We start from the raw sequence: 87,117 nt of genomic DNA on the forward strand, positions 1-87,117 counted from the left end.
AGGACAGTGCAGTATGCGAAAGTTAGGGTCAATTTTACATCCATATCGAATATCCGTGATGATAGCGTTATTTTTAATGCTTATAGAGCTGACTGTAGAGCTTTTACATCCATTATTAATGGCAAAAATTATAGATGATGGAATTTTAAAAGAAGATATGCACATGGTTGTGGTGTGGGGCGGTATTATGGTCGCGTTATCGCTGCTTGCTTTTGCATCCGGAATGATCAATTCTTTTTATGCAGCACATGTTAGCCAGGGCTTTGGCTTTGATTTGAGAAAACAGATTTTTGTGAAGATACAATCCTTTACCTTTGAAAAATTAAGCAAGTTCCCCGCAGCCTCTCTTATTACGCGTATGACAAATGATATAACTCAACTTCAAAATACATTGTTTATGGGACTGCGAATTATGTTAAGAGCCCCACTCCTTGTCATCGGCTCAGTCATCCTGTCATTCTTTGTGAATGCACAGATTGCCATGATTTTTGCTGTTTTAGTTCCTTGTTTGATTATCATGCTTGTTTGGATGATGGGAAAAGGTAGTAGGCTATTCCAAAACGTTCAATCAAAATTAGATCAAGTAAACGATGTATTACGTGAAAATCTAATTGGTATGAGACTGATTAAAGCTTATGTTCGCAGAGATCATGAAATAAAACGGTTTAAAACATCATCCAGGACATTAAAAGAGAAGACGATTAAAGCATTACGAATGATTGAAACATCTATGCCTGTCTTGTTACTTATCATGAATATGGGCATCCTGTTCATCTTATGGATTGGCCAAGCGCAAATTACTAGTGGAAATGTTCAAGTTGGTGAAGTGGTCGCCATTGTCAATTATGGACTAAGAACAACATCAGCCTTATCAATGTTTTCTTTTATTATCATGTTTCTGTCAAGGTCACGTGCATCTGCTTCAAGAATTTTGGAAGTTCTTGATACGGAAGTTGATGTAAGAGATAAGGGGGAAACGGCAGGGATTTCAGGCGGAAAAATTGCCTTTGAAGATGTGAGCTTTTTTTATCCAGGAACAAAGGAACCGGTGCTTAAAGAAATCTCATTTACAGTAAATGAAGGAGAAACAGTTGCAGTCATGGGTGGAACTGGATCAGGAAAATCATCTCTCTTTCAGCTTATTCCTAGGCTTTATGAAGCGAGTTCCGGCACAATATATATAGATGATCGTCCAATTGATTCTTTGGATTTGACGTTTTTACGAAACCAAATTGGTCTTGTCCCACAGGAGGCAGTACTTTTTTCCGGAGAAATAGAAAATAATATTGCGTGGGGAAACAATACTGCTTCATATGAACAAATCATTGAAGCTGCAAAAGCAGCACAAATACATGAAACTATTGAAAAGCTCCCTAAAAAATATAAAACAAAAATTGGGCAAAAAGGAGTGAATCTCTCTGGGGGACAAAAGCAGCGTTTGTCTGTCGCAAGAGCATTGGTACGCAAACCGAAAATTCTTCTATTAGACGATAGTACAAGTGCACTTGATGTGAAAACCGAAAAAAGATTACTAGATGCATTAAAAAACTACTCTTGTACAACACTACTTATCACTCAAAAAATTAGCACCGCACGACAAGCAGATAAAATCCTGCTATTAGATGATGGGAAGCTAGTTGCCGAAGGGAATCATCAGGAACTATTAAAAAACTCCTCTCTTTATCAAAAAATCTCTCAATCACAGATGAAAGGAGAGATGGCGAATGTTAAAGCAGTTAACTAGTCCGTTTAAATATAAAAGGTTTGATCTAAATAAAAACGATCAGAGAAGTAAAAATAACCAAAAAGTAGGACTTAAGGAAGGGCTTCGTACAATCATTAAAATCTGGAGATATCTATCAGAAAAGAAAGGTCAGTTTTTCCTTGTGCTATTAATGGTTCTCATCAGCTCTGCATTAGCATTATTAGGGCCATATTTAATTGGAACAACGATTGACGAATACATTGTAACCCAGGATAGCAATGGGCTAGTGTTCTTACTAGGAGGATTGGTCCTAGTCTTTGTCTTTCATTCTCTTTCTTTGTTTTTGCAAAATTTCTGGATGATTGGAATTTCCCAATTTACAGTGAATGAAATGAGGTCAGATTTATTTCAACACCTTCATCGTCTGCCGATTTCCTTTTTTGATAAAAGGCAGCACGGTGAATTAATGAGCAGGGTAACAAATGATATTGAAAATGTCAGTTCTACATTAAATAGCTCGGTTATCCAAATTTTTTCTAGTCTTTTAACCCTTATCGGTACAATCACAGTCATGCTTCTATTAAGTCCAATGCTTACAGCTATTACCTTGTTGATCATTCCTTTAATGGTGATTGGAATGAAATGGATTACGAAAAGGACCGGTCAGTTATTTAAATATCAACAAAAAAATCTAGGAGAATTAAATGGTTATATTGAAGAGGCCATTTCAGGCCAAAAAATGATTAAGGCCTATTCACAGGAAGATCGAATTTTAAAAGAATTCATTGTCAAAGGTGAGGAATTAAGGAATTCAGGCTTCTGGGCTCAAACGATATCAGGTTTTATTCCGAAAGTCATGAATATGTTGAATAATCTTAGTTTTGCTGTCATTGCTTGTATTGGCGGTTTGTTTGCTTTAAATGGCTTGGTTACAATTGGAGTCATTGTTATTTTTGCAGAGTATGCAAGGCAATTTACTCGTCCATTAAATGATCTTGCCAATCAATTTAATACATTGTTATCTGCAATTGCCGGAGCTGAAAGAGTTTTTGATATTCTTGAAGAAGACATAGAAAAGGACAACCAATCCAGGGATGATGAAAGTATAGATATTAAGGGTGAGGTTGTGTTTGAAAATGTATCGTTTTCTTATGAAGAAGGAGAGGACCGGCAAACAATTGAACATGTTTCTTTTCATGCTTCACCTGGTGAAATAATTGCCTTAGTCGGTCCAACAGGAGCTGGAAAAACAACGTTAATTAACCTTATCACTCGTTTTTATGATGCGGATGATGGAAGAATAGTCATTGATGGAATAGATATTCATGACATTGGAAGAGATACACTACGAAAACAGATGGCATTTGTTTTACAAGATACATTCCTATTTCAAGGAACAGTAATGGAAAATATTCGTTATGGACGTTTAAATGCAACGGACGAAGAAGTTATAGAGGCTGCAAAGTTAGCGAATGCAGATTCTTTCATTCAAAAGCTTCCAAATGGCTACGATACGCTAATTCATCATGATGGAAATGGAATTAGTCATGGCCAAAAGCAGTTATTAGCTATTGCAAGAGCCATGCTAGCAAATCCTAAAATCCTGGTGTTAGATGAGGCAACAAGCAGCATTGATACAATCACAGAGCTGGTTATTCAGGAAGCCCTATTAAGATTAATGAAGGGAAGAACAACTTTTGTGATTGCTCATAGACTGAATACGATTCAAAATGCTGATCAAATTATTGTATTAAAGGATGGAAAAATTATTGAAAAAGGCACACACAACGAATTAATAGAGAAAAAAGAATTTTATTATGACATGCAGGCGCAACATGCTGCAATCCATTAAGAAGATTATAGAATATAGTCTTCTTTTTATTTTATATTAGAAAAATTTTACAGATGATCGTCAATCATTACCAGTAGAACTGATCATGAATGTAGAATGAAAAATGATATAATTAACTATCCTAATATAGAGAAAAAGGTCGCCTGTTAAATAAGTCTTGAACATCAATGTTCTATCATAAACTTAGATAGAGACAGCGTTGCTATTTCAGGTTATAGCGATTCCTGCAAAATGTTCACATGGTCATGCTCGACATTGTGAAGCTTTTGCACAATCTATTATTGCCTGAAAAGTAAATCAGTTAGTTTAAATGTTTAGAGTTTATACGATTAATATTTTGAATGACTTTAAAGTGTTACAAAATACATGTACATCAGTTGTTATGACTGATTTTCCACAAATGTTTTTTAGATAATAAAATTTTAACTTTATTTTTTTAGCAGAGATAATTTATTTTATTACAATAAAATTAAATTGTGAGATCCTCTGACATTTCTATTGTGTTCTATGGGCGTATTGATTATAATCTCTGTAGAAAGAAAATTCTGTATATTTAAAAAAGGGGGTTGTGTATTTGGAGGGGTTTGTTTCGGCATTAAACGGAGTTTTATGGAGTACACCGGTTATTTACATCTTACTTGGTGTTGGTCTACTGTTTTCGATCTTAACTCGATTTTTACAGGTAAGGCATATTAAAGAAATGGTAAGGCTGATGTTCCAGGGGAAGAGCTCTGAAGCTGGCGTTTCCTCTTTCCAAGCACTCGCGATCGCACTTTCCGGACGTGTTGGAACAGGTAATATCGCTGGGGTTGCTACAGCAATTGCTTTTGGTGGACCTGGAGCAGTTTTTTGGATGTGGGCGATAGCTTTTATTGGGGCGTCAAGTGCATTCATTGAATCAACTCTTGCTCAAATTTATAAGGTTAAGCAAGATGGACAATACCGTGGCGGTCCAGCCTACTTTATTGAAAAAGGAATTGGGTGGAAATGGTTTGCTGTACTGTTTGCCTTTGCGGCATTGGTTGCAATGGCCATTTTAATGCCTGGTGTGCAAGCTAATTCCATTGCACTTGGGATGGAAAATGCGTTCGGCATTCCGAAAGCAGCAACAGGTTTAGTTGTTATTGCATTATTAGCCTTTATTATTTTTGGCGGGGTTAAACGAATTGCTACAGCTGCACAATTTATTGTGCCGTTCATGGCGTTAGGATATATTGCTTTATCACTTGTTATTATTTTAATGAATATTACAGAACTGCCTGGAGTTATTTCCCTTATTTTTAGCAGTGCATTTGCTTTAGATTCTGCTTTTGGTGGTTTAATCGGTATGGCGATTTCCTGGGGAGTAAAACGCGGAATTTACTCAAACGAGGCAGGTCAAGGTACCGGTCCGCATATGGCAGCAGCAGCAGAGGTTTCACATCCTGCTAAACAAGGTTTAGTTCAAGCTTTTTCTGTTTATATTGATACGTTATTTGTTTGTTCAGCAACAGCATTTATGATTCTTTTCACAGGTTTATATAATACTCAGGCACCTGATGGTTCATTTATCGTGAATAGATTAGAAGGTGTTGAAGCAGGTCCAGGATTTACACAAGCTGCAATTGACAGTGTAATCCCAGGATTTGGTGCAGGGTTTGTTGCGATTGCGCTATTCTTCTTTGCTTTTACAACAATTATGGCGTATTACTATATTGCTGAAACGAATATTGCCTATTTGCTTCGTGGGAAAAGTAATAAAATTCCAATGCTGTTCCTTAAGGTTGTTTTATTAGCTGCAACATTCTATGGGGCAGTAAAAACGGCAAGCTTAGCTTGGGCATTAGGCGATGTTGGATTAGGAATTATGGTATGGCTGAATGTTATCGCAATCTTAATTTTAGCTAAGCCAGCTTTATTGGCACTAAAAGATTATGAGCGTCAGAAGAAAGAAGGGAAAGATCCTGTCTTTGATCCTAAAGCATTAGGAATTAAAAATGCTGACTATTGGGAAACCGAATATAAAAAAGATCAAGATCAAGCTTCTTAAAGAAAAGGAAAAATGGGTTGACCTATTTTGGTTAACCTATTTTTTTGTGTAAATTTCTCCTTAATTGTACAAGATAAAAAAGATTATTTTTGGTTTGATTAAGGAGGATAAATCAATGTCCAAGCAAGGAAAACAAAATGCAGAGCAAACGAGTCAGCAATTAGCAAAGCAGAAGGCGAAAAATGATGTTGAGTTTGGTTCTGATGTACAAGCAGGGAATAGTCAGCACCAAAGCCAAAAGAAAAGCGGCAAACAAGTTAACAAAAAATAATGATACTAAGTAAAAGCTAAGGACAGTTCCAGTATTTTTGGAACTGTCCTTAGCAAGTTTATCTCACTACTTTACGGGCGTAAGCCCCGCGCTTATAGAAGTCTCACTTTATTGAAGCTGACTCTTTACGTCTTCAGGTATATGCTTACTTGGAATAGATCCATACCATATATTTCCGTCAGTAAGAGTTAATTTCACATAGTATACATCTACTTCTGAGTACTCTGAGAAATGGTAGATGAGTGTGGAAATTGTTTCTTTTTCCGTGACTGTTGCATGTTTCACACCACTTTGGAAAATTTCTTCGGGCATATAAATATCCTTTTGAGCTTTATGAGGAATATATGTCACTTCTGCCTTTGAAATATCGTTCTCATCAATTCGGGCATTCTCTAAATAACCGTGCTGATCCAGCCATTTCGTAATAGACGTGTATGATTTCTTCCAATCTATTAAATGACCTTCAAATGATTGAGGTGTATCACTATTATTATTTTTATATTGCATTTCGATATAAGCCCAAGGGGCAGTTGTGCTTACGATATCTTCTACTGACTGTGAAAGGAAATCTTCTTCAATCGCTTTTCTTAATTCTGCTATTTCTTTTTCATCGGTAATTGTTACTGGATTATGTTGGTGGCTTGGTCCGTATGGAACGATCCGTATGTTGATAACATCTTCTTTCTGAATCTGTGAAAATTCAGGTAAATTGATTTTATAATCCTTTGCTTCCAAAATTGGTTTAAGCTCTTCCTGTAAAGCATCTACAGGGATGTAATACTCCCGTCTCAGTTCTTGACCATTATTTAAACGGTATACAAACACACCTGATATCTTATGAAGATGAGTATCCTTTTGCTTTTCGATAAAATCTCTTTGGTTAATAATCTCTTCATGCAGGTTTCTTATATCTTGTATATAAAGCTTTGAGTCAGAGTATGGATTCACATTGTTTCGCGTTAATTCTTGTAAGTGATAAGACTCGCCAAAGTACACTTCTTCGATCTGATCCATTCTTGGAAGTTTTGTTTCATAGTTAAATAGATCTGTTTTAATACTAAACAGAATAGCGACGAACACAATACTATATACAACAAAGCCAGTAAAGAAGCGGAAATGCAGAATACGCCATGTTTTTTGTAAAATCATTTCTGATGCCGTGTACCCGATTAAGGCACCCGTAATATAACCAAATATAATCCAATTCCAGTTTAATGTACCTGAAACAGAAAAATATGTTCCGCCAAGAATCATACAGCAAAAGGTGACACCATATTTAAAGATTGGCTTCATAAATGAGAAGGTGATGACTTCTGTTGCTCTTTCAAGTTGTCTAAAACGATAAAGGATTAAACCCAAAACAAATGCAAAGATGGTTAATCCAGAATAGGTCACTAATTCTAAAATTGAGTATGGTTTACTTTCTCCCCAGTTTTCAACAAAGCGGATGAAGGGAGATAAATACATGAATTTTTCTTCAATGAAAATAGGTGTAAAGCCAAAAAGCAGATAGGACAGATTATAAGAAACAAGTGCAACCATGCCTAGTGGCAAAAAGAGAAATACATATGTTAGGATTGCTTGTACTGTTGTCATCCCTGTAATAAATCCAACAGCAACTGGAAAAGCGAACATCATACATGTTAACAAACTAATGAGACCTGTCCATGCTAATAAATCAGAAACAGTTAAAATTCCCTTAAATCCTTCAATAGAATTTGTTACGAAAAAAGTAATGATTGTGGTAAGGATTATTGGGATAATTAATAAGATAAGCCCGCTAATAATATGGCTAAAATATAAGGTTTCTCTCCTGATTGGTAGGCTGTGTACCATATCGACAGATGATTCGTTTTGGATATAGCGAAACAGTAACAGGGCAGCTGCAACAGGAATTAAAAAATAGAGAAATACTTGTATCTCAGTATTGACTTTTACATAAGTATCAAAATCTGAAAAGATAATATATTCTCTTGATGCAAGCTGAAGGAGTCCTAAAGGAACAGTGAATATTAAACCGAGAAAGTAGACAAGGCTAATCCATCCATATTGTCTGAAATCCTGTTTAATTACCGTACTTTTAAAGAAGGATTTTTTCGATTTCATAGCCTACATCCTCCATTTCATAAATGAAAATTTCTTCTAGCGTTAAAGGTAATAAATCATAAAGTAACACATTAAAGGAGTAGATAATTTTGTTAATCTGTTCTTCACTTCCTCGAACAATTAACAGTGAGACACTACCGCGCTTTTCGTGGTGAAGAATATTTAATTGATTTAAAAGATGCTCTTCATGGGTAGGATCAGCTAATGCTAATTGAACTTTATGAGTATCAGATTTAATATCATCTATTTCCTTCTCGATAAGGATTTTTCCGTTATGCATAATTCCAACATGATCACATAAATCTTCAATTTCTCGTAGATTGTGAGATGAAATGATAACAGTAAGTTCTCTCTCTGCCACATCTTGAAATAGTAAGTTTTTTACTTTTTGCCTCATCACAGGATCGAGTCCATCAATAGGCTCGTCAAGAATTAAAATATCAGGCATGGCAGATAATGCTAGCCAGAAAGCAACCTGTCGTTTCATTCCTTTGGACAACCGGTGCACTTTCCGATTTACATCAATGTTAAAGGCAGATTTCAGTTGATCAAAACGATCTTTACTCCAGCCAGGGTAGTATTCTTTATAGTGAGCAGCCATCTGAGCAACAGTAGCTTGAGGGAAGAAATAAAGAAGATCAGGAATAAAGACGACTTTTTCTTTCACAGCTACATTTTCAAATACAGGGAGATCATTTATTTCGATCGTACCTTTATCAGGACGGTTAATGCCTGCAATCATTTTTAATAGCGAGGTTTTTCCTGCACCATTTGATCCGAGTAAGCCATATATGGATCCTTTTTTCACTTGGAGTGTAAGATCATTAACAGCTAGGTGTTTATCGTACTTTTTACTTATAGATTGTACTCTAATCATCTCTCTTTACTCCCTTTGCTTGTTGATGTGCCTCATGAAATAAAACATATAAATCTTCTTTGGTTAATCCAAGGTAAATGGCTTCTGCTATAAGCTTTTTGATATCCTGTTTCAGTTCCAGCAGCTTTTGGTCACTGGTCATTTGTTCAATAGCCGCCACAAAATTTCCTTTGCCTTTAATGGAATATACATACCCTTGGTTTTCGAGTTCTCGATAAGCTCTTTGGATGGTATTTGGATTAACAGTTAATTGACTTGAAAGCATTCTTACTGATGGTAATTGTTCATCAGGTTTAAGAATGCGATGAATGATGAGCTCTTTGATCTTGTCAACTAACTGCTCATAAATGGGCTTTCTGCTTCTTACATCAAGCTGAAACATTCGTGACCCCCTTCGCCTTAACTGTATTAATAATGTTAGTACAGTTAATATAGTATATGCTTGTTGCAGAGAATGCAATCATAAATTGAGAAATATTTTCCAATCTTTATTTCGTATGTTGTCACCAGCCGCTTGCGCTTTTCTAAAAAGATAAAAAGTATAAAATTCTGTATATGGTTTTGGTGTCTAGCTCCAGCGGCTAGCCCCTCGAGGTCATAAGACAATTTGGAATTGAAGGTAAAGAACACCTTCTATTCCAAATTGTCTTATGCTTGTCGGGGCTAATCAAGCCGCTTGCGCTTTTCTAATTACCGACTACCTGTTATTCTATACAGAGATAAAACTGTGAGGGATTGAATAACATGAGTATATTGCAGGTGGAAAATTTATATAAAACATACGGTGAGAAGGTTTTGTTTGATCATATTTCTTTTACGATTGCAGCAAAACAACGGATTGGTTTAATTGGTGTAAATGGTACTGGTAAATCGACATTATTGAAGGTCATTGCCGGAATTGAGTCAGCTGATTCAGGGGAGATTACTCATTCTAATTCAATACGAATTGAGTATTTGCCACAGCAGCCTGAGTTAACTGAGGGCTTGTCAATACTTGAACAAATTTATTTCGGTGATGCGCCAATCATGCAGGTTATGAGAGAGTATGAGCTTGCTTTAAGTGAATTGGAGAAGGATCCGGAAAATGAAGCAAAATTAAAGCAATTAATGAATATGCAGCAAAAAATGGATCAGCATGATGCGTGGGAGGCTAATACTGTCGCTAAAACCGTTCTGACGAAATTAGGGATTACAGATTTTCAAAAACCTGTTACGTATTTATCAGGTGGACAGAAGAAGCGTGTGGCTATTGCGAAAGCACTTATTCAGCCAGCTGATATTCTTATATTGGATGAACCGACAAACCATCTTGATAATGAAACAATTGAATGGCTGGAAGGATTCTTGGCCCAGTATAAAGGCTCCATTGTGCTTATAACACATGACCGCTATTTTCTAAATCGAGTGACAAATCAAATCTTTGAGCTGGATCAAGGACAGCTCTATACGTATTCGGGGAACTATGAAGTATTTTTAGAAAAGAAAGCAGAACGAGAAATAAATGCCGAACAGGCTGAAGAGAAAAGACAAAACTTATTAAGACGAGAGCTGGCCTGGCTTAGAAGAGGAGCAAAAGCTAGAACGACAAAGCAAAAGGCACGAATTGGGAGAGTTGAAGAGCTTCAGGAACAAAAAGGACCAACAGCTAAACAGGATGTGGACTTTGCAATTGGTTCAACTCGCCTAGGGAAAAAGGTGCTGGAGCTTGAGCATATTTCAAAAGCGTATGATGGCAGGCAGCTTATTAACGACTTTAGTTACTTGGTAAACCCAGGTGAAAGACTTGGCATTATTGGTCCTAATGGAACGGGAAAATCCACTCTTTTAAACATTATGGCAGGCCGCATCAAACCTGATGAGGGAACGGTTGATGTAGGAACAACTGTGAAGATTGGGTTTTATACACAGGAACAGGAAGAAATGGACGAAAACCTTAGAGTTGTCGAGTATATTAAAGAAACAGCGGAGGTTGTGTATACCATTGACAATCAAGTCATCACGGCTGAACAAATGCTTGAACGCTTCTTATTTCCAAGATCTGCTCAGTGGACATACATTCGTAAGTTGTCTGGCGGGGAAAGACGAAGACTTTACTTATTAAAAGTATTAATGGAAGAACCGAATGTTCTCTTCTTGGATGAGCCGACAAATGATTTGGACACACAAACGTTAAGCGTACTGGAGGATTATTTAGATCAATTTCCAGGAGTCGTTTTAACTGTTTCGCATGATCGCTATTTCCTTGATCGTGTTGTGGATCACTTAATTGCGTTTGAAAAAGGCGGACATATCGCCAGGTTCCAAGGAAGTTATTCAGAATACATGGAAGAGAAAAAGCTTCAAGAAATAATGAAGGAAAAAGAGAGCCCTTCATCAGAGAAGGTAATGTATAAAAAAGAAAAGAAAAAACGACTCTCATATAAAGAACAACAGGAATGGGAGCAAATTGAGGATAAAATTTCAGACCTTGAAGAACGGAAAGTACAACTTGAGCAGGAAATTGCAGCTGCTGGAAGTGACTTAGGAAAAGTAACCGAGCTATATAAAGAACAAGAACAGGTTGAGAAGAAATTAGAGGAAACAATGGAACGATGGGAAGAGTTATCACTTCTTGTTGAAGAGATTGAACAAAACCAATAATGGAAAGGCCTAAAGCAGTAAGAAAGATTGCTTTAGGTCTTTTTGTACTATAAGAAAATATAAAAAACTAAGGCTTTCGGCATTAGGATTTTGCGACAAGCCAAGTTTTTCTAATATAGTAGGTAAGGCTCAGAAAGTACCTTTATTCACATTGTGATCATATGAAATGAATGGTTTATACTAGAGTTAACATAGAAAAGGAGTATCCAAATGAAAACGAAGGATGATATAAGACATAGGGTATGGAGTCAGCTCACAGAGGAGAAAAATGGCCGTTTTCCATTTCCGTTAGTGAATCGAATTCCCAATTTCAAGGGTGCTGAATTAGCAGCTGCACATATCGCTCAATTACCTATTTACAAAGAAGCAAAAGTTGTGAAAGTAAATCCAGATGCTCCACAGCTTCCGTTAAGAAGACAAATTCTTATAGATGGGAAAGTGTTACTTGTCCCAACTCCACGTCTAAAGGCAGGTTTTATAATGGTTAAGCCAGAATGGGTTCCTGCAGGAGAAGAAAGAAAAGCGGCAAGCTTAAGTCATATAAAATCATATGGTAAAGAAATACCGTTAACTGAAATCCCTCGTATTGACTTAATGGTTGTTGGTTCTGTTGCCATTCATCCTGATGGGAGAAGGCTCGGCAAAGGAGAAGGATATGCAGACCGGGAGTATGCAATTATACGAGAGCTTGGAAACCCGCCAGTTCCAATTGTGACTTCAATTCATAGTACACAATTAGTCAATGAAGATATTCCAAGAGATACATATGATTTAACAGTTGATTGGATTTCAACAGAAAAAGGGATAACCCAAACGAATTCACCGTATGAAAAACCTAGCGGGGTAGAATGGGAACATGTATCAGATGAAGAAATGGAAGAGATGCCTGTGTTAAAACAACTTTGGGAGCTTAAATATATAAAATAGAAGAAGTAGAATGCAAAAAGATCATAAGAGGTGACCAAATTGGTTACAAACACTGAACAACTAGAAGAAGAGGCGATAAAATTTCTAAACGCCGTTTATCATGAGCTCGGTAAATCAAATGATGAGCTAGAGTTGAGGATAAAAGATGTAAAAGAACAGATAGCTGAAGCAGGCTATTATGAACATACATTTGAAGAGCTCGAACATGGTGCGAAAATGGCTTGGCGAAATAGCAATAAGTGTATTGGAAGACTATTTTGGAATTCTTTGACCGTTTTTGATGAGCGAAAAGCAGATTCAGAAGAGGATGTATTCGAAGCTTTGCAGCACCATATCGCTTTTGCTGCAAACTCAGGTAAAATTAGACCGACAATTACGATCTTTAAGCCTTCATTGGGAAGAGACGAGTGTTTACGTATATGGAATCACCAGCTAATTCGTTATGCAGGTTATGAAGCAGAACATGGAGTTATCGGCGATCCAGCCTCTTTAGATTTTACAAAACAGTGTGAAAAGCTAGGGTGGAGAGGGGAAGGCACCCAATTTGATATTTTACCCTTAGTTATTCAACTAAATGGCCGTAGTCCTAAGTGGTTATCTTTATCAAAAAAGGATATTTTAGAAGTACCTATTATCCATCCGGATATAGAAGGGTTTGCAGATTTGCAAATTAAATGGTATGGAGTGCCGATTATTTCAGATATGATGTTGGAAATTGGCGGGATCATATACTCTGCAGCACCTTTTAATGGATGGTATATGGAGACAGAGATTGGTGCAAGAAATCTTGCGGATTCATTTCGTTACAACGTCTTACCAAAGGTAGCTTCACTGATGAATTTAGATACTAGAACACATGCAACACTTTGGAAAGATAGAGCATTAGTAGAATTAAATGTTGCTGTTTTATACTCATTTAAAACTGCAGGGGTTAGTATTGTCGATCACCATACAGCTGCACAACAATTCAAGTATTTTGAAAAAAATGAGCATGCCAACTGTAGACATCTTACTGGTGATTGGACATGGTTAATTCCACCTGTATCACCAGCGACGACCCATATCTTTCACAAAAGCTATGAAAACACGGTGGTAAAGCCAAATTACTTTTACCAGCATCGCCCTTATTAATAAAAGGATGACTCTAAGGAAATATAACCTGAGAGTCACCCTTAATTATTCTATTTAGTTACTTAGAATGCTTTTCTAGTAAGTTAGCTAGAAAATGCTTTTTATAGCTTTCGAGTTTTCTCTCTTCATGACGGCGAACGCCTAACTTCTTCAGTTCTTGTACATACCATCCCTTGCTTCCGTAATGCATTGAAATCACCCTTTCAGCTTATTTTTTAGAAGTAAAAACTTACTATATCCCTTTAAAACGGGACAAAAATAGCCTCTAATCCATAAGGAATAGAAGCTATTTTAAGTTTTGTGGTGCCATTGTAACATCTATAAAAAGCAGTGAAAAGGGGTGAATTTTTATGAATTTCTTAAAAGTGCTTCATGAAGGGGATGGAGAGAGAAAATTTTATTCTCATACTCTCTATTTCTTTCTAATTTGCTTCTGCCTGCTCTATCGATTTCGTTTGTGCCTTTTGAAACATGACATAATATAAAAAGCCGCTAAAAAATGCAAGTGCACCGAGGATGATGAATGTAACTTGATAGCCAAACCATAACGACATTGGTATAGCAATCGGTGCGATTGTTCTGCCAATTGTATAACGCAGGCTCGCTGCAGCGAAATATTGTCCCCGCATATGTTCTGGAGCAAGCTTTGACACAAATGTTTGTTGCATTCCTGCGGTCATGAGCTCTGCAAGAGTAAAGACAGCCATAGCCATGATAAATAACCATATAGACTCGGTAAATCCGAATACAATCATGGAAATGCCATATACAATTGAAGAGAGAATAAAGACATTTCGTTCTTTATATTTAGTCATCCACTTTGTGATGATAATGGTTAATAGTGCAACAAGTAAGCCGTTTTCAGATAAGATAATTCCAAAAACCTGCTCCCCATTTAGAGTTAATGACCAATTGCCAATTGAAAACAGCTCTTGCTGATGGATTGTTTCTGTAATATAAACAGGAAGAATCATGTCTAACTGCATAAAGGTAAGTGCAACGAGAACTCCAGCTATGATATAAAGTAAAAATGTTTTGTCACGAAAAATAATTTGATAATCCTGAACCTGGTTAACGATCGTGCTGTACCATTTAGCAGTTTGCTCATTCGTACTCGTTTTGTATGGAGGAGCTGTTTCTCTTGTTTGTTTTGCTAATAAAAGAGAAAGGAAGATACAGACCATCCCGGCTGCTAGTAATACCTCAAATGGATGTTCAGTATAGAAAATGGCCCCTAAAATTGGTCCAATGACAACAGCTATATTAATAGATGTATAGAAGACAGCAAAAACACTGCTTCGATGTTTTTCTTCCACAACATCAGCGACCATAGCCTGTGAAGCTGGCCAATAGAAGGCACCGAAAATTCCTGCAAAAGTAAAACAAATAAAACCTAATATCGGTAATTCAAGCCAAGGAGAATTAGAGAAAGCAAAAATAATGAAGGCTATTCCTTGACCAAATGATGCAAGAACCATCATTGTTTTTCTCCCGAACCGATCAGCGAAATATCCGCCCATTAAATTTGCAAGAACAGAGAACACTTGCGATATAATAAGAAAGAAACCAGCTTTTTCTTTGCCAAACTCGCCGGCAAAATAAATCGCTAAAAAAGGAAAGAACATCCAATAGGTGATGTTCATTAATGCTTCACCGAACAAACGTATTTTAAGGTTTGTATCCCAGTCTTTAATTCTCATGATTGAAAACCTCAATTCATCATTTCTACCGTACTCATCATACTCTTTCGGGACTCGAAATACAACGAGATTTTTAATATTTTACAAAAATAGTAAACAAGGAGTAGAAGCAAATGGATCTTTTTTCAATAATAGCCGAGGATAGGATAAAAAAAGCGATTGAAGAAGGTGAATTTGACAATCTTCCTGGTCAAGGAAAACCATTGAAATTGGATGATATGTCTCATATTCCAGAAGAGTTGCGGGTGGCATACAAAGTATTAAAAAATTCAAATATGCTTGATGATGTTGAAAAGCTAAAAAAAGACATCAGCTCAATCGATGATCTTCTTCTTGCATGTGATGATATAAAAGAAACCGAAGAGTTAAAACATAAAAAAAGAGAAAAACAAATCAAGATTGAAACGTTAATGAAAAAAAGAAATGCATTTAATTCTCCAGCTTCATCTTTTTATAAAGACAAGGTTTTGGATCGGTTTAAATAAGAGCATAGCTAAGTTATTTTAGTTCTTTGCATTCTATGAACAAAAAGTATTTAGGTTGATTGAAGCGAGCATCCTGTAGCTGCAATCAACCTTGCAAATACTTATTAATTAAGAACAAAGTATGTGAAACAGTCTTGGTGATAAAGCACTTTCTGAGTTTGAACAAAAAACAATATTTAGGTATTGAGGGCTATTTTCAAAAATAAGGTAATAATTTTTATGCAAAACGTGCAAAATGGACAGTACAAAAATAATGAGGAGGGCTAAAGTGAAAAAAACAATGTATGCTTTTATTCTTTTTGGCCTTATTCTAATGTCAGGCTGCCAAGCAATGAATGAAGAGCAACCGGAACAAGCAAAGGAAACAGAGGAAACAAATCCTGAAGAAGGATTGAATGAAGAAGTGCCTGAAAAATCTGAGGAAGAAATGGTACTTGAAGAGGCAAGTAAAGTAATTTCACTCTTAAAAGACAAGGATGCTGAAGAACTTGCAAACTATGTTCATGAAGATAAGGGTGTATTGTTTTCTCCATATGCTCATATTGAAGAAGATGCTGTAACCGTTAAGAAAGAAGAGGTAGTCGAAGTTTTTCAATCCCAGGAAAAAAAGACATGGGGGACGAGAGATGGAAGCGGGGAACCAATTGAGCTTACACCTCGTGAGTATTATTCTGAGTTTGTTTATGATGCTAAATACCATGAAGCAGATGAAGTGGTCCTAGACCCAACAGAACCAAGGGGAAATACTCTAAAAAATATAAAAGAGCTCTTCCCTGATGCACGTGTGGTTGAATATTATGTTAAAGGAACAGAGGAAAATGACAATATGGACTGGAAAGCATTAAACCTCGTGTTTGAAAAAGATCAGACAGGTGAGTGGAAGCTTGTCGCAGTTGTTCATGATCAATGGACAATTTAGAAAGAAAATATAGCTCTGGCGCTTTTTACGAGTGCCAAGGGCTTTTTGTATTGGCTCTTTATTAAATGATTGTTGTTTTTTATATGGGTTCTTTAAATAAAAATCAACCTTTCTCCTATACTAATTACATAACAACAATGTTTGCGAAAACAGTCTTTGTATTAAAGGGGAAGAGGACATTTAATTTATTCTACTATTTAGTTTGTACGGTGATGAACAAGGTGCTTGCGCTTTTCTATTCACAACTACCTGGGCTTTTTAATAATATATATAAAAGCCTAGAAGGGAAGAGAAGTTGATGTGGTATTGGATCATATTGATTGTACTTGGTTCCTTTTTGATGGTTTTAATCGGTCTTTATTTGATAAGCAAACTGCTTCTTTCGCCAAAAAGAGTACCTTATGAAAAAACGTTTAAGCTTGGCATTCAAAAAGGAGAAATCGATGATCAAGTCTTTCATGCGATGAAAAAGGAAGAGCTTTATATCCCATCATATTATGGCTACAAGCTCCATGGCATGCTGTTTCCTGTGGGCGATAGCAAGAAAGTGATGATCATTGCACATGGTATAAAATGGTCATTGTTTGGGAGCTTTAAATATGTTGAGATGTTTCAAAAAAGAGGCTTTAACGTCTTATTGTGTGATCATAGATTCCATGGATTAAGCGGTGGGAAATATACATCATATGGTTATTTTGAAAAAGATGATTTAAAGGCTTGGATTGATTACTTTTCAACTAGAATGGGTGAAGGTGTTTTCATCGGATTGTTAGGAGAATCTTTAGGAGCGGCATCTGCATTGGAAGCAAGTAAACGAGATCAGCGTGTGAAGTTTTGTATTGCAGATTGTGCCTTTAGTGACTTTCCATCATTGTTGCGATTAAGGCTGAAGCTGGATTTTAAACTTCGGTTTTATCCGATTATCGATTTGGTGAGCTTTATTATTAAGCTCAGGCACGGGTGGAGCTTTCCGGAGGTCTCTCCGATAAAAGGGTTAGAAAAAACAAAAACCCCTATTTTATTTATACATGGGAAAGAGGATGGCTTTATCCCTTTGCAAATGACATTAGATATGTTTAAGAGGAAAATGGGAAATAAGAAGCTGTACCTAGTTCCTCGTGCTGGTCATGCAGAAGCGTTCAATATTGATCCTAAAGGGTATGAAAAGAAGGTTATTGATTTTATCAAAGAAATCGAATCTGTGTATATTAGAGATAAAGCCAACTTGTGTTAAGTTGGCTAGTGTGTAGACAAAGTAAAATTGCTAGCCTTCAGACTGATTGCTAACGCTTGCCTTTCGAGGCACGAAGCCTTGAGAGGAGCGGAGTTACCGTGGGTGGTAATGAGCACCGCAGCAAGGTGAGTAACGAAGAAAGCGAGCGTTTGTCAACAGTCTGAGCCAACTTGTGTTAAGTTGGCTTTCAAATCGTTTCCCTACCCCAGGTTCCACTCCTCATGGAGCTTTGGTACATCTGAGATAAGCTGTTGAGTATATGGATGCTGCGGGTTTATTAGAACTTGGTCAGCATTCCCTTGTTCAACAATTTTTCCTTTTTCCATGATGTAAAGGGTGTCGCTTACATAATAGGCTAATCCCACATCATGTGTAATAAATATAATGGTCATATCATTTTCATCTCTTAGCTTTAGTAACATATCTAATATGGTGGAGCGAGAGCAGGCATCAACCATGGACGTTGGCTCATCAGCTAGGAGTACCTTTGGATGAAGGAGAAATATTCTTGCAATCATTAGCCGCTGCATTTGTCCGCCCGATAGTTCAAATGGATACTTATTATACAATTCCTCGAACTTAAGGTTTACAAATGTACAAGCTTCTTTCATTTTTTCGAACCGTTCTTCTTTTGAGAGTTTTAGCCCTTGCAGATCGATACAGTCATTTAACAGCTTTTCTACCTTGTGAAACAAGTTGAAGGATGAAAACGGGTCTTGGAAAATCGCTTGGATATCTTGCCAATAAGCTTTCCTGTCACGATGGCTTTTTAGTTTGCGAGGCTTGCCTTTGTATTCAATTTCTCCGCTTGTTTCTTTTAAAAGCCCCATAACAATTTTGGCAAGTGTTGTTTTACCGCTTCCGCTTTCTCCAACAATCGAAATGATCTCACCACGGTGGAAGGCAAAGTTGACATGATCAACGGCAGTATTTTTGTTTTTACCATAACCAAAAACCTTGGTAATATTTTTGCCGCTAATTAAAATCTCCTGCTCATGCTTCATTTGCATACCACTCCTTTAGTGTGTCACTGTCAACCCGACATCGGTATAAACGGTCACCTATGTGTTTGGTCGTCACCTTGCCGCTCTTACATTCGTCTGTCGTGTAAGTACATCTGTCAGCAAATCGGCAGCCTTGTATTTTCTTTTTTAAATTTGGCGGTGCACCAGGAATCGCTGCCAGCTTATGGTCCTTCATACCGGTCTCAGGAACAATGATAGATCCCATCAATTTTTTTGTGTAAGGATGAATCGGGTTGAAGATGACTTCATCTGCTTTTCCTCTCTCTACTATTTCACCTGCATACATAACCATTATTTCATCTGTCACATGGTATAGTAATGGCAGCTCATGAGTAATGAAGATTAATGAGCGGATGAACTTTTTATCTAGTAAGTCTTTTAAAAGCTTTATAACAACTTTTTGTGATGTAACATCAAGAGCGGATGTTGGTTCATCGGCAATCAGAACCTTAGGGTTTAAAATTGTTGAGATAGCAATAACCGTTCTTTGCTTCATACCGCCGGATAACTCGTTAGGATATGAATTTAAAACCTTAGAAGACAGGTTTAATGTTTCAAACCTTTGAGCAGCCATTTCATAAACTTGCTTTTTTGTTAGTTCAGGACGGTGTTCTTTCATAATATCTTCGATAAATTGAATGATTTTAATCGTTGGATTCAGAGCATTCATTGCAGCCTGTGGAATATAGGCGATTTCTCTACCTAGCACTTGCTTTCTAAGCTTTTCTTTTTCTAGTTTCATAATATCCACATCATTAATTGAAATGGATCCGCTGCCGAAATGGAGCGGAGGAAAATAGAATCCCATTAAGCTTAGAGCCAATGTAGATTTACCACACCCTGATTCACCGGCAATCCCGATCGTTTTGCCGTCTTCAAGATGAAAATCGACGCCATCAACAGCATATACTTTCTCTTTTAGTCTTGTTTTATAGTAGGTTTTTAGATCTTTTACTTCTAAAATATGTTTACTCATTTTTCTTAACTCCTTATCTTAGGATTGAAAATTTCATCCATACCAGTGTTCATAAGATAGAGGGAAAACGTGATGATCGCAATGGCAACAGCAGCAGGAATAAAAGCCCACCATGCACCAGAAACAGGAGCTTCAAATATTAAAGCCCAGTTCATAATAATTCCAAGAGAAATCGTGTTGTACGGCCCTAAACCAAGCATGGAAATGGAGGCTTCTGATAAAATCCCTGATGCTGTTTGCAGCACAAATGCCATAACAACGTAAGACATAATGTAAGGAAGAATCTCGAATAAAATGATTCTTGGTGTGCTATGTCCTGAAATTTTTGCGATATTCACATGGTCTCTGTTTCGGAGAGAAGAAGTTTGAGCTCTTACTGCACGAGCTGTCCAAGGCCAGCTTGTGATACCGATAACTATCGCAGTAATTAACGTACTTCTGGAATCAATGCTCACTGAGATTAAAATTAAGACGATGAAGGAAGGGATGACAATGAAAATATTTGTTACAGCTGTTAAAAAATCATCAACAATCCCTCCGATGTATCCTGCTGACAACCCAATGATTAACCCGATGATGGTTGCACTTAAACCGGCAACTAAACCTACAAAGATGGATGTTTTTATTCCGTAGACGAGCTCTAAAAACAAGTCTCTTCCAAAGTTGTCTGATCCCAATAATAATTCCGCACTCGGAGGCTGAAAGGCTAATGCCACCATTTCAGTAGGATCATTCGTATTGATTAACGGGTAAATCGTGACAAAAGCAAGCATTAATAGGAAGGTAATAGCACCAATTAAAAATTTAGGGGAGCGAATTAATATTTGAACAGAACTATTCATATTTATTCTTCCTCCATTTGTGTCGCTTTGATTCTCGGATCAACTAACCCATATATGATCTCAATGGTAAAGTTGGCTAAAAGAACGGAAATCGCAATGAGTAGGGTAGCACCTGAGATTAGTGGGTAATCTAGTTGTCGAATGGCTGTAAATAGCCATGTTCCAATACCAGGGTAACTAAAGACAATTTCTGTAATCAGCGATCCGCCTATCATCGTGCCAATTGATAAAGCAAGACCCGTAATTTGCGGAAGCATTGCATTTTTAAAAACATATCTAGCGATCGTAGAATCTTTTATGCCTAAAAGCTTGCTGTATAACACGTAATCTGTGTTTAATTCATAGATGGACATTTCTCTCATCCCGATAGCTTGACCACCAATTGTGACTAAAACAATGGAGATGAAGGGGAGAAAGTGATGACTGATGACTGATCCGATAAATTCAAAACTTAAATTTGGTGTCATTTGATAATTGTATCCACCTGAGGTAGGGAACCAATTAAGGGTTAACCCAAAGATATACAGCATAATGATCGCCAAAATAAAAAATGGAATGGAGTTAATAAATAAGAATGTAGGAAAAAGCACTTTATCGAATACACCTTTTTTATAAGCGGCAATAGCTCCAAGGGCATTTCCAATGATCCAGCCAACTAAGATGGCAGGCAGTTGCAGTGCCAATGTCCAAGGTACTGCTGAGGCAAGGATCGATGTAACTGGTGTTGGATAAAGTCCGAATGATGTTCCTAAATCACCTTTCATCAGATTACCCAAATAAATAAAAAATTGCTGCCAAAGTGGTTTATCAATTCCAAATTCCTCGGCAAAAGTATCATACACTTTTTTGATAGAATCGCTGTCTGTCATCCCCTGTGTCATTTGGCTGGCAATTACACTAACCGGATTGCCATCAATGAGTCTAGGCAAGAGAAAGTTTAGAGCCACTGCAACAAGCAAGGTCACTAAATACCACAGGGACTTTTTAAGGAAAAATTTCCGATAGGCATTCATGTAAGCTTCGCACCCCCATTAATATGGTTCAATTAAATGAAGGGAGGGGGGATAAATTTCCCCCTTACTACCTTCTTTGTCTAGTACAGTCAAAAGCTATTTATTTTTAATTTGATAGAGCTCTTTTATTCCCGCTCCATCTATTGAAATTTGCGGAGGGATATTGCTACCGTCGCCTTCTGTTGCAAAACCTTCCCAGACAGTTTCATTTACTGTATGGAAAACCCAAGGTCTATACATAAGCGGAATCGATGGAATGTCTTCTAAATAAATCTTTGTAAGCTCTGTGTACATAACTTTTAGTTCTTTTTCATCTGTTACAGTAGGGATTTGTTTAATTAACTCATCTGCTTTTTCGTTTTTATATCGTCCCCAGTTCCAGAATGCCATTTCACCAATTGGTGCAACACCTTCAGAGTACATGATCGTTCTTGCTCTGTTCCAAGGTTGGCTTGGGCTTACACCACCGGCAGGGGTATTCATGATAATATCGAATTTTCCTGTTTGTAAGTTATTGGTCCAAACAGGAGCTTCAGGGAAACTGGTTCTGATTTCAATCCCGATCGCTTTAGCATTTTGTGCGACAATTTCTAGTGCTGCATTCCAGTCTGACCAACCATATGGACATTCAATTTCCCAAGGCCCAAGTCTTACTCCATTGAGGACACGAATGCCGTCTGCACCTTTTTTCGCACCGATGCTGTCAAGCAATTCATTCGCAGCATCAATATCTGTTGTCCATTGGAGTGATTTTATCGCATCCTGATCAACATATTTGGTCTCAGAAGGAGTATCTAATGTAATCGATGGTTTCATTTCTCCGGAATATCCACTCATCGCTAATTCAGAAATCTTATTGTAATCAATAGCCATTGCAATCGCTCTTCTAACGTCAGGATTATCAAGCCCCTCTTTAGTCATGTTAAAGAAGATCGATGGCATGGATCCTGGTAAGTAGTAAGGTTTATCCTTTACGTATGTTTTTATAGGAGCTCCGTCTTCCCACATCTTCCAAACTTGAGGGATAAATTGTTGTGAAACATCCACTTCACCTTTACTAAAGGCAAGTGATCCTGCAGCATTATCTTTGTAAATAACGTGGCTAATATATTTAGGTGCTGGTAAGCCCCCGAATATGGATTGGCCCCAATAGTTGTCGTCTCTTATTAAAGTGATTTTTTGATTGTCAAATGTATGCATTTTATATGGCCCAGTTCCAACAGGATCAGGGTTGACTTCCTCACGAATTGCCGCGATATCATTGTTATGTGTTTTTTCGATCTCTTCCCAGACATGTTTAGGCATCATAGGTACTAGTTGAAGACTATCTAATACAGTGAGTCTATTAGGGTTATCTTGTTTTAAGCGAATGTTAACAGCGTGATCACCATCAGCCTCAACACTATCAATGGCTTCCCAAAAATTACTCCATGAAATCGGGTATTTATTTCCTAGCTCGTACGAATACACGACATCTTCAGAAGTAAAAGCTTCCCCGTCATTCCACTTTGCATCAGGATTTAGTTCAATATGAAGAGTCGTATCATCTGCCCATTCATAACTTTTACCAAGCAATGGTTCCAAAGCTCCATCAAGCATGTTGATCATAAATAAATTTTCATAAATTAGTGATCTTGAGTTTGCGTAATTAACAGGAAATGATGGATTCCCGCCTAATGGACTAAATGTTGAAGGTGGTCCCCATTGTACTCCATTAACATACAGTGTTTCGTTCCTTGGTGTTGATCCTTTGGATGAGTTTCCTTCAGCATCAGATCCTTCTTCTGTCCCTGGATTATTGGTTGTTGAATCACTGGTAGTTGGTGGCTTTACTTCATTGCTGCAGGCAGCAAGCAAAGCAATAATCATGAATAACCCAAAAATTACCCCTAAACCTCTTTTGAACCTCATTAGTAGTTCCCCCCTTGTCCAACTATCGGAAAGCGCTTTCAAAGATAAATATATTAAGCTTGTGAAAAACAAGAACTACTTTTTTAAAAAAAATAGTTCGATTAAGTTTTATAAGTTTAAAAATAAAGACTCTATTCTAAAGGTTTGTTGTTTTTTAAATAAGTTCTTAGAACAAAAAAATGTTTAGGTTGATTGGAGCGGAAGGTGCGGGACAGGTGAGATCCCGCAGGGGCTTGTGCCGAGGAAGCTCACCGCCCGCCCCACGGAAAGCGAGCATCCTGGAGCTCCAATCAACCCTTCGCAGGTACTTATTACATAGCAACAAAGTTTGGAAAACGTCAAAATAAAAGTTTAATCAAGCCATGTTCGGGTAATTACGGTATAGATCAAACATGAAGGGGTATGCAAAAGGCATTAAAGATATCAGTTAATTAAACGTTTGTTTAAATAAAAACAAGGCTGCCCCAAATTCGATGGGGACAGCCTCTTGTAAACCTACTTTTTTATTTCATCTTCTGAAGGCAATGGGTCAACGCGATAGGAGTCTTCTGTATTCACGGCACCTTTTAATGCATAAAGGACAAGTAAAATTGAGACGACGAGGAATCCAACTAAACTGAGTGTTGCCAACCACCAAGTTAACATAAAAAAATCCCCCTCCTTATTACATTCATATGTAAGTAAAGAGAGGGTAAGAATCATTTATTCAGACTGTTGACAAACGCTCGCTTTCTTCGTTACTCACCTTGCTGCGGTGCTCATTACCAACCCCGGTAACTCCGCTCCTCTCAAGGTTTCGTGCCTCGAAAGGCAAGCGTTAGCAATCAGTCTGAAGGGCTTGCAATTTTACTATGTCTACACACAGCAATCATTATCCTTTTCGGAGGTTGCCAAGCTCTTCAGCAATTGCCTGCATTTCATTTGGACTAAAAGAGTTACGCTTCATCACATGCTCATAAATATCTTTAAGCTCTTCATACATTTCTTCGTCAAAGTGAGAAGGTTTGATCGCTCCTAAATTCAAGACTCTAAGCTTTTCTTTAATTTGCTCAATCATATACTCAACATTTTCAACCGATTTTTCAGTGAGGTTCATGACCTTCATCCTTTCTCAAGCTAATTACTGTATATTGTAACATGAAAAGATATCAAGCATTCAAAAACTTCATGATGTCCTTGAACATATTAAAAGGATGTTTCTAATGAGGAAAACGTATAGGAAACATATTATAATTTAGTTTATACGAGAAAATATGAATAACATGCAGGAGGACATCATGGTTAAAATATTATTTATATGTTTAGGAAATATCTGTCGTTCACCAATGGCTGAGGCAGTGATGAGAGATTTAGTTAAAAAAGAAGGCTTAGAAGAGGTAATATCGATTGACTCTGCCGGCACAGGAAATTGGCATGTCGGAAAGCCTCCTCATGAGGGGACGCGTCGCATTTTAGATCGTTATAACATATCTTATAAAGGTCAAAAGGCAAGACAGGTAACAGCAGATGATCTATCTCAATATGACTATTTAATCGGCATGGATTCTGAAAATGTAGGGAATATTAGACGTTTAGCCGGTTATAAAAAAGTGGGTTCGATCCAAAGACTCCTTGACTACCTAGAAGACTCTCCAATTGCTGATGTACCTGATCCTTATTACACAGGAAACTTTGATGAGGTTTATGAAATGGTTAGTAAAAGCTGTGTGAATTTATTAAATGAGATCAAGCAAATACATAAACTTTAATAGGGGGACATGTTTTATGGCAAATAGCAATAAACTAGTAAGAGGAATGTTGGTGGGAGCTTTAGTTGGGGCAGTTATTTCTTTACTGGATAAACGCACTAGAGATGATGTAATCGAAACAGGCAGGAATGTATCGTCAAAAATGAAAGAGTATGTTGAAGATCCAGCGGTCCTAACAAATGATGTAAAAGAAAAAATTGATAATGTCAAAGATACGATTCAAGAGGTATCAGAAGATATTTCGTTTATAAACGGGAAGGTGAAGGAGTTAAGGGAAACAACTCCACAAGTGATAAGTTTAATCCAAGAGACAAAGGAGCGCTTCATTCCAAAAAGAGAGTAATCGTGAGGTGAATGAGTTGAAAAAGAGTTCTTTTTTTAAAGAATTAATAACAAGGTTTGCAAGTGATGAAGTGCCTGGGTTGTCTGCACAATTATCGTATTTTTTTCTTTTATCTCTTTTTCCATTCCTTATATTTTTAATCACGCTAATAGGGTATCTTCCTATTTCCCAAGAGGAGGTCCTCAATACAATTGAAGAGTTCGCTCCCGGAGAATCTATGCAGCTGATTAATAATACATTAAACCAAATATTGAATGAGAGAAATGGAAAATTGCTTTCATTCGGTATTATAGCAACCCTATGGTCTGCTTCAAATGGCATAAATGCAATTGTTCGCGCCTTTAATAAAGCATATGATGTAAACGAAAGTCGTTCTTTTTTTGTTGCTAGGGGAATGGCTATCCTAATGACAGTTGCGATGGTTTTTGTCATTATCGTGGCGCTGTTACTGCCTGTGTTCGGAAAGGAAATTGGTGTATTTATTTTTTCTAACTTTGGATTTTCAGCAGAGTTTTTAACGGTGTGGAATACCCTTAGATGGCTTGTTAGCGGGGTCATCCTCTTCATTGTGTTTACAGCCCTTTACTTTGTTGCACCTAACAAACGTCTACATATCAAAGATGGACTACCTGGTGCATTTGCGGCAACACTAGGCTGGATGGGCGTATCATTAGCGTTTTCCTATTATGTAGGAAACTTTGCAAATTACAGTGCAACATACGGAAGCATTGGCGGTATCATTGTTCTCATGATTTGGTTCTATCTTACGGGGATGATCATTATTTTAGGCGGAGAATTAAATGCACTGTTATATAAAAGAAAACGAATGAGATGATTTGTTACCAATTGTTTTTATTCATAGTAAAACCCTTCTGTGGAATAGTAAGAAAGAAGACATATTGTCTTTACTTTTCAAAAAAGGCGGGGATCATCATGACAAAACATACAAAAAAGGGCGGAAGCCATAATAAACAAAATTCAAACCAAAAACCAAAACATAAAACAAGTGGTAGTGCTAACGGACAAAACGGCTATCATTAAGTAAAAAAACTGACTAGATTATCCAAATCTAGTCAGTTTTTTTCGTTTTTAACAGATAAGAAAGTATAAAATTTTGTACTTAGTTTTAGTAGTAGCTCCGAAGCACAGGACGTGCAAGTGCAGTCGTTGCAACCGGATGTTACGGTTTTAGACTGCCAGCGCCTATCGCCTATCAAACATCAGATATCTCCCTACGATAAGTCAACATCGGTTCGCTTCGCTTACCTTGTTTCCTAAATCTTTAGTCGATGCTCCTCCATTTTGTACGGCGATGATCAAGGCGCTTGCGCTTTTCTTATTCAGCATATTCGATTAAGTCGTTGTAAATGCTGCTATAAATATGTTCTATATCAGCATCTGTCATATAAAGAAATGTGTTCTTATCAATATCCCTAATTCTTTCAATAAACTCAATCATATTCTTTCGCTCTTGTCTGTTCATCATTTTCCCATCTCCCTTTATTGTTATGATACAGATTAAATTACTTAATTGTATTATATAACAGTTGAGGAAAAATGTTCAATTGTTTTTTTTGTGGAAATCTGTTTTTTCAAAATTTATTGCTATTTAACAAGTAATGTGCGGGTTGATTTCTGCTCCAGGATGCTCATCTTAAGTGGGGCTGGCGGTGAGCCTCCTCGCCGCCAGCGCCTGTGGGGTCTCACCTGTCCCGCTACTCCCACAGGAGTCTCGCACCATCCGCTCCAATCAACCTATATAGTTTTATCAAAGAACCTATATGAAAAAACAATCTTTTAGTAAAGAGCCTATAAAAAACTGACATGGAAAACCCCGTGTCAGCTAGATATATTTTGAGAAGATGTGTTAGGTATGTTGTATGGTTTAGAAAATGTCACGGCAATAAAGATGAAAAGAAGCATCGTGCTAATAATCATAAAATAGCTAATATTATTTATATGCTCAATGAATAGTCCACCAAAATAAGGACCAGCAAGGCTTCCGACACTAAAGGCAATTCCGCATAATAAATTCCCGGTTGGAAGTAGATTTTTGGGCATCAGATCTGTCATATAACTGATTCCTAACGAAAATGTTGACCCAACAACCATGCCGGAAATAAACAAGCAGATCGTAAGGGCAACGAAAGAGCCCTCTAAAAAGCTGGCTGCCGTAAAACTGACAAAGCCAATCAACAAGATGGACATTAAGATATTCCGTCTTCCTAGCTTGTCACTAAGAATCCCGAGTGGGAGTTGGAATGTAATCGCACCTATTGCAAAAGCAAATAAGAGGACAGAAATATTTGACACCTCAAGTCCTATTCTTAACCCGTAAACAGGAAAGCTTCCATTAAGGGAGGATTCTAAAAACCCGTAGCCCAAAGGTGGTAAAAAAGCTACCCACGCATATTTGCAAGCATTCTTAAATCTTTTTAATGTTTCTTTCATCGTATTCACTTCAATCGTTTGTTCCGGGTAGTCATTTTTTAATAAAAAGAGTAATAACCAACCGATAAAACAAAGGACCGATGAAATGATGAACGGAAGTGCTTCATTAATGGTAACTAATGGTGCAAGAAGAGGTCCTACTGCAAAACCAACGCCAAAGAAAAGACCATAAAGTGAAATATTCCGTCCCCGTTTATCCTCAGAGGAAAAAGATGTAATCCATGTTTGCGTACCAAAATGCAAAGCATGGTCACCAATCCCAATAAGTAACCGGAGAAAGAACCAAAACCAAAATGATTTCCATAAAGGAAACAGTGCAAGAGAAAAGGCAACAATGAGTCCGCCTAAAATAATAATAGGCTTGTAACCAAACCGTTTTAATGGATATTCCATAAAAGGTGATACTAATAAAATTCCGATATAAAGGGCTGTGGCATTTAAGCCGTTCAGGTCAGATGACAGTCCTGTATTTTCAAAAATAACTGCTATAAGTGGTAAAAGCATACCTTGGCTAAAACCAGATATACCGACAATTGAAACTAAAATCCAAAATCTTAATCGTTGAGTATTCATTCGCAACCCTCAATTTCGTTATAACCAAAATAGTCAAATGCCAGTAATACTTTATACTGAAATAGGAAATTTAACAAGAGACCAACCATTCAATTTACTTTAATGAATAACCGTTTTCATATACAATAACCTAAAAAGCTGAGGTGATCATAATGGAATTTAAAATGAAAAAAGAAGAAGGATTTATAACAACTACTGAGTTTGGCGAGCTTCACGTAGCAGGTGATGAAAAGTATGGCTATCGACCGTACCAACTCATGGTCGCATCTATTGCTGTTTGTAGCGGCGGTGTTTTAAGAAAGATTTTAGCAAAAAAGAGAATGGAAATAGAGGATATCTCGATTTCCACAAATGTGGAAAGGAATGAAGCGAAGGCAAATAGAATTGAAAAAATACATATCCACTATAAAATCAAAGGTCAAAATTTAAATGAAAATAAAATCCACCAATCCATTTTATTAGCAAGCAAAAATTGTCCGATGGCTCAATCTGTTATTGGAAGTATTGAAATAGAAGAGACGTTCGAATTGATCTAAGTTTATTGGACAGTCCAGATAGAGTTTTGCTTCAACCATTTCTCTGTATAACTAGCCAACAAGAAGGGGATTCCATTTGGGGAGTTTATAGGGATAACATTCCATTTTATGTAAAAACTATCTATAATAAAAGGAGTGCTTTTTAAACTTCATAAACTGAATGAGGAATGGTGAGGTTGTATGGTTAATCGTATTTTCACGATCTTTGTTTTGCTTGGCGTCCCACTATCAATAATAGGAAGTCTTATGCATTGGCCATCAGTTCTAATGTTTGTGGTGTATTGCTTAACGATCATTGCACTAGCAGGATTTATGGGCAGAGCAACGGAAAGCTTGGCGATTGTAGCTGGTCCCAGAATAGGCGGTTTGTTGAATGCGACATTCGGAAATGCAGTTGAGCTCATTATCTCAATTTTTGCTTTGAAAGCAGGGCTCGTGGGTGTTGTATTAGCATCGCTAACAGGTTCTGTTTTGGGAAACTTACTTCTTGTTGCAGGTTTGAGCTTTTTTGTTGGCGGACTGAAATTTAAGCGTCAGGAATTTAATATTTACGATGCAAGACACAATTCAGGCTTATTAATCTTTGCTGTCATTGTTGCCTTTGTCATTCCTGAGGTTTTTGCAACAGATATGGGTCCTGCCAACACCATTTCTTTAAGTATTGGAATTTCAATTATCTTAATTATTCTATATTTAGCGGCATTATTCTTTAAGTTAGTCACACATCGAGGAGTCTATCAGCATAAAACCGATGTGGTGGAGGAACATGAAGAGCCTGAGTGGAAAAAAGGAAAAGCCTTAGCTATTTTATTACTTTCAACTATAGCAGTAGCTTATGTTTCCGAGAATTTAGTTCATACCTTTGAGACGGTTGGAGAAAGGTTTGGCTGGTCTGAATTATTTATCGGTGTAATTATCGTAGCGATTGTCGGGAATGCTGCAGAACATGCATCAGCCATTATTATGGCTTATAAAAACAAAATGAACATTGCTGTAGAAATTGCGGTTGGTTCTACCTTACAGGTTGCTATGTTTGTTGCACCGCTGCTGGTTTTGATCTCACTTTTCTTTACCGAAAAAATGCCGCTCGTTTTCACATTGCCTGAGTTAATTTCAATGGCTACTGCTGTTCTGTTAACGATTTCGATTACAAATGATGGAGATACAAACTGGTTTGAAGGGGCAACCTTACTAGCTGCTTATATTATTATGGGAATCGGGTTTTATCTGCTCCCAGGGTGAATAATCTGAAAGAATAAAAAAAGGGACTCTGTGTATGGAATACACAGAGTCCTATAGTTTGTGTAGGACGAAACAGATAACTAGAGAAATTGGTAACGCTTGCAAAAAGATCCGAAAATTAAATGGACACTTTTCGTATGCATTCATGATACTACATTTGTGCTGATTTGTAAATCTTCTGTTTATTTATTTTTTAAATTGTTTTAAAGTTAAGGTTGTCCTCATATTTTAAAAGGTAAGAAAGTATAAAAGTTTTTACTTAGTTTTAGTGTCTAGCTCCAGGCGCCGACAGACGGGTGCCTTGCGCTTTTCTTATAGCATCTCGTTAGGAAAGGAACAAAAGAATGAAAATTAGAGTCATTTTTTATTTAATAGGTTTGTTTTTTATGGGACTGGGTGTAACGTTAACAATAAAAGCAAATTTAGGAGCAGGAGCATGGGATGCACTGAATGTAGGTCTATCTAATGCAATAGGGTTAACAGTAGGAAGCTGGGTTTTTATTATTGGTGTGCTATTGATCTTTATTAATGCATTTATTACGAATGGAAAACCAAAATTTTTAGCGGTTATTACCATTTTGCTAATCGGTTTTTTTGTGGACTTTTGGTTGTTGGTTGTTTTTAAAAACATGTATCTTGAGGGACGATTTGAACAAGTGATTTCATTGTTATTTGGTATCTTTTTTATCGCTCTTGGGGTTTCTATGTATTTGCAAACAAAGTTCCCCGCGAATCCTATTGATCAATTAATGATCTCCTTGCATGAAAGGTTTTCTCTTAATTTCATGGTTGCGAAAACAATAGGTGAAGTCGTTGCTTTATGCTTAGCATTTATTTTTCAAGGACCGATTGGGTTAGGTACGATCATAATTACATTTTTAATTGGACCGATTATTCAATTGTTCACAAAACCTGTTGCAGCACGCTATGACATGCTATTGAAGAGATAGATCCATTGCAATAACTTCCATTCTTAGATTCGGATTTTTTGGATAAACAGCAGAACACTTGAAAACAATAAGAATAAGCATGTTGAAGGGAGTAAAGACAATGAAAAAAAGATTGCTCGTTTCTTTAGTTTTGCTTTTATCTTTTAGTTTTTCAAGTGCTGTTTTAGCAGAAGGAAAAACCCAAAAACCAAAAATTCCTGGCTCTGTTATGGAAATATCAAAGGAAAACACGTATCCAAACCCGACTCAAGACTTACCATACCTGCAGCCGAGTGAATTGACTCAGCAGCTTATTGATACAGCTGAGGTTCCAATTGAAAACCCTGATTTAATACGCATTTTAAACGAATCAACGATTTCCGACGCACCACTAGCTTTTGGTTATCGGGCTACCATTTATTTGGGAGAATGGGCGTTAAATTATGAGTCAACTGAAACTGCGACAAATTGGGAGTATCAAAAAATAAATACAAATTACCAAGATAATCGTGGTGGAAAATCACCAACCCAATTGCATTATCGTCAAGAAGCACAAAAGTCTGTTAAAGGCGGTTTAACAGCAAAAGTTCCGGAAGCAGAGCATGTTAAGAAAATGATGCTGCTAAAAGCAATGAAGAAAACATATTTACCGCTGTCCTTTGAAACGATTATCGGAGCAGGGACGAAAAAAGATCAAGTATACAATGTTCCACCAAAGAAATTAGGCTATTTATATGCTTATGCACCAGCTGTAAATGAAAAAGGAAAAGTTACGTACGGTGAAGTCTACTTGGTATTAAAAGGGAATAAGAGAAGTATTGTCGTGAAGAACATCACTTCACAAGGAATTGGTGCGTGGATTCCACTGCAAGACCATGCTTCATTTGGATTTGTAACATCTGATCAACCAAGGTAATGGGATGAAAAAAGAGCTTTCCAATTTATGAATTGGAAAGCTCTTTTTCGTTTTTATTCACGAGGATTCGTTCCTCAGCAAGATGAATCTTAGCCTCGAATAGAGCTTTTGCAATAATTCTTCGCGCTCCTTTTGCTGTGCTCCAATAATATTGGTCATCAACCAGGCCGATAACAGTATACTCATAGCCGCGGAATTGACCGTTAAGGGATGTAATACCGAATACTTGAAAGGACTCAATGATTTCGTTTTGAAAATCTCTTTTTAAACAAGACTCAAATTCCTGATTGATTTTTTCACACGCCTGCTCAAGAACTGTCCAAACAGTGTCCGGATCCTCCCGATAGCTAATAACGACGCGCTCTATCACTCGCATCCGATCAATGTTATAGTTTTGAATCTGTTTTATTTCGCCGTTGCTGATGGTTAAAAGCTTTCCGCTCCATTCACGAATCTTTAATGACCTGAGGCCGATTTCTTCAACCGTCCCATGAAACGTATTATTTAACGTAATAAAATCACCTTGATGAAGTTGTTTTTCATAGATAATGAACATACCGGCAAGAATGTCTTTAATCAGACTTTGAGCACCAAAGCCAATAATAACTCCAGCTACACCGGCTCCAGCTAGGATAGAGCCAAAATTATCAACAAATTGAGAAAGAAGATACAAAATAAAACTGATTGTGGCTGTATACTTTGTTAATGAACGGATCAAACTTTCAATTGTTTTTTCTTTTCGTTCTTCAATAAAATTCGTCTTCTTAAAAAATTTACCAACGATAAAATTAATCACAATAACACTGATGACTAAAACTGCTGCAACAAGGATAATGTCAAAAACCTTTAATTGCGTAAATTCCCTTAATTGATCCATATTGTCACCTTAAATCTTTGATTTTCGTTTTGTAAAGTCTACGTCACGATAATAACTATTCTTTACAAGTACATTCGGACCTAGACATTGGACAGATGGACAATGACAGTTTAGTGATTTAGCTATACTTGAATCCATCCATTTAGAATAAGCAGATTGAAGCGTGTTTTCAGTGATATTTCCAAGTGCTGGTGTATCGCCAAAGTCTGTCACGATAATATCTCCATTAAAAATATTCACATTTAAACGTGAGCGGCCATCTGGGTCATTTCGGACAGTGACGTTTTTACTTTCTCTTAGCCGCTTGATGAGAGCTAAATCCTCTGTGTTTTCGGTACATGCGTAGAATGGTAAAGTACCGAATAACATCCAGGTATTTTCATCTCTAATATCAAGTAAGTGATGGATTGCTTTGCGCATTTCAGGAAGAGACAGAGTTTCTAATGAACTGGCAAAATCACTTGGATACATGGTATGTAATGAATCTTGCAACCTATTGGATGCTGTCATACTAACATATCCACTATCATACATAGGGTGAATTTCATGCCTTTGGCATCCCATCTCCTCAACTACCTGCTTATGAATTTTTTCTAAGTGAGGAGCTGTCCTGCTGTTTATCATGGTTTCAGCAGATACTAAAACTCCCATATCTGATAAAGCCTTAGAGTTACTTATCATCCTGTCAAACAATGCTTTTCTTTGTTCCCTTGTAGGCTTTCTTTCCATCATGGCAAATCCTGTATCTATAAACTCATCCTCTGTTACCCAATTATGAGAAATATGTAATACATCTATATAAGGTGCTATGAGTTTATATCTGTCTAAGTCTAATGTAAGATTAGAGTTTATTTGAGTATAGATGCCTCTGCTATGAGCATATTTCAATAAAGGTAATACATAATTTTCTACTGACTTTAAGGACAGCATAGGCTCTCCTCCTGTAATGCTCATAGTCCTCAAGGTAGATACCTCATCTAATCTTTGCAGTATAAGCTCTAAAGGTAATGCCTCAGAGTCCTTAGTTACAAGAGTATGTCCTACAGCACAATGAGCACATCTCATATTACAGAGATGAGTGGTAGTAAATTCTATACTGGATAAAGTTTGTTTACCATACTGCTCTACATCTAGATAAGCCTCCCAAGCATCATTTTTAATACTGATTTTGGGTTTGGTTACTTGTTTATTCATCTTAAAAACTCCTATCTTATTAATACCTAATTATTATGAGCAGTAGTTATTATTTATGTCAATGTATGCGAGATACCTTTGAGCTTCCTATGTAATAAATCTTGCAACCTATCAAAAAATTTATATAATAAATAATAGACTAAGCAATATGCTTACAGTTTTCAGGATAGAGAGAGGAGAACATTTGCATATGGTGCAGACAAAAAATAAAAAGCTAGTAGCTATCTATGTCAGGAAGTCAAGGCTTAAAGATGCTGACTCAATGGAGATAGAAAGACAGTTAGAACTACTTATTGACTATGCAGAAAAGAATAACATGGATTATGAGGTCTTTTCTGAGGAAGGTAGCTCAGAGGACTGGAATAGACCTGAGTTTCAAAGGATGCTTATGGAGCTTAAAAGAAATATTTATGATGGAGTCCTTTGTACAGATCAGGACAGGATAACAAGAGACAGGACAGATTTTGGACTTTTTGTAAGGTTTATGAGAGCTGAGGCTTTACAGCTCTATACATTGAATAAGACTTATAACTTTATGAATGATGAGGATGTATTTGTAACAGGTATACAGTCAGAGATGGATAACCATTTTATGAGGATGACAAAGAGAAAGCTCAGGAGAGGAAGAATACAGGCTATTAAGAAAGGAGTTTATTTTGGGATTGCTCCTTTTGGCTATACAAAAGATGAGCAAAAGCATCTCCTCCCTCATCCTACTGAGGCTAAGATTGTAGAAGATATTTATAGAATGTATGTAGAGGAAGGGCTTAATCAGACTGAGATTTGTGAGCAGTTGACTCTCAGAGGGATTAAAACAAGGTCAGGAAAAGATTTTACTCCTAGAGCTACCTCCCTCATCTTATCTAATGTAGCTTATAGAGGGATAGTACATTATGAGCTAGAGGGTGAGGATGTTATTCATGTAGAGGAGGCTCATCCTGCTTTAGTAGATGCAGATACTTACAAGAAAGCTCAGCAGATTAGAGCAGGAAAAAGGACTTTGCCTCAACATTCTCAAAGAGGAGTTTACACTCTCTCCAGATTGTTAGAATGTCCTTCTTGTCATCAAACATTATCTTTCTGTAATAAGTATACAAAGAAAGAGGCTAGAAGGGCTTTAGATAAATCTCAGAGAGAGCTTTATATCCTTAACTGCTTTGCTAGTAAATCTCAGAGAGCTAAGCAGGAGTTTACAGGAGAAAGATGCAAAAATAATGGAGTTAAGGCATCTAGAGTAGAGGAAAAGCTGTTCTATGAGCTTCAACAGCATCTTGTAGAACTTGATGCAAAGATTGAGGCTATTGTAGCAGGAGATACATCTTTCCTTAGCTCAGTAGCTCTTAAACAGCAAGAGCTAACAAAGAGATTTAATGAGTTAGAGGCTCAGAAAAAAAGAGTACAGGATGGATTTAAAGCAGGTATCTATGAGGCTGATGAGGCATCTGAGGAGATTAAGTCCATTAAGGAGCTACAGGTACAGATACAGGAGGAGCTACAGGGCTTAGAGGGAGCAGATGCTAAGTCTGAGGTAGATAAACATAAAAAGGCTAAGGCTAAGATTGAGATGTATTTGTCTATGGATATTAATGCTAATCCTACAAAGGCTAATAAGCTGTTACATGATGTAATTGATAAAGTTTATTACTGGAAAGAACAATCAGACAAAGATGGAAAGCCTAAGGACTTTGAAATAAAAGTTATATACAAGTAAGAGACTGAGTAGGATGCTAATGCTCCTGCTCTTTTATTTTACTCTTTACAGGCTCAGATTCCTGATGATATACTTTTGATACATACTTTTGATACAATATAGGGAGAGGTAAGAATGATTAAGATTGAGAATAAAGTTATTACCTGCCTAGATGGTAAGCAAAGAGTATTTAACTCTTATGGAAAAAACAGCATTAGCTACAACAGCTATAAAGATGGTAAAGCTACAGGCAGGACTTTTATTATTAAAGATGGTAAATATCCTAAGTTTGTTACTAAGGAGATGCTTTTTGAGGCTGCTTTTGAGACAGTAACTGAGACTGCTCAGGAGGCTCATATAGAGGAAATAGCTCAACCTGAGACTTATGAAACTACTTTTGAGACAAAGGCTAATACAGGCAGGATTGTAGGCTATATGAGAATAAGTACAGAGAAAGACTCTCAAAAGTTTGACAGACAGGAGGCTCAGTTATTGGAGGCAGGAGCTGAGGTCTTATATGCAGATAGAATGTCAGGAGCAAAAAGGCAAAGACCTAATCTAGACAAGATGCTAGAGGAGCTACAGGAAGGGGATACAGTCCTCATAGTTAGCATTGATAGACTCTCAAGATCAACTAAAGATTTACTTGAAATAGTGGAGATAATAAAAAGCAAAAATGCTTTTTTAAAAAGTTTAAATGACAGTTGGCTAGATACTACATCTGAAAATCCTTTGTCAGATTTTCTCCTTACAGTTATGGGAGCTTTAGGACAAATGGAAAGGCAGATGATTACTCAGAGAGTTAAAGAAGGAGTTAAGGTTGCTCAGGCTAAAGGAGTTAAATTTGGTAGACCAAAAGTTAAAGCTAGTAAGGTAGAATATGCACTAGAGCTGTATGAAACAGGACAGTATACAGTAAAAGAGATTACTGATATTACAGGAGTAAGTAAGGCTACACTATACAGAAAGATAAAAGAAAAATTAGGCTAATAAGCAATAAAAAAGGATAATTCAATATAGGATTATCCTTTTTAAAAAATATTATCACTTAGGATAAAATATGTACTATTTTGTTGAAAGCATCTTGTAACTCTTCAACATCTTTATATCTACTGTTTAGGTCATCTGATATACCCTTCTCAATGAATTTCTTGAATTCATTATTTTTATAAGAATCCAATTTGGTCTTTCCAGTCATTACAAAATAGACAATTCTAGTTAAAGCATATGTTTCATGGAGAATATTATATTTGTCAAACCCAATTAACTCTAATTTAGGATCATTAAAATACCCTTTTATTGTTGTATTTTTATTAGTTAATACACTATCCTCTAATTTAACTAAGCCAAAATCAGATACTTTAATTACATTCAAATCATCATATTTTTTTATCAATATGTTTTTAGTACTTATATCTCTGTGTAAAACACCTTTACCATTAATGTAAATAAAAGCCCTTAATATCTGTCTAACCAGACCTACCCTTTCCTTAATTTCCATAACACCATTGTTTTTTTGAATATATGAATCTAAAGTATCATCTGCAAACTCCATGACATACTGCTGCTTTTCTTCATCAAAATGATATACCTCAATAACATAAGGAGATTTTAACTTTTTCATTTCCTCAAATTCTCTCTTAAATCTCTGGTACTCATCTTGAGTTAAATCTTTATTAGCCTTTTTTATAACAAAATTTCTATCATAGTAGTCATCCTTGTACTTATGAACAGTGGCATATGAACCAGTACCAATTGCTTTTGTAGGAAAGGACACTTTTCTGTCTACTCTATTTATGGTTACCCCTGTTTCAAATGTAAAGATTGGTTCAGCATCAATTATATTTATCAATTCAAAATCCCCAGGAATAGTACTACCACTACTTTCTACAAGAAATTTATCACACCTATCTAATATCTCTTTGTAGTATGGAATTACAGAAAAATAATAATCTGAACCTTTTAAAGTTGATTGCATTGAAAATATTTCATCTATTAAAAACATTAATTGTCTACTTTCATGAGCATTATAATGCCTGTTACTCTTTAACTTACCATTTAGGAATTTAAATAAATAATTAAGATAGAAATGGATAGAAGAAAATAACTCTTTAAATACTGGAAACTTTATATCATCATAAAAATCTATATATCTATTTACATTTTCATAAGTAAATCTCTCAAAATGATCATCAACTTTAGTATTTATATATATTAACTGGTTATCCTTGAGGAAAGGCATTTCATTTCTCCTTTAGATTTTTAATAAGAAAATTATATCATATCATTGGAAAATAATGATAATTCTATAAATAGGAAGTATAACAAATAATCCTTTTTTGCTAAGATTAAAGGACAGATCATTGAGAAGGGGATTTTTATTATGATAGAAAGTTATCAAGAACTCTATGAAACTGGAAGAATAAAAACTGAGCATTTATTAATAGGTAATGGTTTCTCAATTGGTATATGGAGAGATTTTAATTATACATCTTTGTATGAAAAACAGCAGGAATCCCTTGAGATCAGAGATAGAATGTTATTTAAACAGTTAAACACAACTAATTTTGAAGTGGTTTTGGAAAATATAATAAAGGCAGTACACATTAATCAGATATTTAATTATGAGGTATATGAACTTTTACAGAGTTATGAAAGGATTAAGAATGCCTTAATACAAGCAGTGATTAAAGTACATCCTGAAAACTATGAATTACAATTAAATAGTGACATTGAATTAAATAATACCTTTAAAATTTTTAAAAAGAGTATCTTTACTACTAACTATGACCTAATCCCCTATTGGTTACATATTAAGTTACTTAAACAGCAAAGAGTTATTAATGATTTTTTTAGAAACAATGGGAAACTATATTTAAACTTTGTACCAGAGAGTATTAATAATTCCTTAAACTTATATTATTTACATGGTGGATTACACTTGTTTGTTAATAAAGAGAATCTAATACAGAAAGTTAAAAAGGGTTCACATCAATTTCTTATTGATGCTGTTACTGAATCTATGTCCAAAAACAATATACCTCTTTATGTATCTGAGGGTAAATGGGAAGATAAATTAGAACAAATTCAGTCTAATAGATATTTAAGATATTGTTATGAGGCTTTAAAAAGTAGAAAAGGACATTTAACTATTTTTGGACATGAATTGAGTGAGTCTGCTGATAGACATATAGTTGAGGCAATTAAAGATTCTAAAATAGATGTAATAGCCTATGGAATATTTGATTTGGACAAAAAGGAGGCTATTTCTGAAAGGATTAGAGGATACTTTGAAAGTAAAGATGTTATCTTCTTTAACTCAAGGAGTTTTAATGAATCTATTGATTTTATTACTAATCCAATAGTTTGGGGAAATAGACCAGGTTACAGACACAGGTAGATTCTTTTTTTCTCCCATTCCACATAAATTTTTAAATAACTATCCCCTTTACAATTAGTGATAGATGTAGATAATAGAACTTGAAAAAATTAAGCAAAAAAGGTTAGGTGATGGTATGGAACATAAAAAGTATTCACTGTATAAAAATGGAGTATACTTACATGATTTTAATACTATGACTGAATGCTCTAAATGGCTAGAGAATATTATAGGTGGCTCTTTGTATCAGGGCTTGAGTAGGATTAGAGATGGTAAGTGGACTCCTGATGAAAAGTCTCAGCTATTTGGCTATGAGGTGAAAACTAATAAGCATTAACAACAGGAGGGCTTTTGCTCTCCTCTAATTATTTGATACATACAAAAGGGGAGGTCATGAGAATGGCTGTATATAGCTATTATTCACTTATTGAAAAAGATGAGGATGGAGCTTTTATAGTTACTTTTCCTGACTTAGACAATGTTTTTACAGATGGCAGTACTCTTAAAGAGGCTGTAGAGATGGCTGAGGATGTTTTAGGACTGATGTTAGGCTATGCTGAGGATCAAGGAGAGACTTTGCCTACTGCAAGTAAGGCTGGGGATATTCTAGTACCTGAGGGAGTTAGTTTGGTACTAATTACTGTAGATACTGATAAATATAAGGAGAGTTGAGAAAAATTCTCTCTTTTTGCATAGATTTCACTTTTTATTAGAAACTATAATTGAGGTGAACTTATGTATAAATTTAGATTTATTAAGAAAATAAATACCATGTATTATTCTGCTATTATAGGCTTAGTCCTAACAACTATCTATACAATCATACTGATGATATTTTCAGCAAGGACTAACTTTAGGGTAAGAAGAATATTAAAGATGTTGAAAAATGAGAGCTGATGGGTTCTCATTTTTTTTTATAGGATTCATTTTCTAACACTGATACAACAGCTTATAAATTAAATGAATAACTACATGGTAAATGCAAATAATACTTTGTGTTAAAAACTACTTAGGAGTTGAAACAAATGGCATTAATACCTTATGACCCATTTAGAAATTTATCTAACATGAGAAGAGAATTGGACAGATTTTTCAATGATTTCCCTTTTGATTTTGGTAATGATATGAACCAATTAGGAAATATAAGAGTTGATGTACATGAAACAGATAATGAGGTAGTAGCAACTTGTGACATTCCAGGCTTACAGAGTAAAGAAGATGTAAACATTGATATTGAAAATAATGTATTGAAAATTAGTGGCTCAATTAACAGAACAAATGAGATTAAAGAAGAGAATATGCATAGAAGAGAAAGATACACAGGTAGCTTTCACAGAGCTATCACACTGCCATCTCCTGTTTCTGAGGAAGGTATAAAAGCTACTTATAAAAATGGTGTTCTAGAAGTCACTATGCCTAAGCAAACTCAAACAAATAGAAAGAAAATTGATGTAGATTTCCATTAATATGTCCAGCCTGTTACCTGTAATGAAAGAGTTTGGCAGGGATTACTTGCAAGAAATTGCTGAGGAACATTCAGACTTAGTGGATTTACTAATCTTATGTTGTCACCTTCCTGACCAAAAGAAACAACTTATTTTAAGAGAGATGACAAACTCCATAAAAAAGTCCTACAATCTATATTCATAGGGCATTACTTTTATTATTTTACAATCCTTCCTCTGAGTTTGAAAAAATAGGATGATAAAATTTTATAAGATTTTGCCCATTTTTAAGGTGGGGTATTTCTATTTAGTTTCCATTGATAAGCATTTCAGGAGCTGTCAGGTACTGTAACAGCTTGAGTAGCCTCCTGAGTTGCTTAAAAAGGAATTTGTATAATTTGTTCAGGACTTTCATCTCAGGATAGGGAGTGTTCCCCCAAAGGGGAGGGGGAAATTTCCACTTTAAAACTAAACAGATTTATATTCACTTGACTACAACTATAGCATAAGCATCATGCTGTATTACTGCTTTTACATTGGTCTCAAAAACTACACTTATTGAAACCTTTTTTCTGACAATATAAGCAGATGCAGTATCAGTATCTCAGACAGTCTCATATCCTTGTCTCAAAATAGGTATCCCTTTGTTATCCCTCAGCATAGCCCTACACTATTTACACAGCAGGAGGCACAGGATGCTCCTCTTATTCCTCTTTTTACAACAGAAAGGATAAGACAGAGGAGAGGCAGTAAATGCAGTCAGGGCAAGGGCTGAGGGTTTATTCAATGCTTTATCCTATTAAAGTATCAGAGACAGGGAGAGGCAGGGAAAGGGTTGGATTCTTGGGTATTTTAGGTACATACTACATCTTGTATTAAACCTGTGGATAACTTACACACAAGCTACTATATGTAGTGGTATCAAGGTTCATAACTGTCTCAAAACTGTCTCAAAAGTACCTCCCCTATATAAAAATCATCCCCCTATAAACAAAAAAAGAGAGCCTAACCTGCTCCAACATAGGAACAAGCTAGACTCTGGAATTAGGTTTTTAAAGCCTTGAAAGAAATTAAAGAAAACATAGGCTAATAGATACTAATAGAGTGACTTTAAGGAGGCTAGAGAGAATATTAGACTAAATAGCTTTAATAAGGTAAAAAGCCTAATATCCTAACTAGCTTTGCTAATTTCTCCTGAGAAGTCATGTAACTACAAAAATAACTACAGAATGAGATGCAAGAGAGTATATCTCAACTCCCTTACAACTCTATATATGTCTGTAGCTATTTCTTTAAAGTGAGCATCCTAAATATTTTCTTATAGTCCAAACAATGCTAGAGCTTTATCATTATCAGCATCTATACTCTCTGATTTAAACCTTTTAGCTCCTGCATTAGCTTTAGCCTCTGCTGTCTCTTTACCTCTCTTAAACTTTACAACATTCTTAGCCTCTGGAGCTTTTTCAACAGGCTTAATATCTGGAGCATCCTTAAACTCCCTAGCATCCTCTAGAAAGTCCTTAAAAATATCCTCAGTCATTGTATTATCCTCCTCTGTATTATCTTTGTCAGTCACATTTTCATTTTCTAATCTAATGTTATTATAGGGAGCTTGCTCCTCATCCTCTACAATCACAGGCATAATAAAAAGGCTATCCTCTGCATCATCTGCTGTAGGACTAGCCTCCTCCTTTTCTTTTTTATCTACAACACTATCTGTATCATTTTCTTCAAAAGCATCATCTGCATCTAAAAAGTTATCAATATCATCATCCAGAATAATTTCCTCATCATCAGGAACATAAGCCTCAAAAGCTAACTCAGCATTAACAAGATGATACAAGTAAAAAGGCTTATTAGTCTTAGGATTAACAAACATATCTCCAATTAAGAGAGTCCTACCTGCAAACTGCTTATCTAACAGCTCATTCTTAATGATCTGAGCTACTTGTCTCCTGTCCTTTAGCCCTACAATATCTGCTAGAGTCTGCTGAGAGGCAAAAGTAAAGCCCTCCTCATCCATACAAGATGCAAGAGCAAACAATAGCTTAAAAGCAGTAGGCTTAATCTCTGCTAGTCCTCCCTCTCTTACAAAGTCTAGCTTAAAGTTTATAGCTCCATCATTGTACAGCTCCCCATCAGCATCTACTTTCTGTACTACATTCAAAGTAACAGCAGGAGGCTGAGCAACTAAGCCTTTTTCTTTTACCTGCTTTTTTAATGTTTCTTTAGCCTCTGTAATAATATCTTTCTTTATTTTTGTACTCATTACCATTATCCCCTTTTGTATTAATTTTGTAGTTTTATATCTTTGTAGTTATATTTTTGTATTAACTAATTACTGTCTCTTTTGTTTCTATAATTTCTATAATTACTATAGATACTATAAATACTATAGTGTAAGGTTTTTATCATGGTGGGAAATTTATGATGGTGGGAAATTTCCTACCTACCTTATATCTTTATCTGCCTGGGCTACATTCTGAGCAGTATCTTGAGCCTTATCCTTAGCAGTAGCCTCAGCTTTTGCCTTAGCTTTCTCAGCCTTATACTGAGCATATCCTGCTAGATAATTCTCATAGTTAGTCCTGTCATGCTTATTCTTTCTCATGCTGTTCATCCTCCTCTTATTTTTGTAGTTATTGCAGGTTAAAGATTTCTCTTTTTTGCAACAACTCCAGCTCATACTATTGTCTGACTGAGAGAGGGCATCTAAAGTAGGTGGATGAGTTTTTTTTAAGTTATTTTACTAATCATCCATTATGGATGGTCAGCTTCACACATAATTTGTGTAGAGGTCAGGACAGAATATAGACAGCAGACCTCAGGAGCAGGATCTGGCTGATGGTGGGAATTTCCCCCCCTACCTTAAATCAGGAGGTGAGATAGCTGCTCTTTGTACCAATTTGGATAACATACATGAGGGAGCTACAGAGAAAGTCTGCTAAATCTTAAAGTATCTGAGGTAAAGTTTTTAAAATTTTTTAGGAGGCTCAAACTCTTGTGGCTCAAGGGCTGAGGGTATTAGGAAAAAATTTCTACAAAAATTCCACTTTAAACAAAAGGCTCTAATTGACCAATATACTGGAGAGAGAAAGTTAATAATAACTGTTAAATAAATCAGTATTAAAGATAGTAATTAAGATAATAAGTATTAAAGATGTAAATCATGAAATGATTTAAGGATAAGTATGCTACTTTGTAGCCTAAAAGATATTAAAGCCTAAAGGCTTGGAGCAAAGCTCCCCAACAAAATAATAAATGATACATAACCACAATCTTTGTAGATACAACATAATTAAATCAATAAGAAATGCTCTCCCTTAGCCTTTTGTTTACTCCTTCTCTCTCAGGCTTTGGGAGGGTATTTTTTTTTGTCCATTTTTAGATGGTAAAAAATTCTTTGAACTTTTTTTGTAACAATACTTTTCTTAGCCTCCAATACTTGTCCAAGTATATAGAGAAGGGAGTAGAGGTTTTAGCTTGTCTGCCCAACAGCTCCAGATGCCTCTATTCCCTTTTCTATCCTATCCCTTTATAAGTTTTTTAATTAAAAAGACAGTTAGATACTCAATAGGTCAGGTTTTTAAGTCTAATAAAGAAATTAAGGAGGTTACAGCATGGACAAACAGCAAAAGATTGAGCAGTACCTTACAGAGACTGCTCCTAAATCTCAGCTAGATATTGTCTTAGCTTTTGCAGAGGTAAAAGTAAGATATGGAGCTACTCAGAAAGAGGTAGCTAAGTTTTTAGGCATTAATGACAGGAGCATCAGGCAATACATCTCCAACTACAAAGAGGAATATGAGGCTAGGTTAGCTGAGCTAGAGGAAGAGGTAGAGCCTGAGATTGATATTAGTCAGCTAGGCAGGACTATTACTGAGGAGCAACTTGATAAATTTGTAGATAGCTTGTTTAAGTCTGCTATTACAGGTAGTGCAAGAGACAAACAGCTCTTTATTGAGTTTACAGGCTTATCAGCAGATGAGGTCTTAACATTCCAAAAGAATAAAGCTAAGAGCCTCAGATATTGGATTAGAGGAGAGCTTGGCAGTATCAGTCAGTATATGAATACAAGGACTTTAGGGCTTATGACAGAAAGCTCTGAGCTGATCTACAGAGGAACTAAAGACTCTGCTAAAAATCCTCAGAATTATGTTAATAAAGATGTATCAGATGAGAGCTTTGCTAAGGAGCTGATGTTTTGGGGTTTAGTACATCTTAACCTTTTAAATGGTATAGAGCATCCTGATACAGAGCTAATGGCTACAGCAGTCAGATTAGACAGAGTTATTAACAATATTCCTGAGACCTTTAACAAGCATGAGGTTAAGAAATATGCAAAAGGTGAGCCTATCTCAGAGGTTAAAAAGAAAGTATCTGATGAGGAATGGATGCAGATGCTTACTGAGATATTTGGCAAGGATGAGGCTGAGGAAATTATGTACAGGAAAAGAATAGCTCAGAATACAGTTAAAGCTCCTGAGGTAGTTAAGGTAGATGTAGAGCAAAGAGCTACAAAGTATCAGGATGAATTAGAGGTTTTACTTACTGCTGAGGAGCATATGAAAAAATTGATAAGAGAGACTTTATTAAACCACAAAAATAATTAAGAGGAGATTGATAGATTATGAATAAAACTAAAGCAACTTTTATAGCAGGATTAGCAGTATTAGGATTTGAGAGCAAAGCTCAGGAGGTATTAGTAAATGATATTAAAGCTCAGCTTACAACTCTTGAGAAAGCTCAGGATGCTGTAGACAATGTAGAGGAAATTAGTGAGAAATATGCTACTCTCTCAGCTAATATGATGGCTCAAAAGCAGATGATGCTACAGGCTATTACAGAGCTTAATGAGGATATTGAGAAATTAGACTCTACAGCTCCAGACTTTGTAGAAAAGATTATGGCTACTAATGTAGAGATTGAGGCTACAGAGGCTAAGATTAAGGCTGTAGAGAAAGCTAATTTAGCTCTAGGAGGCAAAGCTAAGGCTGAAACTTTGGATGCTTTAGCAGAAGGATATAAAGAGCTTAGAGAGCTATCTGCTGAGCTTACAGGTCTTATTGATGAGGTTGCTCAGATTGTTAATAAAGCTAATAAGGCTCAGATTTTTACAGCTCTAAGGTCAGTAGTAAATGAGGTCAAAGGCTTAGGCTACTCTTTAAGGGATGTAGCTAACAGCATTGGAGCAGATAGAGTAACTCATAATGGAGTTAGATTTTACTATAGTGATATTAGTCTTGAGACTGCTATTACTAGAATTGAAAGGATGTAAAGGATGAGGAATATGAATGAATTACAGATTAGAGTAGAGGCAGTAATTAAGGCTAAAGAAATAGTTATTAGTAAAGTAACTCCTCAGGAGGTAGAGGAAGTATATGGGGAGTATTTCAAAAAGTACAATGATACTTTATTTGACTACCTAATGATTTTACATGAGCTTGATACTGAGACAGCAAAGAGACTAGGTAAGGATTTAGAGACTTGTAGTAATGAGATTACTAAGCATCTAGAGTCTCTAGGTTTAGAAAGTTTGATATACAAGTTTTAAAGTAACAGGTGGAGAGACCTGCTTAGCAAAGGAGACAGACTCAGTAACAAGGAGAAAATGCTAATTTCAACTGAGGAGGTCTAAACATGATTGTATTAGAAGTCATTGGAGCAGTATTACTAGCTAGTTTTGTTAATAAGTTTTGTAACTAATGGGAGGCAGAAGATGCCTCTCTTTTTTATTGCAGACAACTACAACAGAGGAGAGGTTACAGATGATTGACTATAAATTTAACACTTACAGAGTATCAGGAGAAAAAGCTCAGGAGTTATCTAGAACAGCTTATCAGCTTATGAGGTCAGGAAATGCTATGGTGTCAGGTCAACTATTGGGAGAGATATTGTACAGCTCCAGAGTAGAAGGCAAGTCTCATAAAGAGATTAAACAAAGATTTCCTTATTTATCTCAAATGATTATTAAAGGACTTTTGAGAGGTACTTATGCTCCTGATACATTCTCTCTTTTCTGCTATATGGAGGAGCATGAGCCTGAGATGCTAGACAGATTATTTAAAGGAGGAGAAAGATGATGCCTAACAAAGCTATTCTACAGAGAAAAAAGGAGCTTATACAAGAGGAGGAGCAACAAAGGAAAGAGGATGCTTTAGATAATCAATTATTTGAGGCTCTAGAGATCATGAGAAAGCCTACAAAGCTAGGCATTAATAAAGATAATAAGTTTGTAGAGCTTTATCCTGTACCTGTTTTTAAAGGTCACTATGTTACAGGAGTAAAATACAGGACTACAAAAGCTGTAGAGCTACCTGATGAGCTGTTTGAGAGACTTTGCATCTTAGAAGATGAGATAGAGGCATTATCTCCTAAGTCTGAGGCTGAGAAAGCTCCTAAGGGAGATACAATAGGTAGACCTGTTAAGTATGCTCCTGAGGAGGTTGCTGAGTGGGTACAGCTTAGAGAGCAGGGCTTAACTTATGGAGAGATTGCAGAGGCTACAGGAGCTACAAAAAGCTCAGTAAGTAACTATTTAAGAAAGTACAACAGGCAGAGGGCTGAATAAAAGCTCTTTGCCTTTTTTGTTTATATAACCCCTGCTCAGTCACAAAATGGATTTTTCTCTAATGGTTAAGTAGAGGGCTATTTGTTTTAGATCAATAGGACAGACAGCCTAAACATTACTTTAGGGAGAGGGTACAGATGGAGAAAACAACTACAGAGATTAAAAAGCCTTATTCTAAGATAAATGAGCTGTTAGGAATGCCTCAGCCTGAGGAGAAAGATATTTATATTGTAGATGGAGTTACCATTGTTAGAGAGGGAACGCTTGATGTAGATAAGTTTATTAAAAAAGCCTTGAGCCTGTAGAGCTTGAGGCTAATTTTTTTGTCTTTTAAAGGTCATGAAATTTATTACATAAGATACATTGGATGAATTTCATGACGCTGACATAGCATTTCCTCCACCACTTGCTTGTGGATTTTTTCGATATATGGAAGTGTCCGTTTATTGAGCATTGTTTCAGCTGATACGATAACACCGGCTTTTACAAGAGCACGGCTATTCTCGATCATTCGCTCAAACAAGGCTGCCCGTTGTTCATAGGTTGGTTTGCGATCCATAACAGCAAAGCCAACCTCGACAAATTCATCAATTGTGCCCCAGTTATGAGATATATGTAAGACATCTAAATAAGGAATAATCTTTTCATAACGTTTTAAATCAAGGGTTAAATTTGAATTTATTTGTGTACGAACCCCTCGTTCATGGGCATACTTTAATAAAGGAACAACATATTGTTCAACTGATTTTAAGGAAAGCATCGGCTCTCCACCTGTGATACTTAGGGAACGAAGAGCGGGTACTTCGTCTAAACGCTTTAATAAAAGATCAAGCGGAAGAGCTTGTGGATCTTTTGGTTGTAATGTATAGCCAACAGCACAATGTTCACATCGCATATTACAAAGGGTTGTTGTCGTGAATTCTATATTTGTTAACGTCATTTCACCATACTGCTTCACATCTAAATATGCTTCCCATGGATCATAAGACGTTGTAATGGGTTTTACTGATTTTAGTGCATTCATTTGTTTGCTCCTTTTTAAAGGGTAAAAATAGCATGCTATAAAAGACAATATAGCCAATAGCATACCTTTCATTTTAACATGAACGAACATAATACACACCCTGTGAATGCTTAACCGGTACTTGTCAAAGGGTGAAATCTAGTCTACGATACATTTATCCCATTCTTAACGGGCAGTAAGACTCCCACTTCAAGATTAGAGAATCAAGAAGATAAGTGGGGGATAACTGCCCGTAAAGATCCGATAAGTTTCGCTAACCATCAGTGAGGGATGAAGAAAACCACAACTGATGGAAGTCTCACTTTATTTGAAAGGGGAGAGATGATGGGTAACGCTGTACATGATAAGGATTCCCAATTATCTTATTTAAAAAATCGATTAAATATGTTTTTAGAAGTATTAGACTCAATGGATCCTGAATCTACAGATGTAGAGGATATAGATCGTTTGATCCAAATGCTCGACGATCTTGAGATGAAACAAAATCAATTTAAAAAAGAGTGGAAAGAGTAAGCTGACACGATTTGTGTTGGCTTTTTTGTATTGGTTCTTTTTACGGTAAGCCATCAGCGAAAGATTTCAAGTTCAAGTGTTGTGAAATAAGCACTTTGTTTGAAAACGCTTCGATTTGGCTTTTCAATAAATAGTCTTACGAGTATAATAAAAATTGTGGGAAATGACTGAAAGTTTACTAAATGACTAGAGTAATAGGATTGTGACCTAAGCACTTTGTATGTAGCAGCTTTGAAGGTGCTTGAGCATTTCAAATGAACGTTTAAAATTATTATTTAAATGAACTGGGGTAAGCGCATTGACATCCAGCTACAGCGCCTAGCCTCGAAGCACAGGACGTGCGAGTGCAGTCGTTGTGACAGGACGTCGCGATTTTAGACTGTCTCGAGGTCATAAGCCACAAATGAATTGAAGACAATGAACGTCTTCTATTCATTTGCGTCTTAATTGCCCGAGGTTGTTCGAGGCGCTTACGCTTTTGTTCATGAGGGGGAAATCGAGATGAAAAACTTTTATGAAAGTATGTACCAATTAATTGTAGAAACTTCGACCAACTTGCCAAAAGACGTAAGAAGAGCAATCGCTGCAGCAAAGCTAAAGGAAAGTGCAGGAACACGTTCAGCGATGTCATTAGCAACAATTACAAATAATATCAAAATGGCAGATGATAATGTGTCTCCTATTTGCCAAGACACTGGATTGCCAACATTCAAAATAAAGGTACCTATTGGTGCAAATCAAATAGAAATGAAAAAAGACATTAAACGTGCAATTGAACAGGCTACAAAGGATGGAAAACTTCGTCCTAACTCTGTTGATTCGATTACAGGTGATAATAGCGGGGATAACTTAGGTGAAGGGACACCTGTTATTAAATTTGAACAATGGGAAAAAGATTATATAGATGCTCGTCTTATTTTAAAAGGCGGCGGCTGTGAAAATAAAAACATTCAATACAGTCTTCCGTGCGAACTTGAAGGTTTAGGGAAAGCTGGCCGTGACTTAGATGGTATTCGTAAATGTATTATGCATTCAGTTTACCAAGCACAAGGACAAGGCTGTAGTGCAGGCTTTATCGGAGTAGGCATCGGAGGAGATCGGACAAGCGGCTATGAGCTTGCCAAAGATCAACTATTTAGACGTGTTGATGATGTAAATGAGCGTGAGGAATTACGTCAGCTTGAAGAGTATGTAATGGAACACGCAAATGAATTAGGAATCGGGACAATGGGATTTGGAGGAGAAACGACGCTGCTTGGATGTAAAGTAGGTGTGATAAACCGTATTCCAGCGAGCTTCTTTGTCTCCGTTGCTTACAATTGCTGGGCATATCGCCGTTTAGGGGTATTGATTAATCCGGAAAGCGGTTCTATTAACGAGTGGCTATATCAGGATGGAGAGGAAATTGACTTCTCACAGGATGAAGTAGCTACAACAGAAGAACAAGCAATCGAAACAAGAGAAGTGGTTCTTGAAGCACCAATTACGGAAGAAAAAATAAGAGAGTTAAAAGTTGGAGATGTTGTTCGTATTAACGGAATGATGTACACCGGCCGTGATGCTATTCATAAATATCTTTCTGAAAATGATTCTCCAGTTGATTTAAATGGCCAGATTATCTATCACTGTGGACCGGTTATGCTAAAAGATGAGGATGGCAACTATCATGTGAAAGCAGCAGGTCCTACAACAAGTATTCGTGAGGAACCATATCAAGGGGATATCATGAAGAGATTTGGCATTCGAGCAGTAATTGGAAAAGGTGGAATGGGACCTAAAACATTAAAGGCATTAGAAGAGCATGGTGGAGTATACTTAAATGCAATTGGCGGCGCTGCACAATATTATGCCGATTGTATTAAATCTGTAGAAGGTGTAGATCTTATGCAATTTGGGATTCCAGAAGCAATGTGGCACTTAAAAGTTGAAGGCTTTACAGCTGTTGTCACAATGGATTCACACGGAAATAGCCTTCATGCTGATGTCGATAAAAGCTCACTTGAAAAGCTAGAGAAATTTAAGGAACCAGTATTTAAATAAACGTTTAAATAGGTGGAAGACCCGCGAAATATGCGGGTCTTCTTTTTTTATGGGATTTTATCTTCGATTTTTCTGATATATCTTCGATTATTAAAATTTATCGACGATTTTTGAAATATATTTTCGATTATTCAAATTTATTTTCGATTAGACTTTTTTCGACAATTTTTTTACGAATTAAACGGGATTCTTATTTTTTGGGATTTTTTCTCAGTATTGAAATCCTCTCTTTAACAACACTATAAATAATTATGTAAAATGAGGAGAGAACTGTCATGAAAAAATGGTCCATGTTGCTGACTCTTTTTTGTCTTCTTTTTTTATCAATGAATACCGTACAAGCCGTTTCAAATAAGCCAATCCACTGGGGATTTAAAAGAAGCCAAAATCACGAGCCGGCTTCAGCTGGGAAAGAATTAGATGAGCTCTTAGCTCAATATGGTTCCTTTTATTTAGGAGATACCTCAAAAAAGGAAATTTATTTAACATTTGATAATGGATATGAAAATGGATACACAGAAAAAGTATTGGATGTTTTAAAAGAACGCAAAGTACCAGCCACTTTTTTTGTAACCGGACATTATTTAAATTCTGAACCTGACTTAGTAAAGCGAATGGTTGATGAGGGGCATATTGTCGGTAATCACTCTTGGTACCATCCTGATTTAACAACACAAAGTGATACCGAGTTTAAAAAAGAGCTGGAATCTGTCCGACTCAAAGTTGAAGAACTTACAGGCCAAAAAGGAATGAGTTATCTGCGTCCTCCGCGGGGGATTTTTAGTGAAAAAGTACTCGCAAGGGCAAAGGAACTTGGTTATACATCTGTCTTTTGGTCTTTAGCTTTTGTTGATTGGAAAGTAGATGCGCAAAAGGGCTGGAAGTACTCCTACGACAACATCATGAAGCAAATTCATCCTGGTTCTATTTTGTTGCTTCATACTGTATCAAAGGATAATGCCGAAGCATTAGATCATGCCATTGTAGAATTAAGAAAACAGGGATATACCTTTAAAAGTCTAGATGATTTAATGATCAAAAAAATGATTGACCACCCTTATTTCATTTCCCTTTGAGCTATATTCAAAGGGTTTTTCGTCTTTATCCCGCTCTTAACAAGCAGTAAGCCCCATCTAATAAAAGTTTCACTTTATAAAATGAAGGAGTATGAATGGTATAATAAAAGTAAAAGGTGAAAAGGAAGAAATATATGTGGATGGAAACGGTAGTATGTAAGGGGCCATACAATTTTGACTCTGTTTTGGACAGATTATCAATGGATCCAATCATATCTCTTAATAAAAGCGAAAAGGTTATAAAAGTACCTGTACTCATAGAAAATAAGCCCAACGTCATTACAGTAAAAGCAGTCGGAACGATACACGAACCTGCTTTTGAAGTTAGTGGTAAAGACGAAAGCATGAAAGAAGCTGCACTAAAAAAAGTAAAAAGCATTTTTAGGTGGGACTATCCATTACAAGATGTAGCCAAGCATTTTCAACAAACAAATATTGCTAAGATCTTCAAACAACACGAAGGGACGCCTCTTGTGTTAGAATTTGATCTTTATAGCTGTTTAGTAAAGTGCATCATTCATCAGCAATTAAACTTAGCCTTTGCTCACACATTAACAGCAAGATTTGTCAAACAGTTTGGCTATGAGGTTGATAATGTGTGGTTCTACCCCAAGCCTGAAGTAGTTGCTAGGCTGAAATACGAGGAATTAAGAGAACTTCAATTTAGTCAAAGAAAAGCAGAGTACCTTATTGATACATCGAAGCTTATCGCTGATAAAATCTTGATTTTAGATGAGTTGGCTAAGCAGTCAGATGAAGAAATATTGAAAACGTTAATTAAGATTCGCGGAATTGGTCCTTGGACCGTTCAAAACATGTTACTCTCTGGACTTGGACGGCCAAACCTTTTTCCAAAAGCGGATATTGGGGTGCAAAGAGCGATTCAACAACATTTTCAGCTTGAAGCAAAACCGACAAATGATGAAATGGATCAATATAGTGAGCAATGGTCACCCTATTTAAGCTACGCAACATTGTATTTATGGAGAAGCATTGAGTAGAAACGGAGAGTATACGTTTATGAAAGAAAAGAAGCAAGCGAGTAATATTAAAATTTCTAAAGGGCAAACCTTTCCCCTTACGATCAAAAGACTAGGAATTAATGGTGAGGGAGTAGGCTATTTTAAGAGACAAGTTGTTTTTGTCCCTGGCGCATTACCTGGAGAGGAAGTCTTAGTTGAAGCGACGAAGATTCAGCCTAAGTTTGCGGAAGGAAAAGTAAAAAAGGTCCGCAAATCGTCTCCATTTAGAGTAAAGCCACCTTGTCCGATTTATGAAGAATGTGGAGGCTGTCAGCTTCAGCATTTGGCTTATGATCAACAGCTTAAGGAAAAACGAGATATTGTTATTCAATCATTGGAACGACATACAAAATTAAAGGTAAACCAATTAGATATTCGCTCAACTATTGGCATGGAAGATCCTTGGAATTACCGAAACAAGAGCCAATTTCAAGTTGGTCAGCAAAAAGGGAAAGTAATTGCAGGCTTATATGGATTAGAATCACACCGTTTAGTTCCTATTCAAAATTGTATGGTGCAGCATCCTTTAACAAATAAGGTTTCTGATGGAGTTAAACAGATTTTAGAGGACTTTCAAGTACCAATTTACGATGAACGAAAACGAAAAGGGATTGTCCGGACAATCGTCACCCGTGCTGGTTTTCAGTCAGGTGAAGTACAAGTTGTATTAATCACCACTCAAAAAGAGGTACCACGAAAAAAATTAATCATTGCAGAAATTCAAAAGAGATTTCCAGAGGTTAAATCAATTGTACAAAACATAAATGGAAACAAAACCTCTTTAATCTTCGGAGAAAAAACACTTCATCTCAGCGGTGAAGAAGTCATTCAAGAAACACTTGGTGACCTAAGCTTTGAGCTTTCAGCTAGAGCATTTTTTCAATTAAATCCAGTTCAAACTGTGAAGCTTTATGATGAAGTAAAAAAAGCAGCACAATTAACCGGTCGCGAAAAAATAGCGGATGCCTATTGCGGAGTCGGGACAATCGGATTATGGCTTGCAAGTGATGCAAGTGAAGTGCGCGGAATGGATACAATTGAAGCGGCGATTATTGACGCACAAGAGAATGCTCAAAAACACGGGTATACAAATACCACATATGTAGCAGGAACAGCTGAGCATTGGCTCCCAAAATGGGTTGAAGAAGGGTGGAGACCTGATGTTGTAGTCGTCGACCCTCCAAGAACAGGCTGTGACCGCAAGCTGCTAGATGCGATTAAAAAGGTAAGACCAAAGAAATTTGTTTATGTATCATGTAACCCAAGTACATTGGCGAAGGATATTGATTATTTAAGTAAGGATTATAAGGTTGAGTATATTCAGCCTGTTGATATGTTTCCTCATACGGCGCATGTCGAGTGTGTTGCAAGTTTGAGTTTAAAGGTGTAATCCCGAAATAAAGTCTTATCATACGAACCTTGATTTCGTTAATAAAACATTTGCGAAGTCAGGGTCTTTTTCATATTTAATCCTTCTCCTGTTTCTTCTCCATTCAAGCTAGGAGTAGAGATGCTCCATGAACTCATTTCAGAAACGGAGACATCAGATTAAAGGGAATCAATGGATTTCCGATGTATTTACCTTTGACTTTTATCAAAAGGCATTCTACAATTAATACTGAATGTTAAACCTTAAGGAGGATTATTAAAAAATGACACATTCGATGAGACTACGATTCCCAACTTTGAACCAGTAATTGAATATGGTCAAAGGCTCTGTTTGTGTATGCAGAGTAAACGGGATTAGTCTGTCCTTTTTTAATAATCTTCATTTCATATTTGAGATATTGTTATTCTCACAATACAATCAGTATATTACCCAAACATACTTTTTAAGATGGGTTGTTACTGTTTGTTCATGCAGGATAAAAATATGCAATATGTTGAAAGACAGCTTGATCTGGCTTTCTTTATTTTTGTTGAATTTATCCTTTTTTTGTGATACCAAAGGAAGGTTTATTTGCTGATGGTTCCTAACAGCCCCTTAATTGAATAAGGATGGGTCTCTTTCCCTTTTACTCTAAATCACAGGCAGATGCTTGTGATTTTTTTATTTTGAAACAAATCAAGATTTTAGCAGGCGAAAGGGAGTAGAGAGTAATGGAAAATGTATGTATTGAATTAGAAAATATAGAACTTTCATTTTTAGATAAGGTGGTATTAAACATCCCGCGACTGGCGATTCACCAGTTTGATCGAATAGGTATTGTAGGAAAAAATGGTGCAGGTAAGAGTACCTTGTTGAAATTAATAAATGGTCAAATTAAGCCAGAAAAAGGCCGCATAAAACGGTTTGTTGATTTTGCTTATTTTGATCAGCTTACATCGCCTAAGCAAACAGAAATAGAATATGATTTAAAAGGAAAATTGTCTATACCAGAAACGGAAATTGAATACTTTAGCGGTGGTGAACAGACAAGACTGAAGTTAGCTCAAATTTTCTCAAACTATCATGAAGGATTATTAATTGATGAGCCTACCACCCATCTTGATTCAGACGGTATCCGTTTTTTTATTGAGGAATTAATGTACTATTATGGTGCTCTTGTGCTTGTGAGTCACGACCGGTACGTATTGGATAAACTGGTGACAAAAATTTGGGAAGTGGAAGGTGGGAATGTTACCGAATATAAAGGGAACTATTCGGATTATGTGGAACAAAAAGAACTTCAGAAAAGGCAGCAGCAAGAACAACATGATCAATACGTAAAAGAAAAATCACGTCTTATTAAAGCAGCAGAGGAAAAAATGAAGAAGGCTGAAAAAATTACACAGGCGAATGGACACATTTCCAAAAAGGAAACAAAAGCAAAGGCAAATAAGATGTTTATGACGAAATCAAAGGATACAAGTCAAAGGGCAGTACAAAAAGCAGCAAAGGCGATAGAGCAGAGAGTGGAACAACTTGAAGCAGTCGATGCTCCAAAAGAGGAGCAGATCATTCGTTTTCATCAATCAAAAGCTCTTCAGTTACACAATAAAGTTCCGATTATAGCAGATCGCTTAACGCTAAAGGCAGGAAACAAGATTCTTCTTGAAGAATCGAGTTTCCAATTCCCATTAGGCAAAACGATTGCCATTACAGGAAAAAATGGTTCAGGTAAAACCACTTTGCTTCACCATATCTTGCAACGTGGTGAAGGGGTTACAATTTCTCCAAAAGCAGTCATTGGAGCTTACGAACAGATGGATTATCAATTTATGAAAGATGAAACAGTACTAGTATATTTAAAAAATAGAAGCGACTTTGACGAAAGTAAAATCCGCTCTGTCCTTCATTCCATGGGTTTTGCAGGTAATGATTTAAAAAAGAATGTCCGAAATTTAAGCGGCGGAGAGGCAATACGTCTAGTGTTGTGCCAGCTTTTCCTAGGAAGATATAATATGTTAGTTTTAGATGAGCCAACAAACTTTTTAGATGTCTTTTGTATTGAGGCGTTAGAGCGTTTCATAAAAGCGTATGAAGGAACAGTACTCCTTGTATCACATGATCGGACTTTTATTGATAAGGTGGCTGATTGTGTATATGCTATAGAAGATCAAAAATTATTGTTAAAAAGCTAAGATAGAAAGGAGCAGGGGTTTACTCTGCTTCTTTTTACTAGGGGTCATTAAAAAGGTAAGGGATGAGGTTCTCAGCCAATTATTTCTTAAACCGATAACCTACACCCCAAATTGTTTCGATAAATTGTGGATGTGAAGGGGATTCCTCGATTTTTTCCCTTATTTTCCTGATGTGGACGGTGACGGTGTTGACATCGCCGATTGAGTCATATCCCCAGATTCGTTCCATTAAGTATTCTTTCGTAAAAACAATGTTTGGGTTTGTAGCCAAAAATGTTAATAGATCAAATTCTTTGGCCGTAAGGATTCTTTCTTCATTGTTTTTAAACACTCGTCTTGAGTCAAGCTGAATGAGAAGGTCTCCGATTTGGATGTCATGTTGTTTTGGTTCCCGATTGATTAACCGATTGTATCTTGAAATATGTCCCTTTACTCTTGCGACTAGCTCATTTGGGTTAAACGGTTTTTCGATATAGTCGTCTGCACCTCGATCAAACCCCCGAATTTTGTCAATGTCTTCTTTTCGGGCTGTTACCATAAGGATGGGGATATCCAATGTTTGTCTCAGCTTTTTGCATAATTCAAATCCATTCATTCCTGGGAGCATTAAGTCTAGAATAATTAGACTATAGGTGTTCGTCATCGCGAGTTTTAATCCTTCTTCACCAGTTATGGCAATGTCACTTTCAAATCCATTAACCTCTAGATAATCTCGTTCTAATTCTGCAATATTTACTTCATCCTCAATAATTAATATCTTTGGCATTTATACCACCTTTTTTAGTTGAAAATAAACACTTGTGCCTTTACCTCGTTCACTTTCAGCCCAAATCGATCCGCCATGTTGTTCAATTATTTTTTTAGCGATCGATAATCCAAGGCCGCTTCCGCCAGTTGAAGAGTTTCTGGAAGCATCCGTACGATAAAAGCTTTCAAAAATAAATGGAAGATCTTCCTGCCTTATACCGCTTCCATTATCGCTCATTTTGACGAGGATTGAATCATTGCCTGAGGATAAGTGGACTTGGATTTTTTTATTTTCCTTATCCATGTATTTCAGGCTGTTTTGAATGATATTTGAGACAACCCGTCTTAATTTTTCCCGGTCAGCTTCCACAAGATATAACTTGCTTTTATCTGCAAAAAGCTCTGCTGAACCTTGTTCACTTTCTAAGTGTAACGCGAGTTCCTCAATAAAATCTGCAAAAAAAGAATATAAGTCTACTTTCTCAAAGTGAAAAGACTCTCGCTTTAAATCTAATTTAGAATATAGAAATAATTCATCTATAAGTCCATCCATATCTTGTGCCGTTTTATAGACGATGTTCATATAACGTTCTAGTTTTTCCGGAGTATTTGCCACTCCATCTTGAATGCCTTTTACATAACCTTTGATGGATGTTAATGGTGTTTTAAGATCGTGGGAGATACTGGCTATCAGTTCCTGCCGGTTTTGTTCATAGCGCATCTGGGCCATTTTTGCATCTTTAAGTTTTAATCGCATCTCCTCAAATGTATTACTAAGCTCACCAAGTTCATCATTCTTGGTGGATTTTACACTATAGTCTAAATCCCCGTTACTTATTTTCTTTGCAGCAATGGAAAGTTTCTTAATTGGCATGATGATACTTTTTGATACATAAAAAGTTAAGAAACCATTTGTAATAGCTAATATTAGGATCATGCCAATAAAACGAAGATTGATAAACATTCTTAAGTCATCGCCTTGAGGATTCCCGTTAAATACAACAAAAAGCAGATAGCCCAAAACAATTTCTAATAATAAGAAACAAATAATTGGAATAACAACCATACCGATATTAGACAATAGTAATCGTTTCTTGATTGACAACATGATCACCTGCTAGCGTTTTAAGTTCTAAATTATTGTGTCCATTATAAGGGAAGGATATAGGATTGTGTTCGGCAGCCCTATTTGTTGTTCCAGATCGGGACCACAATTGCACAAAGCAAAGCAGTAAAGTAAGGAAGATACTTGATCCCAATCGGTTCATGAAACAAAATCATTCCAACTATACCAATCATACTGGACAAGGCAATTCCAAGAATAAAGCCGCCAGTAATTCCTACTAAAATAGATAGTAATAATCTCAATTTTAATCCCTCTTTCTTTTATTAAAAATGATTTTCCAAGTCTTTAAAACAGTGATACTTGATAAAACAAATAAAATACAGGCAAAAACAGCGTGCATTGGCCCAACCCATGGTATGACAGCTCTAATATTTGCTGTAAAGTACATAAGGAATATGGATACAAGGAATCCAAATAGATGCCAGTATGCCCAGCGTGGCAGGGCTCCTACAAATGCAAAGATAAGCATTAAAACTGGTAAATTAAAACCAAACAAGTGGACAAACATGATGTGCTTCGCCCAATTGACAGGGCTCATAAAGACGGCCATCCCAGCCAAGTAAATCTGTGCCAAGATACATAGTGTAAATAAAATGGCCAAAATGAAATAACTGAGTCTCCCAACACGAATTCTAAGATTATTCACTTCCAAGTAAATGACCTCCAGTAATTTTTATTTGTGTCCATCATAAGTGGCAATTCTAAATCACTTCTTAGTAAATTCTTAAATAATTATTAAATATGAAATAATAGGTCTGTTTTTCTATCAGTTTTTCAATCATGCATGTTGTTTTATTTTTATAAACATCATGGCGATTGCCCCTGATAGTAATCCCCATATAGCGTTTGTTGCTAAAACACTGACAAATGCAAATGGATTCGTTAGCGGTCCTTGTAAGTGACCCGTTAGGATCGGTGAAAAGATACCACTAATGATGATTGCGAATATACCGTAACCCATCCCGGCGAAAAGTAATGTTAGTAGCGGTTTTGGTTCGTTTTTGATGACAACTGCCGTGATCCATATGAATGTGATCATAATGGTTGAAGTAATACTTGTGACTGGTTTCCCGATTGCTTCAGATATTCCTGTCATACTCATAATTGGTCTTGAAAGGGCAATAGCAGAAAGTACAGCAATGAGTTTCCAATTTAAACCTTTATATCGGTTATTGTTTGACATGATGATCAACCTCTTTCTATTAATAAAATTCTTACACAACAAACAATAACCCCAATTTCTTATCTAAACCTAAAGCATTTATTAAATAATTCTTAAATGAAAATGTGGGCTTGTTTTTATCTCTTTTTCTCACTTTCCTTTTTAAAAGTCGGAACCTTCCTCTAATAAACACGTAGTAATCATTGAGGTTAACTAATGTACTAGGTTCTTTTCATTCAAAAAGGTACAAAGTTCCTTTTTAGACAAGGGGGTTAAACATGAAAAATAGCAGATTAATCTTTCTAATATTGGGTGTTATTATGCTGTTGAATGCAATAGTGGTGAACGGGGCTTTTCTTTCAGTTGGAAAATTCCCTGAAGGATTAATGCTTGTTGCATTGGCCATCATGTGTTTTTGTTTAGCGTATTTATCTGGTCATTTTGCTGCCAAGGACGAACGCGCTCAAAAAATAAGGGAACGTGGTGTTTATATTAGTTATTTTTGGATGGTAGGGATGATCTTTATCTTATTATTGTGTATTAACCCTTACCTAGGTTTTGTCACGATTTCGGCTTATCATTTATTAACTTTAATCGGATCATTATATATAGCGGTAGTATTTTTAAATATGACGTATTACGCATGGAAATATTCCAACTAAGTTCACAAATGATAGGGGATGAGGAAATGGATGAAAGAATACAAGAATTAGTAAACCTAACAAAGATGAAATTTGGTTTGGACAGCTATTCCTTACAAACATATGAGATTTATAGAAAAGTAAATTTCTTCAATGACACCGTTTATACATTAAGTATGGAATGGTTTCCTAACCATGAAACTGTTAATAAAGACGGCTCAAATCCAGAAGGTGCAGCTGTTATTGAAATAGATATACATACTCATAAATTCACAAGCGTTATTTTTGTCATGGGAAAGACTTATGCACAAAATGGAGTGTCATTCGCTCATTTTACTAAAAAAGACATCATCAATTGGATTGAACAGGAAACAGGTCTAACTTACGGAAAACAATTCAACCTGCGTAAGGAAGTTGAGGCAGAGTTTCATTTTATGGAATGCATTGATGGTGTAGCTGTATCTCCGTCAGGCTATATCGAACTTCATTTTAATAAAGAGGGGAAGCTTACTTTCTTCTCTATTCACGGTCAATTTCCTTCTAAGCAAATGGTTAGAGAGGAGGAATATTCTCTGACCTTTGAAAAGATCGAGCATTTAGCAAATGAACAATTGAAGCTAATTGAATTCCCTTTATTTGAACAAAAGCGATTATTACCTGTTTTTGCGGTAGAAGAGATTTATGTCAAAAACGATCAAACGTCAACGATTCCGTTTGAAGTCTTTGCTGACGCAAACTCATATGTGAAAATAGATAAACCAATTTATTGGAATGAGCCACTTAAACAAACGTTTAATCAAAAAGAATTAACGTGGAATGAAGAGGTTTCTGTAGAACAAGCATATGCCTTTGAGCAGTCTCCGGATTCTTTTCCAATCTCAAAGGAAGAGGAAGAAACATGTATCATAGCAGTAACAGATTTTTTACGCCAGGCATATCCAAATGACACTGGTATATGGATCCTCAAAACCCTTCATCGTGAAAAAGGGTACATCCATGCCATTCTAAGGACGAATAAACAGGATAACCGTGTGTTTCAAAGAAAGTTGATGCTTATTATTGATGCCAAGACCCTTCAAGTAATGAATGATATGGATAACAAATCGATGTTAGAGATTTTTGATGAATTTCAAGCGTATGAGAAGATACCGATTAAAAAGGAAGAAGCTTTTGAGAAAATAAAAGACTTGTTTGAGTTAAAGCCTATTTATGTTTACGATTTTTCACAAAAACAATATGTACTATGTGGAAAAATAGACTGTAAGTATGGAGTGAATGCTTTAACGGGAAAAGTGATTGCGTTAGCTGATTTGTAACAACTGTTGATTTTAAAAAACGGCTAAAATATAATATGGAATGTTTTCCTTAAAGAACCAGTAGCAAGATTTCTAATCGCCCATAGGATGTATGATAAAGATCATCATGAAAAGGGGCGGTGGATTATGTATGTTTATCGAGCTACTCAGAGTGTTGTGGCATATGGTGTGGGAGATGTAACAGGTGATAAAATACCTGATCAGGTGTATTTAACAGGGATTAAGACTCCTGATAGCCCATTTATTCAACAGATCACTCTTCACGTCCAAGACGGAAGAACAGGTAAGGTAACTTCTGTTTCGCTACCTGAAAATGGAGGGTATAATCCATCTCTATTTATAGGAGATTTCACCGGAGATGGTGTTGCTGATATTCTTATTAGCCTTCCTACAGGAGGAAGCGGCGGTATAATCAATCATTTTCTTTACTCATTTATAAATAACAACCCAAAAATCCTCTTTAATTCAAATGTTTATAATGAAGAATACAAATATAGCGTTTTGTATCAAAATGACTACGAAGTAAAGGTGACCAGTGAGAAAAATAATCTAACGTATATGATTGATATTTCGTTGAGGGATCCTGAATATTTGAATGAAATATACGATGCGAGCGGGAAGTTGAAGTCTCCCATTACAGGATTTGTGAACCCTTTAAGTGGTTTATATCCAGTGGATTTTGACTCCAATCATGTATTTGAATTATTAGCTTATCAAAAAATTGCTGGAAGATATAATGCAGATGCTTTAGGCTATGTGTTAAATACGTTAGGCTGGGAAAATAACAGGTTTAACCTGCAAAATCAATATGTAGCGATATTTGGAGTTTAAGAAATTGGAATTTTCGAAAAATAATGTCACAAAATATAACATGAATGTGGAATGCCTCTTTTATCTTTTATATAGTTAAGATAACAAAAAGGTAAAGGGGCTGTTGACATGAAAAAATCTAGAGTTGGCTTTATCACATTTATAATCTTAACAGTAAGAACTGTATTCACATACTAAAAATGAAATGAGTCGGATATAAAGAGGATACGAATGTATTCTCTTTTTTTATGTTAAGAATCCTAACATCGCCAGCGAAATTGAGTCTTGCTTCAATGTAAAGTAAAATAGTAAAAAACGTTAGATGAAAGAAAAGGTGTTTTCATTGAAAAAGGTAATCGTCATTGGAGCAGGAATTTTAGGGGCATCTGCAGCTTATCATTTAGCAAAGGCTGGGGCGGATGTAACAGTGATCGATCGAAAGGATAAGGGGCAAGCAACAGACGCAGCAGCGGGAATTGTTTGTCCATGGCTATCTCAACGCCGTAATAAAGCATGGTATCAGCTTGTGAAAAATGGTGCTCGTTACTACCCTAAATTAATAAAGAAGCTAGAAGAAGATGGAGAAACTGAGACGGGATATAGTCGAGTTGGTGCGATAAGCTTACACCAAGATCCCGAAAAACTTGAAAAAATGGCTGAACGCGCCCGAAAACGAAGGGAAGATGCGCCGGAAATCGGTGATATAGAGGTATTGACCCCTGAGGAAACAAAAGCGCTATTTCCTCCACTATCACCTGAATATGGTGCTGTATATGTAAGTGGGGGAGCACGAGTCAACGGGAGAGCCCTTCGAAATGCATTAGTTCAAGGGGCTAAAAAGAATGGTGCCACTTTTATTGAAGGAAATGCTGTTTCGTTAATTCATGAAGGTAACCAAGTAAATGGAGTACAGATAGAGAATGAAGCACTGCAGGCTGAGCAGGTTCTTGTTACTGGCGGTGCTTGGTCAAACGAATTGATACATACTCTAGGCAAGAAGTTTTTGGTTACTCCGCAAAAAGCTCAAATCGTTCATCTTGAAATGCCTAGTGAAGATACGGGTTCTTGGCCTGTTGTTATGCCGCCTAATAATCAATATATCTTAGCCTTTGAACAAGGCAGGGTTGTTGTCGGAGCAACTCATGAAGATGAAGCGGGATTTGATGGCCGAGTGACAGCAGGTGGTCTACAAGAGATCTTAACGAAAGCATTAGAAGTTGCTCCCGGCTTACATGAAAGCACTCATTTAGAAACAAGAGTCGGGTTCAGGCCATTTACTCCAGGTTTCTTACCTGTCATCGGGTCACTCCCTGAATTTGAAGGGATTCTTCTAGCAAACGGGTTAGGTGCTTCAGGTTTAACGAGTGGTCCTTACCTCGGCATGGAGCTTGCAAATCTTGCGTTGGATAAGGAAGTAGAAATTGATTTGAGTCTCTATGATGTGGCAAATGCTGTTGAATAGAAAAAGGGTAAGCTGTTAGATAGCTCACCCTTATTGTCTTTGACATCAAGCGCCTTGTTCAGCCCCTCGGGGCTAAACAAGGCGCTTGCGCTTTTATAGTACTTAACGTCGATGTTGCACAAGGTCAATGGCACCTAATACTACGTGAGCTAGTCCAAAACCGAAAACAGTATTAGCGACCATTTTATTTGAGCCGCGTCTTTGTTTTAATGCATATCCAGTAGCTGTGACAACTGAACCTAATGCTGTTGGTATGACTCCTTCACGAATATTCATGACATTTCCCCCGCATCGTTGTTATTGGTGTACAAGAACACCTGTATTAATATGTGCTTAATTTTTAAAAAATAACCTGTTGTTTTTTAAAGCTCACCGCACGCCCACTTTAAGATGAGCAGCCTGGAGCTCCAATCAGCCCATTCTTAGACACTTATTACAAAACAACAAAAACAGCCTTTTTATAAAGTATAGACCATCACTTTAACAGTAAAAACACCTAATTGATAAAGAAAATAAACACTAAATCCAACAAATGTGAAAAAAACTAAAAAGATAGCAGGAACAATACTTTTTATCATTATATTTACCTCGCAATCTACTAAGATAATAGCAGTATGGTCAAAATAAAATAATTTATACATCATAAAGAAATTCTCCTTAATCTATCGAATGAAAAACTAGTAAAATTAGAGATGTAAACGTATAATATTTAGTAAATATATAATCATAAAATGGATAGAATCATCCTTGTCCAGGATCGTAAAAACCATGAAAGAAATAGAATTCGTTTCATCATAAAAAAACATTAGATTTTACTAAAGAATTAGGTGACGACATGGCAACGATAAAAGATATAGCAGAAAAAGCAGGAGTATCACCAGCAGCAGTTTCAAGAATTTTAAACAATGATGCAACATTATCTGTTGGAGAAGAGACAAGAAAGAGAGTGTTAGAGGCTGCGGCCATTTTAAACTATAAGCCAACAAGGAAAAGAAACACGAATAAAAATTCAGATGTATATGAAATTGGCATTGTCTCAGCTATTACACAAGAGGAAGAGGTACAAGACCCTTATTTTATGACTATTCGCCTAGGGATAGAGATGGCGTGTTCAAAGTTTCCCTTAAAAATAAAGACAGTCATTAATGCCGGAAATGGCGCTTCATTTGACGAATTAAAAAAATTAGATGGTGTGATCGTCATTGGCGGAATTGAACCTTCATCTGTTCAGGAATATTGTCAGGGCCATAAAAATATTGTGTTTATTAACCATTTACCAGAAACAGGTGAATATGATGTCGTAGCATCGGGTTTGGATAAAGCAACCGAAGATGTTCTCGACTATTTGTTTGAGTTAGGCCATACGAAGATTGGATTTATTGGAGGGAATGATACTTTTAACAGGTTATACGATAATAAATCTATGGGAGAACTCCAAGATATTAGGAACTCTGCCTATGAGAAAGTAATGAAGCAAAAACAGCTTTATCGGCCAGAGCTTGTTCAAATAGGGGAATGGGGAGCAACAGGAGGCTATCAGTACATGAAGAAATTCATCGAAGCAGGTACATTGCCAACGGCTTTAGTTTGTGCAAGTGATCAAATGGCTATCGGGGCAATGAGAGCCCTTCATGAAGCGAAAATTAAAGTACCGCAGGATCTATCAATTGTTGGATTTAATGATATAGAGGCTGCAGAATTTTTAAATCCTCCATTATCAACAGTAAAAATTCATACCGATGAAATGGGAAAAACGGCTGTTAAACTTTTATATGATCGTTTAAAAGGGAGAAAAATACCTATCAAAGCTGTCCTAAGTACAGAATTGGTTAGACGAGAAAGTAGTTCTGCACCTAAAAAATAAAGTACGAATGAAGAACCTCTGATCATAATAATAGAGGTTCTTTCATACAATTTTTTTCTAGAAATCATTTGTTTATTTTTTGTTCTTGATCTTAGGCGTAAGTTCATTATATAATGGCATCAAAGTTAGTTAACCGTTTAACCGGAGGGAAAATGAACCAAAAAATTACAATACGAGATGTAGCAAAACATGCTGGGGTTTCTCCTGCAACCGTTTCTTATGTGCTGAATGGGATCAATAAAGTATCAGAAGAAACGAAGGAAAGAGTTTTGCTTTCTATCAATCAGTTAAACTATCAGCCAGATTTTACGGCAATTAGCTTATCGAAACGAAAATCAAATATGATTGGTGTGATCATGCCGCTCATAGGAGATACTCTTGCACCTATTTTTAAGGAAAATCCTTACTTTAGTGAGCTTCTAAGTGGAGTTGAATATATTTGCCGCAAAAACGGATATGATTTTGTTATTTCCGGCATTTCTAAATCAGAGGAATGTAAAAATTGGGTGATGAAGAGAAATCTAGATGGATTAATCGTTTTAGGGAAATTCCCTTTAAACTTATCCGAAGAAATGAAAACGCTATCTATACCACTTGTGTTCATAGACTCCTTCGAAAATTATGTTAGTCAATATCATAATATTCGAATTGATGATGAACTAGGGGGATATTTAGGCACAAAGCATTTGATTGAATTAGGTCATAAAAATATTTGTTTTATACCGAATGGGAAAATTGATTACGCTGTAGATGGCCAAAGATTTTTAGGGTTTAAACGAGCTTTAGCTGAAGGGAATTTGCCATTTAAGGACGAAATGGTTATTGAAGGAAGATATAACTCATTTGAGAATGGCTATTTAATTGGAAATGAACTAGTGAAAAATAAACGATTTACAGGTATTTTTACTTCATCGGATATTACAGCTTTGGGAATTATGAAATCTGCAAATGATCATGGAGTAAAAATTCCGGATGAGATTTCAATCGTCGGGTTTGACGATTTGATGATCAGCCGCTATTCTTCACCAAGCTTAACGACGATTCGCCAAGATGTGTTTCGTAAAGGGGCTGTTGCAGCAGAAACGGCTATTCATGTAATAGAAAATGAAGACGTAAAGTCAGAAGAAATCATGCTTTCTGTAGAATTGGTTGTCAGAGGTTCTACGATGAAAAAACAACCATTTTAAGGAGGTGAACTCATCTAATCTCATTGTGTAATCATAATTTTTTAACCGGTTCACTAAAAAAATAAACAAACAAATAAATTTTGATTAGGGTGAAAAAAATGACAAACGTAACAGTATGGAATGAAAATAGACATGAAAAGAAAAATCCAGTCGTAAATGAAATATATCCTAAAGGAATTCACGGTGCCATTGCAGAATTCTTACAAGAAGACAATTATGAAGTAAGAACAGCTACATTAGATGAAGCTGAACATGGGCTGACTGATGAAGTTCTAGAAAATACAGATGTACTTGTATGGTGGGGCCATCTTGCTCATGGTGAAGTCGAGGATTCAATCGTAGAAAAGGTTCAACAAAGAGTGTTAGATGGAATGGGCCTTGTCGTATTACACTCAGGACATTTCTCTAAGATTTTCAAAAAGTTAATGGGGACTAGCTGTGATTTAAAATGGCGTGAAGCAGATGAAAAAGAGCGTCTGTGGGTTGTAGATCCTAGCCATCCAATTGCTGAAGGTGTTGGGGAATACATTGAACTTGAGAAAGAAGAAATGTATGGTGAGCACTTTGATATTCCAGCTCCAGACGAATTAGTTTTTACTAGCTGGTTTGAAGGTGGAGAAATTTTCAGAAGCGGATGTGTGTTTAAACGTGGAAACGGAAAGGTGTTCTATTTCCGCCCAGGACATGAAACATATCCTACGTATCATAATGAACAAGTTCAACGTGTCATTAAAAATGGCGTCAAATATGTAAGCCCTGTCAACCGCAAGCGTCCAGTGTATGGAAATGCTAAACCATTAGAAACAATTGCAGCAAAATAACCATCATAAACTGAAACTTGAGAAGGGGATTGTCCCTTTTATGAAAAATGGAGGAATGTAAAATGGGTAAATTACGAGTTGGAGTTATTGGTTGTGGAAGTATCGCGCAATATCGTCATCTTCCTGAATATGCAGCAAATCAAAATGTTGAATTAGTTGCAGTATGTGACATTGTTGAAGACCGAGTAAAAGAAGTAGCAAATAAGTATGGTGCAAAAGCATTTACTGATTATAAAGAGCTTATTAATAGCGGTGAAGTAGATGTCGTAAGTGTTTGTACTCCAAACTACTTGCATGCTCCTATTTCAATTGAAGCATTAAACAATGGTCTTCACGTATTATGTGAAAAACCTATGGCAACTTCTCAGGAAGAAGCAGATGCAATGATTGAAGCGGCGAAAAAGAATGATAAAAAGCTAATGATTGCTCATAACCAACGTTTTGTCCGTTCACATCAGCTTGCTAGACAATTAATTGAAAGCGGTGCAATTGGGAAAATTTACAGCTTCCGTACTGCATTTGGTCATCCGGGACCTGAAGGCTGGAGCATTGATGGCAGAGAAAGCTGGTTCTTTGAAAAAGAAAAAGCGTATATCGGTGCAATGGGTGACTTAGGTGTTCATAAAACCGATTTATTGCGCTATTTACTTGGAGAGGAAATTGTTGAGGTTGGTGCATTTATTGAAACAACAGCAAAAGATTTCGCTGATGTAGATGACACAGCTGTTTGTGCACTCAAAACAGAAAGCGGAATCATTGGAACACTTGCAGCAAGCTGGTCTTATACAGCGAAAGAGGATAATTCAACGATCATTTATGGTGAAAAAGCAATTTTACGCTTAGAAGACAATCCGACATATTCTTTAGTTGTGCAATACACAAATGGTGAAGTTGTGAACTATGAATTAGGAAAAATTCAATCAAACGATGAGGGTGGCCAAAACACAACTCACGTAATTGATAACTTTGTAACATCAATTGTAGAAAACACTGAGCCGCCAATTAACGGTGAAGAGGGTATGAAATCATTAGCTGTTATTCTAGCAGCGATTAAATCAAATGAAACAAAAACAATTGCTAAGGTATTTGAGTGATAAAAATGAGTAAATTACGTATTGGAATAATTGGTGTTGGCGGTATTGCACAAGGTCGCCATATCCCGGCTTTTCAAAGCTTTTCTGATGACTGTGAAATCACAGCAGTAAGTGATGTCAATAAAGAAAGAGCACAGGAAGTCGCAACAACACACCAAATTGAACATGTATTTGAAGACTATCATGAAATGTTTCAGCATGTGGATGCAGTATGCATTTGTACACCAAATAAATTTCACGCAGAAATTACGATTGCTGCATTAGAGGCAGGAGTGAATGTTCTTTGTGAGAAGCCTATGGCTCTTTCTGCAGAAGAATGTGAAAGGATGCTAGAAGCTTCAAGGCGTTCAGGTAAAGTATTAGCGATTGCCTACCATTATCGTTTTATGCAAAACTCTCAAGCTGCTAAACAATTGATGGAAGAAGTGGGGACTCCCCTTGTCACAAGAGTTCAAGCGTTGAGAAGAAGAAAAGTACCTGGTTGGGGTGTGTTCACAAATAAATCACTCCAAGGTGGAGGAAGCTTAATCGATTATGGCTGCCATCTGCTAGACTTAGCCATTTGGTTAATGGGAAGTCCGAAGCATGTTGAAGTAAACGGCAGCACATATAATGTGTTAAGTAAGACGCCGAATGGTGTGAATCAATGGGGTACTTTTGATCATGAAACCTTTGATGTGGATGATCATGTGACAGCATACATTAAATTTGAAAATGGTGCCTCACTTTTATTGGAAACATCATGGGCTGCAAATATACTAGACGATCAGGAACATGTTAGTATCTCTGGAGCAGACGGTGGTTTGAGTGTATTTCCTCTAGAACTTTACACCGCGAAAAACGGGATGTTAATGAATAGCCAAGCAGCTTGGGTGCCGGGTGAAGATGATCCAGGCAAGGCTCAAGCGAAAAATTTCATTGATGCATGCCGAGGAGAAGCTGAGTTAGTCGTAAAACCTGAGGAAGCATTACAAGTTTCCCAGATTATCGATGAAATCTATCAATCTGCTGAAAGAACAAAATCTTAATATTGATTTCCTAAATTCTTTTTAAGTAAGATTGTTTCTTTGTATAGGTTATTTTAAGAAGAGAACGAATTAGGTTGATTGGAGCGGAAGGTGTCATCGCACACACCATGGAAAGTGAGCATCCTAAGCGGAAATCAACCAATCCAATACTTTTTACATAGCAACAATGTTTGCTAAATTCAGAAGGTTTAATCCAAATTATAGGAGGAATTCCCATGAAATTAGGCGTATTCACAGTTCTTTTTAATGATAAATCCTTTGAAGAGATGTTAGATCATGTGAAGGCATCAGGTCTTCATGCAGTAGAAATCGGAACAGGCGGATATCCTGGAGGAACGCACTGCGACCTAGATGCATTATTAGAAAGTGAAGAAAAGCGTAATGAATATTTAGCAAAAATTCAGGAACGCGACTTAATCATCAGTGCATTCAGCTGTCATGGAAACCCGCTGTCGCCAGACAAAGAAATGGCAAAAGACCATCACGAAACAATCATGAAAACAATCAAACTTGCATCATTAATGAATGTACCAGTTGTGAATACATTCTCAGGTACACCAGGTGACAGTGAAGATGCGAAATATCCAAACTGGCCTGTTACTCCATGGCCAAATGAATATGGTGATGTGTTAAAGTGGCAATGGGAAGAAAAATTAATTCCTTACTGGAAAGAAGTTGGAGCTTATGCAGAGGAGCATAATGTGAAAATTGGTTTGGAATTACATGGCGGATTTTTAGTTCACACTCCATATACATTATTAAAACTACGTGAAGCAACATGTGAAGCAATTGGTGCTAACCTGGATCCGAGTCATCTATGGTGGCAAGGAATTGATCCAGTCGCAGCCATCAAAATTCTAGGAAAAGCAAATGCCATTCACCACTTCCATGCAAAAGATACATACATTGACCAAGACAATGTAAATATGTATGGATTAACAGACATGCAGCCTTACGGCGAAGTTCAAACAAGAGCATGGACATTTAGATCTGTAGGTTGTGGACACAGCTTAACAGAATGGAACGATATTATGAGTGCACTTCGCACGTATAACTATGACTACGTTGTGAGCATCGAGCACGAAGATCCAATCATGTCCATTGATGAAGGCTTCGAACGTGCAGTTACAAACCTTAAAACGGTATTAATTAATGACCAGCCATCTCAAATGTGGTGGGTATAAGATAGAAGGTAGCCCCTCTTTTTACTAGAGGGGTTTTCTTTTTTCACAAAAAATCTGTATGATGGAGAATAGATTCGTTTGACGGAAATAAATAAAGTACAGGTGAAAAAATGGCTAATCCAATTCGAGTACAGGTAAAACCAAACTATGTAAAACAGTTTAAGTCAGGATATCCTCTTATCAATAAAGAGGCAATCAAAAACAGTGAAGCCCTAAAACAAGAAGGAACGATCATTGACCTTTTTGATGAAAAAAATCAATTTATTGCTAAGGGATACTACGGAAAACAAAATAAAGGAAGAGGCTGGATTCTAAGTCATAACCAAAAGGAAGTCATTGATCAGTCCTTTTTTGATAAGAAGATTAAAGTTGCGGTTGAAGCACGCCGGCCTTTTTATGAGGATCAAAATACAACTGCTTTTCGTGTTTTTAACGGAGAAGGAGACGGAATTGGCGGATTAACAATTGATTGCTATGAAGATGGTTATTATGTGTTAACTTGGTATAGTGAAGGGATTTATTCTTTTAAAGAAGAAATCATTCACTCACTAAGCAAAGCAGTGGACTATAAAGGAATTTATGAAAAGAAAAGATTTGATACAAAGGGTACATATATTGAGGATGACGACTTTGTGACAGGAGAGAGGGCTAATTTTCCTCTTATTGTGAAGGAAAATGGGATTCGATTTGCTGTTTATCTAAATGATGGGGCAATGGTTGGTGTTTTTCTAGATCAGAGAGATGTTCGAAAAACAATCCGTGATAAATATGCAAAAGGAAAAAATGTATTAAATACATTTTCTTATACAGGAGCGTTTTCTGTTGCAGCAGCACTCGGAGGAGCGACTAAAACAACAAGTGTTGATCTTGCGAATCGAAGCAAAGCCAAAACAATTGAACAGTTTAGTGTTAATCAACTCGACTATGAAGCACAAAGCATTATTGTTGAAGATGTCTTTCATTATTTTAAGTATGCGGTTAGAAAGAATCTTACATTCGATATGGTCATTTTGGATCCACCAAGCTTTGCTCGATCGAAGAAGCATACCTTTAGTGCAGGAAAGGATTATCCTGAGCTGTTGAAACAGGCAATTCACATTACCGAGAAAAATGGAATTATTGTTGCTTCCTCAAATTGCAGTACATTTGGCATGGCGAAATTTAAAGGTTTTATCGAGACGGCTTTTCAAGAAAGTGGGGAACGTTATAAAATCCTCGAAGAATTTAGCCTGCCCGAAGATTTTAAAACAATGAAGGAGTTCAAGGAAGGCAATTATTTAAAAGTAGTCATCTTACAGAAACGGTAAAGTGAAACTTCCAATCAGTGGAGGTTTTCTTCATCCTCCACTGATGGTTAGTTGAACCAATCGGACCTTTACGGGCAGTTATCCACCACTACCCTCTTTGTAAACTCAGCAGCTTGAAGAGGGGGGCTTACTGCCCGTTAAGAGTGGGGTAATAATTAAGGACTGACAGACTGACAGACTGACATTCTTAGGAATGTCAGTCTTCATACAATTAGTGGATAATGAAATAGGATTTGAATTTTTTAATGATTTCCTCGCGTTTCCCGAGAAGTTCCTTATAATCTCTAAGTAACTTTGTATTACTTCTATCTTTCACCCACTCTGAAAATGCACGTTCACACTCTTTCGAAATGGCTGATAATTCATCGTTAATTTCATTTAATTTTTTAATTTGAACATTAACCATGTGTTACCACCTTTCACCAAAAATCTTTCTGTTTTGTTATGAAGAGTTGACAATATGTTCCTATTTTGGATGATAATATGGTGATACCCGAAAAATATAATATGTAAACATAAAGTGAAACTTTCATCATTGGAGGGCTTCATTCTCCACTGGTGGCTAGTTAAAGCAATTTCGCCTTAACCGACAACCTACCTTCTTTGTAAACTCAGCAGCTTAAGGATGGGGCTTACTGCCCTTTAAGAGCGGGATCAAAATATATATTCAATTGAGGGGAAAAATCTTGAAAAAAGTGATGGTTATAGGAGTTTCAGCAGGTGCAGGTAAATCGACTTTTGCAAGAAAGCTTTCGGAAATTCTACAAATAGATGTGTATCATCTTGATACAATGTTTTGGGAGCCTGGATGGGTTGAAGCATCATTTGAAGATTTTAGGTCCAGACAAGAGGAGATCATCAACAATCAGCATGAATGGATTATTGAAGGGAATTATCGTAATACGTTTGATATGAGAGTAGAAGCGGCCGATACAATTATTTATTTAGAGAAGTCTTTATCTGTTTGTTTATATCGAGTACTAAAACGCTGGGTAACGTATATTGGAAAGGATCGACCTGACCGTGCACTGGGATGTAACGAAAAAATAGATGCTGCTTTCATCAAATTTATATGCAAAACCTATTTTCAACGTAAGAAAAGGATGAGGCAACAGCTTCAAGAGTTAAAATCTAGTAAACAAGTGTTCATTCTTACAACTGATAAGGAGATTGAGTCTTTCTTGAGAAGCTTATCGAAATAAGATTATTTCTGGGGAAATATGACGAATTAATGATTCGTATATTACTGTGATAGAAAATTAGCTATACTATAGATTAGGTATTGAGATGAAATGAGCACTAGTTTAAATAGTGAATACATAAAGGAAGTCAAAGGAGATTAACATACATGTCAGAAATGAATTTTTTACAAGAGGTAGCACCTTTTATCCAAAATAATTGGGAAAAGGCAAATTTCCAAGAGCCTACTGCCATCCAAGTAAAGGCAATCCCGCCAATTTTAGAGGGGAAAGATGTTATTGCTGAATCCCCAACAGGAACAGGGAAAACGTTAGCGTATGTTCTGCCGCTGTTAAATAAGATTGATGTTAGCCGAAAATCAGCACAGATCGTCATTTTAGCTCCTTCAAGAGAGCTTGTTATGCAAATATTTGAGGTAGTGAAGATATGGTCTGAAGGCAGTACGATCACAAGCGCGTCTTTTATTGGAGGAGCGAACATTAAAAGACAAGTAGAAAAGCTAAAGAAAAGTCCTCAGGTCATCCTGGGTACACCTGGAAGGATACAAGAGTTAATAAAAATGAAAAAGTTAAAAATGCATGGAGTAAAGGCCATTGTATTAGATGAGGGAGACCAACTATTAACTCCAGAGCATAAAAAGACAATACAAGAAATCATTAAATCAACATTAAACGAACGCCAAGTTGTCTTGTTCTCAGCTACTTCAAATGAAAGCACAGAATCTCGAGCGAGAGATCTTATGAAAAAGAATCCGGAAATCATTAAGGTCAGCAGAGACGAAATTCCGGTTGGTCAAGTAGATCATGTGTATGTCGTTTGTGAGCAAAGAGAAAAAGCGCACATGCTTGAAAGATTAGTGAAAAATATTCCAATGAAAGCCTTAGGGTTTGTTAAAGATATCGGAAACTTAAATGTACTAGGGGAGAAGCTAGAATATAATGGAGTCGATGTTCACCTATTACACAGTGATACAAAGAAAGAAGAACGAGAAGCTGCACTAAAAAGCCTTCGATCAGAAAAACAGGGCCTTTTACTTGCAACAGATGTTGCAGCGAGAGGTTTAGATATTCAAGAACTATCTCATGTGATTCACTTTGACCTCCCGGCAAACAGCTCCCAATATGTTCATCGATCAGGAAGAACAGGCCGACAAGGAGCATCAGGAACAGTTATTTCTATCGTAACGGAGCGAGAGGAAAGAGAATTGAAGAAGCTCGCAAAAGAGTTAGACATTACACTTGTGAAAAATGAATTATATAGAGGAGAATTAGTTGAGAAATAAAAAGGGGACCTTCGATGGTCCTTTTTTTGTGGGAACCTTGTGAAAAAGCAAAGCACGCCACTCTAGGTGAGCAACGTACTTTTTTTCTCATGGGTGTAGGCTCTGTGATGTAATAATAATTTATGTTTTGGGAGAGATTGTTATACATCTTTTTTTTTACAAGGTAAGAAAGGATAAAATTTTGTACTTAGTTTTAGTGTCTAGCTCCAGGCGAATGCTTAGCGCCTTGCACTTTTCAATTAATCATCCAATTCCATTCGGATATATTTTCTTGTGTTTGGTCCGTATATTCCATCTGTAGCGAGAGCCGCATACATGGACTGAAATCTCCTTACAGCGTCTTCTGTACGAGGACCGTAAATGCCATCTACAGTACCTGGATTAAAGTTTATTTGTTTAAGAGCTCTTTGCAATTGTCGGACACCTTCACCTTGGTCTCCTCTCCTTAAGATACCATTTGGAAGAGGAAAGTCTGGTGCGGAAACCCTTTGTTGGTTCACTTGTTGCAATTTTGTTAAAGTCACTTGACCAACTAAGCCGTCGACTGCTAAATGATGATCTCTTTGGAACCTCATAACGGCATTCTCTGTTTCTTCACCAAACACTCCATCTGCACCATAACGAGGTAATCTGTACCCTGCTTTAATTAGTTGCTGTTGAATATCCCGAACGAAAGGACCTGAGGCACCTTCTCCAATTGGCAATCTAACAGTTCTTCCTTTTACGGCTCGATCTGGTGCTGGAGCAGTTTGGGGATTTTTGCTTGGCTGACTTGGAGATGCATCTCCATCAAAGTTCCGAAGAGCTTCGGCAACATCATCAATAAACATGGACCAAGATATTCCGTTTGTTCTCAATATTCCGATTGGATCTGTTCTTCTGGAAGGATCAAGAGTGGCGTGTGCAACAATGTCTGATTTTGGATTAAGATTAAATCTGTCACATAAATAGGCATGGTACCAAACATATCGATCATATGCCGCTTGAAAATTTATTCTGCCACCGTGACATAATTCAACCCCGATAGCAGCGCTATTTGCGTTAGCCCCATAAAGTCTGTTATCCGCTGTAACATTTGAACGGACATGATAGGCAATTTCGTTTAAGGGGATTATCTCTAAAATATATTTATCATCAATAAAGGTGTGTGCAGAAGCTGATGGTTGTTGAGTATCAAAATAATTACGATTTCCATAAGCTGTAGAGCCTGGATTTCCAGTGTCATGACTTACAATAAATCGTACAGTACTAATCCGTTGCCCTGGTCGAGAATTTCCGGTACGAATATAATCTCGTGTAATCTCATAAGCCAACTATTAACACCCCTGTCTATATTGATTACAACGTTATTCATTGCATTATATGTTATCCATTAGGAAATGTTAACTTCGAAAAGTTATACACAGTTTCCACAATATAAACAGGGAATGATAAGAAGACAATTTCTTAAGTTTGTGGATAATTTCATTCCTCTTTGTAGAGATATTAACATGTATATCCACATTACCCACAATCTTTGTATTGATTTATCCACATTATTATCCACAAGAAAGGAAGTGGGGTGTCCACTTCCTTTCTTACTATAAATTGCTATTGCGATTTGTGCTTTGGCGTTGATTAGCTGCATTTGCTCTAGCTTGAGCTTCTAAATCAGCTTGATCAGCTAATTCTCTTGAAAATTCCTCATCAACACCGTCGCGTTTTAAGTTTTTAGGTGTTTGTGGAAGAGTTGTTGAGTTCTTATCACGTGCTTTATGGTTATGTTGATGACCTCTGCCCATGAAAAAAGCCCCCCTTAAAAAGTTTGAACTTTTAGTTCAAACTTAGGATGGCTTTTTTTCATCATTTCATGTTGGAAGTTAGTGTCTATTTTTACTTATGTATCCACCAGCACGATCAGCATTTTTGAATTCTCTAGAATATGTCACTTCTTGCATACTAGAAAGAGTACTTTTTGACTTATCTCGTTTTTTCTTATCTGCCATCATGATCATCCTTCCAAAATATAGTATTCACCTTCTATTTTTGACAATGGGATGTGGATTCATACAAATGGGATGAAAAAATGCATGTGATCGAATTTTGGCGAAAAATGTCTAATAGTAAATAAATGTTGAAAATCGTAAATAAAGCCTTCAGAATCGTTAATATGTCTTTAAAATAGTTAATAAATCTCCAGAATCGAAAATAAGACCTCACACAAAATCCTAGCTCACAACAAAAAAGGCGGAATTCAATAGAATTCCACCCTGATACATACTATTTAAGCCTCTTTTAGCTGCTGATCATTCTCTTCAGAAACATTATGGTATTTGTAAATTGTATATTGATCTCTAGTAATTTCAAACAAATTAAAGATGTCTTCGCCATTATTAATTTGTTCTAGTAAGTTTGCTCTTGTTTCGTTTGAGTTCATAACATAAGGTAATTTTTCTGCCGCCCTTGTGGAACGGACGTTTTGTTTACGGATTCGTAAAAAGATTGTTTCAATATCTAATTCATAGAATAGCTCATTGAAAAAAGCATCTTTTGCTAGCTTATTATAGCCTTTGCCATGATATGGTTTGCCTATCCAGGTGCCTAAAAAGCCGGCTTTGTCTTGGATATCAAACAAACTGATTGTACCGATTGGAGATCCCCATTCATCTAAAATGGTACGTGAAATCAATTCACCTCGTTCTTCAGCCTCAATCGTTTGTTTCGTTAAAAATAGGTATTCTTCAAAAGAATTTGCTTTATGACGCACAAATGGGAAGACATCAGGGTGAACCATGTGTTCATAAAGTGTATGACTATCATAAATATCACGTTTTTTTAGCATCTGGATCCCTCCAACCTGAGGGCAGACTCCACGTGATATGGTCGTCTCCACCCTCGAAATTTTTTATGTTACTTTGCCTTCAAAAAATTTCGGGGTGGGAATCGAACCCACTAGAACCAGTAAAGCTGGTGGCGCACCATTTGCCTTCCCATTACTAGATTTAATTGTCGTATTTAAGTTATAGCATTGCTTCCAGAAGTATCATACGGCATTTTAAATGAAAAAGATACTCCTTTTTTGTCGAATTCAAAAATATTTTTTTTTATCTTAAAATAGTTGTTAAATTGTCTGATTTTCTGTCTGTTTGGTAAATTATTCTGCTTAAAAAACCGAGTAAAATCTAATGTTTTAGTACGTTAAATCGAGATAGATTTTGAAAACCTATACAAAAAATAAAATAATAGTAAGATAGTAATTTTTTGTCACTTTTTATACACAATGTCACCATTAATCATGGTCATTTCAGGCTTTGCTAGATAGTGGAAGGGGTGATAATTCCATATAACGAGGTCAGCATCTTTCCCTACCTCTATACTACCAACTCTATTTTCTACTCTTAAATTTCGTGCAGCTGTAATGGTGATTCCTTCTAGTGCTTTTTGTTCGTCAAAACCTTCTCTCACGGCAAGAGAGGCACATAAATTTAAATATTGAATGGGTGTATAAGGGTGGTCGGTTGTGATGGAAACTTCTACACCTTTTTCAGAAAGTGCTTGATAGGTTTCCCATGTTTTATTTTTTAATTCAATTTTCGATTTACGGGTTAATGTTGGTCCTACGCAAACCTTGACTTGTTTTCCTATTAATTCTTCAGCGATTAAATGACCTTCCGTGCAATGCTCGATTCTGTAGTCTAAGTTGAATTCCTCTGCAAAACGAATCGCGCTCATAATATCATCTGCTCGGTGAGCGTGGATGCGTACAGGGATTTCTCTTTTCAGTGCTTTTTTAATTGGGATAGAACGAAACTCATCTTTATCATCACAATACTTTGCTTTGTAGAATGCCTCTCGTAGCATGCCCATTATGCCCATTCTTGTGATGGATTCCTTATTGCCATGACTATGCATCCGTTTAGGGTTTTCGCCAAGAGCAATTTTAAGGCCTGCTGTTTCTTGGATAATCATGTTCGAAATATTAATACCATATGTTTTAATAACCGAAGTTGTTCCTCCAATAACATTTGCACTTCCTGGCATGACATGTGCCGTTGTGATTCCGTATTTGATTGCGTCCTTAAAAGCTGGATCTAAAGGATGAACGCCATCTAGTGCCCGAATATGCGGGGTAATAGGTTCGATGGTTTCATTTGCATCATTCCCGGCCCATCCAGTGCCTTCATCATAAAGGCCTAAGTGGGTGTGAACATCAATAAAACCAGGGAATAAATATTTATCCTTACATACAATTGTTTCGGTTGATTCAGTTGGTTCTAAGTTTTTCCCAATCTCCTTAATCTTCCCGTTTTCCACAAGCACATCGGTCTCATAAATAGGGGGGGAAGTAATGGGATAAACGGTTGCTTGTTTAAAAAGTGTTGATTTCATACTGCTATACTCCTTGTTTTCCACTTTGATAATTAGATATTAAAATGTCTTGCAAAGCTTTTTCGAGGTGAGGAAAAGTAAAAGTGAAACCATCATCTAAAGCTTTTTCTGGTAATACTTTTTGTCCCTCTAGGATCAAAAGGCTCATTTCGCCTAATAACATTTTTAAAGCAAAGGAAGGAGCAGGAAGCCAATGTGGACGTTTAAGTACGTTTCCGATTGTTTTTCCGAACTGGTTCATTTTAACAGGATTTGGAGAAACAGCATTAACTGGTCCAGAAATAGTAGAGTCTATTATATGTTCCATTAGGCGGACTAGATCCATCACATGAATCCATGAAACCCATTGTTGACCAGATCCGAGATTTCCTCCTGCGAACAGTCGGTACGGCAACACCATTTTTGATAAGGCACCTTCTTCTCCTAACACAATCCCGAATCGAGTACAGACTGTACGAACATGAAGGGTTTCAACCTTTCTTGCTTCTTTTTCCCAAACCTCAACTGTTTTTGCAAGAAAATCAGAGCCTGTTTCATTTGAGCCTTCTGTGAAGGTTTTTGTTAAAGAGGTACCGTAAATTCCGATTGCACTCGCATGAATGAATACGGAAGGTTTTTTGGACAAAGCGTTGATAATAGCGTAAATCTCTTTCGTCGACTCAATTCTACTTTCTACAATTTGTTTTTTCGTCGCCTCTGTCCAGCGGTTATTAATTGATTTTCCAGCTAGATTGATGATCACATCAACACCCTCTAGTGACTCGGCAGGATTTGATGTTTTTGATCGCCATTGGACAAAGTGTAAGTTCTTTTCAGAAGAAGTTTTTTGACTTCGTGTTAAAATATAGACATCATGACCTTTATTTAAAAAATACTGTGTAATATGTTTTCCAATAAAACCAGTACCGCCTGAGATGGCGATTTTCATACGACCACTTCCTAGTTCACATATTCCTTAGTTCATTTATACTCTATCTATTAAAAATATCCTCTATAATGTGTTACGTTTATCAAAAAAATTGCAGGTGAGAACAAGAATGGCTATTATTACAAAAATCACAACCCAAAAGCAGTCAGCAGAACGTTTTAATATTTACTTAGACGATGGTCAGGGAGAAAAATATGCTTTTAGTGTTGATCAAGATGTGCTAATTAAATACAATCTTCAAAAAGGCAAAGAAATTGATGAACTCGATATACACGAGATACAATATGGAGATCTTAGTAAAAAAGCTTATAATAAAGCTTTGGAGTTCCTAAGTTATCGTATGCGGTCCATAAAGGAAGTAGCTGAACATTTGGCAAAAAAAGAATTTAATGAAGCAATTATTCAGGATGTTATCTACAAGTTGAAGGAATACCGTTATGTAGATGATTTGGAATTTGCTATTGCTTATGTTCGTACACAAAAACAAACGAATGGAAAAGGACCAAGTGTCTTAAAACGGGAGTTAATTGGTAAGGGGATTGATCAAGATTTTATAGCCCAAGCTCTTCAAGAATACGATGATGATGATCAGCTCCAAGAAGCAATTGACCATGCAGAAAAACTGTTAAAAAAGAACAATAAGTTATCCACAATACAGCTTAAACAAAAAATTGAACAGCATTTAATGAGGAAGGGGTTTCCTTATGATATTATTTCAAAGGTATTAGATGAAGTCCAATATGAGCAAGATGAATCAGAGGAATGGACGGCTTTAGTTAAGCATGCTGAAAAAGCTCAAAGAAAATACAAGAATGAAGATCCTTATCAATACCAGCAAAAGATGAAGCATTTTTTATATAGAAAAGGGTTTGCTATTGAATTAATTGAAAAATTTCTAGAAGATGATCAATGAAAAGCTAAGGGGAGATAAACAGTGATGACAAAGCGCTATAGTGAGATGACGGAGTATGAATTAAAAAATGAAATCGCTAGTCTCAAGGAAAAGGCAAGAAAAGCAGAGCAGCTAGGAATTGTTAATGAATTTGCTGTATTAGAACGCAAAATCACGATGGCAAAGTCGTATTTGCTAGACCCTAATGATTATAAACCAGAGGAAGTCTATGAAATTGACGGAGCGCCTGGAGAGTCATTTAAAATCAACTATATGAATGGCATCTTTGCCTGGGGATACCGGTTATCCACACCTGATCATGAAGAAGCTTTGCCAATATCGATGTTAATGAAAAGGTAACCCAACTGGATAAGTAGCAACATTCCAGTTGAGCTGACCTTACTTTGTTACGATTGCTTTCTAGTTTGTCGCTTTAAAATGATGAGGTCTTGGGTTTGTTGTGTTTCTCCATTTACTTGAGCGTGTGCATGCTTTGGGTTAGCCCAAGGCTGTTTGAATGGATTTGAATACAAATTATCGTAGAATTTTTTCCTACTGTGTGAACCCATTTTTAAAAGCACCTCCGCAAGTTTGTAAATGCGTTTTAAGAGTAAGGATTTTCACGTTGACCAGATGCCCTCATCCGTTCTTGCGGATGAGTGTTCGTTGTCCCGTCTGCCCTTTTTGAAGCATATTCAGCTTTCGCTCTTGGTTCGCCTTCAAACTTGTTATTGCTCATATTTGGAAAACCGCGTTCTTTGTTACGCAACACAATCCCCTCCAAATCATCACGTTTCGCTTCACTAATGGAAGCGTACTTATAGTATGGTTGCAAAAGGGTGAATTATAAGTAGAGAATCCTGCCTAGAGGTGAGAATAATGGAAGATTACTTTGAACGATTAACGAATGAGCTGTTAGCAAAGAATAACAGTCTATCCTATGCACAAGCCAGAACATGGGTGGAGCTTTTATGGGAAGATTTTGAATCAACACAAGCTAAAACAGGAAAAGCCTATCAAGGCAAAGGTGTAACGGAGACTGTCGTGAGACAATTAATTAATCACTACGGTGACAGATTGCATGACTTTATTGCCACAAACCCAAAGTATAAAGATTTATTGAATAAAGATGATTATTTAAAACATTAGGTTGTTTTTGCAACTTTCCTGTTTGTATTAAGGATTGGAAGTAGTTGATGGAGCTCCAGGATGCTCATCTTAGAAATAAGCTACCGCGGCGCACGTATCTTCCGCTCCAATCAACCTAATTAGTTTTTTGTTTAAAGAGCATATTAAAAAACAATTTTTTAGAAAAGAGCAAAACATAAAAATCAAAGAGGATGACAAAACAGTCATCCTCTTTGATTTTTACTCCGGAATCAGCTCCAGCTTTTTGCGCAGCTTTTCTTCACTGAAAATCCAGCCTGTATAGGAGCTGACAATATTTAAATCTGTGTCTAATTGAACAATGGCGACAAATGGATAATATCCTTTGCTTCGGTAACGAAGGTCGATAAAACGGACCTCATAATGGTCGCTGTATTCGTCAACCTCCCAACGATAGACAGGGGAAAATGATAAAAAGGCGGATATATTGTCATCTTCTTCTGCTGCCTTAATGACTTCTGTTTGTGGAACAGGAACACGCTCAAATTCATCTAAAAAGATAATATCCTCGTTAACAGATCTTGCCACATGAAAGGTTTTGTCCGTCATAATCGCGATATGCCACTGTCGAAAGCGCATAGTCGGGGAAATAATCACTTGTTCGATATTTGGTATGATAGTGTGTAAACGACGAACAATATTTCTTTTCATGGCATGGCGAATAAGATAATAGCCAATTAAAATGACATAGATGCTTAAGAATGTATACCCTGGATGACCGCCAAAAACCCAGATCACAATTCCGATAATATGCATGACAAAAATAAAAGGATCAAATGTATTAATCGTTCCCAGTGCAATCCATTTTTTTGTGAATGGACGCAATGCTTGGGTTCCATAAGCATTAAAAATATCCACAAATACGTGAAGTACGATGGCAAGTAATGTCCAGAGGTACAGGTGAAGAAGATTGCTTTCAGGAATAAAAATTGTCAGCATCCCGGTAATTAAAAAGGACCATATAAAGATGGCTGGGATCGAATGGGTAATCCCTCTATGATTTCGAATATATTTAGCATTATTTCTTAGCTTTAATATCGTATCAAGGTCAGGTGCTTGTGATCCAATAATTGTACCGAACATAACAGCTTGTGCGGTGGGAGGATCAATCCCAACGACCGGATCAAGTGTAGCTAACCCGCCAAGAGCAATGCCCATGACCACATGTGTTCCAGTATCCAATAATTGTACCTCCTTGTTTTATGAGGGTGCAGGTTTGCCTTTATATGATTGTCCATTAAAATGAACTGAGTATAAATTAAGATAAAAGTTCCTTTGAAAATATATGATGCAATATTGTCCAATGTGAACATTTCTGTTTATTTTTAAACATCAAGTCTTTAACTATAAGTGATCTTGTACTATTCTTAACAGGTAAAAAGTATTAAATTTTGTATATAGTTTTAAGTGTCTAGCTCCAGCGCCTAGCCCCTCGAGGTCATAAGCAGAATTGCCCGAGGCTGATCAAGGCGCTTGCGCTTTTCTTATTACCATATATTTTCCCGATTATGAAGTAATTTAACATCTGGAGGAAAAATTATAATGATATATGAAGTAAATGATAAGCTGGAAAGCTTTCCTATAAAGGAGTTTCAGCATGATTTAATTTCATGGTACATGCTTGAAAAGAGAGATTTGCCTTGGCGAAAAGACCAAGATCCATACAAAATTTGGGTATCTGAAATTATGCTTCAGCAAACTAGAGTTGATACCGTTATCCCTTATTTTAATGCATTTATAGAAAAATTTCCTACGATAGTTTCCCTTGCAAATGCGGATGAAGAAGAAGTCTTAAAAGCATGGGAAGGACTCGGTTATTACTCAAGAGTAAGAAATCTTCATTCAGCTGTTAAAGAGGTAGCGGAATCCTATTCTGGTATTGTCCCTAAAAACCCTGAAGAAATTTCTAAGTTAAAGGGTGTTGGTCCATATACAAAGGGAGCTATTTTAAGTATAGCTTACAATATTCCAGAACCAGCCGTCGATGGAAATGTGATGAGAGTTTTCTCAAGAATTTTATCAATCTGGGAAGATATCGCAAAGCCGAGAGCAAGGAAAATCTTTGAAGACGCCGTCTATCAATTGATTTCCAAAGAAGATCCATCTTCCTTTAATCAAGCAGTGATGGAGCTAGGTGCTTTAATTTGTACACCAACATCTCCTTCGTGTTTATTATGTCCAGTCCGTGAGCATTGTTCAGCTTTTGCAGAGGGAGTCCAGTCTGAACTTCCGATAAAAAGCAAAAAAAAGAAACCAAAACCGCTGCAAATGGCTGCTGTGGTCCTATATGACGGAGCTGGCCGACTGTATATTCATAAACGGCCTAACACAGGTTTATTAGCAAACCTGTGGGAATTCCCAAATATGGAGATTAAAGCTGATTCCAAAGAATCATATCGTGAACAATTGAAGCAATTTGTTAAAGAGGAATACCAAGCAGATGCTGAGCTATCTGAATTAACGGGAACTGTCGAGCATGTGTTTTCCCATCTAATTTGGAATATCTCTGTGTTTATTGGAAAATTAAAAGATCCTGTTACAAAGGATTTAGTACCAGTCACTGAAGAAGAAATAAAAAAATATGCTTTTCCTGTTTCCCATCAAAAAATATATAAAATATTTCAAGGGACTGACATGTAATCGTCAGCCCCTTTTTAGATGGAATTATGGAATTCCTTGACTTGAAATGTGGCTAAGCGTTTTGCATCCAGCTCTTTGAAGGCAAAGAACACCTTCTATTTTAAATCGTCTTATTTGCCGGGGCTGTTCAAGGCGCTTGCGCTTTTGTTTATTTATTCATAATGAACCCTAGTACCATGAGTATAATCCGCTTCATTTCGTTTTAAACCGCCGCGGGAAGTGATTTCTTCGACGATTTCTCGGTGAATGGTTTGACCTTCAACATTAAGGTAAGGGACCATCTGTTGAAGAGAGTGATGGAAAAAGGCTAACTCTTCCTTGCTCCAATCTTTCTTTGAAATCATGGATAACTCTGTCATATCACGGCCTACGTACATATACATCCTCCTCTAACCTGACGAGATGTGCTAAGGTTATACTATAAGATCCGAAACATCTTACAACATAGAAGTTTCACTATATTATCTGATACAATGATGACATCTATTCGATTGAATACATATAAGGAGATGACAAAATGACCCAAGTAAATAAAGTAGCACTCATTACAGGAAGCAGTCGTGGAATTGGAAGAGCTGTTGCCCTGCGATTAGCTGAAAAAGGATACGATATTGTTGTAAACTATGCACGCAGTAAAACAGCCGCTTTAGAGGTTGTAGAACAAATTGAAAAGTTAGGTGTGAAAGCTATTGCTGTTAAAGCGAATGTCGGGAAGCCTGAAAAAATTAAAGAGCTTTTTTCAACAATTGAGGAAGAGTTCGGAAGATTGGATGTATTTGTAAACAATGCAGCATCAGGCGTTCAAAAACCGGCAATGGAGCTTGAAGAAAGCCATTGGGATTGGACGATGAATATTAACAGCAAGGCATTGCTATTTTGTGCACAAGAAGCAGCAAAGCTTATGGAGAGAAATGGCGGGGGCTTTATTGTAAGCACTAGCTCTTTAGGATCCATTCGTTATTTAGAAAATTACACTACGGTAGGAGTTTCAAAAGCTGCCTTAGAAGCTCTAACAAGATATTTAGCAGTCGAACTTTCTCCAAAAAATATTATCGTGAATGCTGTTTCAGGTGGAGCTGTTGATACAGATGCTTTAAAACATTTCCCAAATCGCGAAGAGTTACTTGAGGATGCGAAGAAAAATACACCTGCAGGCAGAATGGTTGAAATAGAGGATATGGTCAATGCGATTGAATTTCTTTTAACAGAGAAAGCCTCTATGATCAGAGGACAAACAATCATAGTTGATGGTGGCCGTTCTTTACTCGTTTAAACGAATAAAAAATTTTTTTGAAGTTTTTATGGATATAAAAATCATCTCTGGGACAATCTATATTTCGTGGAGGTGATATCGAATGGCACAAAACAACAAAACACAATCAGGTACTAACATCCAACACGTAAAACAACAAAACGCTCAAAGTGCTCAAGGTCAAGCTGCTCAAGCAGGTCAAGCAGGTCAATTTGGTACTGAGTTTGCGAGCGAAACAAATGCTCAAGAAGTAAGAAAACAAAATCAACAAGCTGAGTCAAGAAAGAACCAAAATTCTTAATTGACTAAATAAAGACACCTTTCCGCAAATGTGGGGAGGTGTCTTTTCCTGTGAAAAAGCGCGTTTGCAAAAGAGCGATCATCCTCTCGCTGCAATCAACCACTTTCCCTTTTGCGTAGCAACAAAGGTTATGAAAATATCCTGAAATTTCAATACGACAAAACTTCTGTTTCCTCTACATAAGTAGTCAAAGGATCAAATGAGTAAATGAAGAATCTTATTAACAACATACTTTTGTTTCTCTTAGCAGAAAGGAGAGGGAATAATGAATTTTGATCAGTTGGTTGGGGAGCAATTAAAAACGATGGATAAATTATTAGATTTACAGTCGGAAATTGAACGGTGTCAAGATCTCAAAAATCAGTTGGATATTTTGCAGGATGAAGCGAAATTAAAATCCATTCAGGATGAGATAGAGAATATGAAAGAGGAATTAAATAAGATCCAACAGGTGTTTGAAAAGCAAACAAAAGAAGTTATTCAATCTTATGAGGATCAAAGGTTTGAAACTGTTTCGTAAATTACAGCCAATTAAAGGGTCATTTCTTTCTGGAAATGACTC

At 36.6% G+C, this 87,117-nt stretch carries 92 protein-coding genes and 2 pseudogenes; 55 read left to right on the forward strand and 39 right to left on the reverse strand.

Annotation, left to right across the window (positions count from 1 at the left end; genetic code table 11):
• Positions 1-13 precede the first annotated feature (13 nt).
• From AC4GZ8_RS16450 to AC4GZ8_RS16465, 4 genes are all read left to right on the forward strand, one after another.
• Complete coding sequence (locus AC4GZ8_RS16450) at positions 14-1,744, forward strand: ABC transporter ATP-binding protein (RefSeq protein ID WP_491082976.1); 1,731 nt, start codon at positions 14-16, stop codon at positions 1,742-1,744.
• Positions 1,725-3,557, forward strand: a complete 1,833-nt coding sequence (locus AC4GZ8_RS16455) for an ABC transporter ATP-binding protein (RefSeq protein WP_491082977.1) — start codon at positions 1,725-1,727, stop codon at positions 3,555-3,557. The genes AC4GZ8_RS16450 and AC4GZ8_RS16455 overlap by 20 nt, the downstream gene beginning before the upstream one ends.
• A 574-nt stretch (positions 3,558-4,131) precedes the next feature.
• Positions 4,132-5,586 (forward strand): alanine/glycine:cation symporter family protein, encoded by a 1,455-nt coding sequence (locus AC4GZ8_RS16460; RefSeq protein ID WP_491082978.1) that lies wholly within the window; start codon positions 4,132-4,134, stop codon positions 5,584-5,586.
• A gap of 115 nt (positions 5,587-5,701) precedes the next feature.
• Complete coding sequence (locus AC4GZ8_RS16465) at positions 5,702-5,857, forward strand: hypothetical protein (RefSeq protein WP_491082979.1); 156 nt, start codon at positions 5,702-5,704, stop codon at positions 5,855-5,857.
• 108 nt (positions 5,858-5,965) lie between these two features.
• Here the strand turns inward: AC4GZ8_RS16465 and AC4GZ8_RS16470 are convergent, their stop codons facing one another.
• From AC4GZ8_RS16470 to AC4GZ8_RS16480, 3 genes are read right to left on the reverse strand one after another with little or no spacing between them, the layout of a single operon-like run.
• A complete protein-coding gene (locus AC4GZ8_RS16470) occupies positions 5,966-7,963 on the reverse strand; it encodes an ABC transporter permease subunit (protein ID WP_491082980.1) in 1,998 nt (665 codons plus the stop codon).
• Positions 7,938-8,840: an ABC transporter ATP-binding protein gene (locus AC4GZ8_RS16475; protein WP_491082981.1), complete on the reverse strand. Its 903-nt coding sequence runs from the start codon at positions 8,838-8,840 to the stop codon at positions 7,938-7,940. Before AC4GZ8_RS16475 ends, AC4GZ8_RS16470 begins: the two co-directional genes overlap by 26 nt.
• Complete coding sequence (locus tag AC4GZ8_RS16480) at positions 8,833-9,222, reverse strand: GntR family transcriptional regulator (RefSeq protein ID WP_491082982.1); 390 nt, start codon at positions 9,220-9,222, stop codon at positions 8,833-8,835. The genes AC4GZ8_RS16475 and AC4GZ8_RS16480 overlap by 8 nt, the downstream gene beginning before the upstream one ends.
• 362 nt (positions 9,223-9,584) lie before the next feature.
• Here AC4GZ8_RS16480 and AC4GZ8_RS16485 point away from each other — a divergent pair, with 362 nt between their 5' ends.
• The 3 genes from AC4GZ8_RS16485 to AC4GZ8_RS16495 all read left to right on the forward strand — a co-directional run bounded on the left by AC4GZ8_RS16485 (position 9,585) and on the right by AC4GZ8_RS16495 (position 13,538).
• Positions 9,585-11,480: an ABC-F family ATP-binding cassette domain-containing protein gene (locus AC4GZ8_RS16485; RefSeq protein ID WP_491082983.1), complete on the forward strand. Its 1,896-nt coding sequence runs from the start codon at positions 9,585-9,587 to the stop codon at positions 11,478-11,480.
• Between the two features lie 210 nt (positions 11,481-11,690).
• A complete protein-coding gene (locus tag AC4GZ8_RS16490; RefSeq protein WP_491082984.1) occupies positions 11,691-12,407 on the forward strand; it encodes a 5-formyltetrahydrofolate cyclo-ligase in 717 nt (238 codons plus the stop codon).
• A gap of 39 nt (positions 12,408-12,446) precedes the next feature.
• Positions 12,447-13,538 carry a nitric oxide synthase oxygenase gene (locus AC4GZ8_RS16495; RefSeq protein WP_491082985.1) on the forward strand — a complete coding sequence of 364 codons (1,092 nt, stop codon included), beginning with the start codon at positions 12,447-12,449 and terminating at the stop codon, positions 13,536-13,538.
• A gap of 58 nt (positions 13,539-13,596) precedes the next feature.
• Here the strand turns inward: AC4GZ8_RS16495 and AC4GZ8_RS16500 are convergent, their stop codons facing one another.
• Together AC4GZ8_RS16500 and AC4GZ8_RS16505 are read right to left on the reverse strand one after the other, a co-directional pair.
• Positions 13,597-13,728, reverse strand: coding sequence for a YflJ family protein (locus AC4GZ8_RS16500; RefSeq protein WP_491082986.1), 132 nt, complete (start codon positions 13,726-13,728; stop codon positions 13,597-13,599).
• A gap of 232 nt (positions 13,729-13,960) precedes the next feature.
• On the reverse strand, positions 13,961-15,238 hold the full coding sequence (locus AC4GZ8_RS16505) for an MDR family MFS transporter (protein WP_491082987.1): 1,278 nt from the start codon (positions 15,236-15,238) through the stop codon (positions 13,961-13,963).
• 113 nt (positions 15,239-15,351) lie between these two features.
• Here AC4GZ8_RS16505 and AC4GZ8_RS16510 point away from each other — a divergent pair, with 113 nt between their 5' ends.
• From AC4GZ8_RS16510 to AC4GZ8_RS16520, 3 genes are all read left to right on the forward strand, one after another.
• Complete coding sequence (locus tag AC4GZ8_RS16510) at positions 15,352-15,723, forward strand: DnaJ family domain-containing protein (RefSeq protein WP_491082988.1); 372 nt, start codon at positions 15,352-15,354, stop codon at positions 15,721-15,723.
• Positions 15,724-15,991: 268 nt separating this feature from the next.
• Positions 15,992-16,642, forward strand: a complete 651-nt coding sequence (locus tag AC4GZ8_RS16515) for a hypothetical protein (protein ID WP_491082989.1) — start codon at positions 15,992-15,994, stop codon at positions 16,640-16,642.
• A gap of 298 nt (positions 16,643-16,940) precedes the next feature.
• Positions 16,941-17,876, forward strand: coding sequence for an alpha/beta hydrolase (locus tag AC4GZ8_RS16520; RefSeq protein ID WP_491082990.1), 936 nt, complete (start codon positions 16,941-16,943; stop codon positions 17,874-17,876).
• A 200-nt stretch (positions 17,877-18,076) separates the two neighbouring features.
• Here AC4GZ8_RS16520 and AC4GZ8_RS16525 read toward each other — a convergent pair whose 3' ends face one another.
• From AC4GZ8_RS16525 to AC4GZ8_RS16555, 7 genes are all read right to left on the reverse strand, one after another.
• On the reverse strand, positions 18,077-18,880 hold the full coding sequence (locus tag AC4GZ8_RS16525) for an ABC transporter ATP-binding protein (RefSeq protein WP_491082991.1): 804 nt from the start codon (positions 18,878-18,880) through the stop codon (positions 18,077-18,079).
• Positions 18,870-19,877 carry an ABC transporter ATP-binding protein gene (locus tag AC4GZ8_RS16530; RefSeq protein WP_491082992.1) on the reverse strand — a complete coding sequence of 336 codons (1,008 nt, stop codon included), beginning with the start codon at positions 19,875-19,877 and terminating at the stop codon, positions 18,870-18,872. Before AC4GZ8_RS16530 ends, AC4GZ8_RS16525 begins: the two co-directional genes overlap by 11 nt.
• A 5-nt stretch (positions 19,878-19,882) precedes the next feature.
• Positions 19,883-20,719: an ABC transporter permease gene (locus tag AC4GZ8_RS16535; protein WP_491082993.1), complete on the reverse strand. Its 837-nt coding sequence runs from the start codon at positions 20,717-20,719 to the stop codon at positions 19,883-19,885.
• A 2-nt stretch (positions 20,720-20,721) separates the two neighbouring features.
• On the reverse strand, positions 20,722-21,732 hold the full coding sequence (locus AC4GZ8_RS16540) for an ABC transporter permease (RefSeq protein ID WP_491082994.1): 1,011 nt from the start codon (positions 21,730-21,732) through the stop codon (positions 20,722-20,724).
• A 96-nt stretch (positions 21,733-21,828) separates the two neighbouring features.
• A complete protein-coding gene (locus AC4GZ8_RS16545; protein WP_491082995.1) occupies positions 21,829-23,643 on the reverse strand; it encodes an ABC transporter substrate-binding protein in 1,815 nt (604 codons plus the stop codon).
• Between the two features lie 495 nt (positions 23,644-24,138).
• A complete protein-coding gene (locus tag AC4GZ8_RS16550; protein ID WP_491082996.1) occupies positions 24,139-24,288 on the reverse strand; it encodes a hypothetical protein in 150 nt (49 codons plus the stop codon).
• Positions 24,289-24,514: 226 nt separating this feature from the next.
• Positions 24,515-24,739, reverse strand: coding sequence for a DUF1128 domain-containing protein (locus AC4GZ8_RS16555; protein ID WP_491082997.1), 225 nt, complete (start codon positions 24,737-24,739; stop codon positions 24,515-24,517).
• A 181-nt stretch (positions 24,740-24,920) separates the two neighbouring features.
• Here AC4GZ8_RS16555 and AC4GZ8_RS16560 point away from each other — a divergent pair, with 181 nt between their 5' ends.
• From AC4GZ8_RS16560 to AC4GZ8_RS16570, 3 genes are read left to right on the forward strand one after another with little or no spacing between them, the layout of a single operon-like run.
• The gene (locus AC4GZ8_RS16560) at positions 24,921-25,391 is read left to right on the forward strand and encodes a low molecular weight protein-tyrosine-phosphatase (RefSeq protein ID WP_491082998.1); all 471 of its coding nucleotides are present in this window, start codon (positions 24,921-24,923) and stop codon (positions 25,389-25,391) included.
• Positions 25,392-25,407: 16 nt separating this feature from the next.
• Positions 25,408-25,734 (forward strand): YtxH domain-containing protein, encoded by a 327-nt coding sequence (locus AC4GZ8_RS16565; protein WP_491082999.1) that lies wholly within the window; start codon positions 25,408-25,410, stop codon positions 25,732-25,734.
• Positions 25,735-25,750: 16 nt separating this feature from the next.
• Positions 25,751-26,569: a YihY/virulence factor BrkB family protein gene (locus AC4GZ8_RS16570; protein WP_491083000.1), complete on the forward strand. Its 819-nt coding sequence runs from the start codon at positions 25,751-25,753 to the stop codon at positions 26,567-26,569.
• Positions 26,570-27,070: 501 nt separating this feature from the next.
• On the opposite strand, the gene AC4GZ8_RS16575 is transcribed toward AC4GZ8_RS16570, so the two are convergent.
• Both AC4GZ8_RS16575 and AC4GZ8_RS16580 read right to left on the reverse strand, forming a co-directional pair.
• Entirely contained in the window at positions 27,071-27,217 is a 147-nt protein-coding gene (locus AC4GZ8_RS16575; RefSeq protein WP_491083064.1) for a BH0509 family protein, read from the reverse strand.
• Between the two features lie 356 nt (positions 27,218-27,573).
• Entirely contained in the window at positions 27,574-28,758 is a 1,185-nt protein-coding gene (locus AC4GZ8_RS16580; protein WP_491083001.1) for an MFS transporter, read from the reverse strand.
• 152 nt (positions 28,759-28,910) lie between these two features.
• On the opposite strand from AC4GZ8_RS16580, the gene AC4GZ8_RS16585 reads away from it, so the two are divergent.
• The 4 genes from AC4GZ8_RS16585 (at position 28,911) to AC4GZ8_RS16600 (ending at position 32,381) form a co-directional block, all read left to right on the forward strand.
• The gene (locus tag AC4GZ8_RS16585) at positions 28,911-29,294 is read left to right on the forward strand and encodes an OsmC family protein (protein WP_491083002.1); all 384 of its coding nucleotides are present in this window, start codon (positions 28,911-28,913) and stop codon (positions 29,292-29,294) included.
• 180 nt (positions 29,295-29,474) lie between these two features.
• On the forward strand, positions 29,475-30,536 hold the full coding sequence (cax, locus tag AC4GZ8_RS16590) for a calcium/proton exchanger (protein ID WP_491083003.1): 1,062 nt from the start codon (positions 29,475-29,477) through the stop codon (positions 30,534-30,536).
• 344 nt (positions 30,537-30,880) lie between these two features.
• Complete coding sequence (locus AC4GZ8_RS16595) at positions 30,881-31,486, forward strand: YczE/YyaS/YitT family protein (RefSeq protein WP_491083004.1); 606 nt, start codon at positions 30,881-30,883, stop codon at positions 31,484-31,486.
• Positions 31,487-31,586: 100 nt separating this feature from the next.
• Positions 31,587-32,381 (forward strand): YfkD family protein, encoded by a 795-nt coding sequence (locus AC4GZ8_RS16600; protein WP_491083005.1) that lies wholly within the window; start codon positions 31,587-31,589, stop codon positions 32,379-32,381.
• Positions 32,382-32,406: 25 nt separating this feature from the next.
• On the opposite strand, the gene AC4GZ8_RS16605 is transcribed toward AC4GZ8_RS16600, so the two are convergent.
• Positions 32,407-33,258, reverse strand: a complete 852-nt coding sequence (locus AC4GZ8_RS16605) for a mechanosensitive ion channel family protein (RefSeq protein WP_491083006.1) — start codon at positions 33,256-33,258, stop codon at positions 32,407-32,409.
• 9 nt (positions 33,259-33,267) lie between these two features.
• A complete protein-coding gene (yfkAB, locus tag AC4GZ8_RS16610; RefSeq protein WP_491083007.1) occupies positions 33,268-34,452 on the reverse strand; it encodes a radical SAM/CxCxxxxC motif protein YfkAB in 1,185 nt (394 codons plus the stop codon).
• 190 nt (positions 34,453-34,642) lie between these two features.
• On the opposite strand from yfkAB (AC4GZ8_RS16610), the gene AC4GZ8_RS16615 reads away from it, so the two are divergent.
• Together AC4GZ8_RS16615 and AC4GZ8_RS16620 are read left to right on the forward strand one after the other, a co-directional pair.
• Positions 34,643-36,163, forward strand: a complete 1,521-nt coding sequence (locus AC4GZ8_RS16615) for a recombinase family protein (RefSeq protein WP_491083008.1) — start codon at positions 34,643-34,645, stop codon at positions 36,161-36,163.
• Between the two features lie 114 nt (positions 36,164-36,277).
• Positions 36,278-37,132 (forward strand): recombinase family protein, encoded by an 855-nt coding sequence (locus AC4GZ8_RS16620; protein ID WP_491083009.1) that lies wholly within the window; start codon positions 36,278-36,280, stop codon positions 37,130-37,132.
• A 58-nt stretch (positions 37,133-37,190) separates the two neighbouring features.
• On the opposite strand, the gene AC4GZ8_RS16625 is transcribed toward AC4GZ8_RS16620, so the two are convergent.
• On the reverse strand, positions 37,191-38,384 hold the full coding sequence (locus AC4GZ8_RS16625; protein WP_491083010.1) for a protein kinase domain-containing protein: 1,194 nt from the start codon (positions 38,382-38,384) through the stop codon (positions 37,191-37,193).
• A gap of 141 nt (positions 38,385-38,525) precedes the next feature.
• Between AC4GZ8_RS16625 and AC4GZ8_RS16630 the strand changes: the two genes are divergently transcribed.
• The 3 genes from AC4GZ8_RS16630 to AC4GZ8_RS16640 all read left to right on the forward strand — a co-directional run bounded on the left by AC4GZ8_RS16630 (position 38,526) and on the right by AC4GZ8_RS16640 (position 40,987).
• Complete coding sequence (locus tag AC4GZ8_RS16630) at positions 38,526-39,542, forward strand: DUF4917 family protein (RefSeq protein WP_491083011.1); 1,017 nt, start codon at positions 38,526-38,528, stop codon at positions 39,540-39,542.
• Positions 39,543-39,920: 378 nt separating this feature from the next.
• The gene (locus AC4GZ8_RS16635; protein WP_491083012.1) at positions 39,921-40,193 is read left to right on the forward strand and encodes a type II toxin-antitoxin system HicB family antitoxin; all 273 of its coding nucleotides are present in this window, start codon (positions 39,921-39,923) and stop codon (positions 40,191-40,193) included.
• A 353-nt stretch (positions 40,194-40,546) separates the two neighbouring features.
• The gene (locus AC4GZ8_RS16640; protein ID WP_491083013.1) at positions 40,547-40,987 is read left to right on the forward strand and encodes an Hsp20/alpha crystallin family protein; all 441 of its coding nucleotides are present in this window, start codon (positions 40,547-40,549) and stop codon (positions 40,985-40,987) included.
• A 1,297-nt stretch (positions 40,988-42,284) separates the two neighbouring features.
• Here the strand turns inward: AC4GZ8_RS16640 and AC4GZ8_RS16645 are convergent.
• Both AC4GZ8_RS16645 and AC4GZ8_RS16650 read right to left on the reverse strand, forming a co-directional pair.
• Complete coding sequence (locus AC4GZ8_RS16645; protein ID WP_491083014.1) at positions 42,285-43,235, reverse strand: helix-turn-helix domain-containing protein; 951 nt, start codon at positions 43,233-43,235, stop codon at positions 42,285-42,287.
• Positions 43,236-43,415: 180 nt separating this feature from the next.
• The gene (locus AC4GZ8_RS16650) at positions 43,416-43,577 is read right to left on the reverse strand and encodes a hypothetical protein (protein WP_491083015.1); all 162 of its coding nucleotides are present in this window, start codon (positions 43,575-43,577) and stop codon (positions 43,416-43,418) included.
• 1,009 nt (positions 43,578-44,586) lie between these two features.
• On the opposite strand from AC4GZ8_RS16650, the gene AC4GZ8_RS16655 reads away from it, so the two are divergent.
• From AC4GZ8_RS16655 to AC4GZ8_RS16680, 6 genes are all read left to right on the forward strand, one after another.
• Positions 44,587-45,579: a helix-turn-helix domain-containing protein gene (locus AC4GZ8_RS16655; protein WP_491083016.1), complete on the forward strand. Its 993-nt coding sequence runs from the start codon at positions 44,587-44,589 to the stop codon at positions 45,577-45,579.
• A 17-nt stretch (positions 45,580-45,596) separates the two neighbouring features.
• Complete coding sequence (locus AC4GZ8_RS16660; RefSeq protein ID WP_491083017.1) at positions 45,597-46,244, forward strand: hypothetical protein; 648 nt, start codon at positions 45,597-45,599, stop codon at positions 46,242-46,244.
• Positions 46,245-46,256: 12 nt separating this feature from the next.
• Positions 46,257-46,520 (forward strand): hypothetical protein, encoded by a 264-nt coding sequence (locus AC4GZ8_RS16665; protein WP_491083018.1) that lies wholly within the window; start codon positions 46,257-46,259, stop codon positions 46,518-46,520.
• A 214-nt stretch (positions 46,521-46,734) separates the two neighbouring features.
• Positions 46,735-47,049, forward strand: coding sequence for a hypothetical protein (locus AC4GZ8_RS16670; RefSeq protein ID WP_491083019.1), 315 nt, complete (start codon positions 46,735-46,737; stop codon positions 47,047-47,049).
• Positions 47,049-47,537 (forward strand): helix-turn-helix domain-containing protein, encoded by a 489-nt coding sequence (locus AC4GZ8_RS16675; RefSeq protein ID WP_491083020.1) that lies wholly within the window; start codon positions 47,049-47,051, stop codon positions 47,535-47,537. Before AC4GZ8_RS16670 ends, AC4GZ8_RS16675 begins: the two co-directional genes overlap by 1 nt.
• 137 nt (positions 47,538-47,674) lie before the next feature.
• Entirely contained in the window at positions 47,675-47,842 is a 168-nt protein-coding gene (locus tag AC4GZ8_RS16680) for a hypothetical protein (protein ID WP_491083021.1), read from the forward strand.
• A 53-nt stretch (positions 47,843-47,895) separates the two neighbouring features.
• Here the strand turns inward: AC4GZ8_RS16680 and yfkAB (AC4GZ8_RS16685) are convergent.
• A pseudogene (gene yfkAB, locus AC4GZ8_RS16685) lies at positions 47,896-48,561 on the reverse strand (radical SAM/CxCxxxxC motif protein YfkAB); the annotation flags it as partial.
• Between the two features lie 324 nt (positions 48,562-48,885).
• Here yfkAB (AC4GZ8_RS16685) and AC4GZ8_RS16690 point away from each other — a divergent pair.
• The 7 genes from AC4GZ8_RS16690 (at position 48,886) to AC4GZ8_RS16720 (ending at position 56,776) form a co-directional block, all read left to right on the forward strand.
• A complete protein-coding gene (locus AC4GZ8_RS16690; protein ID WP_491083022.1) occupies positions 48,886-49,074 on the forward strand; it encodes an SE1561 family protein in 189 nt (62 codons plus the stop codon).
• Between the two features lie 501 nt (positions 49,075-49,575).
• The gene (locus AC4GZ8_RS16695; protein WP_491083023.1) at positions 49,576-51,114 is read left to right on the forward strand and encodes a fumarate hydratase; all 1,539 of its coding nucleotides are present in this window, start codon (positions 49,576-49,578) and stop codon (positions 51,112-51,114) included.
• Between the two features lie 290 nt (positions 51,115-51,404).
• Positions 51,405-52,190 (forward strand): delta-lactam-biosynthetic de-N-acetylase, encoded by a 786-nt coding sequence (gene pdaA / locus AC4GZ8_RS16700; RefSeq protein ID WP_491083065.1) that lies wholly within the window; start codon positions 51,405-51,407, stop codon positions 52,188-52,190.
• 134 nt (positions 52,191-52,324) lie between these two features.
• Positions 52,325-53,191: a DNA-3-methyladenine glycosylase family protein gene (locus AC4GZ8_RS16705; RefSeq protein ID WP_491083024.1), complete on the forward strand. Its 867-nt coding sequence runs from the start codon at positions 52,325-52,327 to the stop codon at positions 53,189-53,191.
• Between the two features lie 19 nt (positions 53,192-53,210).
• Complete coding sequence (gene rlmD / locus AC4GZ8_RS16710) at positions 53,211-54,602, forward strand: 23S rRNA (uracil(1939)-C(5))-methyltransferase RlmD (protein WP_491083025.1); 1,392 nt, start codon at positions 53,211-53,213, stop codon at positions 54,600-54,602.
• A 262-nt stretch (positions 54,603-54,864) separates the two neighbouring features.
• A complete protein-coding gene (locus AC4GZ8_RS16715) occupies positions 54,865-54,909 on the forward strand; it encodes an erythromycin resistance leader peptide (protein WP_105980607.1) in 45 nt (14 codons plus the stop codon).
• Positions 54,910-55,312: 403 nt separating this feature from the next.
• A complete protein-coding gene (locus tag AC4GZ8_RS16720; RefSeq protein ID WP_491083026.1) occupies positions 55,313-56,776 on the forward strand; it encodes an Msr family ABC-F type ribosomal protection protein in 1,464 nt (487 codons plus the stop codon).
• Positions 56,777-56,855: 79 nt separating this feature from the next.
• On the opposite strand, the gene AC4GZ8_RS16725 is transcribed toward AC4GZ8_RS16720, so the two are convergent.
• The 5 genes from AC4GZ8_RS16725 to AC4GZ8_RS16745 all read right to left on the reverse strand — a co-directional run bounded on the left by AC4GZ8_RS16725 (position 56,856) and on the right by AC4GZ8_RS16745 (position 59,832).
• A complete protein-coding gene (locus AC4GZ8_RS16725) occupies positions 56,856-57,542 on the reverse strand; it encodes a response regulator transcription factor (protein WP_491083027.1) in 687 nt (228 codons plus the stop codon).
• On the reverse strand, positions 57,543-58,628 hold the full coding sequence (locus AC4GZ8_RS16730; RefSeq protein ID WP_491083028.1) for a sensor histidine kinase: 1,086 nt from the start codon (positions 58,626-58,628) through the stop codon (positions 57,543-57,545). It lies immediately after the preceding gene.
• Between the two features lie 80 nt (positions 58,629-58,708).
• Positions 58,709-58,891: a DUF5957 family protein gene (locus tag AC4GZ8_RS16735; protein ID WP_491083029.1), complete on the reverse strand. Its 183-nt coding sequence runs from the start codon at positions 58,889-58,891 to the stop codon at positions 58,709-58,711.
• A 2-nt stretch (positions 58,892-58,893) separates the two neighbouring features.
• Positions 58,894-59,295: a DUF6220 domain-containing protein gene (locus tag AC4GZ8_RS16740; RefSeq protein WP_491083066.1), complete on the reverse strand. Its 402-nt coding sequence runs from the start codon at positions 59,293-59,295 to the stop codon at positions 58,894-58,896.
• Positions 59,296-59,427: 132 nt separating this feature from the next.
• Positions 59,428-59,832, reverse strand: a complete 405-nt coding sequence (locus AC4GZ8_RS16745) for a hypothetical protein (RefSeq protein WP_491083030.1) — start codon at positions 59,830-59,832, stop codon at positions 59,428-59,430.
• A 257-nt stretch (positions 59,833-60,089) separates the two neighbouring features.
• Here AC4GZ8_RS16745 and AC4GZ8_RS16750 point away from each other — a divergent pair, with 257 nt between their 5' ends.
• The 4 genes from AC4GZ8_RS16750 (at position 60,090) to AC4GZ8_RS16765 (ending at position 64,040) form a co-directional block, all read left to right on the forward strand.
• Positions 60,090-60,473, forward strand: coding sequence for a hypothetical protein (locus AC4GZ8_RS16750; protein ID WP_491083031.1), 384 nt, complete (start codon positions 60,090-60,092; stop codon positions 60,471-60,473).
• Positions 60,474-60,499: 26 nt separating this feature from the next.
• Entirely contained in the window at positions 60,500-61,768 is a 1,269-nt protein-coding gene (locus AC4GZ8_RS16755) for a hypothetical protein (RefSeq protein ID WP_491083032.1), read from the forward strand.
• Between the two features lie 126 nt (positions 61,769-61,894).
• Positions 61,895-62,599 carry a YybI family spore inner coat protein gene (locus tag AC4GZ8_RS16760; RefSeq protein ID WP_491083033.1) on the forward strand — a complete coding sequence of 235 codons (705 nt, stop codon included), beginning with the start codon at positions 61,895-61,897 and terminating at the stop codon, positions 62,597-62,599.
• Positions 62,600-62,921: 322 nt separating this feature from the next.
• Positions 62,922-64,040, forward strand: a complete 1,119-nt coding sequence (locus tag AC4GZ8_RS16765) for an NAD(P)/FAD-dependent oxidoreductase (RefSeq protein ID WP_491083034.1) — start codon at positions 62,922-62,924, stop codon at positions 64,038-64,040.
• Positions 64,041-64,142: 102 nt separating this feature from the next.
• On the opposite strand, the gene AC4GZ8_RS16770 is transcribed toward AC4GZ8_RS16765, so the two are convergent.
• Both AC4GZ8_RS16770 and AC4GZ8_RS16775 read right to left on the reverse strand, forming a co-directional pair.
• Positions 64,143-64,316: an asparagine synthase gene (locus tag AC4GZ8_RS16770; RefSeq protein ID WP_491083035.1), complete on the reverse strand. Its 174-nt coding sequence runs from the start codon at positions 64,314-64,316 to the stop codon at positions 64,143-64,145.
• 182 nt (positions 64,317-64,498) lie between these two features.
• Complete coding sequence (locus AC4GZ8_RS16775; protein WP_491083036.1) at positions 64,499-64,684, reverse strand: hypothetical protein; 186 nt, start codon at positions 64,682-64,684, stop codon at positions 64,499-64,501.
• 191 nt (positions 64,685-64,875) lie between these two features.
• On the opposite strand from AC4GZ8_RS16775, the gene AC4GZ8_RS16780 reads away from it, so the two are divergent.
• The 7 genes from AC4GZ8_RS16780 to AC4GZ8_RS16810 all read left to right on the forward strand — a co-directional run bounded on the left by AC4GZ8_RS16780 (position 64,876) and on the right by AC4GZ8_RS16810 (position 72,525).
• Entirely contained in the window at positions 64,876-65,904 is a 1,029-nt protein-coding gene (locus tag AC4GZ8_RS16780) for a LacI family DNA-binding transcriptional regulator (protein WP_491083037.1), read from the forward strand.
• A 152-nt stretch (positions 65,905-66,056) separates the two neighbouring features.
• Positions 66,057-67,091: a LacI family DNA-binding transcriptional regulator gene (locus AC4GZ8_RS16785; RefSeq protein WP_491083038.1), complete on the forward strand. Its 1,035-nt coding sequence runs from the start codon at positions 66,057-66,059 to the stop codon at positions 67,089-67,091.
• A gap of 98 nt (positions 67,092-67,189) precedes the next feature.
• The gene (locus AC4GZ8_RS16790) at positions 67,190-67,912 is read left to right on the forward strand and encodes a ThuA domain-containing protein (RefSeq protein ID WP_491083039.1); all 723 of its coding nucleotides are present in this window, start codon (positions 67,190-67,192) and stop codon (positions 67,910-67,912) included.
• Between the two features lie 62 nt (positions 67,913-67,974).
• Positions 67,975-69,006: a Gfo/Idh/MocA family protein gene (locus AC4GZ8_RS16795; RefSeq protein ID WP_491083040.1), complete on the forward strand. Its 1,032-nt coding sequence runs from the start codon at positions 67,975-67,977 to the stop codon at positions 69,004-69,006.
• 5 nt (positions 69,007-69,011) lie between these two features.
• Positions 69,012-70,034: a Gfo/Idh/MocA family protein gene (locus tag AC4GZ8_RS16800; RefSeq protein ID WP_491083041.1), complete on the forward strand. Its 1,023-nt coding sequence runs from the start codon at positions 69,012-69,014 to the stop codon at positions 70,032-70,034.
• Between the two features lie 215 nt (positions 70,035-70,249).
• Entirely contained in the window at positions 70,250-71,218 is a 969-nt protein-coding gene (locus AC4GZ8_RS16805; RefSeq protein ID WP_491083042.1) for a sugar phosphate isomerase/epimerase family protein, read from the forward strand.
• A gap of 110 nt (positions 71,219-71,328) precedes the next feature.
• Positions 71,329-72,525 carry a class I SAM-dependent rRNA methyltransferase gene (locus AC4GZ8_RS16810; RefSeq protein ID WP_491083043.1) on the forward strand — a complete coding sequence of 399 codons (1,197 nt, stop codon included), beginning with the start codon at positions 71,329-71,331 and terminating at the stop codon, positions 72,523-72,525.
• Positions 72,526-72,736: 211 nt separating this feature from the next.
• Here the strand turns inward: AC4GZ8_RS16810 and AC4GZ8_RS16815 are convergent, their stop codons facing one another.
• Positions 72,737-72,931: a hypothetical protein gene (locus AC4GZ8_RS16815; protein WP_491083044.1), complete on the reverse strand. Its 195-nt coding sequence runs from the start codon at positions 72,929-72,931 to the stop codon at positions 72,737-72,739.
• Positions 72,932-73,220: 289 nt separating this feature from the next.
• Between AC4GZ8_RS16815 and AC4GZ8_RS16820 the strand changes: the two genes are divergently transcribed.
• Together AC4GZ8_RS16820 and AC4GZ8_RS16825 are read left to right on the forward strand one after the other, a co-directional pair.
• The gene (locus AC4GZ8_RS16820) at positions 73,221-73,727 is read left to right on the forward strand and encodes a P-loop NTPase family protein (protein WP_491083067.1); all 507 of its coding nucleotides are present in this window, start codon (positions 73,221-73,223) and stop codon (positions 73,725-73,727) included.
• 146 nt (positions 73,728-73,873) lie between these two features.
• Positions 73,874-75,007 carry a DEAD/DEAH box helicase gene (locus tag AC4GZ8_RS16825; protein WP_491083045.1) on the forward strand — a complete coding sequence of 378 codons (1,134 nt, stop codon included), beginning with the start codon at positions 73,874-73,876 and terminating at the stop codon, positions 75,005-75,007.
• A 239-nt stretch (positions 75,008-75,246) separates the two neighbouring features.
• Here the strand turns inward: AC4GZ8_RS16825 and AC4GZ8_RS16830 are convergent, their stop codons facing one another.
• The 7 genes and pseudogenes from AC4GZ8_RS16830 to AC4GZ8_RS16860 form a co-directional block, all read right to left on the reverse strand.
• Positions 75,247-75,837, reverse strand: a complete 591-nt coding sequence (locus AC4GZ8_RS16830; protein ID WP_491083068.1) for a peptidoglycan-binding domain-containing protein — start codon at positions 75,835-75,837, stop codon at positions 75,247-75,249.
• Positions 75,820-76,320 (reverse strand): annotated as a pseudogene (locus AC4GZ8_RS16835) (peptidoglycan recognition protein family protein); the annotation flags it as partial. The pseudogene AC4GZ8_RS16835 and the gene AC4GZ8_RS16830, both read right to left, overlap by 18 nt.
• A gap of 267 nt (positions 76,321-76,587) precedes the next feature.
• A complete protein-coding gene (locus AC4GZ8_RS16840) occupies positions 76,588-76,788 on the reverse strand; it encodes a YfhD family protein (RefSeq protein ID WP_102233058.1) in 201 nt (66 codons plus the stop codon).
• Between the two features lie 78 nt (positions 76,789-76,866).
• Entirely contained in the window at positions 76,867-76,992 is a 126-nt protein-coding gene (locus AC4GZ8_RS16845) for a YfhE family protein (protein WP_491083069.1), read from the reverse strand.
• A gap of 278 nt (positions 76,993-77,270) precedes the next feature.
• Positions 77,271-77,828 carry a GNAT family N-acetyltransferase gene (locus tag AC4GZ8_RS16850; RefSeq protein ID WP_491083046.1) on the reverse strand — a complete coding sequence of 186 codons (558 nt, stop codon included), beginning with the start codon at positions 77,826-77,828 and terminating at the stop codon, positions 77,271-77,273.
• A gap of 422 nt (positions 77,829-78,250) precedes the next feature.
• Complete coding sequence (locus AC4GZ8_RS16855; RefSeq protein ID WP_491083047.1) at positions 78,251-79,375, reverse strand: amidohydrolase; 1,125 nt, start codon at positions 79,373-79,375, stop codon at positions 78,251-78,253.
• A gap of 4 nt (positions 79,376-79,379) precedes the next feature.
• Complete coding sequence (locus AC4GZ8_RS16860; protein WP_491083048.1) at positions 79,380-80,303, reverse strand: TIGR01777 family oxidoreductase; 924 nt, start codon at positions 80,301-80,303, stop codon at positions 79,380-79,382.
• Between the two features lie 109 nt (positions 80,304-80,412).
• Between AC4GZ8_RS16860 and recX the strand changes: the two genes are divergently transcribed.
• Positions 80,413-81,216 carry a recombination regulator RecX gene (recX, locus tag AC4GZ8_RS16865; protein ID WP_491083049.1) on the forward strand — a complete coding sequence of 268 codons (804 nt, stop codon included), beginning with the start codon at positions 80,413-80,415 and terminating at the stop codon, positions 81,214-81,216.
• 24 nt (positions 81,217-81,240) lie between these two features.
• Positions 81,241-81,555 (forward strand): YfhH family protein, encoded by a 315-nt coding sequence (locus AC4GZ8_RS16870; protein ID WP_491083050.1) that lies wholly within the window; start codon positions 81,241-81,243, stop codon positions 81,553-81,555.
• Between the two features lie 47 nt (positions 81,556-81,602).
• Here AC4GZ8_RS16870 and AC4GZ8_RS16875 read toward each other — a convergent pair whose 3' ends face one another.
• Both AC4GZ8_RS16875 and AC4GZ8_RS16880 read right to left on the reverse strand, forming a co-directional pair.
• The gene (locus AC4GZ8_RS16875) at positions 81,603-81,764 is read right to left on the reverse strand and encodes a YpzG family protein (protein WP_491083051.1); all 162 of its coding nucleotides are present in this window, start codon (positions 81,762-81,764) and stop codon (positions 81,603-81,605) included.
• 35 nt (positions 81,765-81,799) lie between these two features.
• Positions 81,800-81,964, reverse strand: a complete 165-nt coding sequence (locus AC4GZ8_RS16880; protein ID WP_491083052.1) for a small, acid-soluble spore protein K — start codon at positions 81,962-81,964, stop codon at positions 81,800-81,802.
• 110 nt (positions 81,965-82,074) lie between these two features.
• Between AC4GZ8_RS16880 and AC4GZ8_RS16885 the strand changes: the two genes are divergently transcribed.
• A complete protein-coding gene (locus tag AC4GZ8_RS16885; protein WP_491083053.1) occupies positions 82,075-82,344 on the forward strand; it encodes a YfhJ family protein in 270 nt (89 codons plus the stop codon).
• A 219-nt stretch (positions 82,345-82,563) separates the two neighbouring features.
• Here the strand turns inward: AC4GZ8_RS16885 and AC4GZ8_RS16890 are convergent, their stop codons facing one another.
• Entirely contained in the window at positions 82,564-83,544 is a 981-nt protein-coding gene (locus AC4GZ8_RS16890) for a metal-dependent hydrolase (protein ID WP_491083054.1), read from the reverse strand.
• Positions 83,545-83,907: 363 nt separating this feature from the next.
• On the opposite strand from AC4GZ8_RS16890, the gene mutY reads away from it, so the two are divergent.
• Positions 83,908-85,002: an A/G-specific adenine glycosylase gene (gene mutY, locus AC4GZ8_RS16895; protein ID WP_491083070.1), complete on the forward strand. Its 1,095-nt coding sequence runs from the start codon at positions 83,908-83,910 to the stop codon at positions 85,000-85,002.
• A gap of 152 nt (positions 85,003-85,154) precedes the next feature.
• Here the strand turns inward: mutY and yfhS are convergent, their stop codons facing one another.
• Positions 85,155-85,379 carry a mother cell protein YfhS gene (gene yfhS / locus AC4GZ8_RS16900; protein WP_491083055.1) on the reverse strand — a complete coding sequence of 75 codons (225 nt, stop codon included), beginning with the start codon at positions 85,377-85,379 and terminating at the stop codon, positions 85,155-85,157.
• A gap of 140 nt (positions 85,380-85,519) precedes the next feature.
• Between yfhS and fabL the strand changes: the two genes are divergently transcribed.
• From fabL to AC4GZ8_RS16915, 3 genes are all read left to right on the forward strand, one after another.
• Positions 85,520-86,275 (forward strand): enoyl-[acyl-carrier-protein] reductase FabL, encoded by a 756-nt coding sequence (gene fabL, locus AC4GZ8_RS16905; RefSeq protein WP_491083056.1) that lies wholly within the window; start codon positions 85,520-85,522, stop codon positions 86,273-86,275.
• 82 nt (positions 86,276-86,357) lie between these two features.
• The gene (locus AC4GZ8_RS16910; protein WP_491083057.1) at positions 86,358-86,555 is read left to right on the forward strand and encodes a gamma-type small acid-soluble spore protein; all 198 of its coding nucleotides are present in this window, start codon (positions 86,358-86,360) and stop codon (positions 86,553-86,555) included.
• A gap of 265 nt (positions 86,556-86,820) precedes the next feature.
• Positions 86,821-87,075, forward strand: a complete 255-nt coding sequence (locus tag AC4GZ8_RS16915; RefSeq protein ID WP_491083058.1) for a YgaB family protein — start codon at positions 86,821-86,823, stop codon at positions 87,073-87,075.
• Positions 87,076-87,117: the final 42 nt, after the last annotated feature.

This window comes from Metabacillus sp. RB-C-LZQ-3-1, from assembly GCF_058315175.1.

Excerpts from the sequence above, each read along its gene's own strand:
- AC4GZ8_RS16450 (WP_491082976.1), top strand. The coding sequence starts at position 14 with ATGCGAAAGTTAGGGTCAATTTTACATCCATATCGAATATCCGTGATG.
- AC4GZ8_RS16455 (WP_491082977.1), top strand. The coding sequence starts at position 1,725 with ATGTTAAAGCAGTTAACTAGTCCGTTTAAATATAAAAGGTTTGATCTA.
- AC4GZ8_RS16465 (WP_491082979.1), top strand. The coding sequence starts at position 5,702 with ATGTCCAAGCAAGGAAAACAAAATGCAGAGCAAACGAGTCAGCAATTA.
- AC4GZ8_RS16470 (WP_491082980.1), bottom strand. The coding sequence starts at position 7,963 with ATGAAATCGAAAAAATCCTTCTTTAAAAGTACGGTAATTAAACAGGAT.
- AC4GZ8_RS16475 (WP_491082981.1), bottom strand. The coding sequence starts at position 8,840 with ATGATTAGAGTACAATCTATAAGTAAAAAGTACGATAAACACCTAGCT.
- AC4GZ8_RS16480 (WP_491082982.1), bottom strand. The coding sequence starts at position 9,222 with ATGTTTCAGCTTGATGTAAGAAGCAGAAAGCCCATTTATGAGCAGTTA.
- AC4GZ8_RS16485 (WP_491082983.1), top strand. The coding sequence starts at position 9,585 with ATGAGTATATTGCAGGTGGAAAATTTATATAAAACATACGGTGAGAAG.
- AC4GZ8_RS16490 (WP_491082984.1), top strand. The coding sequence starts at position 11,691 with ATGAAAACGAAGGATGATATAAGACATAGGGTATGGAGTCAGCTCACA.
- AC4GZ8_RS16500 (WP_491082986.1), bottom strand. The coding sequence starts at position 13,728 with ATGCATTACGGAAGCAAGGGATGGTATGTACAAGAACTGAAGAAGTTA.
- AC4GZ8_RS16505 (WP_491082987.1), bottom strand. The coding sequence starts at position 15,238 with ATGAGAATTAAAGACTGGGATACAAACCTTAAAATACGTTTGTTCGGT.
- AC4GZ8_RS16510 (WP_491082988.1), top strand. The coding sequence starts at position 15,352 with ATGGATCTTTTTTCAATAATAGCCGAGGATAGGATAAAAAAAGCGATT.
- AC4GZ8_RS16520 (WP_491082990.1), top strand. The coding sequence starts at position 16,941 with ATGTGGTATTGGATCATATTGATTGTACTTGGTTCCTTTTTGATGGTT.
- AC4GZ8_RS16525 (WP_491082991.1), bottom strand. The coding sequence starts at position 18,880 with ATGAAGCATGAGCAGGAGATTTTAATTAGCGGCAAAAATATTACCAAG.
- AC4GZ8_RS16530 (WP_491082992.1), bottom strand. The coding sequence starts at position 19,877 with ATGAGTAAACATATTTTAGAAGTAAAAGATCTAAAAACCTACTATAAA.
- AC4GZ8_RS16535 (WP_491082993.1), bottom strand. The coding sequence starts at position 20,719 with ATGAATAGTTCTGTTCAAATATTAATTCGCTCCCCTAAATTTTTAATT.
- AC4GZ8_RS16540 (WP_491082994.1), bottom strand. The coding sequence starts at position 21,732 with ATGAATGCCTATCGGAAATTTTTCCTTAAAAAGTCCCTGTGGTATTTA.
- AC4GZ8_RS16545 (WP_491082995.1), bottom strand. The coding sequence starts at position 23,643 with ATGAGGTTCAAAAGAGGTTTAGGGGTAATTTTTGGGTTATTCATGATT.
- AC4GZ8_RS16550 (WP_491082996.1), bottom strand. The coding sequence starts at position 24,288 with ATGTTAACTTGGTGGTTGGCAACACTCAGTTTAGTTGGATTCCTCGTC.
- AC4GZ8_RS16555 (WP_491082997.1), bottom strand. The coding sequence starts at position 24,739 with ATGAACCTCACTGAAAAATCGGTTGAAAATGTTGAGTATATGATTGAG.
- AC4GZ8_RS16560 (WP_491082998.1), top strand. The coding sequence starts at position 24,921 with ATGGTTAAAATATTATTTATATGTTTAGGAAATATCTGTCGTTCACCA.
- AC4GZ8_RS16565 (WP_491082999.1), top strand. The coding sequence starts at position 25,408 with ATGGCAAATAGCAATAAACTAGTAAGAGGAATGTTGGTGGGAGCTTTA.
- AC4GZ8_RS16575 (WP_491083064.1), bottom strand. The coding sequence starts at position 27,217 with ATGAACAGACAAGAGCGAAAGAATATGATTGAGTTTATTGAAAGAATT.
- AC4GZ8_RS16580 (WP_491083001.1), bottom strand. The coding sequence starts at position 28,758 with ATGAATACTCAACGATTAAGATTTTGGATTTTAGTTTCAATTGTCGGT.
- AC4GZ8_RS16585 (WP_491083002.1), top strand. The coding sequence starts at position 28,911 with ATGGAATTTAAAATGAAAAAAGAAGAAGGATTTATAACAACTACTGAG.
- cax (WP_491083003.1), top strand. The coding sequence starts at position 29,475 with ATGGTTAATCGTATTTTCACGATCTTTGTTTTGCTTGGCGTCCCACTA.
- AC4GZ8_RS16595 (WP_491083004.1), top strand. The coding sequence starts at position 30,881 with ATGAAAATTAGAGTCATTTTTTATTTAATAGGTTTGTTTTTTATGGGA.
- AC4GZ8_RS16600 (WP_491083005.1), top strand. The coding sequence starts at position 31,587 with ATGAAAAAAAGATTGCTCGTTTCTTTAGTTTTGCTTTTATCTTTTAGT.
- AC4GZ8_RS16605 (WP_491083006.1), bottom strand. The coding sequence starts at position 33,258 with ATGGATCAATTAAGGGAATTTACGCAATTAAAGGTTTTTGACATTATC.
- yfkAB (WP_491083007.1), bottom strand. The coding sequence starts at position 34,452 with ATGAATAAACAAGTAACCAAACCCAAAATCAGTATTAAAAATGATGCT.
- AC4GZ8_RS16615 (WP_491083008.1), top strand. The coding sequence starts at position 34,643 with ATGGTGCAGACAAAAAATAAAAAGCTAGTAGCTATCTATGTCAGGAAG.
- AC4GZ8_RS16620 (WP_491083009.1), top strand. The coding sequence starts at position 36,278 with ATGATTAAGATTGAGAATAAAGTTATTACCTGCCTAGATGGTAAGCAA.
- AC4GZ8_RS16625 (WP_491083010.1), bottom strand. The coding sequence starts at position 38,384 with ATGCCTTTCCTCAAGGATAACCAGTTAATATATATAAATACTAAAGTT.
- AC4GZ8_RS16630 (WP_491083011.1), top strand. The coding sequence starts at position 38,526 with ATGATAGAAAGTTATCAAGAACTCTATGAAACTGGAAGAATAAAAACT.
- AC4GZ8_RS16635 (WP_491083012.1), top strand. The coding sequence starts at position 39,921 with ATGGCTGTATATAGCTATTATTCACTTATTGAAAAAGATGAGGATGGA.
- AC4GZ8_RS16640 (WP_491083013.1), top strand. The coding sequence starts at position 40,547 with ATGGCATTAATACCTTATGACCCATTTAGAAATTTATCTAACATGAGA.
- AC4GZ8_RS16645 (WP_491083014.1), bottom strand. The coding sequence starts at position 43,235 with ATGAGTACAAAAATAAAGAAAGATATTATTACAGAGGCTAAAGAAACA.
- AC4GZ8_RS16650 (WP_491083015.1), bottom strand. The coding sequence starts at position 43,577 with ATGAGAAAGAATAAGCATGACAGGACTAACTATGAGAATTATCTAGCA.
- AC4GZ8_RS16655 (WP_491083016.1), top strand. The coding sequence starts at position 44,587 with ATGGACAAACAGCAAAAGATTGAGCAGTACCTTACAGAGACTGCTCCT.
- AC4GZ8_RS16660 (WP_491083017.1), top strand. The coding sequence starts at position 45,597 with ATGAATAAAACTAAAGCAACTTTTATAGCAGGATTAGCAGTATTAGGA.
- AC4GZ8_RS16665 (WP_491083018.1), top strand. The coding sequence starts at position 46,257 with ATGAATGAATTACAGATTAGAGTAGAGGCAGTAATTAAGGCTAAAGAA.
- AC4GZ8_RS16670 (WP_491083019.1), top strand. The coding sequence starts at position 46,735 with ATGATTGACTATAAATTTAACACTTACAGAGTATCAGGAGAAAAAGCT.
- AC4GZ8_RS16675 (WP_491083020.1), top strand. The coding sequence starts at position 47,049 with ATGCCTAACAAAGCTATTCTACAGAGAAAAAAGGAGCTTATACAAGAG.
- AC4GZ8_RS16680 (WP_491083021.1), top strand. The coding sequence starts at position 47,675 with ATGGAGAAAACAACTACAGAGATTAAAAAGCCTTATTCTAAGATAAAT.
- AC4GZ8_RS16690 (WP_491083022.1), top strand. The coding sequence starts at position 48,886 with ATGGGTAACGCTGTACATGATAAGGATTCCCAATTATCTTATTTAAAA.
- AC4GZ8_RS16695 (WP_491083023.1), top strand. The coding sequence starts at position 49,576 with ATGAAAAACTTTTATGAAAGTATGTACCAATTAATTGTAGAAACTTCG.
- pdaA (WP_491083065.1), top strand. The coding sequence starts at position 51,405 with ATGTTGCTGACTCTTTTTTGTCTTCTTTTTTTATCAATGAATACCGTA.
- AC4GZ8_RS16705 (WP_491083024.1), top strand. The coding sequence starts at position 52,325 with ATGTGGATGGAAACGGTAGTATGTAAGGGGCCATACAATTTTGACTCT.
- rlmD (WP_491083025.1), top strand. The coding sequence starts at position 53,211 with ATGAAAGAAAAGAAGCAAGCGAGTAATATTAAAATTTCTAAAGGGCAA.
- AC4GZ8_RS16720 (WP_491083026.1), top strand. The coding sequence starts at position 55,313 with ATGGAAAATGTATGTATTGAATTAGAAAATATAGAACTTTCATTTTTA.
- AC4GZ8_RS16725 (WP_491083027.1), bottom strand. The coding sequence starts at position 57,542 with ATGCCAAAGATATTAATTATTGAGGATGAAGTAAATATTGCAGAATTA.
- AC4GZ8_RS16745 (WP_491083030.1), bottom strand. The coding sequence starts at position 59,832 with ATGTCAAACAATAACCGATATAAAGGTTTAAATTGGAAACTCATTGCT.
- AC4GZ8_RS16750 (WP_491083031.1), top strand. The coding sequence starts at position 60,090 with ATGAAAAATAGCAGATTAATCTTTCTAATATTGGGTGTTATTATGCTG.
- AC4GZ8_RS16755 (WP_491083032.1), top strand. The coding sequence starts at position 60,500 with ATGGATGAAAGAATACAAGAATTAGTAAACCTAACAAAGATGAAATTT.
- AC4GZ8_RS16760 (WP_491083033.1), top strand. The coding sequence starts at position 61,895 with ATGTATGTTTATCGAGCTACTCAGAGTGTTGTGGCATATGGTGTGGGA.
- AC4GZ8_RS16770 (WP_491083035.1), bottom strand. The coding sequence starts at position 64,316 with ATGAATATTCGTGAAGGAGTCATACCAACAGCATTAGGTTCAGTTGTC.
- AC4GZ8_RS16775 (WP_491083036.1), bottom strand. The coding sequence starts at position 64,684 with ATGATGTATAAATTATTTTATTTTGACCATACTGCTATTATCTTAGTA.
- AC4GZ8_RS16780 (WP_491083037.1), top strand. The coding sequence starts at position 64,876 with ATGGCAACGATAAAAGATATAGCAGAAAAAGCAGGAGTATCACCAGCA.
- AC4GZ8_RS16785 (WP_491083038.1), top strand. The coding sequence starts at position 66,057 with ATGAACCAAAAAATTACAATACGAGATGTAGCAAAACATGCTGGGGTT.
- AC4GZ8_RS16790 (WP_491083039.1), top strand. The coding sequence starts at position 67,190 with ATGACAAACGTAACAGTATGGAATGAAAATAGACATGAAAAGAAAAAT.
- AC4GZ8_RS16795 (WP_491083040.1), top strand. The coding sequence starts at position 67,975 with ATGGGTAAATTACGAGTTGGAGTTATTGGTTGTGGAAGTATCGCGCAA.
- AC4GZ8_RS16800 (WP_491083041.1), top strand. The coding sequence starts at position 69,012 with ATGAGTAAATTACGTATTGGAATAATTGGTGTTGGCGGTATTGCACAA.
- AC4GZ8_RS16805 (WP_491083042.1), top strand. The coding sequence starts at position 70,250 with ATGAAATTAGGCGTATTCACAGTTCTTTTTAATGATAAATCCTTTGAA.
- AC4GZ8_RS16810 (WP_491083043.1), top strand. The coding sequence starts at position 71,329 with ATGGCTAATCCAATTCGAGTACAGGTAAAACCAAACTATGTAAAACAG.
- AC4GZ8_RS16815 (WP_491083044.1), bottom strand. The coding sequence starts at position 72,931 with ATGGTTAATGTTCAAATTAAAAAATTAAATGAAATTAACGATGAATTA.
- AC4GZ8_RS16825 (WP_491083045.1), top strand. The coding sequence starts at position 73,874 with ATGTCAGAAATGAATTTTTTACAAGAGGTAGCACCTTTTATCCAAAAT.
- AC4GZ8_RS16830 (WP_491083068.1), bottom strand. The coding sequence starts at position 75,837 with ATGTTTATTGATGATGTTGCCGAAGCTCTTCGGAACTTTGATGGAGAT.
- AC4GZ8_RS16840 (WP_102233058.1), bottom strand. The coding sequence starts at position 76,788 with ATGGGCAGAGGTCATCAACATAACCATAAAGCACGTGATAAGAACTCA.
- AC4GZ8_RS16845 (WP_491083069.1), bottom strand. The coding sequence starts at position 76,992 with ATGGCAGATAAGAAAAAACGAGATAAGTCAAAAAGTACTCTTTCTAGT.
- AC4GZ8_RS16850 (WP_491083046.1), bottom strand. The coding sequence starts at position 77,828 with ATGCTAAAAAAACGTGATATTTATGATAGTCATACACTTTATGAACAC.
- AC4GZ8_RS16855 (WP_491083047.1), bottom strand. The coding sequence starts at position 79,375 with ATGAAATCAACACTTTTTAAACAAGCAACCGTTTATCCCATTACTTCC.
- AC4GZ8_RS16860 (WP_491083048.1), bottom strand. The coding sequence starts at position 80,303 with ATGAAAATCGCCATCTCAGGCGGTACTGGTTTTATTGGAAAACATATT.
- recX (WP_491083049.1), top strand. The coding sequence starts at position 80,413 with ATGGCTATTATTACAAAAATCACAACCCAAAAGCAGTCAGCAGAACGT.
- AC4GZ8_RS16870 (WP_491083050.1), top strand. The coding sequence starts at position 81,241 with ATGACAAAGCGCTATAGTGAGATGACGGAGTATGAATTAAAAAATGAA.
- AC4GZ8_RS16875 (WP_491083051.1), bottom strand. The coding sequence starts at position 81,764 with ATGGGTTCACACAGTAGGAAAAAATTCTACGATAATTTGTATTCAAAT.
- AC4GZ8_RS16885 (WP_491083053.1), top strand. The coding sequence starts at position 82,075 with ATGGAAGATTACTTTGAACGATTAACGAATGAGCTGTTAGCAAAGAAT.
- yfhS (WP_491083055.1), bottom strand. The coding sequence starts at position 85,379 with ATGTACGTAGGCCGTGATATGACAGAGTTATCCATGATTTCAAAGAAA.
- fabL (WP_491083056.1), top strand. The coding sequence starts at position 85,520 with ATGACCCAAGTAAATAAAGTAGCACTCATTACAGGAAGCAGTCGTGGA.
- AC4GZ8_RS16910 (WP_491083057.1), top strand. The coding sequence starts at position 86,358 with ATGGCACAAAACAACAAAACACAATCAGGTACTAACATCCAACACGTA.
- AC4GZ8_RS16915 (WP_491083058.1), top strand. The coding sequence starts at position 86,821 with ATGAATTTTGATCAGTTGGTTGGGGAGCAATTAAAAACGATGGATAAA.